This is a genomic window from Streptomyces hesseae (assembly GCF_031845785.1).
Lineage (GTDB): Bacteria > Actinomycetota > Actinomycetes > Streptomycetales > Streptomycetaceae > Streptomyces > Streptomyces hesseae.
On record NZ_JAVRFI010000003.1, the window covers coordinates 285891 to 398866 of the forward strand.

Genomic DNA, 112976 nt, shown 5'->3' on the forward strand with positions numbered 1-112976 from the left:
GCGGCGTTCGGCGCGGAGGTGTCTTGCGGGGTGCTCATATCCGCCGATGGTAACCGCCACGCGTTGTGGGCAATCGTTCCGCAGGGCGGAACGGGTGGGCACAACGCCGAACGACGGCGTCAGCCACCCCGCCCCGACCACCGTGCGGGGCACAGGTCGCTATTCGGGTGCGGCCCGGTGGGCGGCTTGTGCCCACCCGTTCCGCCCAGCGGAACGATTGCCCACAAGCCGCGCGAGATGCGCCGACACCAGCTCCGGAACCTCGAGCATCACCAGATGCCCCGCCCCCGGCACGATCACCAGCTCCGCCTCCGGCAGTGCCTCCCCGATGGCCCGGCTGTGGTCGCTCGGCGTGACCATGTCCTTCTCGCCCGCCAGGACCAGCAACGGCCGGCCCGCGAACGCCGCCAGCGCCGCCACCTTCTCGTGCTCCGCGAAGGCCGGATAGAACTCGGCGACCACGTCCACCGGCGTCGCCTCGATCAGCCGCTCGGCGAACCGCGCCACCGCGGGGTCGACGTCCCGCGACCCGAACGAGTAGCGCTTGATGATCCCGCCGATGAGCTCGGCGGCCACCCGCCGCCCCTTCTCCACCAGGTCGGTCTGGGTCAGCATCAGCCTGAACGCGCCCGGCAGGACCGTCCGCCGCAGCACGTTCATCCCCACCGGCGGCAGGCCGTACGTCACCTCGCCCATCCGGCCCGAGGACGTGCCGACGAACGCGGCGGCGACCACGCGCTCGGCGATCAGCTCCGGGTAGTGGGCGGCGAGGGCCATCGTGGTCATACCGCCCATCGAGTGCCCCACCAACACCAGCGGCCCCTCGGGGGCGGCGGCGTCAATGACGGCCTTCAGATCGCGGCCGAGGAGGTCGATGCTGACCGGCTCGCCCGCCTCGCGCTGACCCTTGCCGCGCGCGGAGCGGCCGTGGCTGCGCTGGTCCCAGTAGACGGCGCGCACGCCCGCGGCGCGCAGGGCGGCGCGCTGGAAGTGCCAGGAGTCCTGGCTGAGGCAGTAGCCGTGGCTGAAGACGACGGTGAGCGGCGGTTCCGGGCGGCGCCCGAAGAAACCCCTGGCCCGGCCGGGCTCGGCTTCCGGCTCGTCGACCTCGTAGTAGATCTCGGTGCCGTCCTCGGCGAGGGCCGTGCCCGGGGTGCCTCGCAGCGTCCCGTACGGGCCGGACGAGTCGAGGGCCAGCCGCGCCTTGCGGCGCATGCCGCGCCCGACGGTCAGCCGTTCCACGGCGACCCCGACCGCGGCTCCGGCGGCGACGACCCCGACGGCCGCGCCCGCGATGCCCGCACCCCGCCGCCAGGCGGCGCCGCCCAGAACCTCCACGGCCCCCGCCGCCACCGTGCCCGTACTGTCGCCGCCGCCCTCGCTCATGTCAGGCCCCCGTGTCCTCGAACGTGTCCTCGACGTCGTTGTCTCCGACATAGACGCGCGGCACACGCGCGGAGATGCGTGTGACGACTTCATAGGCGATGGTTCCGGTCGCCCGCGCCCAGTCCTCGGCGGTCGGCTCGCCCTCGTCGCCGGGGCCGAAAAGCACCGCCTCGTCGCCGGGGGCCGCGCTGTCGCCGCCCAGGTCGACCACGAACTGGTCCATCGCGACCCGCCCGGCCACCGTGCGCCACTTGCCGCCCACCAGCACCGGGCCGGTGCCGGAGCCGGAGCGGGGGATGCCGTCCGCGTAGCCGACGGGGACGAGCGCGAGGGTCGTCTCACCGGGGGTGGTGTACAGGTGGCCGTACGAGACGCCGTGCCCGCCCGGCACCCGCTTCACCGAGGCGAGGGACGCGGAGAGGGTCATCACCGGCCGGATCCCCAGCTCCTCGGGGGTGCCCAGCTCGGGGCTCGGGGATATCCCGTACATCGCCACGCCGGTGCGGACGAGGTCGAAGTGGGCCTCGGGGAGGGTGAGGGTGGCCGGGGAGTTGGCGATGTGCCGGACCTCGGGGGTCAGGCCCTGGGCCTCCGCGTAGGCGATGGCGTCCTTGAAGACGTTCAGCTGGGCCCGGATGGAGGGGTGGCCCGGCTCGTCGGCGCAGGCGAAGTGCGACCAGATGCCGGTGACCTTGATCAGCACGGCCGTCTCGGCGTCGCGCGCGGCGGCGACGAGCTTCTCCCAGTCGCCGGGCTGGCAGCCGTTGCGGCCGAGACCGGTGTCGATCTTCAGCTGGACGCGGGCGACACGGCCGCTCGCGCGGGCGGCGGCGGTGACCTCCTCCAGCGCCCACAGGGCGCTGACGGAGACGTCGATGTCGGCCTCCAGGGCCTCCCGCCACGGGTCGCCGGGCGTCCACAGCCAGCACATCAGCCGGCCGGTGTCACCGGCGGCACGCAGGGCGAGCGCCTCGTGCGGCGTGGCCGTGCCGAGCCACTCGGCCCCGGCCTGACGGGCGGCCCTGGCGCAGGGCACCGCGCCGTGGCCGTAGGCGTTCGCCTTGACGACGGCCATCAGCTGCGCCCGGGGGGCGCGGGCGCGCAGAGCGCGTACGTTGGCCCGCAGGGCGGCCAGGTCGACCACGGCTCGGGCGCGCATCGGTGTCTCAGTCATCGCAGCCAGTCTCTCAGGCCAGGGCCGCGGTGTGGGCGCCGACCGGTTTACGGGCCGTCGCGCCCGCACCCGAAACGGGCGCCCCGCCGCCGCGCGCATGGCAGGCTGACCCCCATGAGGACTGCCCACAGCGTGGACACCGTACGAACCGCCGAGCGCGCCCTCATGGCCGAGCTCCCCGAAGGCACGCTCATGCAGCGCGCGGCGGCGGGCCTGGCCGCCGCCTGCGCCGACCTCCTGGGCCGCCGCGTCTACGGCGCCCGCGTCGCCCTGCTCGTCGGCAGCGGCGACAACGGCGGCGACGCCCTCTACGCCGGCGCCCGCCTGGCCCGCCGCGGCGCAGGAGTGACGGCCGTGCTGCTCACCCCCGACCGCGCCCACGCCGGCGGCCTGCGGGCGCTCCGGAGCGCCGGCGGCCGGGTGACCACGGCCGACGGAGCCGACGGAGAAGCCGGGGTACGGGCCGTCCGCCGCGCCGACCTCGTCGTCGACGGCATCGTCGGCATCGGCGGCAAGGGCGCCCTGCGGGAGCCCGCCCAGGAGCTCGTCGCGGCGGCCGAGGGCGCCCTGATCGTCGCCGTCGACCTGCCGAGCGGCGTCGACGCCGACACCGGCGAGGTCCCGGGCGCTGCGGTGCGCGCCGACGCGACCGTCACTTTCGGCACCTACAAGCCGGGCCTGCTCATCGACCCCGCCCGCGAGCACGCGGGCGCGCTGCGCCCGGTCGACATCGGCCTGGGCCCATGGCTGCCGTCCGAGCCGGACGCCGAGGCCCTCCAGCACGCGGACGTGGCCGGTCTGCTCCCCCGCCCCGAGGCGGAGAGCGACAAATACCGCCGCGGCGTCGTGGGAATCGTGGCCGGATCGGCCCGCTACCCGGGCGCGGCCGTGCTCGCCGTGGCGGGCGCGCTCGCCGGCGGCGCGGGCGCCGTGCGCTACGCGGGCCCGGCGGCCGACGCCGTGATCGCCCGCTTCCCGGAGACGCTGGTGACGACGGGCCCGCCCGCGAAGGCCGGGCGGGTGCAGGCCTGGGTGATCGGCCCGGGCCTCGGGGACGGCCCCGAGGCGCGTCAGGCCCTGGTGGACGTCCTGACGTCCGACGTGCCGGTCCTCGTGGACGCCGACGGCCTGCGGCTGCTCGACCCGCAGGCCGTACGCGCGCGCTCGGCGGAAACCCTGCTGACCCCGCACGCGGGAGAGGCGGCCGCGCTCCTCGGCCTGTCCCGGGAGGAGGTCGAGGCGTCCCGCCTGTCGTCCGTACGGGCACTGGCGGACCGCTTCGGGGCGACGGCCCTGCTCAAGGGCTCGACCACACTCGTCGCCGACGGCACCCACGCCGTGCGGGTCAACCCGACGGGCACGCCCTGGCTGGCCACCGCCGGCAGCGGGGACGTCCTGTCCGGCCTGACCGGCTCCCTCCTCGCGGCCGGCCTGAGCACCCGCGACGCGGCCTCGGTGGGGGCGTACCTCCATGGCCTGGCGGCGCGCGAGCTGGGGAACGCGCCGATCACATCGCTGGCCGTGGCGGAGGAGCTGCGGCGGGTGTGGCTGGACGTCAGTCGCTGACGTCCCGCGGCCACACGCCCGACCTCACCTCGCCCGACCTCACCCGGGGCCGGCCGCCCAGCCGCCGGAGCGCGGCGGCGTGGTCGTCCGACTTCACCACGAACTCCAGCTCCCCCTCCCCCACGTCCTCGTACGCCAACCGCCCGATCACCGCCTCCGCGTAGTGGTCCGTGTCGAACCGGTCCCACGACCACGCCAGCTGGGCCCGCACCCGCAGCGACGGATGCGTCGCGTAGCGGGCCAGCAGGGGGATGGCCCGGTCGTCGCCGAGCATCGTGGCCGTCACGACCACCGCGTGCGCCACCTCGTCCGGCAGTCCCTCGGGCCCCGGCAGCAGGTCCAGTACGGCGCTGCCCGCCCCGACGAGCGCCCGCGCGGCCTCGACGGTGCGCGGCGGGACGAGTTCCGCCGCCGCGTGCTCGACCCGGGCCCGTACGTCCGGGGCGATCTCCGGCGCCTGTTCCAGGCAGGCCGCGGCCAGCAGGTGGAGCCGGTGCCGGTGGGCCTCATCCTTGTCGCCCCGCTCCAGCAGCATCCCCAGCAGCTCCGCGCGGGCGCGCGGCGGGGCGTGGCCGACCGCCATGCGCAGGACGTCCTCCCACTGGTCGTCGTGGGCGTGGTTGACGAGCAGGTCGAAGTCCCAGTCGTCGACGGCGGCCCGGGCGCCCAGGTAGTCCTGGAAGGTGCGGTGGATGAAGTCCAGCGTCCCGCTGGTCGGCTGCCGCAGCACACCGCTGCGGACGACCAGGTGGCGCAGGATCTCCTCCGCGCTGCCGCGCGCGGCCACGGCCGGCATCGCGGGCAGGGCGCGTTCGAGAATCTCCACCGCCTTGTGCCACTCGATCTCCGAACGGCCGTTCCTGATCAGCCAGTAGGCGATCTTCTGGAGGAGGGCGGTCTGCGCCTGTTCCAGTTCCGGGCCCTCCAGGCCGACCGCGATCTCGCGCTCGCGGTCCCGCCGGATCAGCAGCAGGTCCAGGGCGGCGCGGTAGAGCTCCATGCGGCCGTGCGGCAGATGGCCGCGCCGGGAGCGGTTGAGGGCGCAGATCATCGCGCACATCAGCGGGTTGGTGGCCAGCCGGCCGAGGTCCCGTTTGGCGACCACGGCGGCGCTCAGCGACTCGCCGAACGCCCGTAACCGCTCGTCCTCGCGCTGACCTGCCGCGTTGTGCCACCGCTCGATGAAGGCGAGGACGTCGGCGCGGCTCATCGGGAGGAGTTCCAGCTCCGCGAAGCCCGCGTCCGCGAGCCAGCCCTCGCGGACCGCAGAGGGACGGGTCGTGATCACATAGCGCGCCTCGGGGTAGGCGGCCAGGAGGTCCTTCACCCAGGCCAGGGTGCGGCGCCGGTCCGCCTCGGGGACCTCGTCCACGCCGTCGATCAGCAGCAGCGCCGTGCCCTCGTCCAGCCGCCGGGTCGCCCAGCCGCGCGCCGCGGGCAGCCCCGCGAGCGGCGCGGCCACGGCGGCCAGGAAGTCCTCCGGGCGGGGCAGCTCGCCCCTGCGGATGAGGGTGCGCAGGGGCAGTGTCAGCGGTACGCAGCCGCTCAAGTGGCCCAGGCCGGGCGGCAGGTCGCCACGTGCGGTGATCGTGGCCAGCCACTGCAACAGCGTCGTCTTCCCGGACCCGGCGGCGCCACGCAGCAGCACCCGTTTGTGCCCGGCCAGCGCCTCCTCGGCCCGCCGCGGGGAGGGCAGGGGACCGCCCCCGGCGTCACGGGAGGCGCCGGTCAGCTCCAGGCTGAGATACGCCGCGTCGAGCGGCCACGTCTCCGCCTCCCCGTCGCCCAGCGTCAGCCCGATGATGGTCAGCTCGCCGGACTTGCCGACGATGTAGTCCCGCAGCCGGCGCTCGAACGCCTCGGTCTCCAGCTGCCGGGGCGAGGCGAGCGAGCGCGATGTGGGCTTGTGCCCGGCGATCAGGCACTCCTGGAGGAAACGGAACTCCTGCCAGAGCGCCTCGGACGGCGTCACCGTCAGCCGCCCGTGCCGCCAGCCGGCGGGGTCGGCGCAGACGACCCCGGCGAGCGCCCCGTCCACGAAGACGGCGGCGCCCGACATCCCGGCCCAGGGCGAGCCGCCGTCGCCGGGCGGCGCCGGCGCGCCGTGGTCGCTGTCGAGGACGTACCGCCCGCTGAGGAGATTGCTCCCGGGCTTCAGCGTGCCCACGATCTGCTCGGTGTCGAGCGCGTCCGCCCCGTCCCGCTGGACCTGCGGATAGCCGATGGCCTGCGCCCCCGGCCAGACCCGCAGATCGTACGAACGCCCCCAGACCAGCGGCTCGAAGTCCGGGAGCGCCTGTTCCGTCACGACGTCACGCTCGGCCACCAGCAGCGCCACGTCGCAGCGCCGCCGGTCGTCCCGTGCCCACACCACCCGGCAGCGCACCCTGCCGACGCCGCCGGGGACGACGACCGTGGGGGCGTCGCAGTCCGCGACCACATGCGCGGCGGTCAGGATCAGGTCCGGCGTCAGGAGGTAACCGCTTCCCTGACTCCGCCCGAACACCGCCGCGATGCGTTCCCTCGCCGGGTGCACGCCCGAACCGCCCCCTCCGCCCCTGGCCTGACGAGAACCTGACGATACGCCAGGGGTCGGAGCGGAGGCGGGGGAACGGCTGGTTTACCCGGCCCTACGCGTCGTACGCCCGCAGCGCGGCGATCAGCCACTTCACCGCCGGGCCCATCCGCGGCTCGGGCCAGCCGTTGATCGCGGAGACGAGCTGCCAGTACCGCTCGTAGCCCGACTCGTCGCCGATCTCCAGCCGCTCCAGCAGCCAGGCCCGGAACCCGGGCCCGTCCGCCCGGCCGGCCTGCTCCGCGCAGGCGCGCGTCAGCTCGTCGACGACCGGCCGCGCGGCGGGCGAGTCCGGCCCGGTCCCGGCCTCCCGGGCCGCGTCGGTACGCGTCCGGATCAGCTCGGCGAGCTGCCATCCCGCGTGCGGGTCCAGCTCCCCGGCCTCGTCGCGGGCCCGCACCTGGTCGGCCGCCGCCCTGCGGATGGCAGCACGGAATCCGTCGTCCTGGACGAGCCCGGCCAGCTCGATCCAGGCGTCGACCTGCTCGGGCGTGGGGTCGTCCGGCAGCATCGGCATCGCGTCGCGCAGCATGGCCAGGAAGTCCGGGCCGACGTCGATGCCCTCGAAGGCGTTGTCGATGAAGTCGCCTATCAGACGGTGGCGTTCCCGCTCGGACAGTTGGGCGAGTTTGTGCATGGTCTCCAGCTCCTCGGGTGTCGACCCGCGTACGGCCACGGCCCGCAGCACGGCCCGGTGCATCCGCAGGGTGCGGATCTGCCGGTCCAGGGCATCGGCGTGCACGGCCGCGATCTGGGCCACGGAGACCTCCCGCCCCAGCACGCGCTGGACGGCGGAGAGCCCGACGCCGAGTTCGCGCAGCGTGCGGACGAGGCCGAGCCGGGCCAGGGCGTCCGGTCCGTAGAGCCGGTAGCCCGCGGGTGTGCGGTCGGTCGGCGGCACCACTCCCGCGTCGGACCAGAACCGGATGGTCTTGACCGTCAGGCCGGTCAGCCGGGCCAGTTCGCCGATGGAGTAGCGGGTGGTGTCGTCGTCCATGCCCGCCACCTTGGTGTCTCCCGTCGCTGGAGGGTCAACTCGCCTACTCTCATCCTGCCGGGAACCGGAGAGGAGGCCTCGCGTCCACCTCGGCAAACGCCTCGCCACGGCCCCGCTCACCGCGATCCACCACAGCTCCCTCCCCCGCGCCCGGCAGACGGCCGAACTGATCGCCGGGCAGCTCGGCGGTGTCCCGCTGCGGAGCACGGAGAAGGCGGGGGACCACGTCCCGTACGTGCCGCAACGGGACGAGCTGCCGCCGGAGTTCGCGGACGTCCTGCTCAGCCGCTTCGCGGACTTCACGGAGGAGGAGCTGCGGCGGGGCCCGGCCCTGGCCCGCGAGGCGCTGGCGGAATTCACGGGCCCGGTGGAGGGCGACGAGCCGCGCCACGAACTCGTGGTCACCCACAACTTCCTCGTGGCCTGGTTCGTCCGCGCCGCGCACGACGCCCCGGACTGGCGCTGGATGGGCATGAACCAGGGCAACGCGTCACTGACGGTGATCCGTTACGCCCCGGACCGCCCGTCGACGGTCCTGATCCACAACGACATGGGCCACCTGCCCGAGGAGCTGCGGTGGACGGGGTTCCCGCCGGAACTACGGGTGTGAGGTCCGACACCCTTGACCTCAAGCCGACTTGAGGTACCAAGATCGCATCACAGCAGCACAGGGGGCACGAGAACGAGCCCGGCCCGGACGCGCCACGGGGGTGCGAGTCCGGGCCGGGGCCTCGACACCGCGTTCCTCTCAACCCCGAGCCCTCGCGGACGCGGATTCCCGTTGGATGATCATCCCCCACCGCTCACGCGACTGACTGGAACCGCCACATGATCGGCCAAATAGTGACGCTCGTCGGCGTCCTCGTCGGCGCCCTGACCTCCTACCTCGCCGCGACCACAGCCGAGCGCACCCGGCACCGGCGCACCATGGCGACGCGCTGGGACGAGCGCAAACTCGACACGTACATCGAGTACGCCTCCTGCGTAAAAGAGATACACGCCGCCGCGAAGCGAGCTTTGCAGGCAGAGCAAGGGACGGATACGCACCGGGAGTTCCTCACCGCGATGGAGGAGGCGGAACGGAAGCGGTCCGTACTCTTCGAGACGCTGATCCTGCTGGCCGCGCCGGCGGCGATCGAGGCCGCCAACGCGGTCAACCGCGTCCTGTGGAAGATCGAGATCGCGACCCGCGATCACGACACCACGCCCGTGGAAGGCGACCTGATGGCCCTGCTGACCGCCTACCACGCGCAGGCGCGGCTCGATCTGGGCATCCCCCACACCGAAGCCTGGCCCTTCTGACCCTTCCGACCCGCCGCACACGCCGCACACGCCCCCGGATGGGCCCGCGTCACTTCTCCGCGATCACCACCGCCGACGCCACCCCCGCGTCGTGGCTCAGCGAGATGTGCCAGCTGCGCACCCCCATCGCCTCCGCCCGTGCCGCGACCGTGCCCGTGACGACGAGGGAGGGCTGGCCGCTGGCCGCCGTGACGACCTCGGCGTCGGTCCAGAGCAGCCCGGGCGGCGCCCCCAATGCCTTGGCCAAAGCCTCCTTCGCGGCGAAGCGGGCCGCCAGCGAGGCGATGCCGCGCCGTTCACCGCTCGGCAGGTACAGCTCGCGCTCCACGAACAAACGGTCCGCCATCCCCGGCGTCCGCTGGAGCGCGGCGTCGAAGCGGCCGATCTCCGCGACGTCGATCCCGACTCCCACGATCATTCGACGGTCACCGACTTCGCGAGGTTGCGCGGCTGGTCGACCTCGTTGCCGCGGGCCGTGGCGAGCTCGCAGGCGAAGACCTGGAGCGGGACGGTCGCGACGAGCGGCTGGAGCAGCACCGGCGTGGCCGGGACCTCGATCAGATGGTCCGCGTAGGGGTGTACGGCCGTATCGCCGCGCTCGGCGATGACGATCGTGCGGGCGCCCCGGGCCCGGATCTCCTGGATATTGGAGACGATCTTGTCGTGGAGGACGGATCGGCCACGCGGCGAGGGGACGACCACGACGACCGGGACGTCCTTCTCGATCAGCGCGATCGGGCCGTGCTTGAGCTCGCCCGCCGCGAAGCCCTCGGCGTGCATATAGGCGAGCTCCTTGAGCTTCAGCGCCCCCTCCAGGGCCACGGGGTAGCCCACGTGGCGGCCGAGGAAGAGGACCGTGTTCTTGTCGGCGAGGGAGCGGGCCAGCTCACGGACCGGCTCCATGGTCTCCAGGACCTCCTCCACCTCGCCCGCGATCTCCGACAGGTCGCGGATCACGGAGAGGATCTCGTCGCCCCACTTCGTGCCCCGCACCTGGCCGAGGTACAGCGCCACCAGGTAGCAGGCGACGAGCTGGGTCAGGAAGGCCTTCGTCGAGGCGACGGCGACCTCCGGCCCGGCGTGGGTGTAGAGGACGGCGTCCGACTCCCTCGGGATCGTCGAACCGTTGGTGTTGCAGATGGCGAGCACCTTCGCGCCCTGTTCGCGCGCGTGCCGCAGGGCCATCAGGGTGTCCATGGTCTCGCCGGACTGGCTGATGGCGATCACCAGCGTGCGCTGGTCGAGGATCGGGTCGCGGTAGCGGAACTCGCTGGCCAGCTCCGTCTCGCAGGGGATGCGGGTCCAGTGCTCGATGGCGTACTTGGCGATGAGACCCGCGTGGTACGCCGTGCCGCACGCCACGATGACGACCTTGTCGACCTCCCGCAGCACGGAGGCGGGGATGCGGACCTCGTCGAGCGAGAGCCTGCCGGAGGCGTCGATGCGGCCCAGCAGCGTGTCGGCGACGGCCTTCGGCTGCTCGGCGATCTCCTTGAGCATGAAGTAGTCGTAGCCGCCCTTCTCGGCGGCCGAGGCGTCCCAGTCGACGTGATAGGCGCGGGTGTTCCCCTCGGCCGGGGCGCCGTCGAAGCCGGTGACGAGGACGCCGTCGCGGCGCAGTTCGACGACCTGGTCCTGGCCGAGCTCGATGGCCTCCCGGGTGTGGGCGATGAAGGCGGAGACGTCGGAGGCGAGGAAGTTCTCGCCGTCGCCGACGCCCACCACCAGCGGGGAGTTGCGCCGGGCGCCCACCACCACGTCCGGGTCGTCGGCGTGGACGGCGACGAGCGTGAAGGCGCCCTCCAGCCGCCGGCAGACCTGGCGCATGGACTCGGCCAGGTCGCCGCAGGAGGAGAAGGACTCCGCCAGCAGATGGGAGACGACCTCGGTGTCCGTCTCGGAGCCGAGGTCGTGGCCGCGCTCGGCCAGCTCGGCCCGGAGCTCCGCGAAGTTCTCGATGATGCCGTTGTGGACGACGGCGACGCGGCCCGCGTTGTCCAGGTGCGGGTGGGCGTTGGCGTCGGTGGGGCCGCCATGGGTGGCCCAGCGCGTGTGGCCGATCCCGGTCGAGCCGGAGGGGAGGGGGCGGTCGGCCAGCTCCTTCTCCAGGTTCGCGAGCTTGCCCGCCTTCTTCGCCGAGGCCAGCCCGCCGTCGGCCAGGACCGCCACCCCGGCCGAGTCATAGCCGCGGTACTCAAGCCGCCGCAGCCCCGCCAATACGACATCGAGGGCGCACTGCCCTCCCACATAGCCAACGATTCCGCACATGGACGGAAGCGTACGGCCCCGGTGTCAGCGCCCGTGGGTCAACGCCCGCGCTCGATCCGGTCGATGGCGTCCTGGACCAGCTCCAGATACTCGACCTCCTCGCAGCGCGGTTTGCTGCCGAGAACGTACCGGTCGAGGCAGTCGTCGAGGTCCTGGCCGAGGTCCTCGTCCGGCAGCTGGGCGGTCAGATCGCCGCGCACCCGGTCGGCGAAGGCGTCGCGCGGGGCCACGGCCCCGGCGGCGGGCGCGCCGACGGGCGCGTGGACGCTACGGCGGGGGCGTACGACACGTCGTACGCCCCTCCTGGCACGGCGGAGCACGAGCTGGAGAACGAACAACGGAACCCCTCGCGTGGGGAGAGGGACAGGGGGCTGGACGCTATTCCTGACTCGCGGGTAAGTACAGACCCCAGCGCAAACTTCACCCACCGGCACCACATCACCCCCACCGGTCACGGTGTGAACGCCACCCGGAGGTGATCGTCCCGTCACCGACGCGCACAATGGGCCCGTGCCGACCACGACCGACCAGCCGCAGCACCGACGCCGCGCGGACTCCTCCCCCTTCGTCGACCTCACCCGCACGGAGTGGAGCGCGCTGCGCGAGAACACCCCGCTGTCGCTGACCGCCGAGGAGGTCGAGCGGCTGCGCGGCCTGGGCGACGTCATCGACCTGGACGAGGTCCGGGACATCTACCTCCCGCTCTCCCGCCTGCTCAACCTCTACGTGGGCGCCACGGGCAGCCTGCGCGGCGCGCTCAACACCTTCCTGGGGGAAAAGGGGGCGCAGCGCGGCACGCCGTTCGTCATAGGCGTGGCGGGCAGCGTGGCGGTGGGGAAGTCGACCACGGCCCGGCTCCTGCGGGAGCTGCTGGCCCGCTGGCCCGAGCACCCGCGGGTGGAGCTGGTCACGACGGACGGCTTCCTGCTGCCCAACGCCGAGCTCCAGCGTCGGGGCCTGATGTCGCGGAAAGGTTTCCCCGAGTCCTACGACCGCCGGGCGCTGACCCGCTTCGTCGCGGATGTGAAGGCCGGGAAGGACGAGGTGTCAGCGCCCGTCTACTCCCATCTGATCTACGACATCGTGCCGGACGAGCGGCTGACCGTGCACCGGCCGGACATCCTGATCATCGAGGGCCTCAACGTCCTCCAGCCGGCGCGCCCCGGCGAGGACGGCCGCACCCGGGTGAGCCTGGCCGACTTCTTCGACTTCAGCGTGTACGTGGACGCCCGCGCGGAGGACATCGAGCGCTGGTACTACGACCGCTTCAGGAAGCTGCGCGCCACGGCCTTCCACGACCCCGACTCGTACTTCCGCCGGTACACCCAGGTGGCGGAGGACGAGGCGCTGGACTACGCGCGGCGCAACTGGCGGACGATCAACAAGCCGAACCTGCTCGAGAACGTGGCGCCGACGCGGGGCAGGTCGAACCTGATCCTGCGGAAGGGGCCGGACCACAAGGTGCAGCGGCTGTCGCTGCGCAAGCTGTAGCGAAAACGCCGGGCGGGCCGACGAAAGTCGGCCCGCCCGGCGTTCGAGGACCTGGGGAACTAGCCCAGCGTCGTCTTCACGACATCCGCGAGGTGCTCCGCGACCTTCCGCGCCTGCTCGTGGTCCGCGGCCTCGACCATGACGCGCACCAGCGGCTCCGTGCCGGACGAGCGCAGCAGCACCCGGCCCGTCGTGCCCAGCTCGCGCTCGGCGGCGTTGACGGCGGCGGCCAGCTCCTGCGAGGTGCCGACGCGGGCCTTGTCGACGTTCCGGACGTTGATGAGGACCTGCGGCAGGCGCTCCATGACGCCGGCGAGGTCGGCCAGCGAGCGGCCGGTGGCGGCGACGCGGGCGGCCAGCATCAGACCGGTGAGGGTGCCGTCGCCCGTCGTGGCGTGGTCCAGGACGATGACGTGGCCGGACTGCTCGCCGCCCAGGGCGAAGCCGCCCGCCTTCATCTCCTCCAGGACGTAGCGGTCGCCGACGGCGGTCTGGACGAGCTGGACGCCCTCGCGCTCCATGGCGAGCTTGAAGCCCAGGTTGGACATGACGGTGGCGACGACGGTGTTCTTGCGCAGCGAGTCCGCCTCGCGCATCGCCAGGGCCAGGACGGCGAGGATCTGGTCGCCGTCGACCTCGTTGCCCTTGTGGTCCACGGCCAGGCAGCGGTCGGCGTCACCGTCGTGGGCGACGCCCAGGGCGGCGCCGTGCTCGACGACGGCGGCGCGCAGCTTGTCCAGGTGGGTGGAGCCGCACTCGTGGTTGATGTTGAGGCCGTCGGGCTCGGTGCCGATGGTGATGACCTCGGCGCCGGCTCGCGAGAAGGCCTCGGGGGAGACCCGGGAGGCCGCGCCGTGGGCGCCGTCGATGACGACCTTGATGCCGTCGAGGCGGTTGGGCAGGACGCCGATGAGGTGGGCGACGTAGTTGTCGAAGCCCTGGTCGTAGTCCTTGACGCGGCCGACGCCGGCGCCGGTGGGCCGGTCCCAGGGCTCGCCGGAGGCGTGGGCGCGGTAGGTCCGCTCGATGCGGTCCTCGAGCTCGTCGGCGAGCTTGTGGCCGCCGCGGGCGAAGAACTTGATGCCGTTGTCGGGCATGGCGTTGTGGCTGGCGGAGAGCATCACGCCGAGGTCGGCGCCGAGCGCGCCGGTCAGGTAGGCGACGGCCGGCGTGGGCAGCACGCCCACCCGCAGCACGTCGACGCCCGCGCTGGCGAGACCGGCCACCACTGCGGCCTCCAGGAACTCCCCGGACGCCCGCGGATCACGGCCGACCACCGCCATCGGGCGATGTCCTTCGAACGTGCCCGCCTCGGCGAGCACATGCGCCGCCGCCACCGACAGTCCGAGCGCGAGCTCGGCCGTCAGATCGGCGTTGGCAACGCCGCGCACACCGTCCGTACCGAAGAGTCGTCCCACTGGTGTCCTCCGAAAAACGCGGGAGTGCGGGGCCCGGTACGAGCCCCCTTGCTTGAGGTGTCGAGTCCTGGACCGGGGCGGCGCCTCCGGTAATCAGATATACGCCGCATCCGGCGCATTTACGCCTGCGCCGCCTGCACGGCATCAACGCCGTATTTCGCCCCGGGCCGACAATGGCCGAACGCCCCGGCGGCACGGAACCGTGTCGCCGGGGCGTTCGAGCAATGCAGCAAAGCCGTTGTTTAGCGCTTGCTGTACTGCGGAGCCTTGCGGGCCTTCTTGAGACCGGCCTTCTTGCGCTCGACCGCACGGTCGTCGCGCTTGAGGAAGCCGGCCTTCTTCAGCGGGCCGCGGTTGTTGTCCACGTCCGCCTCGTTCAGCGCGCGGGCCACGCCGAGGCGCAGGGCACCGGCCTGACCGGAGACGCCGCCACCCGCGATGCGGGCGATGACGTCGTAGCGGCCGTCGAGCTCGAGCACCTTGAAGGGCTCGTTGACTTCCTGCTGGTGCACCTTGTTGGGGAAGTAGTCCTCAAGGGTGCGACCGTTGATCTTCCACTTGCCGGTGCCCGGAACGATCCGGACACGGGCAATGGCGTTCTTACGACGGCCCAGGCCGGCGGCCGGCTGCGGGTCGCCGAAGCGGGACGCGAGGGACTCGGAGGTGTACTCCGACTCAACAACCTCGGTCTCGGTGGTGTACTCCTCGACGCCCTCGACCGGCATCTCGGCAGTGGTCTCAGCCACGATTCTCCTCAGACTTTCTGGTTCGGCGGTGGCCGGGACTTAGCCCTGCTTGACCTGGGTGATCTCGAACGGAACCGGCTGCTGCGCAGCGTGCGGGTGCTCGGAGCCCGAGTACACCTTCAGCTTCGAGAGCATCTGACGGCCGAGGGTGTTCTTGGGCAGCATGCCCTTGATCGCCTTCTCGACGGCCTTCTCGGGGTTCTTGTCGAGCAGCTCGTCGTAACGGACGGAGCGCAGACCACCCGGGAAGCCAGAGTGGCGGTACGCCATCTTCTGGGTCTTCTTGTTACCGGACAGGTGCACCTTGTCGGCGTTGATGATGACGACGAAGTCACCCATGTCCATGTGCGGGGCGTACACAGTCTTGTGCTTGCCGCGCAGCAGGGAGGCAGCCTGAGAGGCCAGACGGCCCAGGACGACGTCCTGCGCGTCGATGATGTGCCACTGGCGCTGGACATCGCCGGGCTTGGGGCTGAACGTACGCACGGTCGTAGCCTTCGCTTCTTCAGTGAGTGGGTCCTGACACAGTCCCCCAGGGAGACCACGCAGCAGAGGCCGCACAACGGGGACGCAACCCGCGTGCATGCCGCTGGCGATCAGCCCGGCGGACCAGCGTAAGGGCCCCTCGCGTGAGAACGACCAAGCCAATACGCATAACGAACTCGTAGAGTACCGGGACCCCACCGTCGGGGTCAAAACACACAGTCCGACCGGTGCCCCGCCCGGCCACCGGGCTAGCGAGCCCGGGCCACCCGGGCCTCGTCCCACACCGGCTCCGGCACCTCCCGCACCCGCCCGTCCGCCCCGAAGACGACGAAGCGATCGAACGCGCGAGCGAACCAGCGGTCGTGGGTGACGGCCAGGACCGTCCCCTCATAGGCCTCCAGCCCCGCCTGGAGGGCTTCCGCGCTCTCCAGGTCGAGGTTGTCCGTCGGCTCGTCCAGCAGCAGCGCCGTGGTGCCGGAGAGCTCCAGGAGCAGGATCTGGAAGCGGGCCTGCTGACCGCCGGAGAGCTTCTCGAAGGCCTGGTCGCCCTGCTGCTCCAGCTCGTACCGGCGCAGCACCGACATGGCGCCGCCCCGGTCCTTGGAGTGCTCGGTCCACAGGATGTCGACGAGCGTGCGGCCCATGAGCTCGGGGTGGGCGTGGGTCTGGGCGAAGTGCCCGGGGACGACGCGGGCGCCCAGCTTCCAGGCGCCCGTGTGCGCCACGTCCTCCCCGGCCAGGAGGCGGAGGAAGTGGGACTTGCCCGAGCCGTTGCTGCCCAGCACCGCGACCCGCTCCCCGTAGAAGACCTCCAGGTCGAAGGGGTTCATCAGGCCGGTCAGCTCCAGCCCGGCGCAGGTCACGGACCGGACGCCGGTGCGCCCGCCGCGCAGCCGCATCCGGATGTCCTGCTCGCGCGGGGGCTCCGGCGGCGGGCCCGCCTCCTCGAACTTCCGCAGCCGGGTCTGGGCGGCGGCGTAGCGGGAGGCCAGCTCATGGCTGACCGACGCCGCCTGCCGCAGCGAGATCACCAGCTTCTTCAGCTGGGCGTGCTTCTCGTCCCAGCGGCGGCGCAGCTCCTCGAAGCGGGCGAAGCGCTCCTTGCGGGCCTCGTGGTACGTGCCGAAGCCGCCGCCGTGCACCCAGACGTCACTGCCGGCCGGGCCGGGCTCGACGCTGATGATCTTCTCGGCGGACCGGGCCAGCAGCTCGCGGTCGTGGGAGACGAAGAGGACGGTCTTCTTGGTCTCGCGCAGCCGCTCCTCCAGCCAGCGCTTGCCGGGGACGTCCAGATAGTTGTCCGGCTCGTCCAGCAGCAGGACCTCGTCCGGGCCGCGCAGCAGGGCCTCCAGGACGAGCCGCTTCTGCTCGCCGCCGGAGAGGGTGCGCACCTGGCGCCACTGGGCCTTCTCGTAGGAAACGCCGAGGGCGGCCATGGTGCACATGTCCCACGTGGTCTCGGCCTCGTAGCCCCGGGCCTCGGCCCAGTCGCTGAGCGCCTGGGCGTAGGCCATCTGCGCGGCCTCGTCGTCCCGCTCCATGATCGCGAGCTCGGCCTCGTCGACCGCCCGCGCGGCCTGCCGGATGCCCGGCTGGTCGACGGAGACCAGCAGGTCGCGGACCGTACGGTCGTCCCGGACGGAGCCCACGAACTGCGGCATCACGCCCAGGCCGCCGGAGACGGTGACCGAGCCGCCGTGCGGCTTGAGCTCGCCGGAGATCAGCCGCAGCAGGGTGGTCTTGCCGGCGCCGTTGGCCCCGACGAGGGCCACCGCGGCCCCTTCCCCCACCCGGAAGGACACGTCGTCGAGCAACCGCCTCCCGTCGGGGAGGTCGTACTCGAGGTGTGCCGCTTCCACATGTCCCATGGGGTGATTCTCGCGGCTCCCGGGGCGGTGACCAACCGGTTTACGATGCACGCCATGAGCTTTGGGCAGGGTGGGCCGTACGGGGCCCAGGGGGATTCCGGGCCGCGCGCCACGCCTTGGGGGGCGCCGCCCCAGCAGCCCGGGCAGCCGGGACAACCGGCTCAGGCCCTGCCGCCGCAGGCACCGCCGGTGCACCCTGGACCCCAGCCGCCCCTGGCGCAGCCGCCGCACCAAACGCCTCCGCAGTGGCCGGCACAGCAGCCGTACCCGGCCGCCCAGCAGCCCCCTCACGCCCAGCCGCAGGCGCACCCGCAGGGCGGCACGCCCGACTGGGCCGCGATGGCCGACACCGCCGACCGGGACCGCCGCCGCAAGTGGCTGCTGATCGGCGGCGGCGTCCTGGCCACGGCCGCGGTGGCCGCGATCGTCGCCACGGCCGTGGTGCTGTCCGACAAGGGCGACAAGAACCTGCCCGCCGCCGAGAAGCTGCCCAGCGCCTCGTCCGGCTCCCCCGAGCCGACGTTCTCCAAGGCCGCGACCCCGCCGCCCAACCCGCGCGAGTTCATATCCAGCCAGGAGAAGGACACCGCGCCGCTCACCGTCAAGACCCTCTTCCCGCACTCCAGGCCGTCGCTGGACAAGCGCGTCTACCAACGGGCCGCCCAGGACACCGCCACCGACTGCGCCTCCGTCGCCCAGGGCGGGCTGGGCCAGGTCCTCGCCGACAACGGCTGCCGCCAGGTGCTGCGCTCCACCTACGTACGGGACGGGGTCGCCGTCACCGTCGGCGTCGCCGTCTTCGACACCAAGGCCGCCGCCGACAAGGCCAAGGAGCAGTCCACCGGCAACATCGCCCCCCTCACCGGTGAGGACGCGGCGTCCTTCTGCCAGGGCACGGCCTGCCGGCTGAGCGCCAACGCCGAGGGCCGCTACGCGTACTTCACCATCGCCGGCTTCACCAACGGCTCCGCCGTCACATCGGAGGACACCAAGGCCCTCCAGGCCGGCCGGGACGTGGCGGGCTACACCTTCCGCCGCATCATGGCCCGCGCCAACGCCCAGGCGGCCGCGGCGGCCTCGCCCAAGCCGTCGGGACAGCCGTCGGGAAAGCCCTCGGCCAAGCCGCAGGCCTGATCCGGGCACCCGAGCCGCCCCGCCCCGCCTCGCTCCGGGGCGTCGCTCCAGGACGTCACTCCTGGACCTCGCCGTCCCCCTCCTCGGCGCCCTCGCCGCCCTCCGCCGGGTCGCCGTCCGCGGGGGCCGCGGTGGGCGGGCGCTCCGCCCGCAGCAGCCGCTCGACCTTCGCGACCTGCGCCGCCACCAGCGCCGGCGGGATCTCCACCGCCCCGGGGTCGGACAGGTGCGTGGCGAAGAACATCGACAGGGTGGACCCGCTGCGCACCACCGTCACCAGACTCGGCGCCCCCTCGGCCGCGTTGACCATGCGGTACGCCAGCGCCTCCGCCCCCAGCCGGGGCGCGGGCAGCGCCGCCACCGCCTCGAACCACTGGGGCTGCCCCTCCCCCGTACGCATCGCGAAGCCCCCGGCGCAGTCGGACACGGCCCGGCGCAGCTCCCGCAGCGTGACGCGCGCCCCGTCGTCCGCGTACGTCGAGACCCGGACCGTCCCCAGCAGCCCCTGGAAGCCGTGCTCCCGCGAGGACTTGGAGAACGTCCGTACGAGCGAGGCCACGGGTGCGGGCTCCTGTCGCGGCCCCAGGGCCAGCACCAGCGGCCGGCAGTCGAGCCGGCCCGTGCTGGGCAGTCCGTGCCCGGCGGTGCCCTCGGAGGCCCGTTCGAGAACGAAGCCGGGCACCTCCCGCGACTCCAGCGCCACATGTTTGAGCTGATCGGCGCTGAACACCCGTACGACCGCAGGCGCTTCGGCGCCCCGGACCTCGTCCTTGCCCTCGCCCGGCCTGCCCCCACCGACACCGGAGCAGCCGGTCAGCAACAGCAGGGCCGCCAACACCCCTACGGGGGAGGCCGTCAGCTTCCGTTTACCCTTCACCCTCAGCACGTCCATCCTCATGACGTCCGCCCTGCCCTCCAGTTCGCGGCGCCCGCCGAGCGGCGCCCCTCATGGTTCCTTGCGACGTGACCCAGGCCACAATGTAGGCTGCGCAGGCAACGGAAGCCCCGCCCTACGGTCTCACCGGCGGTTCGAGCCGCACAGAGCTCCGGCCGGCCGGGCCGAACTCCAAGCGAAGAGCCGGACACCACCCGCCATGAAGATCTCTTTCCTTTTGCAGAACGCCTATGGCATCGGCGGAACCATCCGCTCCACTTTCAATGTGGCGGGCGCCCTCGCCGCCCGGCACGACGTGGAGATCGTGTCCGTCATCCGCAGCGGTGAGAAGCCCCGGCTGACCCTCCACCCCGGGGTACGGCTGATCAACCTCATCGACCAGCGCCCCGACAAGGGCTCCGACGTCGACAACGCCCTCCTCACCCAGGACAGCCACTACATCCCGCCCGTCGAGGCCAAGGGCGCGCACTTCAGCGCGCTCACCGACCAGCGGGTCGCCGAGCACCTCGGCGCGACCGACGCGGACGTCGTCATCGCCACCCGCCCCGGACTCGTCATGTACCTCGCCGAGTTCGGCCAGGACCGCTATCTGCGGATCGGCCAGGAGCACCGGATCTACGGCACCCACGAGGCCGCCATCCGCGCCTACCAGGACGCGTCCATCCCCCACCTCGACGCCCACACCACGGTCTCCGAGGCCGACGCCGTCACCCACCGGGAGCAACTCCCGGGCATCAAAACAAAGATCGCATGCATCCCCAACGGCTGCCCGCCGTCCGAGGTCGAAACAGCCGACCCCGACAGCAAGTTGGTCGTCGCCGCAGGACGGCTCATCCCCGTCAAGCGCTACGACCTGCTGATCGCCGCCTGGGCCACCGTCGCCGCCGCGCACCCCGACTGGAAGCTGCGCCTCTACGGACGCGGCCCCGAACAGGCCAAAATCCGCGCCCAGATCGACAGACTCGGTCTCAATGAGTCACTTACGCTCATGGGCGCCCACTCCCCCATCGAAACCGAATGGGCCAAGGGCTCCATCGCCGCCGTGACCTCCCGCGAGGAGTCCTTCGGCATGACGATCGTCGAGGCCATGGGCTGCGGCGTCCCCGTCGTCGCCACCGACTGCCCGCACGGCCCCGGCGAGATCATCAGCGACGGCGAGGACGGCCTGCTCGTCCCCGTCGGCGACAGCGACGCCATCGCCAAGGGCCTGCTCAAACTGATCGAGGACGACGAACTCCGCCGCACCATGGGCGCCGCCGCCCGGATCTCCGCCCGGCGCTACGCGCCCGAACGCATCGCCGACGCCTATCTGGAGCTCATCGACAGCCTCGGCGGCCCCCACCGCACCGCCGACGCGCAGGCCACCGCCACGAAACCGGCCCGGCCGCCGCTCACCCGGCGCCTGCGCCGGACCGTCGGCAGGCTCGTACGACCACTGCGCCGCCAACCGGCTCCCCCGCGCGAGAAGAAGGTCCTCAAGGACATCGTCGTCCGCAAACCGCTGCGCCCGCTCGCCTCCTGTCGCGTCAACTCCGAGGGAGACATCGTCGTTTCGGTGGACCCGAAGGGCGTCAGCGGGGAAAACCTCTCCCTGACCGTCACACGGCGCAAGGAGAACAAGCCGTTCGCGGCCCCCCTGAAGCCCCCGGCCGAGGCGGGCGCCCCCTGGACCGCCGTCCTGAAGCGGTCCGAACTCCGCCTGGGCGAGGGCCGCTGGGACCTCCACGTGCTCCGCGCCGACGACCGCGCCCGCCGCCGCGTGACCGCCCATCTCCCCGAAGGCCGCCGCCTGTTGACCCTGGACCCGCTGCCGGGCGCCCCCTTCACCTGGTGGATCCCCTACGCCACCGTCGACGGCTACCTCGCCCTCCGCGCCTGGCACCGCGACGGCCACGCGGAGGCGCGCGCACTGAAGACGACGGAAGGCACGCTCACGGTCGAAGGCACGCTGTACGGCGCGGAGTTCACCGACGGGACAGCACCTCTGCTGGTCGGCACCCCACGCGGCGATGCGGCGTCGGAGGTGACAGCGGAAATCGAGGTCCTGGACGCCACGGCCTTCAGGGCGACGCTGCCGTACGAGCGGCTGCGCGAGGCGCGCGGCGGAGAGGAAGCCGCCACATGGGACCTGGCGCTACGGGTGGCGCCGGACGCGGCGCCGATCCGGATCGGCCGGCTGGTGGGGGACATCGTCGACCGGAACAAGACGGACATCTATCCGGTGGTGGCGGGGGTACGGCCGTATTTCACGGTGACGAGTGACCTGGCGGTGAATCTCCCCTGACGCAAACGCCGGACGGGCTGACAACGTCAGCCCGTCCGGCGTTTGAGGACAAAGCACAGCAGCCCGTCCGGCGATTGAGGACAACGCCCTAGCAGCAACCCGCCCCGGGCAGCGTCCTCTTGTTGCGCGCCGCGAGATTCCGCGCGGCCAGCTCCGAGTCCGCCGGATACCCGACCTCCTCCAAGGTCAAGCCGTGCGGCCGCACCACATGCACCGCCGAATCCCGCACACCGGCCGCGAGCACCTGCCCCGGCCAGTCCACCCCTCGGTGCCCGTCGCCGACGAACAGCAGCGCGCCGACCAGCGAGCGCACCATGTTGTGGCAGAAGGCGTCCGCCCGCACGGTCGCCGTCACAACACCCGACGCGTCCCGCTCCCAGCTCAGCTGCTGAAGCGTACGGATGGTCGTCGCACCCTCGCGCTTCTTGCAGTACGCGGCGAAGTCGTGCTCACCCAGCAGCGCGCGCGACGCCGCGTTCATCGCGTCCACGTCGACCGGCCAGTCGTGCCAGAGCACATGACCCCGCAGCAGCGGGTCCACACCGGCCGGGTGGTCGACGACCCGGTAGGCGTACCGCCGCCAGATCGCGGAGAACCGCGCGTTGAACCCGGCCGGGGCCTCGGCCACACGCCAGACCCGTACGTCGTGCGACAACCGCCCGGACAGTCGGCGCAGCAGTTTGTCCTCGTGCTCGGCCCAAACCTCCGCCGGAAGATCGACATGCGCGACCTGGCCCCGGGCGTGGACGCCCGAGTCCGTACGGCCGGCGACCGTCAGCTCGTATGTCTCCTTGGACCGGGTCACGGTCCGGATCGCGGCCTCGAGCTCACCCTGCACGGTGCGCTGGCCCTCGCGCTGCTTGGCCCAGCCGGAGAAGTCCTTGCCGTCGTACGACAGGTCCAGCCGCACCCGTACGAAACCGGGCTCAACCTCGTCACTCACCGAGTGTTTCCTCTCAGAATGCGGGACGGGCCCGCCCCCGGAAAGGGGCGGGCCCGTCACTGACACGTCAGACGCGTCAGGCGTCCTTCGACTCCTCGGCCGGAGCCTCGGCGGCGGCCTCGGACTCCTTGACCGCACGCTTGGTGGCGGCCTCGGCCTCGGCGACGGTCGCCTTCTTGGCGATCTCACCCTCGACCAGCTCGATCACAGCCATCGGGGCGTTGTCGCCACGACGGTTGCCGATCTTGGTGATACGGGTGTAACCACCCGGACGCTCGGCGAAGCGCGGAGCGATCTCGGTGAAGAGGGTGTGGACGATGCCCTTGTCGGTGATCGTCTGCAGCACCTGGCGACGGTTGTGGATGTCGCCCTTCTTCGCCTTGGTGATCAGGCGCTCGGCGACCGGACGCAGGCGGCGGGCCTTGGCCTCGGTCGTCGTGATGCGGCCGTGCTCGAAGAGCGCCTTGGCGAGGTTCGCAAGCAGCAGACGCTCGTGCGCGGCGCTGCCGCCCAGGCGGGCACCCTTGGTGGGACGCGGCATGGTGTTTCTCCTTGGTGTCTGCCCCGGCCGTATCAGGTACCGGAGTCAGTATCCGAGCAGGCGGTCGCCCGTCGGAGACCCCGCGCCCCGAAGGGCGCGGGGAAGGGCGCGATCAGCCGAAGCCGACCGGCACCCGGAGACCGATCAGTACTGCTCGGTCTCCACAAAACCCGCGTCCGCGTCGTCGTCGGCGCCAAAGGCGTCGGCGGCGGCGGTCGGGTCGAATCCGGGCGGGCTGTCCTTGAGGGCCAGGCCCATGCCGGCCAGCTTCGCCTTGACCTCGTCGATCGACTTCGCACCGAAGTTGCGGATGTCGAGCAGGTCGGCCTCGGAACGGGCGACGAGCTCACCCACGGAGTGGATGCCCTCGCGCTTGAGGCAGTTGTAGGACCGAACGGTGAGCTCGAGCTCCTCGATCGGCAGCGCCAGGTCGGCGGCCAGGGCGGCGTCCGTCGGGGACGGGCCCATGTCGATGCCCTCGGCGTCGATGTTGAGCTCACGGGCCAGACCGAACAGCTCGACCAGGGTCTTACCGGCGGACGCCATGGCGTCGCGCGGGCGCATGGCCTGCTTGGTCTCGACGTCGACGATCAGCTTGTCGAAGTCGGTGCGCTGCTCGACACGGGTGGCCTCGACCTTGTAGGTCACCTTGAGAACCGGCGAGTAGATGGAGTCGACCGGGATACGGCCGATCTCCTGGCCCACCTGCTTGTTCTGGACGGCGGAGACGTAGCCGCGACCGCGCTCGACGGTCAGCTCCATCTCCAGCTTGCCCTTGGCGTTCAGGGTCGCCAGAACCAGGTCGGGGTTGTGCACCTCGACGCCGGCCGGCGGGGCGATGTCGGCGGCGGTGACCAGACCCGGGCCCTGCTTGCGCAGGTACATCACGACCGGCTCGTCGTGCTCCGAGGAGACGACCAGCTGCTTGATGTTCAGGATGAGGTCGGTGACGTCCTCCTTGACGCCCGGCACGGTGGTGAACTCGTGCAGGACACCGTCGATGCGGATGGACGTGACCGCCGCACCCGGGATCGAGGAGAGGAGCGTACGACGCAGGGAGTTGCCGAGGGTGTAGCCGAAGCCCGGCTCGAGCGGCTCGATCACGAACCGCGAGCGGAACTCGTCGACGACCTCTTCGGTCAGCGAGGGGCGCTGAGCGATCAGCATGCGATGAATCCTTCAGTCATGGACACCCACTATTTGATGCCCTGAGGTACTACAAGGGTACGGGCGATACGGCCCCGAGGAGCCGTACCGCCCGTGTGCCGTTACGAAGCGGCGCGATGATGATCAGCGGGCCTCGCGGCCCGACGGATCAGACGCGGCGGCGCTTCGGGGGACGGCAGCCGTTGTGCGGGGTCGGGGTGACGTCCTGGATGGAGCCAACCTCGAGGCCGGTCGCCTGGAGCGAACGGATGGCGGTCTCACGACCGGAGCCCGGGCCCTTGACGAAGACGTCAACCTTGCGCATGCCGTGCTCCTGCGCGCGACGGGCAGCCGACTCGGCGGCCATCTGCGCGGCGAACGGAGTGGACTTGCGGGAGCCCTTGAAGCCGACGTGGCCGGCGGAGGCCCAGGAGATCACGTTGCCGGACGGGTCCGTGATCGAAACGATGGTGTTGTTGAACGTGCTCTTGATGTGCGCGTGGCCGTGAGCAACGTTCTTCTTTTCCTTGCGGCGCACCTTCTTGGCAGCGCCCTGACGTCCCTTGGGGGGCATGTCTTACTCCTGAATGGAGAGGGAGGTGGTCGGTCCTACAGCGAAGACCGCTGATGAGCGTCCGCTGTGGACTACTTCTTGCCCGGCTTCTTCTTGCCGGCGATGGCGCGACGCGGGCCCTTACGGGTACGAGCGTTCGTGCTGGTGCGCTGACCGTGAACCGGCAGACCGCGACGGTGACGCAGACCCTGGTAGCAGCCGATCTCGACCTTGCGGCGGATGTCGGCCTGAACCTCACGACGGAGGTCACCCTCGGTCTTGATGTTGGCGTCCACGTACTCGCGGATCTTGACCAGGTCCTCCTCGACCAGGTCACGAACGCGGGTGTTCGGGTTGACACCGGTGGCGGCGAGGGTCTCCTGCGCCAGCGTGCGGCCGATGCCGAAGACGTAAGTGAGTGCGACCTCCACGCGCTTGTCGCGCGGGATGTCAACACCGGAAACGCGTGCCATTGAATGGCTCCTGTTGGTGTTCGGGGGTCTTCCGCAATGCCACTCCATGGCCGCCGTACCAGGTACGGACCAGGTCCCCGGCCCCCGCCGGAGGTGTCACCGACCCCTTGTCGGGGTTAGGTGGGCGCTGCGTATGTACACGTAATGCTCGCGTCGCGCGAAGAAACTACGGAAGTGCAGGTTCTACGATCAGCCCTGGCGCTGCTTGTGGCGCAGGTTGTCGCAGATGACCATGACCCGGCCGTGACGGCGGATCACCTTGCACTTGTCGCACATCTTCTTGACGCTCGGCTTGACCTTCATGGGATGTGAGGTTCTCCGGGTCAGTGCCGTCACCCCGCCGGAAGCGGGGCGGCGACAAGATCTACTTGTACCGGTAGACGATCCGGCCACGCGTCAGGTCGTAGGGAGACAGCTCCACGACGACCCGGTCATCCGGGAGGATACGGATGTAGTGCATCCGCATCTTGCCGCTGATGTGCGCGAGGACCTTGTGACCGTTCTGGAGCTCCACCTTGAACATTGCGTTCGGCAGAGACTCGATCACGGTGCCCTCGATCTCGATGGCACCTTGCTTCTTGGCCACGCTTCGCCTTTCGAATCGGCTACCTTGATCGACTCTCCCATATGCACGCGGGCATGCGGATACACGAGAGCCGACGCGTCAGTCTACGTCAGGGCAACCGGAAAGCCTAATCCAGGGTGGCTGCCCCGCCGTGGAGATCCTTAAGCAAGAGGATCCGGCGCCGCCGTCACGCCGTATTCCGCCAGCTTCGCCCGGCCACCGCCGATCCTCCCGACGCCGCCCTCGCGGGCTCGGCGCCGGGGCGCCTCACAGGCTTCGGGCGGCTGCGCCGGACTCCGTCCGGCGGGTCGTCGGCCCAGGGCCGGAGTGGGCGCCGCCCTACGCCAGCGGGTCCGGCGCCGCCGTCACGCCGTATTCCGCCAGCTTCGCCCTGCCACCGTCCACGGCCGTCAGGACCAGCGGGCCCTGCTCCGTCAGGGCGACGGAGTGCTCCCAGTGGGAGGACCAGCTCTTGTCGTCCGTGAGGACCGTCCAGTCGTCCGCCAGGACGTGGGTCTTCGCCGTGCCCAGGCTCACCATGGGCTCGATCGCGATACAGAAGCCCGGGACCAGCTTCGGGCCCTTGCCGCGCTTGCGGGAGACGTAGTTCAGCAGGTGGGGGTCCATGTGCATCTCGGAGCCGATGCCGTGCCCGCCGTAGTCCTCGATGATCCCGTACTTCCCGGAGGACGGACGGGGCTGGCGGCGGATGTAGCCCTCGATCGCCTTGGAGATGTCCACGAGGCGGTTGCCGTTCCGCACGGCCGCGATGCCGGCCCACATGGATTCCTCGGTCACCCGGGAGAGCTCGATCAGCTCCGGAGCGTGACCGGTGCCCACGAAGGCCGTGAAGGCCGCGTCACCGTGCCAGCCGTCCACGATCGCGCCGGCGTCGATGGAGATGATGTCGCCGTCCTTGAGGACGGTCTTCTCGTCCGGGATGCCATGGACGACGACCTCGTTCACCGAGGTGCAGATCGTGGCGGGGAAACCGCCGTAGCCGAGGAAGTTCGACTTGGCGCCGTGCTCGGCGATCACCTTACGGGCGACCTCGTCCAGGTCCCTGGTGGTGGCACCGGGCACCGCGGCCTCCCGGGTGGCCGCGTGGATGGCGGCGACGACCAGCCCCGCCTCGCGCATCTTCGCGATCTGCTCGGGGGTCTTGATCTCGACCATGACGACGCCTTCCTGGCTGTTCCATCGAAAACTGCATCGAATCGATGCATCGAATACTGCTCGGACAAACACTACGGCCGCGACACCCCGAGGGGCATCGCGGCCGTGGCCGACGGACTCAGGCCTCCCGGGAAGGGAGGGCCTCCATCGCGCGCTGAGTGACCTCGGCGACCTTGCCGAGCGCCGAGATCGTCACCACCAGGCCCTGGGCCTTGTAGTAGTCGATGATCGGCTCGGTCTCGCTGTGGTAGACCTCGAGGCGCTTGCGGACGGTGTCCTCGGAGTCGTCCTCGCGCTGGTACAGCTCGCCGCCGCAGGTGTCGCAGACACCCTCCGCGGCCGGCGGGTTGTAGATCACGTGGAAGATGTGGCTGCTGTCCTTGCGGCACATCCGGCGACCGGCGATCCGCTTGACGACCTCGTCCTCCGGGACCTCCAGGTCCAGGACGGCGTCGAGCCCGAGCCCGTCCGCCTTGAGGATGGTGTCCAGCGCCTCCGCCTGGGCGAGGTTGCGCGGGAAGCCGTCCAGCAGGAAGCCCTCGGCGGCGTCCTCCTGCTCCATGCGGTCCTTGGCCATCCCGATGGTGACCTCGTCCGGCACGAGCTGGCCGGCGCGCATGTATTCCTGGGCCTTCTGGCCGAGGGGCGTGCCCTGGCTGATGTTCGCCCGGAAGAGGTCGCCCGTCGAGATGTGCGGGATCGCGAGATTCTTGGCGAGGTACGCGGCCTGCGTACCCTTGCCGGCGCCGGGCGGCCCGACGAGGACGATTCGCATCAGCGGAGGAACCCTTCGTAGTTGCGCTGCTGAAGCTGGCTCTCGATCTGCTTCACAGTCTCCAGACCGACACCCACGATGATCAGGATGCTGGTTCCACCGAACGGGAAGTTCTGATTTGCGTTCAGTGTGACCAGTGCCACGGTGGGCACCAGCGCGATCAGACCCAGGTACAGCGACCCCGGCCACGTGATGCGGTTCAGCACGTAGCTCAGGTACTCCGCGGTGGGACGGCCAGCCCGGATCCCCGGGATGAATCCACCATACTTCTTCATATTGTCGGCAACTTCTTCGGGGTTGAAGGAGATGGCGACATAGAAGAACGCGAAGAAGACGATCAGCAGGAAGTACGTGGCCATGTAGATCGGGTGGTCACCCTTGACCAGGTTGGCCTGGACCCACTGCGCCCAGTCCGCCTTGGAGCCGGTGAACTGCACCAGCAGCGCCGGGATGTAGAGCAGCGACGAGGCGAAGATGACGGGGATCACACCCGCCTGGTTCACCTTCAGCGGGATGTAGGTGGACGTACCGCCGTAGGAACGGCGGCCGATCATGCGCTTCGCGTACTGGACGGGAATGCGGCGCTGAGCCTGCTCGACGAAGACCACCAGCGCGACCATCGCGAGACCGCACAGGATCACCAGGCTGAACTCCAGCCAGCCACCGAGCAGCTTGCCCTGCATCTTGATGGCCCACAGCGCGCCCGGGAAGCCGGCGGCGATGGACGTGAACATCAGGATGGACATGCCGTTGCCGATGCCGCGGTCGGTGATCAGCTCACCGAGCCACATGATCAGCGAGGTGCCGGCGGTCATCGTGATGACCATGACGACCGTGGTGAAGATCGACTGGTTCGGAACGATCTGGTTCCCGACGGTGCAGTTGCCGAACAGCGCACCGCTACGGGCCGTGGCCACGAGGCCGGTGCCCTGAAGGATGGCGAGGGCGACGGTCAGATAACGCGTGTACTGCGTGATCTTGGTCTGCCCGGACTGGCCCTCCTTCTTGAGGGCTTCGAGTCGCGGAATGACCACGGTGAGCAGTTGGAGGATGATACTGGCCGTGATGTACGGCATGATCCCGAGCGCGAAGATCGTGATCTGAAGCAGCGCACCACCGCTGAACATGTTCACGAGGCCGAAAAGGCCCTGCCCACTCTTGGCCTGGTCCATACACGTCTGGACATTCCGGTAGTCGACCCCCGGCACGGGGATGTGTGCCCCCAGCCGGAAGAGAACCATGATGCCCAGCGTGAAGAGCAGCTTCTTGCGCAGGTCGGGCGTCTTGAACGCCCGGGCGAACGCGGTGAGCACGGTGCCTCCTGCGCCCCCCACGTTGCTGCGTGAGAGGTGACGGTCTTGAGGTTCGACGAATACGTAGAGTCAGCCAAAATCCGCGCGGGCAGAGTCCGCGCGGAAGTTAACAGTGCACGCCACCTTACCGGCGACCATGCCCCCCTTGGAACGACCAACCGGGGATGCCCCTATTGGGACATCCCCGGTTGTCAGATCAACGAACTCAGATGAGCTCGGTGACGGTGCCGCCGGCGGCGGCAATCTTCTCCTGGGCGGAGCCGGAGACGGCGTCGACCGTCACCTGCAGCGCCACGGAGATCTCGCCCTGGCCAAGGACCTTGACGAGCTCGTTCTTGCGAACAGCGCCCTTGGCGACCAGGTCGGCCACCGTAACCTCGCCACCCTGCGGGTAGAGCGCGGCCAGCTTGTCCAGGTTCACGACCTGGAACTGCTTGTGGGCGGGGTTCTTGAAGCCCTTCAGCTTCGGGAGGCGCATGTGGAGGGGCATCTGGCCACCCTCGAAGCGCTCCGGAACCTGGTAACGGGCCTTCGTGCCCTTGGTACCACGACCAGCCGTCTTACCCTTCGACGCCTCACCACGACCGACACGGGTCTTGGCGGTCTTGGCGCCCGGGGCGGGACGGAGGTTGTGGACCTTCAGCGGGTTCTGCTCCGCCATGTCAGTCGACCTCCTCGACCGTCACGAGGTGGCGGACGGTCTGCACCATGCCGCGGATCTCGGGGCGGTCCTCCTTGACAACCACGTCGTTCAGGCGCTTGAGCCCGAGCGAACGCAGGGTGTCGCGGTGGTTCTGCTTGCTGCCGATGTAGGACTTGACCTGCGTGACCTTGAGGCGAGCCATTACGCACCCGCCCCTGCACGCGCCCGCAGCAGTGCGGCGGGGGCGACGTCCTCCAGCGGCAGACCACGACGGGCGGCGATCTCCTCGGGACGGGACAGTCCCTTGAGGGCCTCCACCGTGGCGTGCACGATGTTGATCGGGTTCGAAGAACCGAGCGACTTCGACAGGATGTCGTGGATGCCGGCGCACTCGAGCACCGCGCGCACCGGGCCACCGGCGATAACACCGGTACCGGGGGACGCGGGCTTGAGCAGGACGACACCGGCCGCCTTCTCACCCGTGATCGGGTGCGGAACGGTGCCCTGGATACGGGGGACCTTGAAGAAGTTCTTCTTGGCCTCTTCCACGCCCTTGGCGATGGCAGCCGGAACTTCCTTGGCCTTGCCGTAACCGACACCGACCGTGCCGTCACCGTCGCCCACCACGACCAGCGCGGTGAAGCTGAAGCGGCGACCACCCTTGACAACCTTGGCGACGCGGTTGATCGCGACTACGCGCTCAACGTATGCGGTCTTCTCGGCGGCAGCGCCACCGTCACGGCCCTTCCGGTCCCGCCGCTCGCCGCCACCGGCACCGCTTCCGCGGCGCTGGGGTCCAGCCATTGGAATTACCTCTCTCTGTTACGTCCGCTAGCTCCGGAACCGGGGCTTAGAACTTCAGCCCGGCTTCGCGGGCGGCGTCCGCCAGAGCGGCAATGCGCCCGGCGTACTGGTTGCCACCGCGGTCGAACACGACGGCCTCGACACCGGCGGCCTTGGCACGCTCGGCAACCAGGGCGCCGACCTTCTTGGCCTGGGCGCCCTTGTCGCCCTCGCCACCACGGATCGACGCGTCCAGGTGCGACGCCGACGCCAGGGTGTGACCCTTGATGTCGTCGATGACCTGAGCGGTGATACCGCGGTTGGAACGCGTCACGACGAGGCGCGGGCGCTCGGCCGTACCCGAAATGTTCTTCCGGATGCGGATGTGGCGGCGGGCCTTGGCGGCGCGCTTGTACGCGTCGCCCTTGGCGATCTTCACACCGTATGCCATGGCTTACTTACCCGCCTTTCCGACCTTGCGGCGGATGACTTCGCCCTCGTACTTGACGCCCTTGGCCTTGTACGGGTCGGGCTTCCGCAGCTTGCGGATCTTCGCGGCGACCTCGCCGACCTTCTGCTTGTCGATGCCCTCGACCGAGAACTTGGTCGGAGCCTCAACCTTGAAGGTGATGCCTTCGGGGGCCTCGATCAGGATCGGGTGGCTGTAGCCGAGGGAGAACTCCAGGTTGGAGCCCTTGGCGACAACGCGGTAACCGACACCGCTGATCTCGAGCTTCTTCACGTAGCCCTGGGTCACGCCGGTGATCATGTTCGCCACCAGCGTGCGGGACAGGCCGTGGAGAGCCTTGTTCTGACGCTCGTCGTTGGGACGGATCACCTGAAGGGTGCCGTCCTCGCCCTTGACGATCTCGATGGGGGCGGACAGAGAGAGGTTCAGGGCGCCCTTGGGGCCCTTCACCTGCACGTCACGGCCATCGATGGTGACGTCCACACCAGCGGGAACCTGGATGGGCAGCTTGCCAATACGCGACATTAGCTATTCCTCCGTTCCCGATTACCAGACGTAGGCGAGGACTTCCCCACCCACGCCCTTCTTGCTGGCCTGCTGGCCGGTCAGGAGACCGTGGGACGTGGAGATGATCGCCACGCCCAGGCCGCCGAGGACCTTCGGCAGGTTGGTGGACTTTGCGTAGACCCGGAGGCCCGGCTTCGAGATCCGCTTGATGCCCGCGATGGAGCGCTCACGGTTCGGACCGAACTTCAGGTCCAGGACGAGGGACTTGCCGACCTCGGCGTCCTCGACCTTCCAGCCGGCGATGTAGCCCTCCTGCTGCAGGATCTCGGCGATGTGCGCCTTGATCTTGCTGTGGGGCATAGCCACGGTGTCGTGGTAAGCCGAGTTCGCGTTCCGCAGACGGGTCAGCATGTCTGCGATCGGATCGGTCATGGTCATGTTTGGCCTTCGGCCTCTCTCGCCGTGGTTTCCTATCTGCGCCATCCCTCTCCCCGAACTGGTGTCGGGACGGGTGCGGCGCGGGGACCTACGGCGTAGTAAGACGGTCATGGGCGGCGGGCGCCCAACCCTTCAACTCTACGCGAGTGAGTGGCTGGGCCCCGCCATCCTTGATGCTTACCGAGAGCCCTGGTCAACCCAAGTGGGTTGTTACCAGGAGCTCTTGGTCACGCCCGGCAGCTCGCCACGGTGAGCCATCTCACGAAGGCACACGCGGCAGAGGCCGAACTTGCGGTAAACGGAGTGCGGACGGCCGCAGCGGTTGCAACGGGTGTACGCGCGAACCGCGAACTTCGGCTTGCGCGCGGCCTTCGCGATCAGAGACTTCTTCGCCATCTCGGTCACGCCTCCTTGAAGGGGAAGCCGAGGTGACGGAGGAGGGCGCGGCCCTCGTCGTCGTTGGTCGCCGTGGTAACCACGGTGATGTCCATACCCCGGACGCGGTCGATCTTGTCCTGGTCGATCTCGTGGAACATGACCTGCTCCGTGAGACCGAAGGTGTAGTTGCCCCGACCGTCGAACTGCTTCGGGGACAGACCACGGAAGTCGCGGATGCGCGGGAGCGCGAGCGACAGGGTGCGGTCCAGGAACTCCCACATGCGGTCACCACGGAGGGTGACGTGGGCGCCGATCGGCTGGCCCTCACGCAGCTTGAACTGCGCGATGGACTTGCGAGCCTTGGTGACGGCGGGCTTCTGGCCCGTGATCGTGGTGAGGTCGCGAATCGCGCCATCGATCAGCTTGGAGTCGCGGGCGGCGTCGCCCACACCCATGTTGACCACGATCTTGGTGAGGCCGGGAACCTGCATGACGTTCTCGTAGGAGAACTCCTCACGCAGCTTGCCCGAGATTTCCTCGCGGTACTTCGTCTTGAGACGCGGAGTGGTAGCCATCAGATGTCCTCACCCGTCCGCTTGGCAACGCGGATCTTGTTGCCGTTCTCATCGAAGCGGTAGCCGACGCGCGTGACGACCTTCTTGCCGTCCTTCTCCACGACGAGCTGAACGTTGCTCACGTGGATCGGGGCCTCGGTCGTGACAATGCCACCGGTCTGCGAACCGCGAGCGGTCTGGCCGGCCTTGGTGTGCTTCTTGACCCGGTTGACACCCTCGACAAGAACGCGGTTCTCGCTGGGCATGGCCACGATGACCTTGCCCTGCTTGCCCTTGTCCTTACCGGTGATGACCTGGACCAGGTCGCCCTTCTTGATCTTCATCGGTTACAGCACCTCCGGCGCGAGCGAGACGATCTTCATGAACTTCTTCTCGCGCAGCTCTCGGCCCACGGGGCCGAAGATACGGGTGCCGCGGGGGTCACCGTCGTTCTTGAGAACGACAGCGGCGTTCTCGTCGAAACGGATGTACGAGCCATCCGGACGGCGGCGCTCCTTGACGGTGCGAACGATGACGGCCTTGATGACGTCACCCTTCTTCACGTTGCCGCCGGGGATCGCGTCCTTGACGGTGGCGACGATGACGTCACCGATGCCCGCGTAGCGGCGACCCGAACCACCGAGAACACGGATGCAAAGGATCTCCTTGGCACCAGTGTTGTCGGCGACCCGAAGTCGCGACTCCTGCTGGATCACGTCTATCTCCTGATCGTCTGCCGGTTCCCGGCAGGGGCTCCGAGGAGCCCCTGCCGAGCCTGGCGGAACTTATCCGAGGGAGATTCCCTCAGAAATTACTTGGCCTTCTCGAGGATCTCGACGATGCGCCAGCGCTTGGTCGCCGACAGCGGACGCGTCTCCATGATGAGGACGCGGTCGCCGACGCCGGCAGCGTTCTGCTCGTCGTGCGCCTTGAGCTTGTTCGTACGGCGGATGACCTTGCCGTACAGCGCGTGCTTGACGCGGTCCTCGACGGCGACGACGACGGTCTTGTCCATCTTGTCGCTGACGACGAGACCCTCACGGGTCTTGCGGAAGCCGCGCTCGTTCGTCTCAGTCACATTCTTCTCGCTCATCAGGCGCTCTCCACCGTCTCGATGCCCAGCTCACGCTCGCGCATCAGGGTGTAGATCCGGGCGATGTCCTTACGGACGGACTTGAGCCGACCGTGGTTCTCGAGCTGCCCGGTCGCCGCCTGGAAGCGGAGGTTGAACAGCTCTTCCTTGGCCTCACGGAGCTTCGCGACGAGGTCCTCGTCGTTCAGCTCACGCAGCTCGGTCGCCTTGATACCAGCGGCCATCACGACTCACCTGCCTCGCGCCGAACAATGCGGCACTTCATCGGAAGCTTGTGGGCAGCGCGGGTGAGCGCCTCACGAGCAACCTTTTCGTTCGGGAAAGACAGCTCGAACATCACCCGACCGGGCTTGACGTTCGCGATCCACCACTCCGGGGAACCCTTACCGGAACCCATGCGGGTCTCGGCCGGCTTCTTCGTCAGCGGACGGTCCGGGTAGATGTTGATCCACACCTTGCCGCCACGCTTGATGTGACGGGTCATGGCGATACGAGCGGACTCGATCTGCCGGTTCGTCACGTAGGCCGGGGTCATGGCCTGGATGCCGTACTCACCGAAAGCGAGCTCGGTGCCGCCCTTGGCCATGCCGTTGCGCTTCGGGTGGTGCTGCTTGCGGTGCTTGACCCTGCGAGGGATCAGCATGTCGGTCAGGCCTCCGTTCCGGTGGACTCAGCCGGAGCAGCGGCAGCGGCCTCGGCCTTGGGGGCCTCGGCAGCGGCGTTCTGCTGCGGCTTGCGGCCGCGGCCGCCACGCTCGCCACCACGGCCACCACGGGCCGGGCGGTCCTGAGCGCCACCACGGGACGGGCGGTTGCCCGCACGCGCGGCAGCGTTCTCGGCGCGGACCTCGGCGATGTTCTTGACGTCGCCCTTGTAGATCCAGACCTTCACGCCGATGCGGCCGAAGGTGGTCTTGGCCTCGAAGAAGCCGTAGTCGACGTTCGCGCGGAGCGTGTGCAGGGGCACACGGCCCTCGCGGTAGAACTCCGAGCGGGACATCTCGGCGCCGCCGAGACGGCCACCGCACTGGATCTTGATGCCCTTGGCGCCGGCCTTCATCGTCGACTGCATGCTCTTACGCATGGCGCGACGGAAGGAGACGCGGGAGGACAGCTGCTCGGCGACGGCCTGGGCCACCAGCTGAGCGTCCACCTCGGGGTTCTTGACCTCGAGGATGTTCAGCTGAACCTGCTTGCCGGTCAGCTTCTCCAGCTCGCCACGGATGCGGTCGGCCTCGGCGCCACGGCGGCCGATGACGATGCCCGGGCGGGCGGTGTGGATGTCAACGCGGACGCGGTCGCGGGTGCGCTCGATCTCAACCTTCGAGATACCGGCGCGCTCCATGCCCTTCGTCATCATGCGACGAATGGCAACGTCTTCCTTGACGTAGTCCTTGTACAGCTTGTCGGCGTACCAACGGGACTTGAAGTCCGTGGTGATGCCGAGCCGGAACCCGTGCGGGTTAACCTTCTGGCCCATTACCGGGTTCCTTCCTTGCTGCTGACGACCACGGTGATGTGGCTGGTCCGCTTGCGGATCCGGTAGGCACGGCCCTGAGCACGCGGACGGAACCGCTTCAGGGTCGGGCCCTCGTCCACGAACGCCTCGCTGATGTACAGCGACGAAGCGTCCGTGTGGTCGTAGTTGTGCGCGGCGTTGGCAATGGCGCTGTCAAGCACCTTGCCCACCGGCACGCTCGCGGCCTGCGGGGCGAAACGCAGGACCGCCTGAGCCTCCGTGGCATCCATGCCACGGATGAGGTCCACCACGCGGCGGGCCTTCATGGGCGTGACGCGGATGTACCGCGCCTGGGCCCTGGCTTCCATGGTTGTCCCTTCGGTGTCAGTCATAGTCGTTCACACCCCGCCTTTAGCGGCGCTTCGACTTGCGGTCGTCCTTGACGTGGCCGCGGAAGGTGCGGGTCGGCGAGAACTCGCCGAGCTTGTGGCCGACCATCGACTCGGTGACAAACACCGGGACGTGCGTCTTGCCGTTGTGCACCGCGAGCGTGTGGCCGAGCATGGCCGGCACGATCATGGAGCGACGGGACCAGGTCTTGATGACGTTCTTGGTACCGGCTTCGTTCTGTACGTCCACCTTCTTCATGAGGTGTCCGTCGACGAAGGGTCCCTTCTTGAGACTACGCGGCATCTAAACCCGCTCCTAGCGCTTCTTGTTCGTCTTGCGGCGGCGGACGATGTACTTGTTGCTCGCCTTCTTGGGAGAACGAGTACGACCCTCCTTCTGACCCCACGGGGAGACCGGGTGGCGACCACCGGAGGTCTTACCCTCACCACCACCGTGCGGGTGGTCGACCGGGTTCATCGCGACACCGCGGACGGTCGGGCGAACGCCCTTCCAGCGCATGCGGCCGGCCTTGCCCCAGTTGATGTTCGACTGCTCGGCGTTGCCGACCTCGCCGACAGTGGCGCGGCAGCGGACGTCGACCAGGCGGATCTCACCGGACGGCATACGAAGGTGGGCCATCGTGCCCTCCTTCGCCAGCAGCTGCACGGAGGAACCGGCGGAGCGGGCGATCTTCGCACCGCCACCGGGCCGCAGCTCGATGGCGTGGATGGTCGTACCGACCGGGATGTTGCGCAGCGGCAGGTTGTTGCCCGGCTTGATGTCGGCCCCGGGGCCGTTCTCGATCCGGTCACCCTGGCCGAGGCCGCGGGGAGCGATGATGTAGCGCTTCTCGCCGTCCACGTAGTGGAGCAGCGCGATGCGCGCGGTGCGGTTCGGGTCGTACTCGATGTGAGCGACCTTGGCCGGCACGCCGTCCTTGTCGTGACGACGGAAGTCGATCACGCGGTAGGCGCGCTTGTGGCCACCACCCTGGTGGCGAACGGTCACACGACCGGCGTTGTTACGGCCGCCCTTGCTGTGCAGCGGGCGGACCAGCGACTTCTCCGGCGTGGACCGCGTGATCTCGACAAAGTCGGCGACGCTGGAGCCACGACGGCCCGGGGTCGTCGGCTTGTACTTGCGGATACCCATTTCTCAGTCCTCGTCCGATTCCGGACGACTCGGACTCCGTTAGGAGACCGGGCCGCCGAAGATGTCGATACGGTCGCCCTCGGCGAGGGTCACGATGGCGCGCTTGGTGTTGGCGCGCTTGCCGAAACCGGTCTTGGTGCGCTTGCGCTTACCCTGACGGTTGATCGTGTTGACCCCGGTGACCTTGACCGAGAAGACCGCCTCGACGGCCTGCTTGATCTGGGTCTTGTTGGCGCGCGGGTCGACGATGAACGTGTACTTGTTCTCGTCCAGCAGCGCGTAGCTCTTCTCGGAGACAACCGGCTTGACCAGGAGGTCGCGCGGGTCCGAGAACGTCTTGCTGGTGACGACGGCCTCAGTCATCAGGCCTCGCTCCCTTCGGTCTCAACGGCCTTGGGGCCAGACACGAAGGACTCGAAGGCGGCCTGGGTGAAGACCACGTCGTCGGAGACGAGCACGTCGTACGTGTTCAGCTGGCCCGGCTCCAGGATGTGAACCTGGGGCAGGTTGCGGGCGGACAGCCACGCGGCCTCGTCGGCACGGTCGACGACCAGGAGCAGGTTCTTGCGCTCCGAGATCTTGCCGAACAGCGACTTGGCGGCCTTGGTGGAAGCCGCACCCTCGACCACGCCGGAGACGACGTGGATGCGGGAGTGACGCGCGCGGTCCGAGAGGGCACCGCGGAGGGCGGCGACCTTCATCTTCTTGGGCGTCCGCTGCGAGTAGTCACGCGGCACGGGACCGTGCACGACGCCACCACCGGCGAACTGCGGCGCGCGGGTCGAACCCTGACGGGCGCGACCGGTGCCCTTCTGGCGGTAAGGCTTGCGGCCACCGCCTCGGACCTCGCCACGAGTCTTGGTCTTGTGCGTGCCCTGACGGGCAGCGGCCAGCTGCGCGACGACGACCTGGTGGATCAGCGGGACGCTGACCTTGGCGTCGAAGATCTCCGCGGGGAGCTCGACGGTCCCGGCCTTGTCGCCCGCCGGCGAAAGGATGTCAATGGTGCTCATCGTTACCTCAGGCCCCCTTGGCCGCGGTACGGACCAGGACGAGGCCGCCGTTCGGACCAGGAACCGCACCCTTGATCAGGAGCAGGCCCTTCTCCGCGTCAACGGCGTGGACGGTCAGGTTCTGGGTGGTGACCCGCTCGTTGCCCATGCGGCCCGCCATGCGGAGGCCCTTGAACACACGGCCCGGGGTGGCGCAGCCACCGATGGAACCGGGGGAGCGGTGCTTGCGCTGGGTGCCGTGACCGGCGCCGAGGCCCTTGAAGTTGTGACGCTTCATGACACCGGCGAAGCCCTTGCCCTTGCTCTTGCCGGTGACGTCAACCTTGACGCCCGACTCGAACACGGCAGCGGTGATCTCCTGGCCGAGCGTGTACTCGCTGGCGTCAGCGGTACGCAGCTCCACCAGGTGGCGGCGCGGGGTGACGTCGGCGTTGGCGAAGTGGCCCTTGAGGGGCTTGTTCACCTTGCGCGGGTCGATCTCGCCGAAGGCGATCTGGACCGACTCGTAGCCGTCGCGGTCGTTGGTGCGGACCTGGGTGACGACACAGGGCCCGGCCTTGACGACGGTCACCGGGACGACCCGGTTGTTCTCGTCCCAGACCTGGGTCATGCCGAGCTTCTCGCCCAGGACGCCCTTAATGTTCTTAGCCATCTCGCGCGTCACCTCAGAGCTTGATCTCGATGTCGACGCCCGCCGGCAGGTCGAGGCGCATAAGCGAGTCAACCGTCTTCGGCGTGGGGTCGAGGATGTCGATGAGGCGCTTGTGCGTGCGCATCTCGAAGTGCTCGCGCGAGTCCTTGTACTTGTGCGGCGACTTGATGACGCAGTACACGTTCTTCTCAGTGGGCAGCGGCACCGGGCCCGCGACCGACGCACCAGTGCGCGTCACCGTCTCGACGATCTTCTTCGCCGAAGAGTCGATGACCTCGTGGTCGTAGGCCTTGAGCCGGATGCGGATCTTCTGTCCCGCCATGGCTACTCAGTAGTCCTGTCTCTCGTAACGCTCTGGGACTCGGTCGGCTGCCTCCGGAGGCCTTCCGGACGCTGCCCTTCCTCACTCCACCTCCGACCCACGCGGTCGGGCGTGTCGCGCCCCTTCCAGCAAAATCCCCAAAGGAGATTCCCTGCTCAAGGGGTTTGTGGGGGAAGAACACCCACCGAATCGCCTGGCTGGGGCCCCGCTGACACTTCCCGGAAGATTCCCGTACTTCCGCCCCTGATAAGGGACGACGAGTACTGCGGGACTCGCTTCCAGTCCTCCCGGCGGGAGGCGCGCAGCATCGGCACTCAACCGAGCAACCTGAACAGTGTGCCATACGGTCGCGAAGAGGCGCCAATCGAAGCTGAAGACGGTACCCCGAGCGGCGGACTTGTCAAACCACCCCGCCGACATACGGGACACTATGGTCGCGAAACGCCCGGGCCGTCCATCGAGCGGGTCCGACGTCGCCCGACGGGATGCTTTGTCAGGCCCCGGGCAACCTCCTGGGAGCCCAGGTCGTCCCCCCTCACGTATCACGCCGGGGCACGGCCGGGGACGGCGCGCCGGACGACGGGACGGAGTCACCTAGTTGAACAGCTCACAGCGCAAGGGGCTCACACGGCGATCCGTACTCACCGGTATCGCCGTGACCACGGCCGCCGCGGCCACCGGTTGCAGCAGCGGCGGCGGCTCCAGCCGGGTCGCCTCCTCCCCCGACACCCTCCAGTCCGCCGTCCCCGGCGGCACGGGATCGTTCAACAGCGGCGGGGACGCGCTGCTCCTCCAGGTCATGGCCCACCCCGACGACGACCTGTACTTCATGAACCCCGACGCCCGGCACATGATCGAGGCCGGCGCCCCCGTGGTCTCCGTCTATGTGACCGCCGGCGAGTCCGTGGGGCAGAACTGGATCGAGGGCATGGCCAGGCGCGGGCCCGACAAGGCCGCCTACTCCTCCGCCCGCCACCAGGGCCTGCGCCAGGCCTACGCCGAGCTGATCGGCAGGGACAAGTTCACTCCATGGAAGAAGTCCGTCATGGACCTTCCGGGTGGTTGCCGGGCCGAGGTGAGCGAGCTCGGCGAGGGCCGGCGCAAGGTCCGGCTGATCTTCCTCAACATCGCCATGTTCTCCGCCGGCGAGACCCGGCTCCCCCTGCTGTGGGACCGGCCCTACGCGGTGATGCAGACCCTGGTGGCCACCGGCTCCCCGTGCCGCTCCGTCTCCACCTACCACCACCAGACCCTGGTGGACGCACTGGCCACGATCATGGAGAAGTACCGGCCCACCGTCGTCCACACCATGGACCCCGACCCCGACTACCAGGTCCACGACGCCACCCACCCCAAGGACAACGACTACGGGGCGTGCTCGGACCACCGCGACCACACCCCCACCGCGCTCTTCACCTGGAAGGCGCTGGCGCAGTGGGTCTCCCGGCACACCCGGCACGAGGGCCACCCGCCGCGCTTCACCACCCTCGCCTTCCGCGGCTACTACAACCAGCGCTGGCCCTACAATCTCCCCTCCGAGATCGTGGACGAGAAGTACCGCCTCATCGCGGCCTACGGCGGCGACCCCGGCTGGGCCTGCGGCAACCAGGGCGGCTGCGGCGACTACGGCCAGGGCGGCGAGCGCCCCCTGAAGAACCGCAAGGGCTGGATCCGCTCCACCCACTACCGCTACCCGGGCCCCACCGCCGTCCCCGACAGCGACCGCTCGGGCCGCCTGGAGGCGTACGGCGTGCTCGGCCTCCAGGCCGTGCGCTGGCAGGAGACCTCCCCCGGCAGCGGCCGCTGGGGCGCCCCGGCGGGCCTCGGCGGCGGCCCGCTGGCCCCCGCCGTGGCCTCGGTCAAGGACGCCAAGGGGCACCGGCTGCTGTTCGCCCTGCGCTTCTCCTCCCTGGAGGGCCAGGGCCGCGGCAACACCCGTGAGATCACCGTCCTGGAGCAGCACAGCCCCGGCGGCGCCTTCAAGGCCTGGAAGAGCCTCGGCAACCCCGAGCACAAGGCCGAGCGCGGCCGCCGCGTCGGCGTGCCCGCCGCCGTCGCCACCCCGGACGGCCGGGTCCACCTCTTCGTCCGCAACGCCGGCAAGGGCCTCTCCAGCCGTGTGCGCGAGCCCGACGGCACCTGGGGGAAGTGGCAGAGCCTCCACGGCCAGGAGATCCAGGAGGGCCTGACCGCCGCCCTCGACCGGCAGGGCCGCGTCCATGTCTTCGGTATCGGCCGGGACACCGTCCACCACTGGAGCCAGGAAGCCCCCGACAAGCCCGTCCGCGTCATGCCGCTGCACGGCCTGCCCGGCCCCGGCGGCAACCAGATGGGCGCCGCCCTCGGCGCGGACGGCGCGCTCACCGTCGTCTACCGCACCCCGACCGCCGCCGAGCCCGTCGGCTACGGCCTGGGCCGGGACGGCACGGGCGCGACGCGGACCGGCGGCTCCGGGCTGCGCTCCTTCAGCGGCTACGGCCCGCTCGCCGCCACCACCGTCCCCCGCCGGGGCGGCCGGGACTCCCTGATGGTGCTGGGCCGCGCCCTGAGCGGCGAGATACAGCTCGTGGACGCCGAGGCCGGCGACGGGCCCGTCCGCGCACCCCGGGGCATCACCCCAGTGGGCGCCTCCGGGCTCGTCACCGACTCCGGCCACCGGGTGTGCGCCGTGGGCCTCGGCCCCGACGCCACCCCCTGGGTCTGGCGCCCGGACCCCGGCTCGGGCGTCTGACCCCTCCTCGTACGCGTGGCCGAGGAGACCGCCCTCAGCGGTCTCCCGGCCCCCTCGTACGTTCAACCCGCGCGAGAAGGGGCAGAGGCAAGGGGTGCGCATTCACTTCACCGGGGTCGACCTGGGCCGCGTACGGCTGGACGCCGAGCCCGATCTGTTGTGGGAGACCCTGCTGGCCGCCCATATGGTCCAGACGGGCCAGGGGCCGCTGATCTTCGACGGCTGGCGCGAACTGGTCAGGGGCCGGCTCACCGACCCGATGCGGCGCGTCCTCGCGCTGGCCCCGCCCCGCGGCTACTCCCCCGACTTCCTCACCCCTCCCGAGGCCACCGACGGCCTCGCCACCGGCATCGACGCCATGCTCTCGCTCCCCCGGACGACGCTCCGCCGCGATCTGGAGCTGCTCGCCCCCGACCGTCGCGACCTCCACTTCGTCCGCCACCTCGCCGAGGGCCGGACCGAGGCCGTCAAAGCCCTGGGCGAAGGTCTCACGGCCTTCCACGACACGGCGGTGCGGCCATATCTGGCCAAGGTGCGGGAGCACATCGCCGCCGACCGGGCCACCCGCTCCCAGGCCCTCCTGCGCAGCGGAGTCGAACAAATGCTCTCCAGCATTCACCCACAGGTGCGCTGGAGCCCACCGGTACTGGAGGTGCTCGTACCGGGTACGGGCGAGGACGTCCATCTGGAGGGGCGCGGGCTTCGGCTCGTGCCCTCCTTCTTTTGCTGGCGCGCCCCCACCGTGCTCCGCGATCCGGAGCTGCCACCCGTGCTCGTCTACCCGATCGTCCACGACCCCGCCTGGCTGGACGAGCTCCGGGGCGGCCGGCGCGAGGGCGCCGAGCCACCGCTGGCCGCCCTCCTCGGCCACACCCGGGCCGAGGTGCTGGAGGCCACCGCCCGCGGCTGCACCACCAGCGAGCTGGCCCGCCGGGTGGGGATCGCCATGGCCACCGCCAGCCACCACGCCACCGTGCTGCGCGAGTCCGGGCTGATCACCACCCACCGCACGGGCGGCCGGGCCTACCACACCCTCAGCGTCCTGGGCCGGGACCTGCTCAACGGCAACCGCCTGGTCTCCCTCTCCCCCGGGCCCGGAAGGTAGCCGCCTACCGTAGATCCATGCAGCAGCCAATAAAGCCCCACGCGGGTCGCCGGCTCCTCGCCGTCAGCGACCTGCACACCGGCATGGCCGACAACGTGGCCATCGCCGAGTCACTGCGCCCCACCACCGACGAGGACTGGCTGATCGTGGCCGGTGACGTAGCCGAACGTTTTGACGACGTAGAACGCACCCTGCGGCTCCTGGCCCGCAACTTCCCCAAGGTCATCTGGTCCCCGGGCAACCACGAGCTGTGGACACCGACGGGCGACCCCGTCGAGCTGCGCGGCGAGGCCCGCTACGCCCACCTGGTCGAGCTGTGCCGGAGCCTCGGCATCAGCACGCCGGAGGACCCCTGGCCCGTCTGGGAGGGCGAGGGCGGCCCCGTGGCGGTGGCCCCACTGTTCACGCTCTACGACTACACCTTCCGCACGCCCACGGCCGCCACCAAGGAGCAGTCCCTGGCCCAGGCCCATGAGGCGGGCATCGTGTGCACGGACGAGTATCTGCTGCACCCCGAGCCCCACCGGGGCATCGACGACTGGTGCCGGGCCCGGGTCGCGGCCACCGAGGCCCGGCTGGCCGCCCACGACCCGGAGCTGCCGCTGGTGCTGGTCAACCACTGGCCGCTGGACCGCCGGCCCACGGACGTCCTGACGTACCCGGAGTTCGCCCAGTGGTGCGGCACGGAGCTCACGGCCGGCTGGCACACCCGCTACAACGTCGCGGCGGTGGTCTACGGCCATCTCCACATCCCCCGGACCACCTGGTACGAGGGGGTGCGCTTCGAGGAGGTCTCCATCGGCTACCCCCGCGAGTGGCGGCGGCGCGGCCACCCCAAGGGGCTGCTGCGGCAGATCCTGCCGTACGCGTCCTAGCCCGGTCCCGGCCCGGGTCCCGGGCCCCGAAAACACGAGAGGGCCCGCACACCTCGCGGTGTGCGGGCCCTCTTGTCGACCGTCAGGTCAGACCTTCAAGCAAGCGGACTTACTTGTTGATCTTGGTGACCTGGCCGGCGCCGACGGTGCGGCCGCCCTCACGGATGGTGAAGCGCAGGCCCTCCTCCATGGCGACGGGCTGGATCAGGGAGACGGACATGTCGGCGTTGTCGCCGGGCATGACCATCTCCGTGCCCTCCTTGAGGGTCACAACACCGGTCACGTCAGTCGTACGGAAGTAGAACTGCGGACGGTAGTTGTTGAAGAACGGGGTGTGACGGCCACCCTCGTCCTTCGAGAGGATGTAGGCCGTGGCCTCAAACTCGGTGTGCGGGGTGACCGAACCCGGCTTGATGATGCACTGGCCGCGCTCGACGTCCTCGCGCTTGATGCCGCGGAGCAGCAGACCGACGTTCTCACCGGCCTGGCCCTCGTCGAGCAGCTTGCGGAACATCTCGATACCGGTGACCGTGGTGGTGGTCTTCTCGGTCTTGATGCCGACGATGTCGACGGTCTCGTTGACCTTGAGGACACCGCGCTCGATACGACCGGTGACGACGGTGCCACGACCGGTGATCGTGAAGACGTCCTCGATCGGCATCAGGAACGGCTTGTCGACGTCACGCTCGGGCTGCGGGATGTGCTCGTCGACAGCGGCCATCAGGCCGAGGAGCTTCTCGCCCCACTCCTTGTCGCCCTCCAGCGCCTTCAGCGCGGAGACGCGGACAACCGGAGCGTTGTCGCCGTCGAACTCGTACTCGGAGAGGAGCTCACGGACCTCGAGCTCGACGAGCTCCAGGATCTCCTCGTCGTCCACCATGTCGGCCTTGTTCAGGGCGACGACGATGTACGGAACGCCGGACTGGCGGGCCAGGAGCACGTGCTCCTTGGTCTGCGGCATCGGACCGTCGGTCGCGGCGACCACGAGGATCGCGCCGTCCATCTGGGCGGCACCGGTGATCATGTTCTTGATGTAGTCCGCGTGACCCGGGCAGTCGACGTGGGCGTAGTGACGCGCCTCAGTCTGGTACTCGACGTGCGCGATGGAGATGGTGATACCGCGCTGACGCTCCTCCGGGGCCTTGTCGATCTCGTCGAAAGGCGTGAAGGGGTTCAGGTCCGGGTACGCGTCGTGCAGCACCTTGGTGATCGCCGCGGTAAGAGTGGTCTTACCGTGGTCGACGTGACCGATGGTGCCGATGTTGACGTGCGGCTTAGTCCGCTCGAACTTCGCCTTCGCCACTGGGGTCCTCCTGTGGAGTGGTTCTGTACGCCTGGATTGAGTCGGCGCCAGGGATCTTTGCTGGGAAGCCGCCCGCCGGGGCATTCCGTCATGGTTTGTGGCGGAATGCCCCGACAGCCGGTGTCAAGCCTAAAGCGTGTATCACGCCCGTAGAGACGGGAGTGGGTTACTCGCCCTTGGCCTTCGCGATGATCTCCTCGGCGACGTTCCGCGGAACCTCGGCGTAGGAGTGGAACTGCATCGAGTAGCTTGCGCGACCCGAGGTCTTGCTGCGGAGGTCTCCGACGTAGCCGAACATCTCCGACAGCGGAACCAGGCCCTTGACGAGCTTGGCGCCGTGACGGTCCTCCATGGCCTCGATCTGGCCACGGCGGGAGTTGATGTCGCCGATGACGTCACCCATGTAGTCCTCGGGGGTGGTGACCTCGACCGACATCATCGGCTCGAGCAGAGCCGGCGATGCCTTGCGAGCACCCTCCTTGAACGCCATGGAACCGGCGATCTTGAACGCGAGCTCGGAGGAGTCGACGTCGTGGTAGGCACCGTCGAGCAGCGTCACCTTGACGCCGGTCAGCGGGTAGCCGGCCAGAACACCGAACTCCATGGCCTCCTGGCAACCCGCGTCCACGGACGGGATGTACTCCCGCGGGATACGGCCACCGGTGACCTTGTTCTCGAACTCGTAGCCGTCGCCCTCGAGGGGCGAGATCGCGATCTGCACCTTCGCGAACTGGCCGGAACCACCAGTCTGCTTCTTGTGCGTGTAGTCGATCCGCTCGACGGCCTTGCGGATCGTCTCGCGGTACGCGACCTGCGGCTTGCCGACGTTGGCCTCGACCTTGAACTCACGCTTCATACGGTCGACCAGCACGTCGAGGTGCAGCTCGCCCATACCCGCGATGATGGTCTGGCCCGTCTCCTCGTCCGTGTGGACCTGGAAGGACGGGTCCTCCTCGGCGAGGCGCTGGATGGCGACACCCAGCTTCTCCTGGTCGCCCTTGGACTTGGGCTCAATGGCGACCTGGATGACCGGAGCCGGGAAGTCCATCGACTCGAGGATCACCGGGTTGCTCGCGTCGCAGAGGGTCTCACCGGTGGTGGTCTGCTTCAGACCCATGACGGCGACGATGTCGCCGGCACCCACCGCGTCGATCTCCTCACGCTTGTTCGCGTGCATCCGGTAGATCTTGCCGATGCGCTCCTTCTTGCCCTTCACGGAGTTCTGCACCTGGGTGCCGGCCTCCATGCGGCCCGAGTAAACCCGGACGAAGGTGAGCTTGCCGAGGTGCGGGTCGCTCATGATCTTGAAGGCAAGACCGGAGAACGGCTCGTCCTCGGAGGGCTTGCGCTTCACGACCTCGTCGGGGTCGCTGACCGCGTGGCCCTCGATCGCCTCGACGTCGAGCGGCGACGGCAGGAAGCGGACCACGGCGTCGAGCAGGGGCTGAACGCCCTTGTTCTTGAACGCGGTGCCACAGAACACGGGGGTGACGGTCGCGCCGCCGCCCTTGCCCGAGTTGATGGTGATGCGGCGGATGGCCGCGTACAGCTGCTCCACGGTCGGCTCCTCGCCGCCCAGGTACAGCTCCATCATCTCGTCGTCGTTCTCGGCGACGGCCTCGAGCAGCTTGCCGCGCCACTCCTCAGCGGCCTCGGCGTGGGTGTCCGGGATGTCGACGACGTCGTACATCTCGCCCTTGGCAGCCTCGGCCGACCAGACGAACGCCTTCATCGTGACGAGGTCGACGACGCCCTTGAAGTCGGCCTCGGTACCGATCGGCAGCTGCATCACGATCGGGGTGGCGCCGAGGCGGTCCACGATCATGTCGACACAGCGGTGGAACTCGGCACCGGTGCGGTCGAGCTTGTTGACGAAGCAGATGCGCGGCACGCCGTAACGGTCGGCCTGACGCCACACCGTCTCGGACTGCGGCTCGACACCGGCCACACCGTCGAACACGGTCACAGCACCGTCGAGCACACGCAGGGAACGCTCCACCTCGACGGTGAAGTCGACGTGACCCGGGGTGTCGATGATGTTGATCGTGTGATCGACGTTCTCGAGCGGCCAGTGGCAGGTCGTCGCGGCAGACGTGATCGTGATGCCGCGCTCCTGCTCCTGCTCCATCCAGTCCATCGTGGCAGCGCCGTCGTGGACCTCACCGATCTTGTACGAAACACCGGTGTAGAAGAGGATGCGCTCGGTGGTGGTCGTCTTGCCCGCGTCGATGTGGGCCATGATCCCGATGTTGCGGACCTTGGCCAGGTCAAGCGAAGTGGTGGCCATATGGCTCAGTCTTCTCTCGGTTCTCGATGGGGTTTGTGACTACCAGCGGTAGTGCGCGAAGGCCTTGTTGGACTCGGCCATCTTGTGCGTGTCCTCACGCTTCTTGACCGAGGCGCCGAGACCGTTCGAGGCATCCAGCAGCTCGTTCATGAGGCGCTCGGTCATGGTCTTCTCGCGACGAGCGCGGGAGTAACCGACCAGCCAGCGCAGCGCCAGGGTGGAGGCGCGGCCCGGACGGACCTCGACCGGCACCTGGTAGGTGGCGCCACCGACACGGCGGGACTTGACCTCGAGCGCCGGCTTGACGTTCTCGAGGGCGCGCTTGAGGGTGATGACCGGGTCGTTACCGGTCTTCTCGCGCAGACCCTCCATGGCGCCGTACACGATGCGCTCGGCGGTGGAGCGCTTGCCGTGCAGGAGGATCTTGTTGATCAGCGACGTCACCAGAGGGGAGCCGTAAACCGGGTCGATGATGACCGGGCGCTTCGGGGCGGGGCCCTTACGAGGCATTCTTACTTCTCCTTCTTGGCGCCGTAGCGGCTGCGAGCCTGCTTACGGTTCTTGACGCCCTGCGTGTCGAGGGAACCGCGGATGATCTTGTAGCGAACACCCGGCAGGTCCTTCACGCGGCCACCGCGGACGAGCACGATGGAGTGCTCCTGCAGGTTGTGGCCCTCACCCGGAATGTAAGCGGTGACCTCGATGCCGGAGGTCAGGCGCACACGCGCGACCTTACGGAGCGCCGAGTTCGGCTTCTTCGGGGTGGTCGTGAACACACGCGTGCAGACGCCACGACGCTGGGGCGAACCCTCAAGTGCGGGCGTCTTGTTCTTCTCGACCTTGTCCTGCCGGCCCTTCCGGACCAGCTGCTGGATCGTAGGCACCGTTTCTCCGGTTTCTGTGATCTCGATAAAACTAACCCGGGCGTCACCGCCGACCCACGCGGTCGGGCGTGTCGAGCCCCGCACGCCCCACCGGAGGGTGGAATCAGCACAGATTTCGATGTTCCCGGCCGCTAGGTCCGTCCGGCTTTGGGCCTCTCACACGGTCTGAAGGCACGCGCGAGAGCCCAGGGACACCCCAGGCACAAGGTCAGAGCGTACCTACAGCATGGGCTGCGGTCAAAACAAATGCACACGCGGAGGACACCCCGATGTGCTGCATATGTCGCAGATCAGAGCGTCCCCCCGGCCCCGCCGGGCCCCTCCCGGTGGCTACCGGAGGCCGGCCGATACACCCCGATGGGCGCTTCGCGTGCCCTCCGTACGGGTCCCGAAGCCGCGCTCCGCGCCCTGTGGGCCCGCATCGGCCCCCGGGCCCGTGCGCTCCGCGAACGGCCCCGTGCCCGCCGTACAGGCCCTCCTCCCCGGCCGGCATGAGAGAACACCGCCGAGAACGCCGCAGGGCGGCCACCCCCGAAGGGGTGACCGCCCTGTGCGCGATCAGCTAGCGACTCACTGGTTGTACGGACCGTAGTCGTAGTCCTCCAGCGGGACCGCCTGGCCGGAGCCGGTGCCGAAGGGCGAGTAGTCGATGTCGTCGTAACCGACGGCCGAGTACATCGCGGCCTTGGCCTCCTCGGTGGGCTCCACCCGGATGTTGCGGTAGCGGGACAGACCCGTACCGGCCGGGATGAGCTTACCGATGATGACGTTCTCCTTGAGGCCGATGAGCGAGTCGGACTTGGCGTTGATCGCCGCGTCCGTCAGCACTCGGGTCGTCTCCTGGAAGGAGGCGGCCGACAGCCAGGACTCCGTCGCCAGCGAGGCCTTGGTGATACCCATCAGCTGCGGACGGCCGGAGGCGGGGTGACCGCCCTCGGTGACCACACGACGGTTCTCGGACTCGAAGCGCGAGCGCTCCACGAGCTCGCCCGGCAGCAGCTCGGCGTCGCCGGACTCGATGATCGTCACGCGGCGGAGCATCTGCCGGATGATGATCTCGATGTGCTTGTCGTGGATCGACACACCCTGCGAGTTGTAGACCTTCTGGACCTCGCCGACCAGGTGAACCTGGACGGCGCGCTGGCCGAGAATCCGCAGGACGTCGTGCGGGTTGGTGGCACCCACGGTGAGCTTCTGGCCCACCTCGACGTGCTCGCCCTCGCTGACCAGCAGACGGGCACGCTTCGAGATCGGGAACGCCGTCTCGTCGCTGCCGTCGTCCGGGGTGACGACGAGCTTCTTGGTCTTCTCGGTCTCCTCGATACGGACGCGGCCGGCCGCCTCCGAGATCGGGGCGACACCCTTGGGCGTACGGGCCTCGAAGAGCTCGACGACACGGGGCAGACCCTGGGTGATGTCGTCACCGGCCACACCACCGGTGTGGAAGGTACGCATCGTCAGCTGGGTACCGGGCTCACCGATGGACTGGGCGGCGATGATGCCGACCGCCTCACCGATGTCCACCAGCTTGCCGGTCGCCAGCGAGCGGCCGTAGCAGAAGGCACAGGTGCCGACCGCGGACTCACAGGTGAGGACCGAACGGGTCTTGACCGTCTCGACGCCGTGGGCGACGAGCTGGCCGATGAGCACGTCACCGAGGTCGACGTTGGCCGGCGCGATGACCTTGCCGTCGACGACGACGTCCTCGGCGAGCATACGGGCGTACACGCTGGTCTCGACGTCGTCCGTCTTGCGCAGGACGCCGTCCTCGCCGCGAACGGCGATCGCCAGCTTGAGGCCGCGCTCGGTGCCGCAGTCCTCCTCGCGGATGATCACGTCCTGCGAGACGTCCACCAGACGACGGGTCAGGTAACCCGAGTCGGCGGTACGCAGGGCGGTGTCCGCGAGACCCTTACGGGCACCGTGGGTGGAGATGAAGTACTCCAGCACGGAGAGACCCTCACGGAACGACGCCTTAATGGGTCGCGGGATGGTCTCGTTCTTCGCGTTCGACACCAGACCACGCATACCGGCGATCTGTCGCATCTGCATCATGTTTCCTCGGGCACCCGAGTCAACCATCATGAAGATGGGGTTCGTCTTGGGGAAGTTCGCGTTCATCGCCTCGGCAACCTCGTTGGTCGCCTTGGTCCAGATCGCGATGAGCTCCTGCGTGCGCTCGTCCTTGGTGATCAGACCGCGCTCGTACTGCTTCTGGACCTTCTCGTCCTGCGCCTCGTAGCCCTTGACGATCTCCTTCTTCGCCTCGGGAACGACGACGTCGGAGATGGCCACGGTGACGCCGGAACGGGTCGCCCAGTGGAAGCCGGCCGCCTTCAGGTTGTCGAGCGTCGCCGCCACGATGACCTTGGGGTAGCGCTCGGCCAGGTCGTTGACGATCTCGGAGAGCTGCTTCTTGCCCACCGAGTAGTCGACGAACGGGTAGTCCTCGGGCAGCAGCTCGTTGAAGAGCGCGCGGCCCAGGGTGGTGCGCAGGCGGAACGAGTCACCCTGCTGCCACTCCGGCTCACCCTCCTCGGCGACCGGGGGAACCCAGCCGCGAGGCGGAACGGTGCCGATCGGGAAGCGGATGTCGACCTTCGCCTGGAGCGAGAGCTCACGGGCGTCGAACGCCATGATCGCCTCGGCGACCGAGCCGAAGGACCGGCCCTCACCGATGACCTTGCGCTCTTCCTCGTCGGTGGTGAGGAAGAACAGGCCCAGCACCATGTCCTGGGTCGGCATGGTGACCGGACGGCCGTCGGCCGGCTTGAGGATGTTGTTCGAGGACAGCATCAGGATGCGGGCCTCGGCCTGCGCCTCCGCGGAGAGCGGCAGGTGGACGGCCATCTGGTCACCGTCGAAGTCCGCGTTGAACGCGGTACAGACGAGCGGGTGGATCTGGATGGCCTTGCCCTCGACCAGCTGCGGCTCGAAGGCCTGGATGCCGAGGCGGTGCAGCGTGGGCGCACGGTTCAGCAGCACCGGGTGCTCGGCGATGACCTCTTCGAGGACGTCGTACACCACAGTGCGGCCGCGCTCGACCATGCGCTTGGCCGACTTGATGTTCTGCGCGTGGTTCAGGTCGACCAGGCGCTTCATCACGAACGGCTTGAAGAGCTCCAGCGCCATGGCCTTGGGCAGACCGCACTGGTGCAGCTTCAGCTGCGGACCGACGACGATGACGGAACGCGCGGAGTAGTCCACACGCTTACCGAGCAGGTTCTGACGGAAACGACCCTGCTTACCCTTCAGCATGTCGCTGAGGGACTTCAGCGGACGGTTGCCGGGGCCCGTGACCGGGCGACCACGACGGCCGTTGTCGAAGAGGGCGTCGACCGCCTCCTGGAGCATCCGCTTCTCGTTGTTCACGATGATCTCGGGGGCACCGAGGTCGAGCAGACGCTTCAGACGGTTGTTGCGGTTGATCACACGGCGGTACAGGTCGTTCAGGTCGGAGGTCGCGAAGCGGCCACCGTCCAGCTGCACCATCGGACGCAGGTCCGGCGGGATCACGGGGATGCAGTCCAGCACCATGCCGCTGGGGCTGTTGCGGGTCTGCAGGAAGGCGGAGACGACCTTGAGGCGCTTGAGCGCACGGGTCTTCTTCTGGCCCTTGCCGGTCCGGATGATCTCGCGGAGGCGCTCGGCCTCCTCGTCGAGGTCGAAGGACTCCAGGCGCTTCTGCAGCGCGGCGGCGCCCATCGCACCCATGAAGTAGGTGCCGAAGCGGTCGCGCAGCTCGCGGTAGAGCAGCTCGTCGCCCTCGAGGTCCTGGACCTTGAGGTTCTTGAAGCGGCTCCACACCTCGTCGAGGCGGTCGATCTCGCGCTGCGCACGGTCGCGCAGCTGCTTCATCTCACGCTCGGCGCCCTCGCGCACCTTGCGGCGCACATCGGCCTTGGCACCCTCGGCCTCGAGCTCGGCCAGGTCGGACTCGAGCTTCTTGGCACGGGCCTCGAGGTCGGCGTCGCGACGCTGCTCGATCTGCTGACGCTCGACGGAGACGTGGGCCTCCAGCGAGGGCAGGTCGCGCGTACGGCGCTCCTCGTCCACCCACGTGATCATGTAGGCGGCGAAGTAGATGACCTTCTCGAGGTCCTTCGGGGCCAGGTCGAGCAGGTAGCCCAGGCGCGACGGGACGCCCTTGAAGTACCAGATGTGGGTGACGGGAGCGGCGAGCTCGATGTGGCCCATCCGCTCACGACGCACCTTGGCGCGCGTGACCTCGACGCCACAGCGCTCACAAATGATGCCCTTGAAGCGGACACGCTTGTACTTGCCGCAGTAGCACTCCCAGTCCCGGGTCGGACCGAAGATCTTCTCGCAGAAGAGTCCGTCCTTTTCGGGCTTCAGGGTGCGGTAGTTGATGGTCTCCGGCTTCTTGACCTCGCCGTGGGACCAGGTCCGGATGTCGTCCGCGGTCGCCAGGCCGATCCGCAGCTCGTCGAAGAAGTTGACGTCGAGCACTGTTCGTCAATCCCTCTTTCAGGGTCGTGCCCCTCGCGTTAGCGATTTATGGGCTCTACATCAGTGGTCTGGGGGTCCGGGGACGGTGGGGGCCTCTTTACGAGGCCCCCACCAGACCCGTCAGACCTCTTCGACGCTGCTCGGCTCGCGCCGGGACAGGTCGATACCGAGCTCCTCCGCCGCGCGGAAGACGTCCTCGTCGGTGTCCCGCATCTCGATGGACATGCCGTCCGAGGACAGCACCTCCACGTTGAGGCAGAGGGACTGCATCTCCTTGATGAGCACCTTGAAGGACTCGGGGATGCCGGGCTCGGGGATGTTCTCGCCCTTGACGATCGCCTCGTAGACCTTCACGCGGCCGGTGACGTCGTCGGACTTGATGGTCAGCAGCTCCTGGAGGGCGTACGCGGCGCCATAAGCCTCCAGCGCCCACACCTCCATCTCACCGAAGCGCTGGCCACCGAACTGAGCCTTACCACCAAGCGGCTGCTGGGTGATCATGGAGTACGGACCGGTCGAACGAGCGTGCAGCTTGTCGTCGACCAGGTGGTGCAGCTTGAGGATGTACATGTACCCGACCGAGATCGGGTCCGGGAACGGCTCGCCGGAGCGGCCGTCGAACATCCGGGCCTTACCGGACGGGAGCACCAGGCGCTCGCCGTCGCGGTTGGGGATCGTGGACTCGAAGAGACCGGCGATCTCGTCCTCACGGGCGCCGTCGAAGACCGGGGTCGCGACGTTGGTGCCGGCGGCGACGTCGTCGGCGCCGATCGCCTGGAGGCGCTTCATCCAGTCCTCGTCGCCCTCGACCTTCCAGCCGCGGCTGGCGAGCCAGCCGAGGTGGATCTCGAGGACCTGTCCCGGGTTCATTCGGGACGGGACACCGAGCGGGTTGAGGATGATGTCGACCGGGGTGCCGTCCTCGAGGAACGGCATGTCCTCCACGGGGAGGATCTTGGAGATGACACCCTTGTTGCCGTGACGGCCGGCGAGCTTGTCACCATCGGTGATCTTGCGCTTCTGGGCCACGTAGACGCGGACCAGCTGGTTCACGCCCGGGGGAAGCTCGTCGCCCTCTTCGCGGTCGAAGACGCGGACGCCGATGACCTTGCCGATCTCACCGTGCGGGACCTTCAGCGAGGTGTCACGGACCTCACGGGCCTTCTCACCGAAGATCGCGCGGAGCAGACGCTCCTCGGGGGTCAGCTCGGTCTCACCCTTCGGGGTGACCTTGCCGACGAGGATGTCGCCGGCGACGACCTCGGCACCGATGCGGATGATGCCGCGCTCGTCGAGGTCGGCGAGGACCTCCTCGGAGACGTTCGGGATGTCCCGGGTGATCTCCTCGGGGCCCAGCTTGGTGTCACGGGCGTCGACCTCGTGCTCCTCGATGTGGATCGAGGAGAGGACGTCGTCCTGCACGAGGCGCTGCGACAGGATGATCGCGTCCTCGTAGTTGTGGCCCTCCCACGGCATGAACGCCACGAGGAGGTTCTTGCCGAGCGCCATCTCGCCCTCGTCCGTGGACGGACCGTCGGCGAGCACCTGGCCGGTGATCACGCGGGCGCCCTCGTCCACGACGACCTTCTGGTTGAAGGACGTGCCCTGGTTCGAGCGGGAGAACTTGGCGACGCGGTAGGTGTTGTACGTGCCGTCGTCGTTGGCCACCGTGACGTAGTCGGCGGAGACCTCCTGGACGACACCGTCCTTCTCGGCCTTGATGACGTCACCGGCGTCGACCGCACAGCGGTACTCCATGCCGGTGCCGACCAGCGGCGCCTCCGCCTTGATCAGCGGAACGGCCTGGCGCATCATGTTCGATCCCATGAGCGCGCGGTTGGCGTCGTCGTGCTCGAGGAACGGGATCATGGCGGTCGCGACCGACACCATCTGGCGCGGGGAGACGTCCATGTAGTCGACGTCGTCGCCGGCGATGTAGTCGATTTCGCCACCACGGCGGCGGACCAGCACGCGGGACTCGGCGTAACGCATGTCCTCGGTGAGGGGGGCGTTCGCCTGGGCGATGACGAAGCGGTCTTCCTCGTCGGCCGTCAGGTAGTCGACCTCGTCGGTGACGACGCCGCCCACGACCTTGCGGTACGGGGTCTCGACGAAACCGAACGCGTTGACGCGACCGTAGGAGGCGAGCGAGCCGATCAGACCGATGTTCGGGCCTTCGGGCGTCTCGATCGGGCACATACGGCCGTAGTGCGACGGGTGGACGTCTCGGACCTCGAAGCCGGCCCGCTCACGGGAGAGACCGCCCGGACCCAGCGCCGACAGACGACGCTTGTGGGTCAGACCCGACAGCGGGTTGGTCTGGTCCATGAACTGGGACAGCTGGCTGGTGCCGAAGAACTCCTTGATGGAGGCGACGACCGGCCGGATGTTGATCAGGGTCTGCGGCGTGATCGCCTCGACGTCCTGGGTGGTCATCCGCTCGCGGACGACGCGCTCCATACGAGCCAGACCGGTGCGGACCTGGTTCTGGATGAGCTCGCCGACGTTGCGCAGACGACGGTTGCCGAAGTGGTCGATGTCGTCGGTCTCGACGACGATGTCCGTGCCGTTCTCACCGACGGTCTCGGCCTCGCCGGCGTGGAGCTTCACCAGGTACTTGATCGTCGCGATGACGTCGTCGACCGTGAGCACACCGGCGTCGAGCGGGGCGTCCGCGCCCAGCTTCTTGTTGACCTTGTAGCGGCCGACCTTCGCGAGGTCGTAGCGCTTCGGGTTGAAGTAGAGGTTCTCGAGCAGCGTCTGCGCGGCCTCACGGGTCGGCGGCTCGCCCGGGCGCAGCTTGCGGTAGATGTCGAGCAGCGCGTCGTCCTGGCCCTGGGTGTGGTCCTTCTCCAGGGTGGCGCGCATGGACTCGTACTCGCCGAACTCCTCGAGGATCTGCTCGGTGGTCCAGCCGAGAGCCTTCAGGAGGACGGTGACGGACTGCTTGCGCTTGCGGTCGATGCGGACGCCGACCATGTCGCGCTTGTCGACCTCCATCTCCAGCCAGGCACCCCGGGACGGGATGATCTTGGCGGTGAAGATGTCCTTGTCGGACGTCTTGTCGATGGAGGAGTCGAAGTAGACACCCGGCGAACGGACCAGCTGCGAGACGACGACACGCTCGGTGCCGTTGATGCAGAAGGTGCCCTTCGGCGTCATGAGCGGGAAGTCGCCCATGAAGACCGTCTGAGACTTGATCTCACCGGTCTCGTTGTTGGTGAACTCGGCGGTGACGAAGAGCGGGGCCGCGTACGTGAAGTCGCGCTCCTTGCACTCGTCGATCGAGTTCTTCGGGGGCTCGAAGCGGTGGTCACGGAAGGTCAGCGACATCGACCCGCTGAAGTCCTCGATCGGGGAGATCTCCTCGAAGATCTCCTCCAGACCGGACTTGGTGGGGACGTCCTGACCACTTTCCAGCGCAGCCTCGACGCGAGCCTTCCAGGCGGCGTTGCCGAGCAGCCAGTCGAAGCTCTCGGTCTGAAGCGCAAGAAGGTTCGGAACCTCGAGGGGCTCCTTGATCTTCGCAAAAGAGATGCGCAGCGGGGCGGTGCTGGCGCCGGTGTTCGTATTGGCGGTCGAGGCGTTGCGCGAGGCGGCCAAGAGGGGGTCCTTCCGAGGGCTCGGACTCACTACGCGCGTACCGGTCCCACTCGTCGCGTACGAGAGAAATCCCAGCTCAGGGGGTTTCCATCAGCTGTGCTCGAGAGTGGGCATGCCCCTGGTGACGGGCAGGGAGCAGCTAACAGGCAGCGCAAAGGGTCAGTGTAGCCACTTGGCCCACTGATGTCCAGAGCGGATTTCCGGAGACCGGTGCGATACCAATCTCTCCCTCCGGGATCCTGTTGTTCCGCATCGCCTGGCGTCCTGCCCGACGCAAGCCATGCGCGGGAAGCGCATGACGATACTTCCCGCTCCGCCTTCGATCCATGCCTCGGACGGAGGATCGATGTGGCGGCGCGCCCGTAGGACGCGTCCTGAGAATCGCGCGCGGCGTGCCGTTCGTCAAGGCCCCTCGGCCCCCGGCGGCCGCTGAAGGCGCCTTCCCGCCCTGCTGGGAGCGGGTCACCGCCCCGGTGAGGCGGCGAAGATCACCATACTCGTCTCCGGGCCGCCATGCGCGCATCCGTCCCGGGAACGCCCAAGGGCGACCACCCGTGCGGGTGATCGCCCTTGGTTGATTCCGGCCCTGGGGCCGGAGAGAGAGTCGGCAGACTCCCGAGGTACTTACTTGACCTCGACGGAGGCGCCGGCGCCCTTGAGGGCCTCGGCGGCCTTCTCCGCGGCGTCCTTGGCGACCTTCTCGAGGACCGGCTTCGGGGTGCCGTCGACGAGGTCCTTGGCCTCCTTCAGACCCAGGGAGGTCAGCTCACGCACGACCTTGATGACCTGGATCTTCTTGTCACCGGCGGCGGTGAGGATGACGTCGAACTCGTCCTTCTCCTCGACCTCGGCGGCAGCGGCGCCACCGGCGGCACCGGCAACGACGACCGGCGCGGCGGCGGCGGCGGTGACGTCGAACTTCTCCTCGAAGGCGCTGACGAACGCGGCCAGCTCGATGAGGGTCATCTCCTCGAACTGCGCGAGCAGCTCGTCCTGGGTGAGCTTCGCCATGGTGGCGGGTCCTTCCACTAAATCGGCAGGTGCCGGATGTACATGTCGGCGGGCGTACGGCCCGCTGCGATCAGCGCCTGGTGGCGCCGATCAATGCGCGAGCCGAATTACTCGGCACCGCCCTGCTCGGCGAGCTTGGCGCGCAGCGCGTCCGCAGTGCGGACGAGCTTCGTCGGCAGCGCCTGGAAGAGCGAGGCAGCCTGCGACTGCTTGCCCTTCATGGCACCGGCCAGCTTGCTGAGCAGAACCTCGCGGGACTCGAGGTCCGCAAGCTTCTTGATCTCATCGGCGGACAGCGCCTTACCATCGAGGACACCGCCCTTGATGATGAGGTTGGGGTTGTCCTTGGCGAAGTCACGAAGACCCTTCGCCGACTCCACCGGGTCACCGGTGACGAAGGCGACAGCCGTCGGACCAGCGAAAAGCTGGGCGTCGAGCTGGTAGCCGGCCTCTTCGGCCGCGATCTTGGTCAGCGTGTTCTTCACCACGGCGTACTGCGCGTTGTCACCGAGCGAACGGCGCAGCGTCTTGAGCTGCGCCACGGTGAGCCCGCGGTACTCGGTCAGCACAGCGGCGTTGGAGCTACGGAACTTGTCCGTGAGCTCGGCAACCGCGGTGGCCTTGGCGGACGTCGCCATGAGCCTCGGCCTCCTTCCGGGTGATTCGGACCGCTTAGGCGCGAGAAGGGGGCTTGGGCAAAACGAAACGCCCCGGCGCAGGCGCTCGGGGCGTGACTCGACCGCGGGGACGTAATCCTCTTACGTCTCGGCGGGAGTGCAATCCTCTTGACACCTGCGCAGGTCGCCCGCAGCTAGCGGATCCTTCGGCCGCCACACCTCCGGATAGAGGCACAGCAACGACCAGCGGTCTTTGGCTTCTCCAGGAGATTACGCGATAGGTGCGTATGGATGCAAATCGAGCCGGGCCCCGCACCTTCGAAAGAGGTGCGGGGCCCGGCCCGTACTGCTCAGAGCGCCACTACGCGCCCGCTGGAGGGCGTCCTCAGACGGCCTCCTCCTCGACGAGGAGGTTGCGGGTGCGGTTCGAGTCCAGAGCGATGCTCGGGCCCATCGTGGTGGTCAGGGTCGCCTTCTTGATGTAGCGGCCCTTCGCGGCGGACGGCTTGAGACGGTTGATCTCCTCAAGCGCCGCGGCGTAGTTCTCCACCAGCTTGGTCTCGTCGAAGGAGACCTTGCCGATGATGAAGTGGAGGTTCGAGTGCTTGTCGACTCGGAACTCGATCTTGCCGCCCTTGATCTCGGTCACGGCCTTGGCCGTGTCCGGGGTGACCGTGCCGGTCTTCGGGTTCGGCATCAGGCCACGGGGACCGAGCACGCGGCCGAGGCGGCCGACCTTGCCCATGAGGTCCGGGGTGGCGACGACGGCGTCGAAGTCCAGACGGCCCTTGGCGACCTCGTCGATGAGCTCGTCGGCGCCGACGATGTCGGCGCCCGCGGCACGCGCGGCCTCGGCACGGTCGCCGGTCGCGAAGACCAGGACCCGGGCGGTCTTACCGGTGCCGTGCGGAAGGTTCACGGTGCCACGGACCATCTGGTCGGCCTTGCGCGGGTCGACACCCAGGCGGAAGGCAACCTCGACGGTCGCGTCGAACTTGGTGGCGGAGGTCTCCTTGGCGAGACGGACGGCCTCGAGGGGGGCGTACAGGCGCCCGGCCTCGACCTTGGCGTCCGCAGCGCGGAGAGTCTTGCTGCGCTTCACTTCTGCTCCTGAAGGGTTGAGCGTGGAGTCGTGGTCCGGGCCAGCGCTTGGCCCTGCCACTGGAGAGGTCGGCGGGAGCCGATCAGCCCTCGACGGTGATGCCCATGGAACGGGCGGTACCCTCGACGATCTTCTCGGCGGCAGCCAGATCGTTGGCGTTCAGGTCGGGCATCTTGGTGGTGGCGATGTCCTGGATCTGAGCGCGCGTGAGCTTGCCGACCTTGGTCTTGTGCGGCTCGCTGGAGCCCTTGGCCACGCCCGCGGCCTTGAGGATCAGCTTGGCGGCCGGCGGAGTCTTGGTGACGAAGGTGAAGGAACGGTCCTCGTAGACCGTGATCTCCACCGGCACGACCATGCCACGCTGCGACTCGGTCGCGGCGTTGTAGGCCTTGCAGAACTCCATGATGTTGACGCCGTGCTGACCCAGCGCGGGGCCGACCGGCGGAGCCGGGTTCGCGGCACCGGCGTTGATCTGGAGCTTGATAAGCCCCGTGATCTTCTTCTTCTTGGGAGGCATTGCTCTCTCCGGGTCCTAGTGAGAGTTTTTTGCCGGCGCACAGTGCGCGCAGGCATACCGCACCACGATAACGGGTAACATGCTGCGGCCAAAAACCGAGCAGGTCAGACGGGCTATGAGCAGCCGGTCTGACCTGTTCGGAAGCGTATGTCCCGGAAGAAACTAGTTCTTCTGGATCTGGTCGAAGCTGAGCTCGACCGGGGTCTCGCGGCCGAAGATCTCGACGAGGCCCTTGACCTTCTTCGAGTCGGCGTTGATCTCGTTGATCGTGGCCTGAAGCGTCGCGAACGGACCGTCCGTGACCGTGACCGAGTCGCCGACCTCGAAGTCCAGCACCTGGACCTCGACCTTGCGGGACGGGGCCGGACGGCCCTCGGCCTCGGCGGCCTCCTTGGCGGCCTTCGCCTCGGCCTCCGGGGCGAGCATCTTGACGATCTCGTCCAGGGTCAGCGGGTACGGGTCGTAGGCGTTGCCGACGAAGCCGGTGACACCCGGGGTGTTGCGGACGACGCCCCAGGACTCGTTCGTCAGGTCCATGCGCACCAGGACATAGCCGGGGAGCTTGTTCTGGCGGACGGTGCGGCGGTCGCCGTTCTTGATCTGGACGACCTCTTCCTGCGGCACCTCGGCCTGGAAGATGTAGTCCTCGACGTTCAGCGAGACGGCGCGCTGCTCGAGGTTGGTCTTCACGCGGTTCTCGTAGCCCGCGTAGGTGTGGATGACGTACCACTCGCCGGGCAGACCACGCAGCTCGTCGCGGAGCGCGGCGACCGGGTCGACCGGAGCGGCGTCCTCCGCGGACTCCTCCTCCTCGGCCTCGGCGTCCTCGGCGTCGGACTCCACGTGCAGCGCGGCCTCCTCGGCCGGCTCGCCCGCGGCGGCGTCCTCGGCGTCGAGCTCGTCGACGTTGTCGGCGTTCTCGACGATCTCCTGCGGGGTGTCGTCGCCCTGCACCTCGGCCGAGACAGCCTCGTCAACGTTCTCCGCCGCGACGGGCTCGGCGGCGTCGTTCAGGTTCGGGTCAGACACGTGGCTGCTTCTTCCTGGCTACAAGGGGTGGAACGAGCGAATAGGCGGCACTCTACGAGGGCCGCCTTGCGCACGGGGGCCGGCTCAGCCGAAGACGTACTTGACGGCCTGCTCAAACCCATAGTCAATCACGGTCACCAGTCCAATGACGATGACAACGAAGACGATCACCACAGTGGTGTACGTCGACAGCTGGCTCTTGGAGGGCCAGACAACCTTACGGAGCTCGGCGACTACCTGCCGGTAGAACAGTGCGAGGCGGCCCAGAGGGCCCTTCTTCCCGCGCTTCCCGCCACGGCGCTTGGTGGGCGCCTCGTCCTCAGGACGACCGCTCTCAGGCGTCGCGGTGGAGCCAAGGGCTTCCGTCACTACGTCCTCACCTGAATCCCGGTCGTGGCCGTGCCGCGCCCGGGTGAGCCGCACGGCGGTGCATTTCAGTACGTACGCATGCACGCAACCTGGCGGTGCGTGTAGCAGGGCCGAAGGGACTTGAACCCCCAACCGCTGGTTTTGGAGACCAGTGCTCTACCAATTGAGCTACGACCCTTTGTGGTTCCCCAACGTACCGCATCCGCCCGGAAGCACGGTGTGCCCGGGAGCGGATTCGCCGGTGGAGGCCAACGAGGCATGAGTGTACGTGCTCCAGCGGCCGACGTCGAACAGCTATCAGCGACGACGCGCTCGGAGGCCTCCCGGCGGGGGTCCGGACAATCGGCGTGCCCGCGTTCCCACGGGTCTGGGACGATGCCCCTATGACCGCTGCGACTCCTCCCCAGTCCCCCACCGAGCGCCGGGTCTCCGCCCGCGTCGGTGCCATCTCCGAGTCCGCCACCCTGGCCGTGGACGCCAAGGCCAAGGCCCTCAAGGCCGCCGGGCGCCCGGTCATCGGCTTCGGTGCCGGCGAGCCCGACTTCCCGACCCCCGGCTACATCGTCGAGGCGGCGGTGGAGGCCTGCCGTGACCCCAGGTTCCACCGCTACACCCCGGCCGGCGGCCTCCCCGAGCTGAAGGCCGCCATCGCCGCCAAGACCCTGCGCGACTCGGGCTACGAGGTCGACGCCTCCCAGGTGCTCGTCACCAACGGCGGCAAGCAGGCCATCTACGAGGCGTTCGCCGCGATCCTCGACCCGGGCGACGAGGTCATCGTCCCCGCCCCGTACTGGACCACCTACCCGGAGTCGATCCGCCTCGCCGGCGGTGTGCCGGTGGAGGTCGTGGCCGACGAGACCACCGGCTACCGGGTCTCCGTCGAGCAGCTGGAGGCGGCCCGTACGGAGAAGACGAAGGTGCTGCTCTTCGTCTCCCCCTCGAACCCGACCGGCGCCGTCTACACGCGCGAGCAGGTCGAGGCCGTCGGCCGCTGGGCCGCCGAGCACGGCCTGTGGGTGCTGACGGACGAGATCTACGAGCACCTGGTCTACGGCGACGCCGAGTTCTCCTCGCTGCCGGTCGTCGTGCCGGAGCTGCGCGACAAGTGCGTCGTGGTCAACGGTGTCGCCAAGACGTACGCCATGACCGGCTGGCGCGTGGGCTGGATCATCGGCCCGAAGGACGTCGTCAAGGCCGCGACCAACCTCCAGTCGCACGCCACGTCGAACGTCTCCAACGTCGCCCAGGTCGCCGCCCTGGCCGCCGTGTCGGGTGACCTGAAGGCCGTCGAGGAGATGAAGGTCGCCTTCGACCGCCGCCGCCGCAAGATCGTCTCGATGCTGAACGAGATCGACGGCGTCTTCTGCCCGGAGCCGGAGGGCGCGTTCTACGTCTACCCGTCGGTCAAGGAGCTGCTCGGCAAGGAGATCCGCGGCAAGCGCCCGCAGACCTCCGTGGAGCTGGCCGCGCTGATCCTGGACGAGGTCGAGGTCGCGGTCGTCCCGGGCGAGGCCTTCGGCACGCAGGGCTACCTGCGGCTCTCCTACGCGCTGGGCGACGAGGACCTGGTGGAGGGCGTCTCGCGCATCCAGAAGCTGCTGGCGGAGGCCAAGTAGCCTGCGGCTCGCTCGCGTGGTGCGGGGGTTCCGGCCGGTGCGGCCGGAACCCCCGCATTCGTTTTCGGTTCAGCCCCCGATCAGGGAACGCGCCTTCCGATCCCTGTGCCCATGAGGCAGGATCGGGCAATGGAACGCGTTCGTGATCTCCGTCTGCTGCCCAAGGCCCATCTCCACCTGCACTTCACCGGGTCCATGCGCCCCTCGACCCTGCTGGAGCTGGCCGACAAGTACGGCGTGCACCTGCCCGAGGCGCTGAGCGGCGCGCTGAGCGGCGGCGAGCCGCCGAAGCTGCGGGCCACGGACGAGCGGGGCTGGTTCCGCTTCCAGCGGCTCTACGACATCGCGCGCTCCTGCCTGCGGTCCGAGGAGGACATCCGGCGGCTGGTGCGCGAGGCCGCGGAGGAGGACGTCCGGGACGGTTCGGGCTGGCTGGAGATCCAGGTCGACCCCACCTCGTACGCGCCCCGGCTGGGCGGTCTGATCCCCGCCCTGGAGATCATCCTCGACGCGGTGGAGGACGCCTCCAGAGAGACCGGGCTGGGGATACGGGTCCTCGTCGCCGCCAACCGGATGAAGCACCCGCTGGACGCCCGGACGCTGGCGCGGCTCGCGGTGCGCTACGCCGACCGGGGCGTGGTCGGCTTCGGCCTCTCCAACGACGAGCGGCGCGGGCTCGCCCGGGACTTCGACCGCGCCTTCGAGATCGCCCGGGAGGGTGGTCTGCTGGCCGCTCCGCACGGCGGCGAGCTCGCGGGGCCGAGCAGCGTCCGCGACTGCCTGGACGACCTCCACGCGGCCCGGGTGGGGCACGGCGTACGGGCCGCGGAGGACCCGCGGCTGCTGCGCAAGCTCGCGGAGCGCGGGGTGACGTGCGAGGTCTGCCCGGCGTCGAACGTCGCCCTGGGCGTCTACGACAAGCCGGCGGACGTCCCGCTGCGCACCCTTTTCGACGCGGGCGTGCCGATGGCGCTCGGCGCGGACGACCCACTCCTCTTCGGCTCGCGCCTGGCGGCCCAGTACGAGCTGGCGCGGGAGCACCACGGCTTCACGGACGCGGAGCTCGCGGAGCTGGCGCGGCAGTCGGTACGGGCGTCACGGGCTCCCTCCGATGTGAGGGAGCGCCTCCTGGCGGGTGTGGACGCCTGGCTGGCCGTCTAGCGGCCCCGCCTACAGGCTGACGCCCACCGTCACGGGCTCGTTCACGAGGGTGACCCCGAACGCCGCGTGAACCCCGTCCCGCACCTCACGCGCCAGCGCCAGCAGGTCCTCCGTCGAGGCCGAGCCCCGGTTCGTGAGGGCGAGCGTGTGCTTGCCGGAGATCCGGGCGCGGCCCTCGCCGTAGCCCTTGGTGAAACCCGCCTTGTCGATCAGCCACGCGGCCGACGTCTTGACCGTGCCGTCCCCCGTCGGGAAGGCGGGCGGCATGACGTCCGGCCCGAGCCGCTCGGCCACGCGGGCGAGGAACGCCTCGTGCTCGGTGACGGTGAGGATCGGGTTGGTGAAGAAGGAACCCGCCGACCAGGTGTCGTGGTCCTCGGGGTCGAGGACCATGCCCTTGCCGGCGCGCAGCTTGAGCACGGTCTCCCGGGCCTGGAGGGCCGGGACGCGGTCGCCCTGCTCGACGCCGAGGGTGCGGGCGGTCTCGGGGTACCGCAGCGGCGCGGAGAGCCCGCCCGCGTCCTCCAGCTCGAAGCGGACGCGCAGGACGACGTAGCGCGAGGGGTCCTGCTTGAAGCGGCTGTGCCGGTAGGTGAAGACACACTCGGCGTTGCTGAGGGTGACGATCTCGTCGGTGCGGCGGTCGTAGGCCACGACCTCGGTGATCGTCTGGGAGACGTCCTGGCCGTACGCGCCGACGTTCTGGATGGGGGTGGCGCCGGCGGAGCCGGGGATGCCGGCCAGGCACTCGACGCCGGCGAGCCCGGCGTCGACGGTGCGGGCGACGGCGTCGGACCAGTTCTCACCGGCGGCGAGCTCGAGGCGGGTGCCCTGGAGGCCGAAGCCGGTGGTGGCGATGCGCAGGGCCGTGCCGTCGAAGCCCTTGTCGGAGATGACCAGGTTGCTGCCGCCGCCGATGATCAGCAGCGGGGTGCCGGCGCGGTCGGCCTCACGGACGGCTTCGACGACCTCGGCGTCGGTGACGGCCGTGATCAGTCGGGTCGCGGGGCCACCGAGACGGAAGGTGGTCAGGGGGGCGAGGGGGGCGTCGTGTCGTTCCTGCACGGGCACCAGGGTACGGGGGCGCCGGCGCTGGGCCTTCCGGGTATGTGGTGGGCGGCTCGGCGCCGTGGGGGTTTCCCGCGCCTTCGGCGCGGGATTTCGCCCACCCGCCCACCCGATTGCCCGGAACGGGTGGGGCTCAGGCGAGAGCCACGACCGCGCGGGCCATGCCGAGGACCTTCTGGCCGTCGCAGACGGCCGTGAGGTCCACGCGGACCGTCCGCGCGTCATCGTCGAGCTTGGCCGCCACCTTGGCGGACACCTCGACGACCGCGCCCGTGTCGTCGTTCGGCACGACGACCGGCTTGGTGAAGCGCACCCCGTAGTCGACCACCGCGGCCGGGTCGCCGGCCCAGTCGGTCACCACGCGGATCGCCTCGGCCATGGTGAACATGCCGTGCGCGATGACGTCCGGCAGGCCCACCTCCTTGGCGAACTTCTCGTTCCAGTGGATCGGGTTGAAGTCGCCGGAGGCGCCCGCGTAGCGGACGAGCGTGGCGCGTGTCACAGGGAAGGACGCGGCGGGCAGTTCGGTGCCGACCTCGACCTCGTCGTACGAAACTGTGGCCGCCATCACGCCTCCTCGGCGGCGCGCGCCACCAGCTTCGTGTGCGCGGTCACGACGTGTTCGCCGGCCGCGTCGTGAACCTCACCGCGGACCAGCAGCACATCGTTGCCCGCGAGCGACTTGATCGACTCGATCGTGGACGTGACCGTCAGCCGGTCCCCCGCCCGCACCGGGCGGGTGTACGCGAATTTCTGGTCGCCGTGCACCACTCGGGAGTAGTCCAGCCCCAGCTGCGGATCCTGGATGACCAGTCCGGCGGCCTTGAAAGTGATCGCAAACACAAAAGTGGGCGGAGCGATCACATCGGGGTGGCCGAGCGCCTTGGCGGCCTCGGGGTCGGTGTACGCCGGATTGGCGTCGCCGATGGCCTCGGCGAATTCGCGGATCTTCTCCCGGCCGACCTCATAGGGGTCGGTGGCCGGATAGGTCCGTCCGACGTAGGACTGGTCGAGCGCCATGGCCCGGCACCTCCTGAGTGGACTGGTCCTTGAGGGGACTGGAATTTCTTTGCGTCATGGGCCGGGGTACGGCCCGGGACACAAGTCGGAATATGCCACGAGGCCGCCCCCAGAACCTGGGGACGGCCTCATGAACGACCTGTGCGCTGTTAGCGCGTCTCGCGGTGCGCCGTGTGGGCGTTGCAACGAGGGCAGTGCTTCTTCATCTCAAGTCGGTCCGGGTCGTTACGCCGGTTCTTCTTGGTGATGTAGTTCCGCTCCTTGCACTCCACGCAGGCCAGCGTGATCTTCGGGCGGACGTCGGTGGCAGCCACGTGAGTGCTCCTTGACGGAATGGACGAATACAACGCATAAAAGAGTAGCCGATCGGAGGACCGACCCCACAATCGGCTACTGTGTGTAGCGGCGACCGGACTTGAACCGGTGACACAGCGATTATGAGCCGCTTGCTCTACCGACTGAGCTACGCCGCTTTGATGAGGTTGGCTCCCCCGTCCGAAGACGGGAGAACCTCTCCCACCAGAGCCCCAAAACGGAATCGAACCGTTGACCTTCTCCTTACCATGGAGACGCTCTGCCGACTGAGCTATTGGGGCGAGCGAGGAAGACATTACACGGTCTGCGGCCGAAGGTGAAATCCGTATGCGGCCGCCCCTGCCAGGGCGTTCTTCCCGGCCGTCACCGGCGTGGCCGCCGGCGCCCTCCCGGCCGCCCCGAGGGCCACACCAGTACGACTATTCGGCGGTTCCGCCGACCGGCTCCGTACGCGGCCTACGCTCGAACCGCTGCGTGATCATGCCCGCCCCGGCCTACCGGAGGATCGTGATGCCCGACAGTCAGCCGCAGCCCGCGAGAAGCCCCGACGGCGACGCCGCCGCCCCGCCGCCGGGCGAGGGCGCGCTGGTGCTCTGCGGCGCCCGGCTCGCCGACGGGCGCGTGGTGGACGTACGCCTCAGCGGCGGGCGCATCGAGGCCGTCGGCACGGCGGGCAGCCTGGCCCCCGGCCCGCGCGTCGACCTCAACGGCTATCTGCTGCTGCCCGCGCCCGCCGATCCGCACGCCCACCTGGACACCGCGCTCACGGCCGACGTGGACGGCCCGGTGCCGCACGGCGTCGAGGACGTCCAGCGCCGTACGACGGAGGCCGCCCTGCTGCAACTGGGCCACGGCGCCACCGCAGTGCGCACCCACGTCCGCGTCGGCGACGTGGCGGGGCTGCGCGCCCTGGAGGGCGTCCTGGCCGCGCGGCGCACGCTGCGGGGGCTCACGGAGCTCAGCGCGGTGGCCGTGCCCCGGCTGCTGACCGGCGCCGCCGGGGCCGACGGGCTCGCCATGCTGCGGGACGCCGTCGGGATGGGCGCCACCGTCATCGGCGGCTGCCCCGACCTCGACCCCGACCCCACCGGCTACGCCGAGACCGTCCTCGCCCTGGCCGCCGAGCACGGCTGCGCCGTCGACCTCCACACGGACGGCGCCGAACCGGCCCGGCTGGCCCGGCTCGCCGCCATGGCGGGCGGGCTGCGCCCCGGCGTGGCCGTCGGCCCGTGCGGGGCCCTCGCCCGGCTCCCCCGGGACCAGGCCGCCCGCGCGGGCCAGCAGCTGGCGGCGGCCGGGGTGACGGTGGTCTGCCTGCCGCAGGGCGACTGCGGGGTCTCGGGCGGGGCCCGGGGCGGCGGCTCGTGGTGCGCGCCCGTACGGCTGCTGCGCGCGACGGGCGTCAGGGTCGCGGCGGGCAGCGGCGCCCTGCGCGACGCCGCCAACCCCGTGGGCCGCGGCGACCCCCTGGAGGCGGCCTACCTGCTCGCCTCGCACGGCGAGCTCGCCCCGGAGCAGGCCTACGAGGCCGTCAGCGGCCGGGCCCGCGCGGTGATGGGCCTGCCCGAGGTCCGGGTGGAGGCCGGCTTCCCGGCGGAGCTGCTGGCCGTCCGGGGCCACGCCGTCGCGGGCGTCCTGTCGCTGGGCTACAGCCGGCTCGTCGTCCACCACGCCCGGGTCGTCGCCCGGACCAGCGCGGTCCGCGAGTACGGCGACGTCCAGGCCACGGTGGCCCTGGACCTGCCCCGGCAGTCGCCGCGCGGCGGGGACCCCTCGTGAGGGGCCGCCGCGTACGGTCGGATCATGCGCATTGTCATCGCTGGAGGACATGGTCGGATCGCGCTGCGGCTGGAGCGGTTGCTCGCCGCGCGCGGTGACGAGGTGGCGGGGATGGTCCGCCGCCCCGGGCAGGCGGGAGACCTGCTGGCGGCGGGCGCCGAGCCCGTCGTGTGCGATCTGGAGACGGCGTCCGTGGCGGATGTCGCCCGCCATCTGGAGGGCGCCGACGCGGTCGTCTTCGCGGCCGGCGCGGGCCCGGGCAGCGGGGCGGCCCGCAAGGAGACCGTGGACCGGGCCGCCGCGGTCCTCTTCGCCGACGCGGCGGAGGCGGCGGGCGTACGGCGCTTCGTCGTCGTCTCGTCCATGGGCGCCGACAGCGAGCCGCCGGAGGGCACGGACCCGGTCTTCGCCGCCTATCTGCGGGCCAAGGGCGCCGCCGACGCTGACATCCGCTCCCGGGCCGGGCTCGACTGGACGATCCTGCGCCCGGGCCGGCTGACGGACGAGCCGGGCACCGGCCGGGTGACGCTGGCGGCGGGCTCGACGGGCCGGGGCGACGTGCCCCGGGACGACGTGGCGGCGGTGCTGGCGGAGCTGCTGTCCGAGGACGAGCGGGGGGCCGTGGGCCTGACGCTGGAGCTGATCGGCGGCGACACTCCGGTGACGGAGGCCGTGAAGGCGCTGGGTACGGGCTGAGGCGGGCCCGGAAACGAAAGAAGCCCCTGATCTTCGCAGATCAGGGGCCTCATTCCGTGGCGGCGCCAGGATTCGAACCTGGGTAGGCTAAGCCGACGGATTTACAGTCCGCTCCCATTGGCCACTCGGGCACACCGCCATGGGTCGTCACCTCGGTCGCTCTTTCGAGCGCTCCGTGGCAACGACGTAAACAATACCCGATGACCTGGGGTGCTCCGCCACTCGGTTCACAGCCCCTCGATCGGCCCCCGGGTGACTAGGCTGGCCACGCGACCCTCCGGTCGCGTCCCCTGACGGATCTACGCACGAGGAGCCAACTCAATATGGCCGACTCCAGTTTCGACATCGTCTCGAAGGTCGAGCGGCAGGAGGTCGACAACGCCCTCAACCAGGCCGCCAAGGAGATCTCGACGCGCTACGACTTCAAGGGCGTCGGCGCCTCGATCGCCTGGTCGGGCGAGAAGATCGAGATGCGTGCCAACTCCGAGGAGCGCGTGAAGGCCGTTCTCGACATCTTCGAGACCAAGCTGGTCAAGCGCGGCATCTCCCTGAAGTCCCTGGACGCGGGCGAGCCGCAGGTGTCCGGCAAGGAATACAAGCTTTTCGCGTCCATCGAGGAGGGCATCTCCCAGGAGAACGCGAAGAAGGTCGCGAAGATCATCCGCGATGAGGGCCCCAAGGGCGTCAAGGCCCAGGTCCAGGGCGACGAGCTGCGCGTCTCCTCCAAGAGCCGCGACGACCTCCAGGCCATCATCGCCCTCCTCAAGGGCAAGGACCTGGACTTCGCGATCCAGTTCGTGAACTACCGCTAGTTCAGGACCACATCGCGCGCCGGAACCCGAAGGGGGCGCGTCAGGAGCGGCTTCCGCCGCCGCTCCTGACGCGCCCCCTTTGCCGTCGCCCCTGTTGAGCGCCTGCGACTATCGCGTCGCGAACGGCGCGTCCGTCGGGACGATCTCCCGGCCCAGCGGCATCAGCGAGATCGGGATCAGCTTGAAGTTGGCGATGCCCAGCGGGATGCCGATGATCGTGCAGCACATGGCGATACCGGTGACGATGTGCCCCAGCGCCAGCCACCATCCGGCGAAGATGATCCAGATGACATTGCCGATCAGCGACCCCGCGCCCGCGTCGCGCCGCTCGACCGTCGTCCGGCCGAACGGCCACAGGGCGTAGCCGGCGATCCGGAAGCTCGCGATACCGAACGGAATCGTGACGATGAGGACGCAACAGATCAGACCGGCGACGACGTAGCCGAGTGCCATCCAGAGCCCACAGAGGACCAGCCAGATGATATTCAGGATGAACCTCATGATTTATAGCCTCCCACGTGACCGATTCTCCGGCGAATGAGACGTCGGAAGGGGCGCGTACGGTTGCCGCTTCCGCAGGTGGGAGGCCCTGAGCGGACCCCTAGGGGGTGAGTCGGGGGCATCCGGAGGCGATGCCCCCGCACGTGCGTCAGTCGTCGCCGTCCCCACAGAGGAGGAGGCTGGCGTCGCTGTTGTCGCTGGCGCCCAGGTCCAGCCGTCGGGCCGTGCCGATCTCGGGTTCCATGCCTTGCAGATCGAGGAGCACCATCGCTTGTCGCCTCCTGCTTCCGGTACCGACCGGGTTTCTATTCCCTTATGGGGTTACGGCGTTGTGCGCAGTCACGTCAACTGGTCTGCCGTATCGGCTACTTGGGGATGACGTGGGCCGTATGGGGGACGGCCCACGTCGCGACGACGCGTGTCGTGACCCTTCCGGCGCAGCCCAGCGCGCCGTGGGGTCCGGGGCGTGGTCATGTGGCTGGACCGGACGTTCCACGCGGACGTACGGCCAGGACGACAGGACGAGGAGCCGGAGCCCCATGCACACGTACCGAATCGCAGGACTGGCGGTCGCGGCGGTGGCGGTCGTCGCCGTCAGCGCGCCCAGCAGCGCCCGTGCCGCCGTTCCCGCCGACATCGACGTCCTCGGATGCATGGCCGGGGGTGGCGACGTCGGCGTCCCCGACGACGATCTCGGGCTCCTCGACGGGGACTTCGGGCTGATCTGCAGGGGCGGTACGTACGACGGCCAGCCGGTCGACATGGCCGGCAAGGGCGGCGGGCGGGGCGACCGGCCGTCCCCCGGCCACCGTCCGCCATCCGGTGGCCACCGTCCGCCGTCCGGTGGTCACCGGCCGACTCCCGGGCACCTGCCGGGCCTCGGTGACCGGCCGGACAACGGGCATCTGCCGGGCCTCGGCGAGCGGCCGTCCGGCGGCCACCACCGCTACTGAGCGGTCTTGTCGCGCTCAGGCGCCGAGCCGGCCGGCCGGGCCCGCCATCCGCTCCAGTCGCGCGATGCGCTCCGGCATGGGCGGGTGCGTCGAGAAGAGCTTCGACATGCCCTCGCCCGGGCGGAACGGGTTCGCGATCATCATGTGGCTGGCCGTCTCCAGGCGGGGCTCCGGCGGCAGGGGCAGCCGCTGTGTGCCGAGCTCCAGCTTGCGGAGGGCGGAGGCCAGGGCCAGGGGGTCGCCGGTGAGGCGGGCGCCGGAGGCGTCGGCCTCGTACTCGCGGGAGCGGCTGACGGCGAGCTGGATGAGGGAGGCCGCGATGGGGCCCAGCAGCATGATCATGATCATGCCGACGATGCCGGGCCCCTCGTCGTCGTCGGAGCGCCCGATGGGGATCAGCCAGGCGAAGTTGACCAGGAACATCACCACCGAGGCGAGGGCGCCGGCCACCGAGGAGATGAGGATGTCGCGGTTGTAGACGTGGCTGAGCTCATGGCCGATGACGCCGCGCAGCTCGCGCTCGTCGAGGAGGCGCATGATGCCCTCGGTGCAGCAGACGGCGGCGTTGCGCGGGTTGCGGCCGGTGGCGAAGGCGTTGGGGGCCTCCGTCGGGGAGATGTACAGCCGGGGCATCGGCTGACGGGCGGCCGTGGAGAGTTCGCGGACCATGCGGTAGAGGTGCGGGGCCTCGAACTCGCTGACGGGCCGGGCCCGCATCGCGCGCAGGGCGAGCTTGTCGCTGTTCCAGTAGGCGTAGGCGTTGGTGCCGAGGGCCACGAGGACGGCGACGATCAGGCCACCGCGCCCGAACATGCTGCCGATGACGATGATGAGCGCGGACAGGCCCCCGAGGAGCACGGCTGTCCTGAGCCCGTTGTGCCGGCGGTGCACGGTACGCCCTCCAAATGGTGCGGCAGGGGAACCCTTGAACCAGTGGAACCTTTCGAACTGGTCAACGCCAGACGAGGGCCGCTAGTTCCCTTGTGCACCCCCGCAGGGGCCGTGGAGGGCTGCGCCATTCGGGTGAAAGACGGTGATACCGCTACAGGAGTGCCTGCGAGGCGAAGCGCAGGACGAGCTGGGGCGCGCCGGAGAGGGCCACTCCGAGGGCCGTGGCCAGGGCGATGGCCGCCCCGAGGGTGGCCGGAACGCGCACCACTGGTTCGGCCACCGGTTCGGCCACCGGGGCGGTCGTCGATCCGGCCGTGGCTCCGGCCGTGGCTCCGGTCGTCGATCCGGCCGGCAGCGGTTCTCCCGCCTCCTCGCGGCCGTCCTTGAAGAGGACCGCTGTCCACTGGAGGTAGTAGTAGAGCGCGATCACGACGTTGACGGCCATGACGACCGCCAGCCAGCCCAGCCCCGCGTCGACCGCCGCCGAGAAGACGGTGACCTTGGCGAAGAGCCCGATGACGCCCGGCGGCAGCCCGGCGAGGCACAGCAGGAAGAAGGCGTGCGCGAGGGCGGCGAGCGGGTTGCGGGCGTACAGGCCGCGGTAGTCGGTGATCCGGTTGCCCGGGCGGGTGCGGGCCACGAGGGCGGCGACCGCGAAGGCGCCGAGGTTCACGGCCGCGTACATCAGGGCGTACGCGACGGTGGAGCCGATGGCACGCGAGGGGTCGTCGGCGTAGCCGGCGGCGGCGAGCGGGACGAGCAGATAGCCTGCCTGGCCGACGGAGGACCAGGCCAGCAGGCGTACGGCGCTGTGCTCGCGGTCGGGGCGCTGGCGCAGCGCGGCGACGTTGCCGGCGGTCATGGTGACCGCGGCGAGCACGGCCAGGGCGGGGCCCCAGACGTCGGCGTACGAGGGGAGGGCGACGACCGTCACCAGGGCGATGCCGGTGAAGCCGACGGCCTTGCCGACCACCGACAGGTACGCGGCGATGGGCAGCGGCGCGCCCACATAGGTGTCGGGCACCCAGAAGTGGAAGGGGACGGCGGCGGTCTTGAAGGCGAAGCCGACGAGGGTCAGGGCGACGCCCGCCTTGGTGAGGACGGCCAGGCGCGGGTCGATGTGGCCGAGGCCGTCGGCGATCTCCGTGAGGTGGAGGGTGCCGGTCGCGGCGTAGAGGAAGGACACGCCGAGGAGGGTGACGGCGGTGGCGGTCACGGACGACAGGAAGAACTTCAGTGCCGCCTCGGAGGAGCGGCGGTCGCCGCGGCGCAGGCCGACGAGGGCGAAGGCGGGCAGCGAGGCCACTTCCAGGGCCACGACGAGGGTCGCCAGGTCGCGGGAGGCGGGCAGCAGCGCGGCGCCGGCGGCCGACGACAGCAGCAGGAACCAGTACTCCCCCGCGGGAAGTCTGGAATCGGCGATCGTACTGACGGACAGCAGGGCCGTCAGCAGGGCGCCGCCCAGCACCAGCAGCTGGATGACGAGGGTGAAGTGGTCGGCCGTGTAGCTGCACGCGGTGACGGCGACGTCGGGTCCGGTGAGGCAGAAGGTCGAGCGGTCGCCGCGCAGCAGCGGGAGGAGGGAGAGCCCGGCCAGGGCGAGGCCGCCGAGGGCGATCCGGCCGAGGAGGGCCTTGCGGTCCTCCGGGAGGAAGAGGTCGACGACCAGGACGACCAGTGCCACGGCGGCCGTGACGGTGGGCGGGGCGATGGCGAGCCAGTCGACGGACTGGACCAGGGAGCCCATCACTTGCCTCCTGCGAGGAGCTGCTGAACGGCCGGGTCGGTGAGGCCGAGGAGGGCCGCGGGCCAGAGTCCGGCGAGGACGGTGAGGGCGACGAGCGGGGACCAGGCGGCGAACTCGTGGCGCCGGATGTCGGGGAGGGCCGGGCCGTCGGGCATCTCGCCCGCCCGCTCGGCCGCCGGGTCCACCTCGCCGCCCATGCACACTCGGCGCACGACGACCAGCAGGTAGGCGGCGGTGAGCAGGGTGCCGAGGCCGGCCAGGGCCATGAAGACCAGGAACGCGGGGCGGCTGAGCCCGTCGGCGGGGCGGAAGGAGGCGAACATCGCCAGCATCTCGCCCCAGAACCCGGCGAGGCCGGGGAGCCCGAGGGAGGCCACGGCGCCGAAGGCCAGCAGGCCGCCGAGGCGTGGGGCGCGGCCGTAGAGCGCGGCGCCGGTGGTGCCGGCGAGGCTGTCGAGGTCGCTGGTGCCGTAGCGGTCCTTGATGGCGCCGACGAGGAAGAAGAGGAGGCCGGTGATGAGGCCGTGGGCGACGTTGGCGAAGAGGGCGCCGTTGACCCCGGTGGGGGTGAGGGTGGCGATGCCCAGGAGGACGAAGCCCATGTGGCCGACGGACGAGTAGGCGATCAGTCGCTTGAGGTCGCCCTTGGCGCCCTTGCGGGCCAGGGCGAGGCAGACCAGGGAGCCGTAGACGATGCCGACGGCCGCGAAGGCGGCGAGGTAGGGCGCGAAGGTGTGGGCGCCGTCCGGGGCGATCGGCAGGATGATGCGGACGAACCCGTACGTGCCCATCTTCAGCAGGACGCCGGCGAGGAGCACCGAGCCGACCGTGGGGGCGGAGGTGTGGGCGTCGGGCAGCCAGCTGTGCAGGGGCCACATGGGGGCCTTGACGGCCAGTCCGGCGCCGATGGCCAGAACCGCGATGACCTGCGTGGTGTGGCTGAGCGAGGACCCGTTGTCAGTGGCCAGTGCCACCATGTCGAACGTGCCGCCGTCGATGCCGACGAGGAGGAGGCCCAGCAGCATCACGACCGAGCCGAGCAGCGTGTAGAGGATGAAGCGCCACGCGGAGCGCTCCCGGCCCTCGCCGCCCCAGCGGGCGATGAGGAAGTACATCGGGATGAGCACCGTCTCGAAGGCCAGGAAGAACAGCATCAGGTCGAGGACGGCGAAGGACGCCAGGGTGCCGGTCTCGAGCACGAGGAGCAGCGCGACGAATGCCTTGGGGGACGGGCCCGTAGGCATCTTGAAGTAGCTGTACAGCGCGCAGAGGAAGGTCAGCAGCGCGGTCAGGACGAGGAGGGGGAGCGAGATGCCGTCGACGCCGAGGTGGATCCGGATGCCGAGGGCGGGGATCCAGGGGAGGTCGGTGGTCGCCTGCATCCGGGCCGGGTGGTCGTGGTCGAAGCCGGCAGCGAGGGCGACGGACAGCGCGAGGACGACGCCCGTGACGGTCACGCCGTGGCGGAGCACAGCCTGCTCGGGGCTGGTGCCCTTGAGGCCGGGCGGCGCGGGGAGCAGGGCGGCGACGGCGCCCAGCAGGGGGAGGACGACGAGCGCGGCGAGGAGGAGCTGCATGACGGTGTGACTCATGGATCAGGCTCCGGTGGCGACGAGGACGGCGGCGACGGCCAGGACGACGGAGCCGGCGAGCAGGGCGCCGAGATAGGTCTGCACATTGCCGGTCTGGGCGCGGCGGACGGCCGCGCCGAGCAGCCCGGGCGCGGTGGCGGCGCCGCGCACGTACGCGTCGACGACCTCGCGGTCGAGGAAGCGGGCGAGGCGGGCGGCGGCGCGCGTGGGCCGGACGAGCAGGGTGGAGTACACGGCGTCGAGGTGGAATCCGGTGACGGCGTGGCGGTGCAGGGGGCCGAGCAGCAGCCTGCCCGGGTCGGCCGGGTCGGAGGCGGCGGCGATGGTGCCGTACGCGGGCTCGTGGCTGGCGATGGCCTCGATCTCGGAGACGGCGGGCGCCGCTTCCGGGTCGGCGGCCACGGCACCGAGGGGGGTACGGGCGGTGAGCGCTGCGGTGCGGCGCCAGGCGGCGTACATGACGAGCGCGCCGGCGAGGGCACAGCCGGTGGAGAGGACGGAGGTGGTGAGGCCGGGGGTGAGCGAGCGGCCGTCGAACCAGTCGGGCAGCTTCCAGGCGGCCAGGCCGAGGGCGGCGGTGGGCAGGAAGAGGACCCAGAGCACACCGTTTATCGCGACGGGCTCGCGGCCGTGGTCGGGGGCCTCGGCGCCCTTGCCGTGGAAGGCGAGCAGCCACAGGCGGGTGGCGTAGCCGGCGGTGAGGACGGCGGTGACCAGGCCCGCGATCAGGACGGTCCAGCCGGCCGGGCCGGCCGCGGCGGCGGGGATGCCGTGGGCGTCACCGGTGGCGGCGTGCTCGGCCGCGCCGAGGACGGCCTCCTTGGAGAAGAAGCCGCTGAACGGGGGGATCGCGGCGAGCGCCAGGAGGGCGACGGTCATCGTCCAGTAGGCGTCGGGGATCCGCTTGGCCAGGCCGTTCATCCGGGCCATGGCGGCCAGCGAGTTGGTGCCGGCGGCGTGGATGATCACGCCTGCCCCGAGGAAGAGGAGGGCCTTGAACGCGCCGTGCGAGATGAGGTGGAAGACGGCCGCGCCGCGGTCGCCGACGGCCAGGGCGCCGGTCATATAGCCGAGCTGGCCGACGGTGGAGTAGGCGAGGACGCGCTTGATGTCGTCCTGGGCGAGCGCGGCCAGGGCCGAGCCGACCATGGTGACCGCGGCCATCACGGCCAGCACGACGAGCGCCGCCGCGGAGGCGGCGAAGACGGGGAGGAGCCGGGCGACGAGGTAGACACCGGCCGCGACCATCGTCGCGGCGTGGATCAGCGCGGAGACGGGCGTCGGGCCGGCCATCGCGTCGGGCAGCCAGGTGTGCAGGGGGAACTGCGCGGACTTGCCCGCGACGCCCGCCAGGAGCAGCAGCGCGACGAGGGTGGGGTGCTGAAGCCCGCCGGAGGCGGCAGTGCTGACGATGCCGCTGATGCGGAACGTTCCGGCGTCGGCGGCCAGCGCGAAGATACCGATCAGGAAGGGGACGTCGCCGAGCTTGGTGACCAGGAAGGCCTTGAGGGAGGCGGACCGGGCGGCCTCGGTCTCCCAGTAGTGGCCGACCAGGAAGTACGAGCAGATGCCCATGATCTCCCAGCCGACCAGCAGCACCATCAGGTCGCCGGTGTAGACGACGAGCAGCATCGCGGAGGTGAAGAGGGAGACGAGGGCCGCGTACGAGGGGTAGCGGGGGTCGTCGCGCAGATAGGCCGTCGAGTACAGCTGGACGCAAGAAGCCACGACCCCGACGAGCACGGCCACGAGGACGGCGAAGCCGTCGAGGTGGAGGGCGAGGTCGATGGGGACGGAGCCGGTGGGCGTGAGCCGGGTGGCGGCGTCGAGCGCCTCACCGCCGCCCTGCCGGCAGGCGACGACGATCGCGAGCACGGCGGCGGCCAGCGTCGGCAGCACGGCGAGCGGGCGGACGAGGCCGGGGACGCGGCGGCCCGTCAGGAAGCCGGCGAGGGCGCTGAGGAAGGGCAGCAGGGGGACGAGGACGGCGGTGGTCGTGGTGCTCACGCGGCGGCCTCGGCCTTCTCCTCGCGGTGCTCATGGGCGGTGTCGGGGGCGTCCTCGGCGAGGTCGCGGAGCCGGTCGACGTCGGCGGTGCCGCGGTTGCGGTGGACCTGGAGGACGATCGCCAGGCCGATGCCGATCTCGGCGGCGGCGATGGCGATGGTGAAGAGAGTGAGCGCCTGGCCCGCGTGGAGCGTGTCGCGCAGCCATACGTCGAAGGCGACGAGGTTGAGGTTGACGGCGTTGAGCATCAGCTCGACGGACATCAGGACCAGGATCGCGTTGCGCCGGGCGAGGACGCCGTAGAGGCCCACACAGAAGAGGAGGGCGGCGAGGACGGCCGGGTAGACGAGATGCATCAGCGCTCCTCCTTCTTCTCGTCGGGCTTCCTTCGGGAGAGGACGATCGCGCCGACGAGCGCGGCGAGCAACAGGACGGACAGCGCCTCGAACGGCAGCACCCAGTGCCGGAAGAGGATCTCTCCGGAGACCTCGGTGGAGCCCTGCGGCGCGCCGCCCAGATCGATCCACGTCGTACGGAAGGCGTCCACGACCACCCAGACGAGGGCGGCCGCGGCGGCGCCGGCGACTCCGAGGGCGACCCACCGGTTGCCGGAGTCGGCGTCCGGGGAGCGGCCGATGGGGGCCCTGGTGAGCATGAGCCCGAAGAGGAGGAGGACCACAACGGAACCGACGTAGATCAGCACCTGCACCCAGGCGATGAACTCCGCCGTCAGCAGCAGGTACTCCACGGCGAGCCCGCCGAGCGCCATGACCAGCCAGAGGGCGGCGTGCACCAGCTGCTTGGTGGTGACGGTGATGACGGCCGCGCCGAGGGTGACGAGGCCGACCAGGAGAAAGACGATCTCGACACCGGAGGTGGAGAGGAAGCCATGCGCCTGGGCGGCGAGCGTGGCGGTGCCGGTCACGCCTCTCCCTCCTTCTCCTGCTGCGCTTGCTGTTCCTGCTGGGCGGCGAGTTTCTCGGCCGTCTTGCGGGCCGCCGCGATCTCCTTGGGCTCCTCGGCCGCCGGGTCGAGCGCGGGCGGCTCGGGCACGGTCCACATCCACTCGCGCAGCTTGTCGCGCTCATGGGTGAGCTCGTGGATGTCCGTCTCGGCGTACTCGAACTCCGGCGACCAGAACAGCGCGTCGAAGGGGCACACCTCGATGCAGATGCCGCAGTACATGCACAGCGCGAAGTCGATCGCGAAGCGGTCGAGGACGTTCCGGCTGCGCTCGCGGCCGCCCGGGGCGGCCGGGGGCACGGTCTCCTTGTGGGAGTCGATGTAGATGCACCAGTCCGGGCACTCACGGGCGCACAGCATGCAGACCGTGCAGTTCTCCTCGAACAGCCCGATGACGCCGCGCGTACGGGGCGGCAGCTCGGGCTGGGCGTCCGGGTACTGCGCGGTGACCGAGCGCCGGGTCATGGTGCGAAGCGTGACGGCGAGGCCCTTGGCCAGGCCGGAACCAGGGATGCCCATGATTACTGGATCACCACCTTGACGACGCCGGTGAGGGCGATCTGCGCGAGGGCGAGCGGGATGAGGACGGTCCAGGCCAGCTTCTGGAGCTGGTCCTCGCGCAGCCGCGGATAGGTCACGCGGAGCCAGATCACGACGAAGGCGAGGACGAAAGTCTTCAGCAGCGTCCACAGCCAGCCCAGCCCGTCGGCCCCGAACGGGCCGTGCCAGCCGCCCAGGAACAGCACGGTCGTCAGACCGCACAGGACGACGATGCCCGCGTACTCGGCGAGCAGGAACATCGCGAAGCGCAGACCCGTGTACTCGGTGTACGCACCGAAGATGATCTCCGAGTCGGCGACGGGCATGTCGAACGGCGGGCGCTGGAGCTCGGCGAGACCGGCCGTGAAGAAGACGACGCCGCCGACGATCTGCCACGGCACCCACCACCAGTGGAAGGCCTCGACGATCCCCGGGAGCGACACGGTGCCCGCCGCCATCGCGACGGACGCCGCCGCGAGCAGCATCGGCAGCTCGTACGCGAGCAGCTGCGCGGCGGTACGCAGACCGCCGAGCAGCGAGAACTTGTTGGCCGACGCCCAGCCGGCCATCAGCGACCCCAGGACGCCCACGCCCATCACGGCCAGCACGAAGAAGATGCCCGCGTCGACGACCTGCCCGACGGCGTTGCCGGGCCCGACCGGGATCGCGAGCAGCACGAGCAGGTACGGCAGCAGCGCCACGGCGGGGGCGAGCTGGAAGATCCGCCGGTCCGCGTCGGCCGGGACGACGTCCTCCTTCTGCGCGAACTTCACACCGTCCGCGACGAGCTGCGCCCAGCCGTGGAAACCACCGGCGTACATGGGGCCGAGGCGGCCCTGCATATGGGCCATCACCTTGTGCTCGGTCTGACCGATGACCAGCGGCAGCACGAGGAAGCAGACGAAGACGGCGAGGAGCCGCAGCACGACGTCGAGAATGTCGCTGCTCATGCGGGGTCGCCTCCGGCGGGGTTCTGATCGTTCTCGGGCTCGCCCGGACGGGGTTCGGCCGCGCCGGGCTTCCGGGTGCCGGGCTCGCCCGTGCCGGGTTCGGCTGCGCCGGGCTCGGGTGCGGCCTTGCCCGCGGCGTCCGTGGCGGGGGCTTCGGGTGCCGGTGCGTCCGGCACCGCCGGGCCGCCGCGCTCGGGCTCGGCGCCGTCGCGGTGGGAGGGCCCGGGCTCGCCCGAAGGCTGCGGGGGCGTGGTGTTCGTCGACGGTTCGTCGAAGGTCGGGCGGGCGTGGTGCCAGGGGGCGTCCGAGGAGCGGGGGGTCGGGCGGGAGGGCGTGGGCTGTGCCGCATCGCCCTGCTGGCTCGCCGAGCCGTCGGCCACGCTGCGGGTACGCCGAGGCGCCGCCTCCGCACCCGCCTGGCCGGCCGAACCGTCGGCCGCGCTCCGCGTACGGCGCGGGGCCGGGGCCGCGCCCTCGCCCGCCTGGCTCGCCGAGCCGTCGGCCACGCTGCGGGCGCGGCGGGCCGGGCGGTCCGTCGCGGGGCCTGCGGCAGCGGTGCGCGGGGTGCGGGTGGGGCGGGCCGGGGCCGGGGGGAGTTGGCCCTTGAGGGGGCCCCATTCGTTGGGGTCGGGGACGCCAGGGGGAAGCATCTGGCGGCGCTTGGGGCCGCCCTCCGCCGCCTCACCCGGCTCCTTCGCGCCCGGCCAGGCCTTCACCACACGGGCCGCGAGGACGAAGTCCTTGCGCAGCGGGTGGCCCTCGAAGCCCTCGGGCAGCAGGAGCGGCACGAGGTGGGGGTGGCCCGGGAAGTCGATGCCGAACATCTCGTGCGTCTCGCGCTCGTGCCACGCCGCGCCCGCGTAGACGCCCACCGCGCTGGGCAGCGCGGGGGCCTCGTGCGGCACGGTCGTGCGCAGGAGCAGCCGGCGCGTCACGCCGTCCGCGCCGCCCGGCAGCGCCGCCACGTGCGCGCAGACGCGGAAGCCCGTGCCGGGCTCGTCGACGGCGCTCAGCCAGTCGAAGAACGTGCAGCCCAGCACATCACGCGCGGTCCGCAGCGCGGTCAGCCATTCCTCCGCCGGGACGTCGACCGTCAGCAGGTCGTACGCCTCCTCGGCGGTCGCGTCCGCGCCGAAGAGGTCCGTCACGGCGCCCGGAAGCCAGGCGACAGGCTCGCTCATCGGTCCGTCTCCTCGGAAGCCCCCGCAGTGGGAGGCGGCGGCGGAGGCGTCACCAGGCCGCTGCGCAGGGCCGCGGCCGAGGGACGTCCACCGCCCCCGGCGGAGCCGTACCGCTCGTCCAGTGACTCCTTCGCGATCTTCTCCTGAAGCTTGATGATCCCCTGGAGCAGCGCCTCCGGCCGCGGCGGGCAGCCCGGCACATAGACGTCCACGGGGATGATCTGGTCGACGCCCTTGGTCACCGAGTACGAGTCCCAGTAGGGCCCGCCGCAGTTGGAGCAGGCGCCGAAGGAGATCACGTACTTGGGCTCGGGCATCTGCTCGTACAGCCGCTTCACGGCCGGGGCCATCTTGTCCGTGACCGTGCCCGAGACGATCATGAGGTCGGCCTGGCGCGGGCCGGGCGCGAAGGGGATCACGCCCAGGCGGATGAAGTCGTGCCGCGCCATGGACGCCGCGATGAACTCGATCGCGCAGCAGGCGAGCCCGAAGTTGAAGACCCACAGGCTGTAGCGGCGGCCCCAGTTCAGGACGACCTTCATGGGCTCGGGGGCCAGGCGCGCCAGCGGGCCGAGCCGGCGGGGCTCGGGCAGGTCGACCGGGGGTGTCACGTCCATTCCAGGACGCCCTTCTTCCATGCGTACAACAGGCCCACGGCGAGGAAGCCGAGGAAGACGAACATCTCCACGAGCGTCGCCCCGCCGAAGCCCGGCGCGGCGAACACCGTGGCCCAGGGGAACAGGAAGATCGAGTCCACTGCGAAGATCACATACAGAAACGCATAGACGTAGTAGCGGACCTGTGTGTGCGCCCAGCCCTCGCCGACGGGGTCCACACCGCACTCGTACGTGAGCAGCTTCTCGGGCGTCGGCACCACCGGTCGCAGCAGCCGTCCGGCTCCGAAGGCCACGGCGACGAAGAGCACGCCGATGACGGCGAGCAGTCCGACGACCGAATAGGCGTGGAAGTAGTCCGCCGCGAGCTGGACATCGGCGCCACTGGTGCGCACGGTCGCCTCCGGCACGTCCGCCCCTCGCTCCCTGTCCTGTTTGTTCGACGATCTGTACGCACGCGAGTCTAGGCCCTATGGCGCCCCGGATGAGCCGCCCCAGTAGGCGTGGGGTGGGGTTATCCCCACCCCACGGCACCCACCGCCCCCATGGCGGCAGCGGTCCTGACCAGGGCACGCTTGCCGTATGACCGCCCGTACCGCCACCCGTTCCCGCGCCGTCCCGGCCGCCGCCGAGGACGACGACCGGCTGCCTCCCGCGCGCTTCGCCTTCGGCTCCACGACGTGGAAGGAGGTCGCGCACCTCCTCCTCAATCTGCTGGAGGGGATCCTCGGCTTCCTCTATGTCTCGCTCTGGCTCTACGCGGGCGCGCTGCTGTCGGTGACGGTCGTCGGGCTGCCGCTGCTGGCGGCCGGCCTGATGGGCGCGCGGGTGCTGGGCCGGGCCGAGCGGTGGCGGGCGCGGGTGCTGCTGGGCGTACGGATCGACGAGCCGAGCCCGCTCCCCCGGCACCGCGCCGGCGGCTTCCTCGGCCGGATGTGGATGACGCTGAAGGACCCGGTGGCGTGGCGCAGCACGCTGTACGCGTTCATACGACTGCCATGGGGCGTTCTCACATTCGGCATCGCGCTGGCGTCCCTCTTCGTCGCGTGGCCGGTGCTGGGCCATATCGCGCGGGGGCTGACCAATGTGGACCGGGCGATGGTGCGCGGGCTGCTGGCGCCGTCGGGCGAGCTGGAGCGGCGGATCGCCGAGCTGGAGGAGAACCGGGGCGTGGTGGTGGACACCGCCGCCGCCGATCTGCGCCGTATCGAGCGCGACCTCCACGACGGCGCCCAGGCCCGTCTCGTCGCCCTCGCCATGGGGCTCGGCCTGGCGAAGGAGCGGCTGCTGGAGGACCCGGAGGTGGGCGCGCGGATGGTCGACGAGGCGCACGGCGAGGTGAAGCTCGCGCTCCAGGAGCTGCGCGACCTCGCCCGCGGCATCCACCCGGCGATCCTCACCGACCGCGGCCTCGGCCCGGCGCTGACGTCGGTGGCCGGGCGCTGCACGGTGCCGGTGAACGTGGCCGTCGACCTGGGCTCCCGTCCGGCGCCCGCCATCGAGGGCATCGCCTACTTCACCGTCTCCGAGCTCCTCCAGAACATCAGCAAGCACAGCCGGGCCCGGACGGCGGAGGTCGAGCTGTGGCGCGCGGAGGACCGGTTGCTGATCCGGGTCAGCGACGACGGGCAGGGCGGCGCGTCGACCGCCCGGGGCAGCGGGCTGGCCGGGCTCGCCGAGCGGCTGGGCTCGGTGGACGGGCTGTTCGTCGTGGACTCCCCCGCCGGCGGCCCGACGGTCGTCACGGCCGAGCTGCCCTGGCGGAGCCGTACGGACGGCCACAAGGACGGACGTACGGACGAGCGCACCGACGGACGTCCCTAGCCGGAAGGTGGGGCTTTCCCCACCCCGAGGACACCCACCCGCCTCATGGTCCCCGGGCCCCCGCCCGGGGAGCCTTGAGGGACACAACCGCCGCACGAGGACAGGACGACATGGCCATCGACCACGCAGCCGGGACCCACCACCGGGTGCCCGCCGCGCTGCGCGCCCCGCTGGAGGGCCGCACCTGGCGGGAGTTCCTCTACCTGCTGACGAGCCTGCCGATCGCGACCGTCGCCTTCTCGCTCGCCATCACCCTGACCACCGCGGGCGTCGGCACCCTGATCACGTTCATCGGTGTGCCCCTGCTGGCCGCCACCCTCGCCGCCGCGCGCGGGCTGGGCGTCCTGGAGCGGGCGCGGGCCCGGGGGCTGCTGCGGCTGGAGATCGCCGAGCCGGAGCCGGTCCGCGTCCGGCGGCGCCGTGACGGGCGGGCCGCCGGCCCGATGGCATGGGTGGGCGCGCTGTTCAAGAGCGGCACGTCCTGGCGTCACCTGCTCTACGCGCTGCTGCACTTCCCGTGGGCGCTGTTCTCGTTCGTCCTGTCGCTGGTGATGTGGTCGGTCGGCTGGTCCCTCTTCCTCTACCCGGCCTGGCAGTGGACGCTGCCCACCTACGCCCACCAGCCGGGCATCCAGCTCTACGGCGACTCCAACGGCCACGCCTTCCACCTCGACAGCCCGTTCGAGATCGGTATCACCTGCGCCGTCGGCCTCGTCCTCGTGCTGGTCACGGCGGGGGTGATCCGGGGCCTGGCCCATGTGGAGCGGCTGCTGGTGCGCGGGCTGCTGGGGCCGTCGCGGCTGGCGGAGCGCGTCTGGGAGCTGGAGGAGGACCGGGGCGTGGTCGTGGACACCGCCGCCGCCGACCTGCGCCGCATCGAGCGCGATCTCCACGACGGCGCCCAGGCCCGTCTCGTCGCCCTCGCCATGGAGCTGGGCCTGGCGAAGGAGCTGGTGGAACGGGACCCGGAGAAGGCCGCCCGCATGGTCGACGAGGCCCACGGCGAGGTGAAGCTCGCCCTCCAGGAGCTCCGCGACCTCGCCCGCGGCATCCACCCCGCGATCCTCACCGACCGCGGCCTCGGCCCCGCGCTCGCCTCGCTGGCCGGGCGCTGCACCGTCCCGGTGACGACCGAGGTGGACCTGGACTCCCGTCCGGCGCCCGCCATCGAGGGCATCGCCTACTTCACCGTCTCCGAGCTCCTCCAGAACATCAGCAAGCACAGCCGGGCGCGCTCCGCCCAGGTGGACGTCTGGCGCTCGGGCGACCGGCTGATGCTGCGGGTGTGGGACGACGGGCGCGGCGGCGCCGGGACCACGAGCGGCAGCGGACTGGCCGGGCTCGCCGAGCGGCTGGACTCGGTGGACGGGCTCCTGGTGATCGACTCGCCCGCCGGCGGCCCCACGACCGTCACCGCCGGGCTGCCCTGGCGCGCCCGGGGCTAGCGCCACCGACGCGCGCCGGGCGCCCGGCGCGCACTCGGCGCGCGCCCGGTGCCACCCGCCCCGGCCGCGCGCCGCCCGCTCCGGCCCCGGATGCTGCGATGCTGACGCTGTACGAACCACGTCGGCAAACGCCAGGGGGCAGGAGAAAACGTGATCGTGGACGACAGGGTGCGGGTGGTCATCGCCGAGGACTCGGTGCTGCTCAGGGAGGGCCTGACCCGGCTGCTCACCGATCTGGGGCACGAGGTCGTGGCGGGCGTGGGCGACGCGGAGGGGCTGCTCAAGACGATCGCCGAGCTCTCCGCCGCCGACGCCCTCCCCGATGTGGTCGTCGCGGACGTCCGGATGCCCCCGACCCACACCGACGAGGGCGTCCGGGCGGCGGTGCGGCTGCGCCGCGACCACCCTGAGCTGGGGGTGCTGGTCTTCTCGCAGTACGTCGAGGAGCAGTACGCCACCGAGCTGCTGGCCGGCAGCACCCGGGGGGTCGGCTATCTGCTGAAGGACCGGGTCGCCGAGGTGCGCGAGTTCGTGGACGCGGTGGTCCGCGTGGCACGCGGCGGGACCGCGCTGGACCCCGAGGTCGTCGCCCAGCTGCTGGGCCGCAGCCGCAAGCAGGACGTACTGGCCGGGCTCACCCCGCGCGAGCGGGAGGTCCTCGGGCTGATGGCCGAGGGGCGGACGAACTCGGCCGTCGCCAAGCAGCTCGTGGTCAGCGACGGCGCGGTGGAGAAGCACGTCAGCAACATCTTCCTGAAGCTGGGGCTCTCCCCGAGCGAGGGCGACCACCGCCGGGTGCTGGCGGTGCTCACGTATCTGCGGTCCTGACGGCGCGTAGCCGCGGCCCTGACGGCGGTTCCGGCCTCTCCCGGACTCCGGGGCTGCCGCCCCGGAGTCCGGAGCGTTACCGTCCGCTGTTGAATCGTTGATCCCCCCGGGGAAGGCTGCCCTTGCCCACGTACGATGGCCGTGGGATCGCCGGTCGGCGCCATCGTCCGGCCGGCGCCGCCACGAGGGAGGTCCGAAGCAGTGACCAGCCAGGTCAGCAGCCCGGCCGAACAGGCCGCATCAGCCGATCCGGGCGGCGAGGCCGACGCCCGTGAACGCCTCGCCGGACAACGCGGCCCGACCGACGGCACGGCCGACGGCCCGGACGGCGCCAAGGAGGTACGCCGGCTGGACCGGGTGATCATCCGCTTCGCGGGTGACTCGGGCGACGGCATGCAGCTCACCGGAGACCGATTCACCTCCGAGACGGCGTCGTTCGGCAACGACCTCTCCACTCTGCCGAACTTCCCCGCCGAGATCCGGGCCCCCGCCGGCACCCTCCCGGGCGTGTCCTCGTTCCAGCTCCACTTCGCCGACCACGACATCCTCACCCCCGGCGACGCGCCGAACGTCCTGGTCGCGATGAACCCGGCCGCGCTCAAGGCCAATATCGCGGACGTGCCCCACGGCGCGGAGATCATCGTCAACACGGACGAGTTCACCAAGCGCCCCATGGCGAAGGTGGGTTACGACAGCAACCCGCTGGAGGACGGCTCCCTGGACGCGTACAACGTCCACCCGGTGCCGCTGACGACGCTGACCATCGAGGCGCTCAAGGACTACGGCCTCTCCCGCAAGGAGGCGGAGCGCAGCAAGAACATGTTCGCGCTCGGCCTGCTGTCGTGGATGTACCACCGGCCGACCGAGAGCACCGAGGCGTTCCTGCGGAAGAAGTTCGCCAAGAAGCCGGAGATCGCGGAGGCCAACGTCACCGCCTTCCGGGCCGGCTGGAACTTCGGTGAGACGACGGAGGACTTCGCGGTCTCCTACGAGGTCGCGCCCGCCACCGCCGCCTTCCCGCCCGGCACCTACCGCAACATCTCCGGCAACCTCGCGCTGTCCTACGGTCTGATCGCCGCCGCCCGCCAGGCGGACCTGCCGCTCTACCTGGGCTCGTACCCGATCACCCCGGCCTCGGACATCCTCCACGAGCTGTCGAAGCACAAGAACTTCGGCGTGCGCACCTTCCAGGCCGAGGACGAGATCGCCGGCATCGGCGCGGCGCTGGGCGCGGCCTTCGGCGGCGCGCTCGCCGTGACGACGACGAGCGGCCCCGGCGTCGCCCTGAAGTCCGAGACCATCGGCCTGGCCGTCTCGCTCGAACTGCCGCTGCTGATCGTCGACATCCAGCGCGGCGGCCCCTCCACCGGTCTGCCCACCAAGACCGAGCAGGCCGATCTGCTCCAGGCGATGTACGGGCGCAACGGCGAGGCGCCCGTGCCGATCGTGGCCCCCCGGACGCCCGGCGACTGCTTCACCGCCGCCCTGGACGCGGCCCGGATCGCGCTCACCTACCGGACCCCGGTCTTCCTGCTGAGCGACGGCTATCTGGCCAACGGCTCCGAGCCCTGGCGGGTCCCCGAGCCGGACGAGCTGCCCGACCTGCGGGTCCAGTTCGCCTCCGGGCCCAACCACGAGCTGGCCGACGGCACCGAGGTCTTCTGGCCGTACAAGCGCGACCCCCACACGCTGGCCCGCCCCTGGGCCGTGCCCGGCACCCCGGGCCTGGAGCACCGCATCGGCGGCATCGAGAAGCAGGACGGCACGGGCAACATCTCCTACGACCCGGCCAACCACGACTTCATGGTCCGCACCCGCCAGGCCAAGATCGACGGCATCGACGTCCCCGACGTCGAGGTCGACGACCCGACCGGCGACGCGCGGGTCCTGGTCCTCGGCTGGGGCTCGACCTACGGCCCGGTCACGGCGGCGGTACGGCGCGTACGGGCGAGCGGGGGCACGGTGGCCCAGGCTCATCTGCGCCACCTCAACCCGTTCCCGGGGAATCTGGGCGAGGTCCTCGGGCGTTACGAGAAGGTGGTCGTACCGGAGATGAACCTCGGTCAGCTCGCCACTCTGCTGCGGGCGAAGTACCTCGTCGACATCCGCTCGTACACCCAGGTGAGCGGAATGCCGTTCAAGGCCGAGCAGCTCGCCACCGTGCTCAAGGAGGCCATCGATGACTGAGGCGATGACTGAGGCGCTGAAGCTGGTGCCCAAGGCCGAAGCCCGGCAGACGATGAAGGACTTCAAGTCCGACCAGGAGGTGCGCTGGTGCCCCGGCTGCGGTGACTACGCCGTCCTCGCCGCCGTGCAGGGCTTCATGCCCGAGCTCGGGCTGGCGAAGGAGAACATCGTCTTCGTCTCCGGCATCGGCTGCTCCTCCCGCTTCCCGTACTACATGAACACCTACGGGATGCACTCCATCCACGGCCGCGCCCCGGCCATCGCCACCGGCCTCGCCACCTCGCGCCGCGATCTGTCGGTGTGGGTCGTCACGGGCGACGGCGACGCGCTGTCCATCGGCGGCAACCATCTGATCCACGCCCTGCGGCGGAACGTCAACCTGAAGATCCTGCTGTTCAACAACCGGATCTACGGGCTGACCAAGGGCCAGTACAGCCCGACCTCCGAGGTCGGCAAGATCACCAAGTCCACGCCCATGGGCTCCCTGGACGCACCCTTCAACCCCGTGTCGCTGGCGCTCGGCGCGGAGGCCTCCTTCGTCGCCCGCACGGTCGACTCCGACCGCAAGCACCTCACCGAGGTGCTGCGGCAGGCCGCCGCCCATCCGGGGACGGCGCTCGTGGAGATCTACCAGAACTGCAATATCTTCAACGACGGCGCGTTCGACGTGCTGAAGGACAAGCAGCAGGCCGAGGAGGCCGTGATCCGCCTGGAGCACGGCGCGCCCATCCGTTTCGGCGTGGACGGCGCGAAGGGTGTCGTACGGGACCCGGCGACGGGTGATCTGAAGGTCGTCGCGGTGACGCCGGAGAACGAGGCGTCGGTGCTGGTCCACGACGCGCACACCGCGTCCCCGACCACGGCCTTCGCCCTGTCGCGCCTCGCCGACCCGGACACGCTGCACCACACGCCGATCGGCGTCTTCCGCAGCGTGGACCGTCCGGTCTACGACACGCTGATGGCGGATCAGCTGGAGGCGGCGGTCGAGCAGAAGGGGAAGGGCGACCTGGCCGCGCTGCTCGGCGGGAACGACACCTGGACAGTGGTCGGGTAAGTCCGCTCGAAACGCCGGACGGGCTGTTTTCGGCCCGTCCGGCGGGGCGTCTGACGCCCGGAGGGCTGGGCAGCCGCTCTCATATGAAGATGGCCGAGCCCGAACCCGTCGTCGCCGAGCCCGAACCCGTCGTCCGTGACCGCCTCGCCTACCGCCTCAAGCGCGCGTTCCTCGGCCCGCCGCTGGTCACCGAGCGGCTCTCCCAGGAGAAGCTGTCCAATCCGATGGCGCTCGGCGTGCTCGCCTCCGACTGCATGTCCTCGACCGCGTACGGCAGCGAGGAGATACTGCGCATCCTCGTCCCCGTCGTCGGGGCCGCCGCGTTCACCCTGCTGCTGCCGGTGACCGGCGCGATCCTGTTCGTCCTGCTGCTGGTGACCGTCTCCTACCGCGACGTCGTCTCCCTCTACACGCGGGCCGGCGGCTCGTACGTCGTCGCCCGGGAGAACTTCGGGCCGCGCGTCGCGCAGATCGCGGCCGTGGCGCTGCTCGTCGACTACATCGTCACGGTCGCCGTACAGACCTCCGCCGGCACCGACGCCCTCATCTCCCTCGCCCACCTCACCGGTAACGGCTACACCGGCCTCGACCACCTCAAGCTCCCCATCACGGCGGGAGTGGTGGTGCTGCTGATGTACGGGAATCTGCGCGGGGTCCGGGAGGCCGGGCGGGCGTTCGCCGCGCCCGCGTATCTCTTCATGCTCGCCGTGGCGGCCATGCTGGTCGTGGGGCTGCTCCGGGCGCTGGACGGCGGGCTGCCACACGCGGACGTCCACGCCCAGGGCGCCGTCCCCCTCGGCGAGCCCGGGCACGGCTGGCTGTACGGGGCGTCGCTCTTCATGGTGCTGCGCGCCTTCGCCAACGGCGGTTCCTCCCTGACCGGCCTGGAGGCCATCTCCAACGGGGTCTCCGCCTTCCGCCGCCCCCAGGGCGTCAACGCCCGGCGGACGCTCACCACGATGAGCTGCGTCCTGGGCGTCATGGTCTTCGGCGTCTCCGCGCTCGCCCACTTCACCCACGCCATCCCCTACACCGACGGCAACCCCACCGTCATCGCCCAGGAGGCCCACCTGGTCTTCGGCGACGGCTGGGCGGGCACCGCCGGGCTCGTCTACGTCCAGCTCGCGACGGCGCTCATCCTCTACACCGGCGCCAACACGCCCTTCACCGGCTTCCCCTTCCTCGCCAGCTTCGTCGCCGAGGACCGCTTCCTGCCCCGGCAGCTGACGCGGCGCGGGCACCGGCTCGCCTTCTCCAACGGGATCATCTGCCTCACCGTCCTCTCCCTGGCGCTGCTGCTGGTCACGCGCGCCAGCGTCGACAAGCTGGTCGCGCTGTACGCCATCGGCGTCTTCACCGGCTTCACGATGGCGGCGGCCGGGATGACGGCCCACCACTGGCGGCGCCGGCAGTCCCACTGGAAGACGGCGGCGAACCTCGCCGCGGCGGTGGTCTCCGCGCTGGTGGTCGTGATCTTCGCGATCACCAAGTTCACGGAGGGCGCCTGGCTGGTCGTGGTGGTCTTCCCGCTCGGGGTCTGGGCGCTGATCCGCATCAACCGCCAGTACCGGGAGGAGGCCGCGGCCCTGGAGAACGTCCCCGCGTTCGCCTCGGACCGCCCCCACTGGCGGCGCCACGTGGTGCACGTCCTCGTCGACAGCCTCGACCTGGCCACGGTCAAGGCCCTGCGGTACGCCCACGAGCTGCGCCCCGACGAGGTGCGCGCCCTCCACTTCGTCATCGACGAGCCCCGGGCGCGGCGGCTGGTGGCCCGCTGGGACGAGTCGTCCGGCACGACCGTCCCGCTGGAGCTCGTGGACTGCCCCGACCGGCGGCTGCGGCACGCCGTGGCCGCGCTCGCCGCCCGGACGACCGCCGACGGCACGACCGCGCTCACCCTGCTGATCCCCCGCCGCACCTACTCCTCTCCCCTGGGCCTGCTGCTGCACCGCGGCACGGCGGAGGAGATGGCCCGGGTCCTGGGGCAGCTGCCGAACGTCGCGGTGACGATCCTGCCCTTCGATGTCACCAGCGCGATGGAACGTGTCCGCGAGGGGCACGCACCACGACCGTAATGCGATACGGGCATGACAGTCCCGAGCACCGGGGTCTACCGTCGCTAGGTCGCCGTCGCCGTACCCCTGGGAGGGGCCCGTGTCACCCGAGCCATCACGTCAAGAATCCCGCGCAGGGCTGCTCTACGGGGTGGCCGCCTATGGCATCTGGGGGCTGTTCCCCCTCTACTGGCCGCTGCTGGAGCCCACCGGGGCGATCGAGATCCTCGCGCACCGCATGGTGTGGTCGCTGGTCACGGTCGTGGCCGTACTGGCCCTGACCCGGCGCTGGGGCTGGATACGCCCGCTGCTGCGGCAGCCGAAACGACTGGCGACGGCGGCGGTGGGCGCGGCCGTCATCTCCGTGAACTGGTGGGTCTACATCTGGGCCGTGAACTCCGGTCATGTCGTGGAGACCTCCCTGGGGTACTTCATCAACCCCCTCGCCACCATCGCCCTGGGCGTCCTCGTGCTGCGCGAGCGACTGCGCCCGGCGCAGTGGGCGGCGGTCGGCGTGGGCGTCGCCGCCGTGATCGTGCTGGCCGTGGGCTACGGCAAGCCGCCGTGGGTGGCGCTCACCATCGCGGCGACCTTCAGCACCTACAGCCTGGTGAAGAAGAAGGTGGGGCTGGGCGGCCTGGAGTCGATGGCCGTCGAGACGGCCGTGCAGTTCCTGCCGGCGGTCGTGGTGCTGGCCGTGCTCGGCGCCCAGGGGAAGTCGACCTTCGCCTCCGAGGGCGGCGGGCACACCCTGCTCCTGCTGGGCACCGGTGTGATCACCGCGATTCCGCTGGTCTCCTTCGGCGCGGCGGCGGTACGGCTGCCGCTGTCGGTGCTCGGGATGCTCCAGTACCTCGCGCCGGTCTTCCAGTTCGCCCTGGGGCTCTTCGTCTTCCACGAGGCGATGCCCGCGGAGCGCTGGGCGGGCTTCGCGCTCGTCTGGCTCGCGCTGGCCGTGCTCACCTGGGACGGAATCCGTACGGCCCGGCAGGCCCGGGTGGAGCTGAAGCAGGCCAAGGAGCGGGCCGACGCAACTGGCAACACAGAAAACACAATTGCCCCTGAGAGCTCTCAGGCCACAGAAACCACAGCTCAGCGCGGTTGAGCGGACGACCGATATCCGGAAACCGGTGATCGGTGTCCGAAAGGCGCTCTTGACGTGCCTTCGGGGGGCCCTGAACATCATGGCCACGTCAAACAGAGTTGGAGCCCCCCATGGCACTCAACGGACCAGCCCTGCCCCCGCCCCGAAGAGCACGTACCGCCGCCGCCCTGCTCGCCTCGGGCGCGGCCGTCACAGCGGCCCTTCTGGGCGTCTCCTCCGTCCCGGCGACCGCGGCTCCCACCACCGCGACCGCCGGGCGGACCACCGCCGCCAAGTCCGTGGCGGCACCGGACATATCCGGGGCCAACGTCAAGGCCCATCTGAACCAGCTCCAGTCGATCGCCACCGCCAACGGCGGCAACCGCGCCCACGGCCGCAGCGGCTACAAGGCGTCCCTCGACTATGTGAAGGGCAAGCTGGACGCGGCCGGCTTCACCACGACCGTCCAGCAGTTCACCTCCTCGGGCTCGACCGGCTACAACCTCGTCGCCGACTGGCCGGGCGGGGACACGAACCACGTGGTCTTCTCCGGCGCCCACCTCGACTCCGTCACCCGGGGCCCCGGCATCAACGACAACGGCTCCGGCTCGGCGGGCATCCTCGAGGTCGCCCTCACCGTCGCCAAGCAGAACTACAAGCCTGACAAGCACCTTCGCTTCGCCTGGTGGGGCGCGGAGGAGCTGGGCATGGTCGGGTCGAAGTACTACGTCAACAGCCTGCCCGCCGCCGAGCGCTCGAAGATCGACGGCTATCTGAACTTCGACATGATCGGCTCGCCCAACCCGGGCTACTTCGTCTACGACGACGACACGCGGCTCGAAGGCGTCTTCAAGGACTTCTTCGCCACCCGCAACATCCCCACCGAGATAGAGACCGAGGGCGACGGCCGCTCCGACCACGCGCCCTTCAAGGACGCGGGCATAGCCGTCGGCGGTCTCTTCAGCGGCGCGGACTACATCAAGACCGCCGAGCAGGCCCAGAAGTGGGGCGGCACGTCCGGTCTGGCGTTCGACCGCTGCTACCACGCGTCCTGCGACACCATCTCCAACATCGACGACAAGGCGCTCGACAACAACAGCGACGCCATCGCCTACGCCATCTGGAACCTGAGCGGCGGCTCCACCACCCCGCCCAGCGGCAACGTCTTCGAGAGCAAGTCTCAGGTCGCCATCCCCGACGGGGGCCCGGCCGTGGAGTCCCCGCTCACCGTCTCCGGCGTCACCGGCAAGGCGCCCGCCGCGCTCAAGGTCGGCGTCGACATCAAGCACACCTACCGGGGCGACCTGGCGATCGACCTGGTCGGACCGAGTGGCAAGGCCTACCGGCTGAAGGACTCCAGCAACTCCGACTCGGCCGCGGACGTCACCGAGACCTACACCGTCAACGCGTCCGCGGAGACCGCGAACGGCACATGGAAGCTGCGCGTGCAGGACGTGGCGGCGCAGGACGAGGGGCACATCGCGGGCTGGAAGCTCACGTTCTAGCCGGCTGCCGGACGGGCTGACAGGGTCAGCCCGTCCGGCGTTCGAGGACTCACACCGTCACGTCCCGCGACGTGAACCGCGCCCACGCCGCCGACCCGAACACCGCCACGTACAACCCCTGCAACCCCAGGTTGCGCAGTATCTGATCCCAGTACACCGGGTCTCGCAACAGATCCGCGAACCCCAGCCAGTAGTGCGGAAAGAGATATGGCTGAACCGCACTGAGCTGCGGAAACTGATCCAGGATCTGCACCGTGATCAGCAGCCCCACCGTCGTGGCCATCGCCGCGATCCCGCTGTTGGTGAGCGTCGAGACGAACAGGCCCAGCGCCGCGAGCCCGGTCAGCGACAGGGCGACCACCCCGGCGATCGCCAGCGCGCGCAGCAGCCCCTCGCCGAACGACACCGTCGTCCCGCTGATCAGCGTCACCTCGCCGACCGGGAAGAGCAGCGCGCCCACCGCCAGCGCCGAGGCGGCGACGACGAGCGTGGCGGCGAAGGCGAACAGCACGGTCGTCGTGAACTTGGCGAGCAGCAGCCGGGTCCGCCCGGCCGGGGCGACCAGCAGATAGCGCAACGTGCCCGAGGACGCCTCGCCCGCCACCGCGTCGCCCGCGATCACCCCGATCGCCATCGGCAGGAAGAACGGCAGGGTCGCGGCGAGCGAGGCGAAGACGAGGAAGAGGCCGTTCCCGGCGACCTGCCCGATGAACGCCGGGCCGCCACCGCCCCCACCGCGTCCGTCCGACCCACCGCGGCCCGTCTCGATCCGCACCGCGATACCGACGAGGACCGGCACGGCCGCCAGCACGCCCAGCAGGGCGAGCGTGCGCCAGCGCCGGAAGGTCGTCGTCACCTCGCTGCGGTAGAGCGACAGCGAGGGCATCCCGCGCAGCACCTCAGCCCGCGACATCGAAACCCTCCCCGGTCAGTGCGACGAACGCGTCCTCCAGCGAGGCCCGCTCGGTGCCGAAGGACCGTACGCGCACCTCCGCCCGGACGAGCGCGGCGTTGAGGTCGGCGAGGTCCGCTGCCGGGCCGCCGGGCGGGAGTTCGCCGGTGACGCGGTCGTCGGTGACCGTGAGGTCGTGCACTCCGTGCTCCTTGAGGACCCGTACGGCCTCCGCCGTGTCGGGAGTGGTGACGGCCAGCCGGCCGCGGGCCGAGGCCGCCAGCTCCCGGACCGTGCCCTGGGTGAGGAGCCGGCCCTGGGCCATGACGGCGGCGTGGGTGCAGACCTGCTCGATCTCGTCGAGGAGGTGGGAGGAGAGGAAGACCGTGGTGCCCTCCGCCGCCAGCCCGCGCACCAGGGCGCGGATCTCGCGCATGCCCTGCGGGTCGAGGCCGTTGGTGGGCTCGTCCAGGACGAGGAGCTCGCGCGGCCGGAGCAGGGCGGCGGCCAGGCCGAGCCGCTGCTTCATGCCGAGGGAGTAGGCTCGGGCCTTCTTGCCCGCCGCGCTCGTCAGCCCCACCCGTTCCAGCGCGGCGCCGACCCGCGCTGCGCGGGTGCGGGGGTCGGCGGTGGGGTCGGCGGCGTCGAACCGCAGAAGGTTGTCGCGGCCGGAGAGGAAGCCGTAGAGCGCGGGGCCCTCGATCAGGGCCCCCACCCTGGGCAGGACGCGCCGCCCGGCGCGCGGCATCTCCTCGCCGAGCACTCGGGCGGCGCCGGAGGTGGGCTCGATGAGGCCCATGAGCATCCGGATGGTGGTGGTCTTCCCGGAGCCATTGGGGCCGAGAAAGCCGAAGACGCTGCCGCGCGGCACGACGAGGTCGAGCCGGTCGACGGCGAGCCGGCCGCCGAAGCGCTTTGTCAGCGCGACCGTCTCGATCACGGCGCCCTCCCCCGCGACGCTCTCGCTCGTGGCCCCAGGCCACGGCCCCGGCTCGGACCGGCCTTCCACGGTGTCTCCTCTCGCCGTGCGGCCCGGGACCACTGGCGGCCCGGAGGGCGCCGCGTACACGGGCCCCTCCGGGCCATGGCAGGGGCAGCAGCCTGCTTACTTCGCGTTCGCGGCCTTGACCAGCGCGTCCTTGGTGACCGCGCCGACGTAGACCTTGCCGTCGTCCGTCATCAGGGCGTTGACGATCCGGGTGCTGTAGACCCGGCCGGAGCCGAAGTCGCCCGAGACCTTGGTGCCGAAGCCGTCCAGCAGGGTCTGGGCGTCCGCGCCGCCCTTGCCGCCGGCCTTCTTCCCGGTCTTCCCGGCGTCCTTGCCGTTGAGCGCGGCCGAGGCGTCCTTGCCGCCGTCGAACTCGGCGATGGAGCTCCAGCCCTTGCCGATGACCTTCGACTTGCCGGCGTCGCCGCCGGTGCCGAGCGCGTCCGGCATACCCGCGATCCCGGGCAGCTTGCCCTTGTGGTCGCGGTCGGCCGAACCCTTCGCCGCGTCGCCCTCGGTCACCTTGGCGCCCTTGGGCGGGGTGAAGTCGAACGTGCCGGCGCCCGGCTTGCCGAAGTCGACCTTGGTGAAGGCCGCGTCGACGACCGCCTTGCCGCCGCCCTTGGGCGCGAGGGTGAACTTCAGCGACACGCCGTTCTTCGCGTCGACCGCGATCCGGATCGAGCCGACCGTCGTGTCGTCCGCCTTGGGCTTGATCAGCAGCTGGTAGGCGTCCCGGCCGGCCACCTTGGCCGTGCCGTCGACGGTGACGGCCGTCGTCCCGTCGGCGGCGGCGAGGACCTTCTTGGCCAGCTCCTGCGGCGAGGCACCGCCCAGGTCCTTCGGCATCATGTCGCCCTTGGCGCCCTGACCGGCCTTCGCGTCCTTGCCGTGCGCCCGCTCCTGCGGCGCCTTGGAGTGGTGCACCGTGTTGCTGGAGCTGTCGTACGCCCAGACGTCGGCGCCGTTGCGGACGACGCTGTACTCGGCGGCGCGCTCGACGATCGACACCCGCTGCTTGCCGGGTCCGTCGACGGCCACCCGCAGCGTGTGCGAACCGGCGGCGAGCTCGGTGAGCTTGGACTGCGGGGACGGCGCGGAGCCGCCCTTCTTCCCCTCGCCCTTCTTCTCCCCGTCGCCGAAGGAGAGGCCCGACGGCAGCGAGGGCAGGCCCAGATCCGTGGTGATCTTGACCGACCCGGACATCTGCTGGGTGTCCGACTGGGCCATCTTGGCTATGAGGTCCTGTGCGCTGATCTTCGGCAGATCCGGGTCACCGGTGCTGGCGAGGGCCGACCCGATCCCGATCGTGGCTGCCGCGACGCCCGCCACCGCGACCGGCACGGCGTAACGGACGGCCTTGCGACGGCGCCGGGCCGGTCCCCCGAAGTCCTGCGCCTCTGATGTCGGCTGGTTCTCTGCCATGTGCTCTACCCTCCGTCGTCGGCAGCGGCCTTACCCTTCGATTCCATCAGGGTGGCGGCTTCCCGTCGTCAGCCGACGGGATCAACTGCCTGTACGCCTTGGGTATGACGCAGTGGCCGCGGGGCGGAGTTCCCCAGGGCCATCAGGGGCCGTCACTAGCCCGCTCGGTGCACCACGGCGTCGCACAGTTCTTCGAGCGCCGTCTTCGCGGAGCACTCGGGCAGCGGGGCCAGGGTGGCGCGCGCCTCCTCGGCGTAGCGGATGGTGTCGCGGCGGGCCTGCTCCAGCGCCGGGTGGGCGCGCAGCCGGCGGAGGACCTCGGCGTGGAGGGCGTCGTCGCCGAGGTCGCCCTCGAGCATCCGGCACAGCTCCAGGTCCTCGGGGTCGCCGGTGGCGGCGGCCCGGGCCCGCAGGTGGAGCACGGGCAGGGTGGGGATGCCCTCGCGCAGGTCGGTGCCCGGGGTCTTGCCGGACTCGTGGGAGTCGCTGGCGATGTCCAGGACGTCGTCGGCGAGCTGGAAGGCGATGCCCAGGCGCTCGCCGTAGTGGGTGAGGATCTCGACGACGTGCTCGTCGGCGCCGGACATCATGGCGCCGTAGCGGCCGGCGACGGCGACCAGAGAGCCGGTCTTGCCGGCGAGGACGTCGAGGTAGTGCTCGATGGGGTCGCGGCCGTTCTGCGGGCCGGCCGTCTCCAGGATCTGGCCGGTGACCAGGCGCTCGAAGGCCTCGGCCTGGATGCGCACGGCCTCGGGGCCGAGGTCGGCGAGGATCCGCGAGGCGCGGGAGAAGAGGAAGTCGCCGGTGAGGACGGCCACGGAGTTGCCCCAGTTCACATTGGCGCTGGGGACACCGCGGCGGACATCGGCCTCGTCCATGACGTCGTCGTGGTAGAGGGTGGCCAGGTGGGTGAGCTCGACGACGACGGCCGAGGGCACCACGCCGGGGGCGTAGGGGTCGCCGAACTGCGCGGCGAGCGTCACCAGCAGGGGGCGGAACCGCTTGCCTCCGGCCTTGACCAGGTGCTGGGCGGCCTCGGTGATGAAGGGGACGCCGCTCTTGGTGGCCTCGATGAGGCCCTCCTCGACAGCGGCCAACCCGGCCTGGACATCGGCTTCAAGAGCCTGGTCCCGCACGCTCAGCCCAAAGAAAGGCCCGACGACGGTCACGAGGGTCACTCCTGTCTGCCTGCGAACACGGGGATTGTCGATGTGTCGCTGTCTTCACCAAAAGTCAGCGTATCCGGTCGGCTGTCGATCACCGTGGGCACCCTCAGTTCCACATGGCAGGACAGTGGCCCCGGAGCTGCCGTGCGGCAGCGCCGGGGCCACTGTCATTTTTCCGGTCTTATCCCCCTAGAACACAGCCCCTCACTCCTGTCCCGCGACCGCCCTGGCCAGTCGCGGGGAGGCGTACTCGGTGCCGCAGACAAAGCGCATGACGGGCCCGTAGCTGGCGGCGGAGGGCAGTCCGGTGAAGTACAGACCGGGTACGGAGGAGCGATATCCGGCCATAAGCCGGGGGCCTCCGGCGCTCACCGCCAGGCGGGTGCGCAGCCCGGTGCCGAGGAAGTCCATGGCCGCCACATCCATCCGGTAGCCGGTGGCGGCGATGACATGGTCGGCGCGGAGCTCGCTCTCGGTGCCGTCCCGGTCGGGGCCGTCGCCCGACGCTGTCAGCGTAAGAACTGGACGACCTGATTCCACTCGGGCGCGGACGATCCGCTTCCCCTCGGTGACCTGCACCCGGCCCACAAAGCGCTCGCGCAGCCACCACGCGCCCAGCGGCCCCAGCACCCGGCGCACCAGATACTGCCGGGTGGGCGCGGGCAGCCGGCGGAAGCCGTCCGCGTAGTACGAGAAGGCGTACAGCGACCAGGCCCGTCCGAAGGGCGTGTCGGGCTTGAGCAGCGACTGCCCGTCGGGGGCCGCGCCGAAGCGGACCGCGCCCCGGCGCCGCGCCAGCACCCGTACCGACGCCGCGCCCGCCTCGGCCAGCAGCACGGCGGTCTCCAGCGCCGACTGCCCGGCGCCCACGACCACGACGTCCTTGCCCGCGAGGAGGGAGAGGTCACGGTGCTGGGAGCTGTGCGAGACCGGCCCGCTCGCCGAGGGCCCGCCCGGGACGGCCGCCGCGAGCTCGGGCGGCAGCTGGGCCAGCCCGCTCAGCCCCGTGGCGACGACCACGGCCCGCGCCGTGAACTGCTCCCCCGAGTCCAGCTTCAGCTCGAAGCCCCCGCCGGGGCCGCGCCGGTCGACCGACACCACCCGCTCCCGCTCCAGCTGGGGCACCAGCCGCTGCTGGAACCACATCCCGTAGCCGGCGAAGGTCTCCACCGGAATGGCGTCCCAGTCGGACTCGAAGCGGCGCTCGCCGACGTCCTGGCAGTAGTCGAAAAGGGTGTGCCCGGGCTGGGGGGCGTCGATGCTGGAGGCCGCGGGAGTGGATTTCAGCAGCATCCCGGCGGGCATGTGCTCCCGCCAGCTCACCATCGGCGAGCCGAAGACGCGTGTCGGCACGGCACGCGCTTTCAGGTGGGCTGCGGTCGAGAGGCCGTACGGACCGGCCCCGATGACGGCTACGGGAAGTGTCACGGATCCCCTCCCAGGGCACGCGGGGTGTTCGGCGTGGCGAATACGGGCGTTATCGGTACGGGCGTTATCGGTGGTGCGGGGCGGCCGAGGCGGCGCGGCGCCGGGCGCGCCACAGCTGCCACAGATGCCGGGCGCCCGGCCGTACGAGCCGGGCGAGCATGGTGAAAAAGGGCTTCATGTCGTCGCGGGCGGCCCACGCCAGCTCGGTGCCACTGGCCCGGGCGGGGGCGTGCGGGGTGGTGTAGCCGCTGCGCCGGTAGGCGGCGAAGGCGGGCAGGTCGATGTTCTCGACGATGAAACGGCGGCCGGTGAGCTGCTCGGCCTCCGGGACGGCACGGCCGGTGAGGTCCAGGTGCTGGGCCCGGACCACGTCGATACCGGCCTCGTTCTCGAAGAGACGGAACTGGGCGCCCATGCGGGGGTTGAAGTCCAGCAGCTTGTACCGGCCGTCACGCCGGTCGAAGCGCCAGTCCAGGTCGATGATCCCGCAGAAGCCGATCTGTTTGATGAACTGCGCCGCCATGGCGGCCAGTTCCGGATTGTCGACGACATAGGCGTTGGCGGTCATGCCCGCGTGCGGCGGCCAGGAGCGCACCTTCACGCCCGTGAACATCGCCAGCGGGGTGGACTCGGCGTCGAAGTAGGCGTGGACGATCCAGTCCTCGGCGTCCTCGCGCGGCAGGTACTCCTGGAGGATCACCCCCGGGGAGGCCCCCCAGCCGCGCGCCAGCTCCAGCAGCTCCCGGGGCCCGCCGATACGGGTCGTGCCGGGCACCGCGGGGCGCAGACGCCGCTCGAACGCCTCGCGGTTCTTGGCGACGACCGGGAACGTGGCGACCGAGGCGTACTTCTCGATCTCCTCGAACGAGGCGGGGAACAGCGTCGCCGGGGCGGGCACCCCGTGCTCCACGCACAGCTCGTGCAGCCCCTGCTTGCTGGCCAGCCGGCGCGGCAGCCCGGGCTCCACGGGCGGGAAGAGAAAACGGCCCGCGAGCGACTCGGCGTGCTCGGCGATCAGGACCGCCGCCTCCTCGTCGGTGGGGATCAGCACGGCCGGGCGCCCGATCCGCCGCCCGATCCCCAGCAGGCCCGCCACCAGCTCCTCCGCCCGCTCCGTACCGGTCGTCGGCCAGACGAACCCGGAGCTCAGATAGCGGGAGACGGCGGCGGGGGTCCATCTGTCCTCGGTGACCGCGTACATCGGAACGCCCAGCCTGCCGAGGCTGCGGATGGCGCCGACGCCGCCATGGTGCAGGGGATAGTCGCCGATCTTCACAATCAGCCCGGGTACGGACCGGTCCGCCGCCACGGGCGCGATCCTGCTCGCCACCAGCACCCCCCTCGGCCACCCAGCCTCAGCGGCCCCCCACTGTGTGTGACCCGACTTAGGACGCTACTTCGGAATCGACGTCTCCAGCAAGGAGTTACCGGACATTGCCCTCCCTTTAGCCAGCGGTCGGACACCTGTCGGACACCTCTTGCCGAACCTGTTTCGCCCAGGAAAACGTAAGTACTGTGTCGATCAGGTCACCGGGCCGACCAGGCCCCTGAGCTCACCGGAAGGCGAGGCAGCGTCCCCATGCCCCAGAACCGCCCCGAGCTGCCCGAAGGCGATCCCTTCGGCGCGGACACCCTCCCGTACGGCGTCTTCACCACCGCGGACGCTCCCGACCGCCCCCGGGTCGGCGTGCGCTACGGCGCGTACGTCCTGGATGCCGCCGCGGCCGCCGCCGCCCACGGCTCCGCCTACGCCGGGCTGCTGGACAAGCCCACGCTCAACCCGTTGCTGGCCGCCGGCCGCCCCACCTGGCAGGCCGTGCGCGCGGAGCTCGGCGGCTGGCTGGACGGCCCGCACTTCCACCCGCTGGAGGAGGTCACGCTGCGGCTGCCCTTCGAGGTCGCCGACTACGTCGACTTCTACGCCAGCGAGCACCACGCCTCCAACGTGGGCCGCATCTTCCGCCCCGACGCCCCCGAGCCCCTCACCCCCAACTGGAAGCACCTGCCCATCGGTTACCACGGGCGCGCCGGCACGATCGTGGTCTCGGGCACCGACGTCGTACGCCCCCAGGGCCAGCGCAAGGCGCCCACCGACGCCGCGCCCTCCTTCGGGCCCTCGCTGCGCCTCGACATCGAGGCCGAGGTCGGCTTCGTCGTCGGCACCCCCGCCCCCGAGAACACCCCCGTACCGCTCGACGCCTTCCGCGAGCACGTGTTCGGCGTCTGCCTCGTCAACGACTGGTCGGCCCGCGACCTCCAGGCCTGGGAGTACGTGCCGCTGGGCCCCTTCCTCGGCAAGTCGTTCGCCACGTCCGTCTCCGCGTGGATCACCCCGCTGGACGCCTTCGACACGGCCCGTACGCCCGCGCCGGAGCGCACCCACCCGCTGCTCCCCTACCTGGACGACGCGACCGCCGAGCCCGGCGGCATCGACCTGCGCATCGAGGTGAGCGTCAACGGCGAGGTCATCTCCCGGCCGCCCTTCTCCGCCATGTACTGGACGGCCGCCCAGCAGCTGGCCCATATGACCGTCAACGGCGCCTCGCTGCGCACCGGCGACTTCTACGCCTCCGGCACGGTCAGCGGCCCCGAGCCGGACCAGCTGGGCTGCCTGCTGGAGCTCACCCAGGGCAAGGGCCCCTGGCTGGCGGACGGCGACGTGGTGACCATCACCGCGTGGGCGCCCGGCGCGAACGGCGCGCGCGTCGGCCTGGGCGAGGTCACGGGGCGGATCGCACCGGCTCGTGAGCGCTGACGGCTCGTGAGCGCTGACGGGGCCGCCGGCCTGACCCTGCCGGAGGAGCTGATACTCCTCTCCCACGACCCGTCCGACGGCAAGCGGCTGTGCCGCACGCGACATCTGGAGTACGGCCTGGCCGGGGCGGTCCTGGCCGAGCTGGAACTGCGCGGGCTCGTGGCGGAGGAGCGCGGCGGGCCCGTCGGGTCCGGCGGCGTCCCTCCGGCGGACCAGCGGCTGGCCCTGCCGCTGGCGAGCCTGCCCACGTCCGGCGGGCCCGGCTCGATGAGCCGCCGGCGGCTCATCCGGACGGGCACCTCGACGTACGGGTGGATCCGCACGGCCTCCCGGCACATGGAGGAGCCCTGGATCATGGGCCTGGTGGAGCGCAGGGCCCTGACCGCGAAGGCCGCCGACCGGTTCGCCGTCGTCCGGCAACTGCGCTATCCCGTGGGGCCGGACGATCTGACCACGGCGACCCGGCAGCGCTTCGAGGCGGCTCGCAAGGCGGGTTTCCCCGGCCGGCGGGACCGGATGCTCGCCGGGCTGGTGTCCGCGACGGGCGTCGGCAAGGTCCTCTACCCGGGCTGGGGCTGCCGGAACGACCGCAAGGAGCTGCGGCGCCACATGCGTGACGAGTGGACCGCCCACGCCGTGCACCGCAACGTCTCGGATGACTCGTCCTCCTCCAGTGGGAGCGGTGGTGACGGCGGCGCCGGCGGCTCCGGCGGTCACGGTGGCCACGGCTGCGGGGGCCATGGCGGCTGCGGCGGTGGCGGCTGCGGAGGCGGTTGAGCCACCGGCGTGCTGCTAGCTTGTCGTGCCCGGCCCCGCCGGGTCGGGACATGACAAAGGAAAGGGCGCACGTGCGCAAGGCAGTACAGATCACGGGGGCGGCCGCTGTGGCCGCTGTGCTGATGACCGGCTGCGGCAGCAGCAGCGACAAGGGCGGTGACAAGAGCAAGGAGACCGGGGCCACGGCCCCGGCCACCGCCGACAGCGGGAAGCCGACGCCGGGCGGCGACGCGACCGCCACCCCGTCGCAGCGGGTCTCGGCCGCCGAGCTCAAGGGCGGCTGGTCGAAGGGCAAGCTGTCCGACCAGAGCCTGCTGATCCTGTCGTTCGCGGGCAACAAGGTGATGCTCAGCGGGAAGACGGCGTGCTCCGGCACTGTCGTCGACAACGCGCAGCCCGTCACACTGGAGATCACCCACTGCCAGGACGGCAGCACCGACTACAGCAAGGGCACCGTCAAGAGCTTCGACGGCAAGTCGCTGACGATCGCCTGGGCCTCCGGCAAGGAGGACACCCTCACCAAGGCCGTGGGCGCCGACGGCAAGCCCGCGGGCCTGCCCGCCGGGCTGCCTGCCGGTATCCCCGCCAAGCCCGCCGGCTGACGTACGTACGACGGCGCCCGGCATCCCTCGCGGGGGTGCCGGGCGCCGTCGTGTCGTGCGTCTGCTCGTGGGGCCACCGGACTACGGACTACCGGACGAAGACGCCCGCCTGCCCGGCCAGTTCCAGGAAGTACTGCGGGGCCAGACCGAGGACGAGGGTGACCACGACGCCGATGGCGATGGCCGAGGACGTCAGCGGGCTGGGCACCGCGACGGTGGGGCCCTCGGCCTTGGGCTCGCTGAAGAACATCAGCACGATCACCCGGATGTAGAAGAACGCCGCGATCGCCGAGGACAGCACACCGACGATGACCAGCGGCGCCGCCCCGCCCTGCGCGGCCGCCTTGAACACCGCGAACTTCCCCACGAAGCCGCTGGTGAGCGGGATGCCCGCGAAGGCCAGCAGGAAGACCGCGAAGACCGCCGCGACCAGCGGCGAACGCCGCCCGAGCCCCGCCCACTTCGACAGGTGCGTCGCCTCGCCGCCCGCGTCCCGCACCAGCGTCACCACCGCGAAAGCGCCCAGCGTGACGAAGGAGTAGGCGGCCAGATAGAAGAGGACCGAGGAGACGCCCTCGGGCGTGGCCGCGATGACACCGGCGAGGATGAAGCCCGCGTGGGCGATGGAGGAGTAGGCCAGCAGCCGCTTCACATCGGTCTGGGTGACGGCCACGATCGCGCCGACGAGCATCGTGACGATCGCGACGCCCCACATCACGGGCCGCCAGTCCCAGCGCATCCCCGGCAGGACCACATAGAGCAGCCGCAGCAGCGCGCCGAAGGCCGCGACCTTGGTCGCCGCCGCCATGAAACCGGTGACCGGCGTGGGGGCGCCCTGGTAGACGTCGGGCGTCCACATATGGAAGGGCACCGCGCCGACCTTGAACAGCAGCCCCATCAGCACCATCGCCACGCCGACCAGCAGCAGCGCGTCATTGGCCGTGCTCCCCGCGAGCGCCGGGTCCATCACCCGCGTGGTGCCGCTGACGACGTCGGCGATACCCGCGTAGGTGACGGTGCCCGCGTAGCCGTAGAGCAGCGCGATCCCGAAGAGCAGGAACGCGGAGGAGAAGGCGCCCAGCAGGAAGTACTTGACGGCCGACTCCTGCGACAGCAGCCGCTGGCGGCGGGCCAGGCCGCACAGGATGTACAGCGGGAGGGAGAACACCTCCAGGGCGATGAACAGCGTCAGCAGGTCGTCCGCGGCGGGGAAGACGAGCATGCCGCCGACGGCGAAGAGCACCAGCGGGAAGACCTCGGTGGTGACCAGACCCGCCGCCACCGCCTCCCGCTCGGCGTCCCCGCCCGGTACGGCCGCGGCCTGCGCGGCGAAGGAGTCGACAGGCTTGCCGTCGGACGCGGGGTCGAGCCGGCGCTCGGCGAAGGTGAACACCGCTACCAGGGAGACGAGGAGAATGGTGCCCTGGAGGAACAGCGCGGGCCCGTCGACGGCGACGGCGCCCATGGCCGCCACATGGGACTTGTCCGACGCGTAGCCGCCCGCCGCCAGGGCGACGACGGCGGCGAACGCCGCGGCCAGGCCGACGGCCGTCAGCGCGAGCTGGGCGGGGTGGCGGACCCGGCGCGGCAGGAAGGCCTCGGCGAGGACGCCCAGGATCGCGGCGCCGAGCACGATCAGCGTCGGGGAGAGCTGGGCGTACTCGATGTGCGGGCCGGGGATCTTCTTCGGCGCCTCGGCCGCCGCCAGTGTCCACAGGCTGTGGATAATTTCCGCGTGGCTCACTTGGCGGCCTCCACATCGTTCACGTGGGTGTCGGGCTGGGGATCGCTCTTGTGGACCTGCGACATGGTGTGCGCGACCGCCGGGTCCAGCAACTGCGTCACGGGCTTGGGATAGACGCCAAGGAAGAGCAGCAGCGCGATCAGCGGCGCGACGACGGCCAGCTCCCGCGCCCGCAGGTCGGGCATCTCCCGTACGGGCTCGGACACCGGGCCGGTCATCGTCCGCTGGTAGAGCACGAGGACGTAGAGCGCGGCGAGCACGATGCCGACGGTGGCGATGACACCGACGGCCGGATAGCGGCTGAAGGTGCCGACCAGGACCAGGAATTCGGAGACGAAGGGCGCGAGCCCCGGCAGCGACAGGGTGGCCAGACCGCCGACCAGGAAGGTGCCGGCGAGCACCGGGGCCACCTTCTGCACCCCGCCGTAGTCGCCGATGAGCCGGGAGCCGCGCCGGGAGATCAGGAAGCCCGCGACCAGCATCAACGCGGCGGTGGAGATCCCGTGGTTGACCATGTAGAGCGTCGCGCCGCTCTGGCCCTGGGTGGTCATCGCGAAGATGCCCAGGACGATGAAGCCGAAGTGCGAGATCGAGGCGTAGGCGATCAGGCGCTTGATGTCCCGCTGCCCGACGGCCAGCAGCGCCCCGTAGAGGATGCTGATCAGCGACAGCACCAGGACCACCGGCGTGGCCCACTTCGACGCCTCGGGGAAGAGCTGGAGGCAGAAGCGGAGCATCGCGAACGTGCCGACCTTGTCGACCACCGCGGTGATCAGCACGGCGACGGGCGCGGTGGCCTCGCCCATGGCGTTGGGCAGCCAGGTGTGCAGCGGCCACAGCGGCGCCTTGACGGCGAAGGCGAAGAAGAAGCCGAGGAACAGGGCCCGTTCGGTGGTGGTGGCGAAGTCCAGCTTCCCGGCGGCCCGCGCCTGGACGATCTCCGTCAGGGAGAAGGTGCCGTGGCCCAGCTGGTCGGCGGTGACCGCGTAGAGCCCGATGACCGCGGCGAGCATGATCAGTCCGCCGACGAGGTTGTAGAGCAGGAACTTCACCGCCGCGTACGAGCGCTGGGTGGCGCTCTCCGCCTCGCCGCGCTCCCCCGCCCGGTCGCCGAAGCCGCCGATGAGGAAGTACATCGGGATGAGCATGGCTTCGAAGAAGATGTAGAAGAGGAAGACGTCGGTGGCCTCGAAGGCGATCACCACCATCGCCTCGACCATCAGGATCAGCGCGAAGAAGCCCTGGGTGGGCCGCCAGCGCGACGATTTCGTCTCCAAGGGGTCCGCGTCGTGCCATCCGGCGAGCACGATGAAGGGGATCAGCAGCGCGGTCAGCCCGATCAGCACGACCGAGATGCCGTCGACGCCCAGCTCGTAGCGGACCCCGAAATCGGCGATCCAGGCGTGCGACTCGGTGAGCTGGAACGGGCCCTTGGCGCCCGGGTCGAAGCGCACGAGCTGCACCGCCGCCAGCACCAGGGTGACCAGCGAGACGGCCAGCGCGAGCCACTTGGCGGCCGCGCGCCGCTCGGCCGGGACGGCGGCCGTGGCGACCGCGCCCAGCGCGGGCACCACCGCCGTGGCCGTCAGCAGGGGAAATGACATGACTAGACCGCCCTCATCAGCAGGGTCGCGGCGATGAGCACCGCCGCACCGCCGAACATCGAGACCGCGTACGACCGTGCGAAGCCGTTCTGGAGCCGGCGCATCCGGCCCGACAGCCCGCCGACGGCGGCGGCCGTGCCGTTGACGACGCCGTCCACCAGCGTGTGGTCGACGTAGACCAGGCTCCGGGTCAGGTGCTCGCCACCCCGGACCAGCACGATGTGGTTGATGTCGTCCTGGAGCAGATCACGGCGGGCGATCCGCACCGGCAGGCTCGCGTCCGGCGCGGTGACCGGCACCGGCCGGCGCCCGTACTGCGACCAGGCGACCGCCACACCGATGAAGAGGACCACCAGGGTGGCCGCGGTGACCTGCACGGCGGTGACGGGCGAGTGGCCCTCCTCATGGCCGGTGACGGGCTCCAGCCACTTCAGGAAGGCGTCGTTGATACTGAACAGGCCGCCCGCGAGGACCGAGCCGACGGCGAGCACGATCATCGGGATCGTCATCACCTTGGGCGACTCGTGCGGACGCGGCAACTCACCGTTCGCGTCGGGCTGCCAGCGCTTCTCGCCGAAGAAGGTCAGCAGCATCACGCGCGTCATGTAGTACGCCGTGATCGCCGCGCCCAGCAGGGCCGCGCCGCCCAGGATCCAGCCCTCGGTGCCGCCCTTGGCGAAGGCCGCCTCGATGATCTTGTCCTTGGAGAAGAAGCCGGACAGACCGGGGAAGCCGATGATGGCGAGATAGCCGAGGCCGAAGGTGATGAAGGTGACGGGCATATAGCGGCGCAGTCCGCCGTAACGCCGCATGTCGACCTCGTCGTTCATGCCGTGCATCACCGAGCCCGCCCCGAGGAAGAGGCCGGCCTTGAAGAAGCCGTGGGTGACCAGGTGCATGATCGCGAAGGGGTAGCCGATCGGGCCCAGCCCGGCGGCCAGGACCATGTAGCCGATCTGGGACATCGTCGAGCCCGCGAGGGCCTTCTTGATGTCGTCCTTGGCACAACCGACGATCGCACCGAAGAGCAGCGTCACCGCGCCGACCGTGACGACGGCCGTCTGGGCGTCCGGCGCCCCGTCGAAGATCGGCCCGGAGCGGGTGATCAGGTACACCCCGGCGGTGACCATCGTCGCCGCGTGGATGAGCGCGGAGACCGGCGTGGGGCCCTCCATCGCGTCCCCGAGCCAGGACTGGAGGGGCACCTGGGCCGACTTGCCGCAGGCGGCCAGCAGCAGCACCAGCCCGATGGCCGTCAGCTTGCCCTCGCCCGCCCTGTCCGCGTTCTCCAGCACCGGCCCGAAGGCGAAGGTCCCGAAGGTGGTGAACATCAGCATCACGGCGATGGACAGGCCCATGTCGCCGACGCGGTTGACGAGGAACGCCTTCTTCGCCGCCGTGGCCGCGCTGGGCTTGTGCTGCCAGAAGCCGATCAGCAGGTACGACGCGAGGCCGACGCCCTCCCAGCCCACGTACAGCAGAAGGTAGTTGTCGGCGAGGACGAGCAGCAGCATCGCGGCGAGGAAGAGGTTGAGATAGCCGAAGAAGCGCCGCCGCCGCTCGTCGTGGGCCATGTAGCCGACCGAGTAGAGGTGGATCAGCGAGCCCACGCCCGTGATCAGCAGCACGAAGGTCATCGACAGCTGATCGAGCTGGAAGCCCACGTCGGCGCGGAAGCCGCCGACGGGCACCCAGCTGAACACGGTCGCGGCCAGCTCGCGGTCCTCGCCGCTCCGGCCCAGCATGTCGGCGAAGAGCACCACGCCGATGACGAACGACAGGGCGGCGGCGAGCGTGCCGATCCAGTGGCCCGCGCGGTCGAGCCGCCGCCCGCCGCACAGCAGCACGCCCGCGCCCAGCAGGGGCACCAGGACGAGCGTTCCGATGAGGTTCTCCACCGTCAGTGTCCCCTTACAGCTTCAGCAGGCCGGCGTCGTCGACCGAGGCGGAGTGGCGGGACCGGAAGATCGTCACGATGATCGCCAGGCCCACCACGACTTCGGCGGCGGCCACGACCATCGTGAAGAACGCGATGATCTGGCCGTCGAGATTGCCGTGCATCCGGGAGAAGGTCACGAACGCCAGATTGCAGGCGTTCAGCATCAGCTCGACGCACATGAAGATGACGATCGCGTTCCGCCGGATGAGCACACCGGTGGCACCGATGGTGAACAACAGGGCCGCCAGATAGAGGTAGTTCACGGGATTCACTTGGCCCCCTCCTCGGCGCGCTCTCCGGCGGGGCCCTTGTCCCGCTCCAGCCATTCCCCGGAGCGCTGCTCCAGCGCCGCCAGCTCCGCGAGCGCCTCGTCCGACACGTCGCGGATCTGGCCCCGCGCGCGCAGCGTGGGGCTGACGGTGAGCTCGGACGGCGTGCCGTCGGGCAGCAGGCCGGGGATGTCGACCGCGTTGTGCCGGGCGTAGACGCCGGGGGCGGGCAGGGGCGGCAGCTGCCTGCCCTCGCGCACGCGCCGCTCGGCCAGCTCGCGCTGGGTGGCGGGAGGCTCGGCGCGCTCGCGGTGGGTCATCACCATCGCCCCGACGGCGGCGGTGATGAGCAGGGCGCCGGTGATCTCGAAGGCGAAGACGTACTTGGTGAAGAGCAGCGCGGCGAGGCCCTGGACGTTGCCGCCGGCGTTGGCCCGGCCCAGCCCGTCGAAGTCGCGCAGCGCGGCGTTGGAGATGCCCGCGGCCAGCAGGACGCCGAAGCCCAGCGCGCACAGCCCGGCGAGGAGCCGCTGGCCCTTGATGGTCTCCTTCAGCGAGTCCGCGGCGGTGACGCCCACGAGCATCACCACGAACAGGAAGAGCATCATGATCGCGCCGGTGTAGACGACGATCTGTACGACGCCCAGGAAGTAGGCGCCGTTGGCGAGGTAGAACACCGCCAGGACGATCATCGTCCCGGCGAGGCAGAGCGCGCTGTGCACGGCCTTCTTCATCAGCACCGCGCCGAGCGCGCCGGCCACGGCGACGACCGCCAGGATCCAGAACTGGACGGCCTCGCCCGTCGACGTCAGATACGAGGAGGCGGCGAGGCCGCTCATGCCTCCACCCCCTCGTCCTGGGGACGCTCGCCCTTGGAGAGGGCGACCTGGCGGACCGTGCCCGGGGCGGGGCCCGTCACCAGGCCCCGGTAGTAGTCCTGTTCGGTCATGCCGGGGAAGATCGCGTGCGGGGTGTCGACCATGGGTTCCTCAAGGCCCGCGAGGAGCTGCTCCTTGGTGTAGATCAGCGACTCGCGGCTGGCGTCGGCCAGTTCGTACTCGTTGGTCATCGTCAGGGCGCGGGTCGGGCACGCCTCGACGCACAGGCCGCACAGGATGCAGCGGAGGTAATTGATCTGGTAGACGCGGCCGTAGCGCTCGCCCGGCGAGTAGCGCTCCTCGTCGGTGTTGTCCGCGCCCTCGACGTAGATCGCGTCCGCCGGGCAGGCCCAGGCGCACAGCTCGCAGCCGATGCACTTCTCCAGGCCGTCGGGGTGGCGGTTGAGCTGGTGGCGGCCGTGGAAGCGCGGCGCGGTGTGCTTCTTCTCCTCCGGGTACTGCTCGGTCAGCCGCTTCTTGAACATGGCCTTGAAGGTCACGCCGAAGCCGGCCACGGGATTCTGGAAGGGGTCCCGGGGGGCGTCCCCCCGGGAAGACTCGCTAGACACCGTCGGCCTCCTCTCGGTCACTCTGAGTGTCCACCCCACCACTGACAATCAGCTCCCGGTCCTGGCGGGACCGGCGCCGGGGCACGGGCGGCAGGCTCTGGCCGGGCAGCGGCGGCACGGGGAAGCCCCCCGCCATGGGGTCGAAGACGGGCGCCGGGCCCTCGGTCTCCTCCCCCGCCTTCTCGCCGTCCGCCCCGCCCTTGCCCCCGCCCGCGTGGAACAGGTCGAAGAGCAGCGACAGCAGCAGGAGTCCGAGGACCCCGCCCCCGACGTAGAGCACGATGTCCTGGAAGGCGTAGTTCTCGTTCCGCAGCGCCCGCACGGTCGCGACGAGCATCAGCCAGACCACCGAGACCGGGATGAGCACCTTCCAGCCCAGCTTCATCAGCTGGTCGTAGCGCACCCGGGGCAGCGTGCCGCGCAGCCAGATGAAGAAGAACAGCAGCAGCTGCACCTTGATGACGAACCACAGCATCGGCCACCAGCCGTGGTTCGCGCCCTCCCAGAACGCGGAGAGCGGATACGGGGCCCGCCAGCCGCCCAGGAAGAGGGTGGTCGCGACCGCCGAGACCGTCACCATGTTCACGTATTCGGCGAGCATGAACATCGCGAACTTGATGGACGAGTACTCGGTGTTGAAGCCGCCGACCAGGTCGCCCTCGGACTCCGGCATGTCGAAGGGGGCCCGGTTGGTCTCGCCGACCATCGTGGCGATGTAGATGACGAAGGAGACCGGCAGCAGCAGGATGTACCAGCGGTCGTGCTGCGCCTCGACGATCGCCGAGGTCGACATCGAGCCGGAGTAGAGGAAGACCGACGCGAAGGCAGCGCCCATCGCGATCTCGTACGAGATCATCTGCGCGCACGAGCGGAGCCCGCCGAGCAGCGGATACGTCGAGCCCGACGACCAGCCGGCCAGCACGATGCCGTAGATGCCGACCGAGGCGACCGCGAGGATGTACAGGATCGCGATCGGCAGGTCGGTCAGCTGCATCGTCGTGCGGTGGCCGAGGATCGAGACCTCGTTGCCGGAGGGGCCGAAGGGGATCACCGCGATGGCCATGAACGCGGGGATGGCGGCGACGACCGGCGCGAGGACGTAGACGACCTTGTCGGCGCGCCGGACGATCAGGTCCTCCTTGAGCATCAGCTTGATGCCGTCGGCCAGGGACTGCAGCATCCCCCAGGGGCCGTGCCGGTTGGGGCCGATGCGCAGCTGCATCCAGGCGACGACCTTGCGCTCCCAGACGATGGAGAAGAGCACGGTCACCATCAGGAACGCGAAGCAGAAGACTGCCTTGATCACCACCAGCCACCAGGGGTCCCTGCCGAACATCGACAGGTCCTCGACCGCCAGTTGAGTCAGCGCAGGACTCACGACCGCACCTCCGGCCTCTTCGCTCCACCCTCGTCACCGGCATCCGCGCCGATGCGCACCAGCTCGCCCGGCCGCGCCCCGGTGCCGGAGGCGACGCCTCCGCCGACGGAGTTCAGCGGGAGCCAGACCACCCGGTCGGGCATGGCCGTGATCCGCAGCGGCAGCCGCACCGAGCCGTACGGGCCCGTCACGGCGAGGAGTTCGCCGTCGCGCACCCCCGCCTCGGCCGCCGTCGCCGCCGACACCCGGGCGAGCGCCGGGTGCCGGGTGCCGGCCAGCGCCTCGTCCCCGTCCTGGAGCCGGCCCCGGTCCAGCAGCATCCGGTGGCCCGCGAGCACCGCCTCGCCGCGCTCGGGCCGGATCGGCGGCCGGCCGGGCTCCGCAGGGCCGGACGGACGCTCGCCGTCCCAGGTCCCCAGCCGCGTCAGCTCGGCCCGTACGGCCGGGAGGGCGTCCAGGGCGAGCGGCACGTCCATGGCGTCCGCCAGCATGTGCAGCACCCGGAAGTCCGGCAGATTGTGCCGCCGTCCGAGCTGGTCCGGCTTGAGCGCCGCCTCGAACGGCCGTGCCCGGCCCTCCCAGTTGAGGAACGTCCCGGACTTCTCCGCGACGGCCGCGACCGGCAGCACCACGTCCGCCCGGTCCGACACCTCACTCGGCCGCTGCTCCAGGCTGACGAGGAAGCCCACCGCGTCCAGCGCCTCGCGGGCCCGCGCCGGATCGGGCAGGTCCGCGACCTCCACGCCGCCCACGAGCAGCGCGGCCAGCTCGCCCGTGGCGGCCGCCTCCACGATCTGGCCGGTGTCCCGGCCGGCGCCGCGCGGCAGTCCGGCCACGCGCCACACCTCCGCCGTCTCCTGGCGCGCCCGCGGGTCGGTGACGGGCCGGCCGCCCGGCAGCAGCCCCGGCAGGGCCCCCGCCTCCAGCGCGCCCCGCTCGCCCGCCCGGCGCGGCAGCCACACCAGCCGCGCGCCCGTCGCCGCGGCCGCCGCCACGGCGGCCGTCAGCCCGCCGGGCACCCCGGCCAGCCGCTCGCCGACGAGGATCAGCGCGCCCGGCGCGCGCAGCGCGTCCGACGCAGCCCGCCCGGCCGCCTCCAGGCCCGACGCGTCCGCCAGCGCCCGCAGCCACTCCGGCTCCGTGCCCGGCGCGGCAGGCAGCAGCGTGCCGCCCGCCTTCGTCAGGCCCGGGGTCGCGTAGGGGGCCAGCGCGAACAAGCGCTGGCCGCGCTTGCGCCACGCCTTGCGCAGCCGCAGGAAGACGCCGGGCGCCTCCTCCTCGGCCTCCAGCCCCACGAGCAGCGCGGCGGGCGCCTGCTCCAGGAGCGTGTACGTCACCCCGGTGC

113 protein-coding genes and 4 tRNA genes (2 of these 117 cut by a window edge) are annotated in these 112976 nt (G+C 70.3%); 26 read left to right on the top strand and 91 right to left on the bottom strand.

Annotated features, from left to right (window positions below; genetic code table 11):
• From tsaE to alr, 3 genes are all read right to left on the bottom strand, one after another.
• A protein-coding gene (gene tsaE, locus RM609_RS07200; RefSeq protein ID WP_311608881.1) for a tRNA (adenosine(37)-N6)-threonylcarbamoyltransferase complex ATPase subunit type 1 TsaE crosses the window boundary here: on the bottom strand, positions 1-38 show its start. 496 nt of this gene lie to the left of the window's left edge; the window shows 38 of its 534 coding nt (coding positions 1-38); it begins with the start codon at positions 36-38; its stop codon lies beyond the left edge, outside the window.
• Between the two features lie 121 nt (positions 39-159).
• Positions 160-1386, bottom strand: coding sequence for an alpha/beta fold hydrolase (locus RM609_RS07205; protein ID WP_311608882.1), 1227 nt, complete (start codon positions 1384-1386; stop codon positions 160-162).
• Position 1387: 1 nt separating this feature from the next.
• The gene (gene alr, locus RM609_RS07210; protein WP_311608884.1) at positions 1388-2560 is read right to left on the bottom strand and encodes an alanine racemase; all 1173 of its coding nucleotides are present in this window, start codon (positions 2558-2560) and stop codon (positions 1388-1390) included.
• Between the two features lie 114 nt (positions 2561-2674).
• Between alr and RM609_RS07215 the strand changes: the two genes are divergently transcribed.
• Positions 2675-4126 (top strand): NAD(P)H-hydrate dehydratase, encoded by a 1452-nt coding sequence (locus RM609_RS07215; protein WP_311608886.1) that lies wholly within the window; start codon positions 2675-2677, stop codon positions 4124-4126.
• On the opposite strand, the gene RM609_RS07220 is transcribed toward RM609_RS07215, so the two are convergent.
• On the bottom strand, positions 4116-6662 hold the full coding sequence (locus RM609_RS07220) for an NACHT domain-containing protein (RefSeq protein ID WP_311608888.1): 2547 nt from the start codon (positions 6660-6662) through the stop codon (positions 4116-4118). The genes RM609_RS07215 and RM609_RS07220 overlap by 11 nt on opposite strands.
• A gap of 94 nt (positions 6663-6756) precedes the next feature.
• Entirely contained in the window at positions 6757-7698 is a 942-nt protein-coding gene (locus RM609_RS07225) for a helix-turn-helix domain-containing protein (RefSeq protein WP_311608890.1), read from the bottom strand.
• Here RM609_RS07225 and RM609_RS07230 point away from each other — a divergent pair.
• Both RM609_RS07230 and RM609_RS07235 read left to right on the top strand, forming a co-directional pair.
• Positions 7697-8308 (top strand): histidine phosphatase family protein, encoded by a 612-nt coding sequence (locus RM609_RS07230; protein WP_311608891.1) that lies wholly within the window; start codon positions 7697-7699, stop codon positions 8306-8308. The two genes, RM609_RS07225 and RM609_RS07230, sit on opposite strands and share 2 nt — an antisense overlap.
• A 218-nt stretch (positions 8309-8526) precedes the next feature.
• Positions 8527-9000: a hypothetical protein gene (locus RM609_RS07235; protein ID WP_311608892.1), complete on the top strand. Its 474-nt coding sequence runs from the start codon at positions 8527-8529 to the stop codon at positions 8998-9000.
• Between the two features lie 49 nt (positions 9001-9049).
• On the opposite strand, the gene RM609_RS07240 is transcribed toward RM609_RS07235, so the two are convergent.
• Genes RM609_RS07240 through RM609_RS07250 form a run of 3 tightly spaced genes read right to left on the bottom strand, consistent with a single transcriptional unit; the run spans position 9050 to position 11606 of the window.
• Positions 9050-9418, bottom strand: coding sequence for a holo-ACP synthase (locus tag RM609_RS07240; RefSeq protein ID WP_311608893.1), 369 nt, complete (start codon positions 9416-9418; stop codon positions 9050-9052).
• Complete coding sequence (glmS, locus tag RM609_RS07245) at positions 9415-11268, bottom strand: glutamine--fructose-6-phosphate transaminase (isomerizing) (protein WP_311608896.1); 1854 nt, start codon at positions 11266-11268, stop codon at positions 9415-9417. The genes RM609_RS07240 and glmS overlap by 4 nt, the downstream gene beginning before the upstream one ends.
• A gap of 38 nt (positions 11269-11306) precedes the next feature.
• Complete coding sequence (locus RM609_RS07250; RefSeq protein WP_311608898.1) at positions 11307-11606, bottom strand: hypothetical protein; 300 nt, start codon at positions 11604-11606, stop codon at positions 11307-11309.
• 172 nt (positions 11607-11778) lie between these two features.
• On the opposite strand from RM609_RS07250, the gene coaA reads away from it, so the two are divergent.
• On the top strand, positions 11779-12759 hold the full coding sequence (gene coaA, locus RM609_RS07255) for a type I pantothenate kinase (protein WP_311608900.1): 981 nt from the start codon (positions 11779-11781) through the stop codon (positions 12757-12759).
• 59 nt (positions 12760-12818) lie between these two features.
• On the opposite strand, the gene glmM is transcribed toward coaA, so the two are convergent.
• From glmM to RM609_RS07275, 4 genes are all read right to left on the bottom strand, one after another.
• Positions 12819-14177: a phosphoglucosamine mutase gene (gene glmM / locus RM609_RS07260; protein WP_311608901.1), complete on the bottom strand. Its 1359-nt coding sequence runs from the start codon at positions 14175-14177 to the stop codon at positions 12819-12821.
• 242 nt (positions 14178-14419) lie between these two features.
• On the bottom strand, positions 14420-14923 hold the full coding sequence (rpsI, locus tag RM609_RS07265) for a 30S ribosomal protein S9 (RefSeq protein WP_126914669.1): 504 nt from the start codon (positions 14921-14923) through the stop codon (positions 14420-14422).
• Between the two features lie 39 nt (positions 14924-14962).
• The gene (gene rplM / locus RM609_RS07270; RefSeq protein WP_311608904.1) at positions 14963-15409 is read right to left on the bottom strand and encodes a 50S ribosomal protein L13; all 447 of its coding nucleotides are present in this window, start codon (positions 15407-15409) and stop codon (positions 14963-14965) included.
• Between the two features lie 248 nt (positions 15410-15657).
• Positions 15658-17277 carry an ABC-F family ATP-binding cassette domain-containing protein gene (locus RM609_RS07275; RefSeq protein WP_311608906.1) on the bottom strand — a complete coding sequence of 540 codons (1620 nt, stop codon included), beginning with the start codon at positions 17275-17277 and terminating at the stop codon, positions 15658-15660.
• A 54-nt stretch (positions 17278-17331) separates the two neighbouring features.
• Here RM609_RS07275 and RM609_RS07280 point away from each other — a divergent pair, with 54 nt between their 5' ends.
• Complete coding sequence (locus tag RM609_RS07280; RefSeq protein ID WP_311608908.1) at positions 17332-18411, top strand: hypothetical protein; 1080 nt, start codon at positions 17332-17334, stop codon at positions 18409-18411.
• Positions 18412-18466: 55 nt separating this feature from the next.
• On the opposite strand, the gene RM609_RS07285 is transcribed toward RM609_RS07280, so the two are convergent.
• On the bottom strand, positions 18467-19309 hold the full coding sequence (locus tag RM609_RS07285; protein ID WP_311608909.1) for a hypothetical protein: 843 nt from the start codon (positions 19307-19309) through the stop codon (positions 18467-18469).
• A 196-nt stretch (positions 19310-19505) separates the two neighbouring features.
• On the opposite strand from RM609_RS07285, the gene RM609_RS07290 reads away from it, so the two are divergent.
• Complete coding sequence (locus tag RM609_RS07290) at positions 19506-21590, top strand: glycosyltransferase family 4 protein (RefSeq protein WP_311608911.1); 2085 nt, start codon at positions 19506-19508, stop codon at positions 21588-21590.
• A gap of 88 nt (positions 21591-21678) precedes the next feature.
• On the opposite strand, the gene truA is transcribed toward RM609_RS07290, so the two are convergent.
• The 31 genes from truA to rpsJ form a co-directional block, all read right to left on the bottom strand.
• Positions 21679-22533 (bottom strand): tRNA pseudouridine(38-40) synthase TruA, encoded by an 855-nt coding sequence (gene truA / locus RM609_RS07295; protein ID WP_311608913.1) that lies wholly within the window; start codon positions 22531-22533, stop codon positions 21679-21681.
• Positions 22534-22609: 76 nt separating this feature from the next.
• Positions 22610-23074: a 50S ribosomal protein L17 gene (gene rplQ, locus RM609_RS07300; protein WP_311608915.1), complete on the bottom strand. Its 465-nt coding sequence runs from the start codon at positions 23072-23074 to the stop codon at positions 22610-22612.
• A 144-nt stretch (positions 23075-23218) separates the two neighbouring features.
• Positions 23219-24241: a DNA-directed RNA polymerase subunit alpha gene (locus tag RM609_RS07305; RefSeq protein ID WP_004946635.1), complete on the bottom strand. Its 1023-nt coding sequence runs from the start codon at positions 24239-24241 to the stop codon at positions 23219-23221.
• Positions 24242-24389: 148 nt separating this feature from the next.
• On the bottom strand, positions 24390-24794 hold the full coding sequence (gene rpsK, locus RM609_RS07310) for a 30S ribosomal protein S11 (RefSeq protein WP_003956432.1): 405 nt from the start codon (positions 24792-24794) through the stop codon (positions 24390-24392).
• Positions 24795-24865: 71 nt separating this feature from the next.
• Positions 24866-25246 (bottom strand): 30S ribosomal protein S13, encoded by a 381-nt coding sequence (rpsM, locus tag RM609_RS07315; protein WP_311608916.1) that lies wholly within the window; start codon positions 25244-25246, stop codon positions 24866-24868.
• 189 nt (positions 25247-25435) lie between these two features.
• On the bottom strand, positions 25436-25549 hold the full coding sequence (rpmJ, locus tag RM609_RS07320; RefSeq protein WP_251745497.1) for a 50S ribosomal protein L36: 114 nt from the start codon (positions 25547-25549) through the stop codon (positions 25436-25438).
• Positions 25550-25610: 61 nt separating this feature from the next.
• The gene (gene infA, locus RM609_RS07325; protein ID WP_003956442.1) at positions 25611-25832 is read right to left on the bottom strand and encodes a translation initiation factor IF-1; all 222 of its coding nucleotides are present in this window, start codon (positions 25830-25832) and stop codon (positions 25611-25613) included.
• Between the two features lie 318 nt (positions 25833-26150).
• Entirely contained in the window at positions 26151-26987 is an 837-nt protein-coding gene (gene map / locus RM609_RS07330) for a type I methionyl aminopeptidase (RefSeq protein ID WP_311608919.1), read from the bottom strand.
• Positions 26988-27105: 118 nt separating this feature from the next.
• On the bottom strand, positions 27106-27762 hold the full coding sequence (locus RM609_RS07335; protein WP_311608921.1) for an adenylate kinase: 657 nt from the start codon (positions 27760-27762) through the stop codon (positions 27106-27108).
• Positions 27762-29075 carry a preprotein translocase subunit SecY gene (gene secY / locus RM609_RS07340; protein WP_311608923.1) on the bottom strand — a complete coding sequence of 438 codons (1314 nt, stop codon included), beginning with the start codon at positions 29073-29075 and terminating at the stop codon, positions 27762-27764. Before secY ends, RM609_RS07335 begins: the two co-directional genes overlap by 1 nt.
• A 205-nt stretch (positions 29076-29280) precedes the next feature.
• Positions 29281-29736 carry a 50S ribosomal protein L15 gene (gene rplO / locus RM609_RS07345; protein WP_126914680.1) on the bottom strand — a complete coding sequence of 152 codons (456 nt, stop codon included), beginning with the start codon at positions 29734-29736 and terminating at the stop codon, positions 29281-29283.
• Position 29737: 1 nt separating this feature from the next.
• Positions 29738-29920 carry a 50S ribosomal protein L30 gene (gene rpmD / locus RM609_RS07350; RefSeq protein WP_087927574.1) on the bottom strand — a complete coding sequence of 61 codons (183 nt, stop codon included), beginning with the start codon at positions 29918-29920 and terminating at the stop codon, positions 29738-29740.
• Positions 29920-30522 carry a 30S ribosomal protein S5 gene (gene rpsE, locus RM609_RS07355; protein WP_311608925.1) on the bottom strand — a complete coding sequence of 201 codons (603 nt, stop codon included), beginning with the start codon at positions 30520-30522 and terminating at the stop codon, positions 29920-29922. The genes rpmD and rpsE overlap by 1 nt, the downstream gene beginning before the upstream one ends.
• Positions 30523-30568: 46 nt before the next feature.
• A complete protein-coding gene (gene rplR / locus RM609_RS07360) occupies positions 30569-30952 on the bottom strand; it encodes a 50S ribosomal protein L18 (RefSeq protein WP_311608926.1) in 384 nt (127 codons plus the stop codon).
• A gap of 3 nt (positions 30953-30955) precedes the next feature.
• On the bottom strand, positions 30956-31495 hold the full coding sequence (rplF, locus tag RM609_RS07365; RefSeq protein ID WP_311608927.1) for a 50S ribosomal protein L6: 540 nt from the start codon (positions 31493-31495) through the stop codon (positions 30956-30958).
• Between the two features lie 21 nt (positions 31496-31516).
• Entirely contained in the window at positions 31517-31915 is a 399-nt protein-coding gene (gene rpsH, locus RM609_RS07370; RefSeq protein ID WP_311608928.1) for a 30S ribosomal protein S8, read from the bottom strand.
• Between the two features lie 210 nt (positions 31916-32125).
• Positions 32126-32311 (bottom strand): type Z 30S ribosomal protein S14, encoded by a 186-nt coding sequence (locus RM609_RS07375; RefSeq protein WP_071964550.1) that lies wholly within the window; start codon positions 32309-32311, stop codon positions 32126-32128.
• A 5-nt stretch (positions 32312-32316) separates the two neighbouring features.
• The gene (gene rplE, locus RM609_RS07380) at positions 32317-32868 is read right to left on the bottom strand and encodes a 50S ribosomal protein L5 (RefSeq protein WP_311608930.1); all 552 of its coding nucleotides are present in this window, start codon (positions 32866-32868) and stop codon (positions 32317-32319) included.
• The gene (gene rplX / locus RM609_RS07385; protein ID WP_030368405.1) at positions 32868-33191 is read right to left on the bottom strand and encodes a 50S ribosomal protein L24; all 324 of its coding nucleotides are present in this window, start codon (positions 33189-33191) and stop codon (positions 32868-32870) included. Before rplX ends, rplE begins: the two co-directional genes overlap by 1 nt.
• Positions 33192-33194: 3 nt before the next feature.
• Positions 33195-33563, bottom strand: coding sequence for a 50S ribosomal protein L14 (gene rplN / locus RM609_RS07390; RefSeq protein ID WP_030368406.1), 369 nt, complete (start codon positions 33561-33563; stop codon positions 33195-33197).
• Between the two features lie 95 nt (positions 33564-33658).
• Complete coding sequence (gene rpsQ, locus RM609_RS07395) at positions 33659-33940, bottom strand: 30S ribosomal protein S17 (RefSeq protein WP_311608933.1); 282 nt, start codon at positions 33938-33940, stop codon at positions 33659-33661.
• Complete coding sequence (gene rpmC, locus RM609_RS07400) at positions 33940-34164, bottom strand: 50S ribosomal protein L29 (protein WP_030368408.1); 225 nt, start codon at positions 34162-34164, stop codon at positions 33940-33942. The genes rpsQ and rpmC overlap by 1 nt, the downstream gene beginning before the upstream one ends.
• Positions 34164-34583 carry a 50S ribosomal protein L16 gene (gene rplP, locus RM609_RS07405; RefSeq protein ID WP_311608935.1) on the bottom strand — a complete coding sequence of 140 codons (420 nt, stop codon included), beginning with the start codon at positions 34581-34583 and terminating at the stop codon, positions 34164-34166. Before rplP ends, rpmC begins: the two co-directional genes overlap by 1 nt.
• Positions 34584-34588: 5 nt before the next feature.
• Positions 34589-35419, bottom strand: coding sequence for a 30S ribosomal protein S3 (gene rpsC / locus RM609_RS07410; protein ID WP_095580665.1), 831 nt, complete (start codon positions 35417-35419; stop codon positions 34589-34591).
• Entirely contained in the window at positions 35419-35766 is a 348-nt protein-coding gene (gene rplV, locus RM609_RS07415; RefSeq protein ID WP_031012097.1) for a 50S ribosomal protein L22, read from the bottom strand. The genes rpsC and rplV overlap by 1 nt, the downstream gene beginning before the upstream one ends.
• A gap of 43 nt (positions 35767-35809) precedes the next feature.
• Positions 35810-36091: a 30S ribosomal protein S19 gene (rpsS, locus tag RM609_RS07420; RefSeq protein WP_126914687.1), complete on the bottom strand. Its 282-nt coding sequence runs from the start codon at positions 36089-36091 to the stop codon at positions 35810-35812.
• A gap of 12 nt (positions 36092-36103) precedes the next feature.
• Positions 36104-36940, bottom strand: coding sequence for a 50S ribosomal protein L2 (gene rplB, locus RM609_RS07425; RefSeq protein ID WP_004950440.1), 837 nt, complete (start codon positions 36938-36940; stop codon positions 36104-36106).
• 39 nt (positions 36941-36979) lie between these two features.
• On the bottom strand, positions 36980-37303 hold the full coding sequence (gene rplW / locus RM609_RS07430) for a 50S ribosomal protein L23 (protein ID WP_058046827.1): 324 nt from the start codon (positions 37301-37303) through the stop codon (positions 36980-36982).
• Entirely contained in the window at positions 37303-37953 is a 651-nt protein-coding gene (gene rplD / locus RM609_RS07435) for a 50S ribosomal protein L4 (RefSeq protein WP_311608938.1), read from the bottom strand. Before rplD ends, rplW begins: the two co-directional genes overlap by 1 nt.
• A gap of 7 nt (positions 37954-37960) precedes the next feature.
• Positions 37961-38605, bottom strand: coding sequence for a 50S ribosomal protein L3 (gene rplC, locus RM609_RS07440; protein WP_311608940.1), 645 nt, complete (start codon positions 38603-38605; stop codon positions 37961-37963).
• Between the two features lie 13 nt (positions 38606-38618).
• Complete coding sequence (gene rpsJ / locus RM609_RS07445; protein ID WP_003948644.1) at positions 38619-38927, bottom strand: 30S ribosomal protein S10; 309 nt, start codon at positions 38925-38927, stop codon at positions 38619-38621.
• Positions 38928-39525: 598 nt separating this feature from the next.
• On the opposite strand from rpsJ, the gene RM609_RS07450 reads away from it, so the two are divergent.
• The 3 genes from RM609_RS07450 (at position 39526) to RM609_RS07460 (ending at position 43638) form a co-directional block, all read left to right on the top strand.
• Positions 39526-41658 carry a PIG-L family deacetylase gene (locus RM609_RS07450; RefSeq protein WP_311608941.1) on the top strand — a complete coding sequence of 711 codons (2133 nt, stop codon included), beginning with the start codon at positions 39526-39528 and terminating at the stop codon, positions 41656-41658.
• Between the two features lie 94 nt (positions 41659-41752).
• Positions 41753-42763, top strand: a complete 1011-nt coding sequence (locus RM609_RS07455; protein ID WP_311608942.1) for an ArsR/SmtB family transcription factor — start codon at positions 41753-41755, stop codon at positions 42761-42763.
• Positions 42764-42780: 17 nt separating this feature from the next.
• Entirely contained in the window at positions 42781-43638 is an 858-nt protein-coding gene (locus RM609_RS07460) for a metallophosphoesterase family protein (RefSeq protein ID WP_311608943.1), read from the top strand.
• 109 nt (positions 43639-43747) lie between these two features.
• On the opposite strand, the gene tuf is transcribed toward RM609_RS07460, so the two are convergent.
• The 13 genes from tuf to RM609_RS07525 form a co-directional block, all read right to left on the bottom strand.
• Positions 43748-44941 (bottom strand): elongation factor Tu, encoded by a 1194-nt coding sequence (tuf, locus tag RM609_RS07465; RefSeq protein ID WP_311608945.1) that lies wholly within the window; start codon positions 44939-44941, stop codon positions 43748-43750.
• 166 nt (positions 44942-45107) lie between these two features.
• Positions 45108-47228 (bottom strand): elongation factor G, encoded by a 2121-nt coding sequence (fusA, locus tag RM609_RS07470; protein ID WP_311608946.1) that lies wholly within the window; start codon positions 47226-47228, stop codon positions 45108-45110.
• Positions 47229-47267: 39 nt separating this feature from the next.
• Positions 47268-47738, bottom strand: a complete 471-nt coding sequence (rpsG, locus tag RM609_RS07475) for a 30S ribosomal protein S7 (protein ID WP_004950419.1) — start codon at positions 47736-47738, stop codon at positions 47268-47270.
• Positions 47739-47740: 2 nt separating this feature from the next.
• Complete coding sequence (gene rpsL / locus RM609_RS07480) at positions 47741-48112, bottom strand: 30S ribosomal protein S12 (RefSeq protein WP_003948652.1); 372 nt, start codon at positions 48110-48112, stop codon at positions 47741-47743.
• Positions 48113-48682: 570 nt separating this feature from the next.
• The gene (locus RM609_RS07485) at positions 48683-52582 is read right to left on the bottom strand and encodes a DNA-directed RNA polymerase subunit beta' (protein ID WP_311608948.1); all 3900 of its coding nucleotides are present in this window, start codon (positions 52580-52582) and stop codon (positions 48683-48685) included.
• A gap of 120 nt (positions 52583-52702) precedes the next feature.
• Positions 52703-56185 carry a DNA-directed RNA polymerase subunit beta gene (rpoB, locus tag RM609_RS07490; RefSeq protein ID WP_311608949.1) on the bottom strand — a complete coding sequence of 1161 codons (3483 nt, stop codon included), beginning with the start codon at positions 56183-56185 and terminating at the stop codon, positions 52703-52705.
• A 624-nt stretch (positions 56186-56809) separates the two neighbouring features.
• Positions 56810-57196, bottom strand: a complete 387-nt coding sequence (rplL, locus tag RM609_RS07495; protein WP_126914720.1) for a 50S ribosomal protein L7/L12 — start codon at positions 57194-57196, stop codon at positions 56810-56812.
• 107 nt (positions 57197-57303) lie between these two features.
• Positions 57304-57834 carry a 50S ribosomal protein L10 gene (gene rplJ / locus RM609_RS07500; RefSeq protein ID WP_311608951.1) on the bottom strand — a complete coding sequence of 177 codons (531 nt, stop codon included), beginning with the start codon at positions 57832-57834 and terminating at the stop codon, positions 57304-57306.
• A gap of 364 nt (positions 57835-58198) precedes the next feature.
• A complete protein-coding gene (gene rplA, locus RM609_RS07505) occupies positions 58199-58915 on the bottom strand; it encodes a 50S ribosomal protein L1 (protein ID WP_311608953.1) in 717 nt (238 codons plus the stop codon).
• An 82-nt stretch (positions 58916-58997) separates the two neighbouring features.
• Positions 58998-59432 carry a 50S ribosomal protein L11 gene (gene rplK, locus RM609_RS07510; protein ID WP_311608955.1) on the bottom strand — a complete coding sequence of 145 codons (435 nt, stop codon included), beginning with the start codon at positions 59430-59432 and terminating at the stop codon, positions 58998-59000.
• A 162-nt stretch (positions 59433-59594) separates the two neighbouring features.
• On the bottom strand, positions 59595-60461 hold the full coding sequence (gene nusG, locus RM609_RS07515) for a transcription termination/antitermination protein NusG (RefSeq protein WP_311608957.1): 867 nt from the start codon (positions 60459-60461) through the stop codon (positions 59595-59597).
• Between the two features lie 84 nt (positions 60462-60545).
• Entirely contained in the window at positions 60546-60830 is a 285-nt protein-coding gene (gene secE / locus RM609_RS07520) for a preprotein translocase subunit SecE (RefSeq protein ID WP_311609153.1), read from the bottom strand.
• Positions 60831-60935: 105 nt separating this feature from the next.
• Positions 60936-61008 (bottom strand) — tRNA-Trp (locus RM609_RS07525).
• 205 nt (positions 61009-61213) lie between these two features.
• Between RM609_RS07525 and RM609_RS07530 the strand changes: the two genes are divergently transcribed.
• Together RM609_RS07530 and RM609_RS07535 are read left to right on the top strand one after the other, a co-directional pair.
• Positions 61214-62446: a pyridoxal phosphate-dependent aminotransferase gene (locus RM609_RS07530; RefSeq protein WP_311608958.1), complete on the top strand. Its 1233-nt coding sequence runs from the start codon at positions 61214-61216 to the stop codon at positions 62444-62446.
• A gap of 129 nt (positions 62447-62575) precedes the next feature.
• Positions 62576-63607 carry an adenosine deaminase gene (locus RM609_RS07535; protein ID WP_311608959.1) on the top strand — a complete coding sequence of 344 codons (1032 nt, stop codon included), beginning with the start codon at positions 62576-62578 and terminating at the stop codon, positions 63605-63607.
• 9 nt (positions 63608-63616) lie between these two features.
• On the opposite strand, the gene RM609_RS07540 is transcribed toward RM609_RS07535, so the two are convergent.
• The 6 genes from RM609_RS07540 to RM609_RS07565 all read right to left on the bottom strand — a co-directional run bounded on the left by RM609_RS07540 (position 63617) and on the right by RM609_RS07565 (position 66291).
• Positions 63617-64678: a UDP-N-acetylmuramate dehydrogenase gene (locus RM609_RS07540; protein WP_311608960.1), complete on the bottom strand. Its 1062-nt coding sequence runs from the start codon at positions 64676-64678 to the stop codon at positions 63617-63619.
• Positions 64679-64808: 130 nt separating this feature from the next.
• Positions 64809-65243, bottom strand: a complete 435-nt coding sequence (locus RM609_RS07545; protein ID WP_311608961.1) for a MaoC family dehydratase — start codon at positions 65241-65243, stop codon at positions 64809-64811.
• A complete protein-coding gene (locus RM609_RS07550) occupies positions 65243-65695 on the bottom strand; it encodes a MaoC family dehydratase N-terminal domain-containing protein (protein ID WP_189456509.1) in 453 nt (150 codons plus the stop codon). The genes RM609_RS07545 and RM609_RS07550 overlap by 1 nt, the downstream gene beginning before the upstream one ends.
• 149 nt (positions 65696-65844) lie before the next feature.
• Positions 65845-66009, bottom strand: a complete 165-nt coding sequence (gene rpmG / locus RM609_RS07555; protein ID WP_004571794.1) for a 50S ribosomal protein L33 — start codon at positions 66007-66009, stop codon at positions 65845-65847.
• 86 nt (positions 66010-66095) lie between these two features.
• Positions 66096-66168: transfer RNA gene (locus RM609_RS07560), tRNA-Met, on the bottom strand.
• A 50-nt stretch (positions 66169-66218) separates the two neighbouring features.
• Positions 66219-66291: transfer RNA gene (locus RM609_RS07565), tRNA-Thr, on the bottom strand.
• A 229-nt stretch (positions 66292-66520) separates the two neighbouring features.
• Between RM609_RS07565 and RM609_RS07570 the strand changes: the two genes are divergently transcribed.
• Positions 66521-67789 carry an amidohydrolase family protein gene (locus RM609_RS07570; RefSeq protein WP_311608966.1) on the top strand — a complete coding sequence of 423 codons (1269 nt, stop codon included), beginning with the start codon at positions 66521-66523 and terminating at the stop codon, positions 67787-67789.
• Between the two features lie 24 nt (positions 67790-67813).
• Positions 67814-68485: an SDR family oxidoreductase gene (locus tag RM609_RS07575; protein ID WP_311608968.1), complete on the top strand. Its 672-nt coding sequence runs from the start codon at positions 67814-67816 to the stop codon at positions 68483-68485.
• 57 nt (positions 68486-68542) lie between these two features.
• On the opposite strand, the gene RM609_RS07580 is transcribed toward RM609_RS07575, so the two are convergent.
• A tRNA-Tyr gene (locus tag RM609_RS07580) sits at positions 68543-68624 on the bottom strand.
• Between the two features lie 184 nt (positions 68625-68808).
• Here RM609_RS07580 and RM609_RS07585 point away from each other — a divergent pair.
• Entirely contained in the window at positions 68809-69297 is a 489-nt protein-coding gene (locus RM609_RS07585) for a YajQ family cyclic di-GMP-binding protein (RefSeq protein ID WP_311608969.1), read from the top strand.
• A 108-nt stretch (positions 69298-69405) separates the two neighbouring features.
• On the opposite strand, the gene RM609_RS07590 is transcribed toward RM609_RS07585, so the two are convergent.
• Entirely contained in the window at positions 69406-69798 is a 393-nt protein-coding gene (locus RM609_RS07590) for a YccF domain-containing protein (RefSeq protein ID WP_311608971.1), read from the bottom strand.
• A 148-nt stretch (positions 69799-69946) separates the two neighbouring features.
• Positions 69947-70066, bottom strand: coding sequence for a SapB/AmfS family lanthipeptide (locus tag RM609_RS07595; protein WP_311608972.1), 120 nt, complete (start codon positions 70064-70066; stop codon positions 69947-69949).
• A gap of 271 nt (positions 70067-70337) precedes the next feature.
• Here RM609_RS07595 and RM609_RS07600 point away from each other — a divergent pair, with 271 nt between their 5' ends.
• Positions 70338-70751 carry a hypothetical protein gene (locus tag RM609_RS07600; RefSeq protein WP_311608973.1) on the top strand — a complete coding sequence of 138 codons (414 nt, stop codon included), beginning with the start codon at positions 70338-70340 and terminating at the stop codon, positions 70749-70751.
• Positions 70752-70766: 15 nt separating this feature from the next.
• On the opposite strand, the gene htpX is transcribed toward RM609_RS07600, so the two are convergent.
• The 11 genes from htpX to RM609_RS07655 all read right to left on the bottom strand — a co-directional run bounded on the left by htpX (position 70767) and on the right by RM609_RS07655 (position 81646).
• The gene (gene htpX / locus RM609_RS07605; protein ID WP_311608974.1) at positions 70767-71642 is read right to left on the bottom strand and encodes a zinc metalloprotease HtpX; all 876 of its coding nucleotides are present in this window, start codon (positions 71640-71642) and stop codon (positions 70767-70769) included.
• A gap of 151 nt (positions 71643-71793) precedes the next feature.
• On the bottom strand, positions 71794-73389 hold the full coding sequence (locus tag RM609_RS07610) for an NADH-quinone oxidoreductase subunit N (RefSeq protein WP_311608975.1): 1596 nt from the start codon (positions 73387-73389) through the stop codon (positions 71794-71796).
• Positions 73389-74981 (bottom strand): complex I subunit 4 family protein, encoded by a 1593-nt coding sequence (locus RM609_RS07615; RefSeq protein WP_311608976.1) that lies wholly within the window; start codon positions 74979-74981, stop codon positions 73389-73391. Before RM609_RS07615 ends, RM609_RS07610 begins: the two co-directional genes overlap by 1 nt.
• Before the next feature lie 3 nt (positions 74982-74984).
• Entirely contained in the window at positions 74985-76988 is a 2004-nt protein-coding gene (locus RM609_RS07620; protein ID WP_311608978.1) for an NADH-quinone oxidoreductase subunit 5 family protein, read from the bottom strand.
• The gene (gene nuoK, locus RM609_RS07625) at positions 76985-77344 is read right to left on the bottom strand and encodes an NADH-quinone oxidoreductase subunit NuoK (RefSeq protein WP_311608979.1); all 360 of its coding nucleotides are present in this window, start codon (positions 77342-77344) and stop codon (positions 76985-76987) included. Before nuoK (RM609_RS07625) ends, RM609_RS07620 begins: the two co-directional genes overlap by 4 nt.
• Positions 77344-77913 (bottom strand): NADH-quinone oxidoreductase subunit J family protein, encoded by a 570-nt coding sequence (locus RM609_RS07630; protein ID WP_311608981.1) that lies wholly within the window; start codon positions 77911-77913, stop codon positions 77344-77346. The genes nuoK (RM609_RS07625) and RM609_RS07630 overlap by 1 nt, the downstream gene beginning before the upstream one ends.
• A complete protein-coding gene (locus RM609_RS07635) occupies positions 77910-78473 on the bottom strand; it encodes a NuoI/complex I 23 kDa subunit family protein (RefSeq protein ID WP_311609154.1) in 564 nt (187 codons plus the stop codon). The genes RM609_RS07630 and RM609_RS07635 overlap by 4 nt, the downstream gene beginning before the upstream one ends.
• Positions 78473-79441, bottom strand: coding sequence for a complex I subunit 1/NuoH family protein (locus tag RM609_RS07640; RefSeq protein ID WP_311608983.1), 969 nt, complete (start codon positions 79439-79441; stop codon positions 78473-78475). The genes RM609_RS07635 and RM609_RS07640 overlap by 1 nt, the downstream gene beginning before the upstream one ends.
• On the bottom strand, positions 79438-80622 hold the full coding sequence (locus tag RM609_RS07645; protein WP_311608984.1) for an NADH-quinone oxidoreductase subunit C: 1185 nt from the start codon (positions 80620-80622) through the stop codon (positions 79438-79440). The genes RM609_RS07640 and RM609_RS07645 overlap by 4 nt, the downstream gene beginning before the upstream one ends.
• A complete protein-coding gene (locus RM609_RS07650) occupies positions 80619-81239 on the bottom strand; it encodes an NADH-quinone oxidoreductase subunit B (RefSeq protein ID WP_311608986.1) in 621 nt (206 codons plus the stop codon). Before RM609_RS07650 ends, RM609_RS07645 begins: the two co-directional genes overlap by 4 nt.
• On the bottom strand, positions 81230-81646 hold the full coding sequence (locus RM609_RS07655) for an NADH-quinone oxidoreductase subunit A (protein WP_126914744.1): 417 nt from the start codon (positions 81644-81646) through the stop codon (positions 81230-81232). The genes RM609_RS07650 and RM609_RS07655 overlap by 10 nt, the downstream gene beginning before the upstream one ends.
• Positions 81647-81818: 172 nt before the next feature.
• Between RM609_RS07655 and RM609_RS07660 the strand changes: the two genes are divergently transcribed.
• The 8 genes from RM609_RS07660 to RM609_RS07695 all read left to right on the top strand — a co-directional run bounded on the left by RM609_RS07660 (position 81819) and on the right by RM609_RS07695 (position 93217).
• The gene (locus RM609_RS07660) at positions 81819-83060 is read left to right on the top strand and encodes a sensor histidine kinase (RefSeq protein WP_311608988.1); all 1242 of its coding nucleotides are present in this window, start codon (positions 81819-81821) and stop codon (positions 83058-83060) included.
• A 110-nt stretch (positions 83061-83170) separates the two neighbouring features.
• Positions 83171-84505 (top strand): sensor histidine kinase, encoded by a 1335-nt coding sequence (locus tag RM609_RS07665; RefSeq protein ID WP_311608989.1) that lies wholly within the window; start codon positions 83171-83173, stop codon positions 84503-84505.
• A 168-nt stretch (positions 84506-84673) separates the two neighbouring features.
• Positions 84674-85333: a response regulator gene (locus tag RM609_RS07670; protein WP_311609155.1), complete on the top strand. Its 660-nt coding sequence runs from the start codon at positions 84674-84676 to the stop codon at positions 85331-85333.
• 201 nt (positions 85334-85534) lie between these two features.
• Complete coding sequence (locus RM609_RS07675; RefSeq protein WP_311608991.1) at positions 85535-87520, top strand: 2-oxoacid:acceptor oxidoreductase subunit alpha; 1986 nt, start codon at positions 85535-85537, stop codon at positions 87518-87520.
• Entirely contained in the window at positions 87513-88574 is a 1062-nt protein-coding gene (locus RM609_RS07680; protein WP_311608992.1) for a 2-oxoacid:ferredoxin oxidoreductase subunit beta, read from the top strand. Before RM609_RS07675 ends, RM609_RS07680 begins: the two co-directional genes overlap by 8 nt.
• 89 nt (positions 88575-88663) lie before the next feature.
• Complete coding sequence (locus RM609_RS07685; RefSeq protein ID WP_311608993.1) at positions 88664-90649, top strand: APC family permease; 1986 nt, start codon at positions 88664-88666, stop codon at positions 90647-90649.
• Positions 90650-90728: 79 nt separating this feature from the next.
• The gene (gene rarD, locus RM609_RS07690) at positions 90729-91733 is read left to right on the top strand and encodes an EamA family transporter RarD (RefSeq protein ID WP_311608994.1); all 1005 of its coding nucleotides are present in this window, start codon (positions 90729-90731) and stop codon (positions 91731-91733) included.
• A 110-nt stretch (positions 91734-91843) separates the two neighbouring features.
• On the top strand, positions 91844-93217 hold the full coding sequence (locus RM609_RS07695; protein WP_311608996.1) for a M28 family metallopeptidase: 1374 nt from the start codon (positions 91844-91846) through the stop codon (positions 93215-93217).
• 49 nt (positions 93218-93266) lie between these two features.
• On the opposite strand, the gene RM609_RS07700 is transcribed toward RM609_RS07695, so the two are convergent.
• The 6 genes from RM609_RS07700 to RM609_RS07725 form a co-directional block, all read right to left on the bottom strand.
• Positions 93267-94130 (bottom strand): ABC transporter permease, encoded by an 864-nt coding sequence (locus tag RM609_RS07700; protein ID WP_311608998.1) that lies wholly within the window; start codon positions 94128-94130, stop codon positions 93267-93269.
• Positions 94117-95049: an ABC transporter ATP-binding protein gene (locus tag RM609_RS07705; RefSeq protein ID WP_311609000.1), complete on the bottom strand. Its 933-nt coding sequence runs from the start codon at positions 95047-95049 to the stop codon at positions 94117-94119. The genes RM609_RS07700 and RM609_RS07705 overlap by 14 nt, the downstream gene beginning before the upstream one ends.
• A 165-nt stretch (positions 95050-95214) precedes the next feature.
• Positions 95215-96522, bottom strand: a complete 1308-nt coding sequence (locus RM609_RS07710; protein ID WP_311609002.1) for a LolA family protein — start codon at positions 96520-96522, stop codon at positions 95215-95217.
• Positions 96523-96677: 155 nt separating this feature from the next.
• Complete coding sequence (locus RM609_RS07715) at positions 96678-97691, bottom strand: polyprenyl synthetase family protein (protein ID WP_311609004.1); 1014 nt, start codon at positions 97689-97691, stop codon at positions 96678-96680.
• 201 nt (positions 97692-97892) lie between these two features.
• Entirely contained in the window at positions 97893-99116 is a 1224-nt protein-coding gene (locus RM609_RS07720; RefSeq protein WP_311609006.1) for an FAD-dependent oxidoreductase, read from the bottom strand.
• A 64-nt stretch (positions 99117-99180) separates the two neighbouring features.
• On the bottom strand, positions 99181-100446 hold the full coding sequence (locus RM609_RS07725) for a carboxylate--amine ligase (RefSeq protein WP_311609008.1): 1266 nt from the start codon (positions 100444-100446) through the stop codon (positions 99181-99183).
• A 249-nt stretch (positions 100447-100695) separates the two neighbouring features.
• Between RM609_RS07725 and RM609_RS07730 the strand changes: the two genes are divergently transcribed.
• The 3 genes from RM609_RS07730 to RM609_RS07740 all read left to right on the top strand — a co-directional run bounded on the left by RM609_RS07730 (position 100696) and on the right by RM609_RS07740 (position 103250).
• Positions 100696-101871, top strand: coding sequence for a fumarylacetoacetate hydrolase family protein (locus tag RM609_RS07730; RefSeq protein ID WP_311609010.1), 1176 nt, complete (start codon positions 100696-100698; stop codon positions 101869-101871).
• Positions 101872-101877: 6 nt separating this feature from the next.
• Positions 101878-102648: a GOLPH3/VPS74 family protein gene (locus RM609_RS07735; protein WP_311609011.1), complete on the top strand. Its 771-nt coding sequence runs from the start codon at positions 101878-101880 to the stop codon at positions 102646-102648.
• Between the two features lie 71 nt (positions 102649-102719).
• The gene (locus RM609_RS07740; protein ID WP_311609012.1) at positions 102720-103250 is read left to right on the top strand and encodes a hypothetical protein; all 531 of its coding nucleotides are present in this window, start codon (positions 102720-102722) and stop codon (positions 103248-103250) included.
• Between the two features lie 88 nt (positions 103251-103338).
• Here the strand turns inward: RM609_RS07740 and nuoN are convergent, their stop codons facing one another.
• The 8 genes in view from nuoN to RM609_RS07780 are tightly spaced (at most 38 nt apart) and all read right to left on the bottom strand, a layout consistent with a single transcriptional unit that may run on beyond the window.
• Complete coding sequence (gene nuoN, locus RM609_RS07745; protein WP_311609014.1) at positions 103339-104994, bottom strand: NADH-quinone oxidoreductase subunit NuoN; 1656 nt, start codon at positions 104992-104994, stop codon at positions 103339-103341.
• Positions 104991-106598, bottom strand: coding sequence for an NADH-quinone oxidoreductase subunit M (locus tag RM609_RS07750; RefSeq protein ID WP_311609016.1), 1608 nt, complete (start codon positions 106596-106598; stop codon positions 104991-104993). The genes nuoN and RM609_RS07750 overlap by 4 nt, the downstream gene beginning before the upstream one ends.
• Before the next feature lie 2 nt (positions 106599-106600).
• The gene (gene nuoL, locus RM609_RS07755) at positions 106601-108496 is read right to left on the bottom strand and encodes an NADH-quinone oxidoreductase subunit L (protein ID WP_311609017.1); all 1896 of its coding nucleotides are present in this window, start codon (positions 108494-108496) and stop codon (positions 106601-106603) included.
• 13 nt (positions 108497-108509) lie between these two features.
• On the bottom strand, positions 108510-108809 hold the full coding sequence (nuoK, locus tag RM609_RS07760) for an NADH-quinone oxidoreductase subunit NuoK (protein WP_126914763.1): 300 nt from the start codon (positions 108807-108809) through the stop codon (positions 108510-108512).
• Positions 108806-109645 (bottom strand): NADH-quinone oxidoreductase subunit J, encoded by an 840-nt coding sequence (locus RM609_RS07765; RefSeq protein ID WP_311609019.1) that lies wholly within the window; start codon positions 109643-109645, stop codon positions 108806-108808. The genes nuoK (RM609_RS07760) and RM609_RS07765 overlap by 4 nt, the downstream gene beginning before the upstream one ends.
• Positions 109642-110253, bottom strand: coding sequence for an NADH-quinone oxidoreductase subunit NuoI (gene nuoI, locus RM609_RS07770; protein ID WP_311609020.1), 612 nt, complete (start codon positions 110251-110253; stop codon positions 109642-109644). The genes RM609_RS07765 and nuoI overlap by 4 nt, the downstream gene beginning before the upstream one ends.
• The gene (nuoH, locus tag RM609_RS07775; RefSeq protein ID WP_311609156.1) at positions 110246-111589 is read right to left on the bottom strand and encodes an NADH-quinone oxidoreductase subunit NuoH; all 1344 of its coding nucleotides are present in this window, start codon (positions 111587-111589) and stop codon (positions 110246-110248) included. Before nuoH ends, nuoI begins: the two co-directional genes overlap by 8 nt.
• Positions 111590-111627: 38 nt before the next feature.
• Positions 111628-112976, bottom strand: partial view of an NADH-quinone oxidoreductase subunit G gene (locus RM609_RS07780; RefSeq protein ID WP_311609022.1) — the 3' portion only. Its footprint extends 1162 nt past the window's final position; only the last 1349 of its 2511 coding nucleotides appear in the window; its start codon lies off the right edge, out of view — the gene reads right to left on this strand; it ends in the stop codon at positions 111628-111630.

Excerpts from the sequence above, each read along its gene's own strand:
- RM609_RS07680 (WP_311608992.1), top strand. The coding sequence starts at position 87,513 with ATGACTGAGGCGATGACTGAGGCGCTGAAGCTGGTGCCCAAGGCCGAA.
- RM609_RS07585 (WP_311608969.1), top strand. The coding sequence starts at position 68,809 with ATGGCCGACTCCAGTTTCGACATCGTCTCGAAGGTCGAGCGGCAGGAG.
- RM609_RS07590 (WP_311608971.1), bottom strand. The coding sequence starts at position 69,798 with ATGAGGTTCATCCTGAATATCATCTGGCTGGTCCTCTGTGGGCTCTGG.
- RM609_RS07285 (WP_311608909.1), bottom strand. The coding sequence starts at position 19,309 with ATGAGGATGGACGTGCTGAGGGTGAAGGGTAAACGGAAGCTGACGGCC.
- alr (WP_311608884.1), bottom strand. The coding sequence starts at position 2,560 with ATGACTGAGACACCGATGCGCGCCCGAGCCGTGGTCGACCTGGCCGCC.
- rplC (WP_311608940.1), bottom strand. The coding sequence starts at position 38,605 with ATGGCTAAGAACATTAAGGGCGTCCTGGGCGAGAAGCTCGGCATGACC.
- rplF (WP_311608927.1), bottom strand. The coding sequence starts at position 31,495 with ATGTCGCGTATTGGCAAGCTGCCCATCCAGGTTCCCGCTGGTGTGGAC.
- rpsG (WP_004950419.1), bottom strand. The coding sequence starts at position 47,738 with ATGCCTCGTAAGGGCCCCGCCCCGAAGCGCCCGGTCATCATCGACCCG.
- RM609_RS07375 (WP_071964550.1), bottom strand. The coding sequence starts at position 32,311 with ATGGCGAAGAAGTCTCTGATCGCGAAGGCCGCGCGCAAGCCGAAGTTC.
- RM609_RS07685 (WP_311608993.1), top strand. The coding sequence starts at position 88,664 with ATGGCCGAGCCCGAACCCGTCGTCGCCGAGCCCGAACCCGTCGTCCGT.
- RM609_RS07595 (WP_311608972.1), bottom strand. The coding sequence starts at position 70,066 with ATGGTGCTCCTCGATCTGCAAGGCATGGAACCCGAGATCGGCACGGCC.
- rpmD (WP_087927574.1), bottom strand. The coding sequence starts at position 29,920 with ATGGCTCGCCTCAAGGTCACGCAGGTCAAGTCCTACATCGGCAGCAAG.
- rplK (WP_311608955.1), bottom strand. The coding sequence starts at position 59,432 with ATGCCTCCCAAGAAGAAGAAGATCACGGGGCTTATCAAGCTCCAGATC.
- RM609_RS07640 (WP_311608983.1), bottom strand. The coding sequence starts at position 79,441 with ATGAGCAGCGACATTCTCGACGTCGTGCTGCGGCTCCTCGCCGTCTTC.
- RM609_RS07240 (WP_311608893.1), bottom strand. The coding sequence starts at position 9,418 with ATGATCGTGGGAGTCGGGATCGACGTCGCGGAGATCGGCCGCTTCGAC.
- glmS (WP_311608896.1), bottom strand. The coding sequence starts at position 11,268 with ATGTGCGGAATCGTTGGCTATGTGGGAGGGCAGTGCGCCCTCGATGTC.
- RM609_RS07765 (WP_311609019.1), bottom strand. The coding sequence starts at position 109,645 with ATGAGCGGCCTCGCCGCCTCCTCGTATCTGACGTCGACGGGCGAGGCC.
- RM609_RS07600 (WP_311608973.1), top strand. The coding sequence starts at position 70,338 with ATGCACACGTACCGAATCGCAGGACTGGCGGTCGCGGCGGTGGCGGTC.
- RM609_RS07575 (WP_311608968.1), top strand. The coding sequence starts at position 67,814 with ATGCGCATTGTCATCGCTGGAGGACATGGTCGGATCGCGCTGCGGCTG.
- RM609_RS07570 (WP_311608966.1), top strand. The coding sequence starts at position 66,521 with ATGCCCGACAGTCAGCCGCAGCCCGCGAGAAGCCCCGACGGCGACGCC.
- rpsS (WP_126914687.1), bottom strand. The coding sequence starts at position 36,091 with ATGCCGCGTAGTCTCAAGAAGGGACCCTTCGTCGACGGACACCTCATG.
- RM609_RS07730 (WP_311609010.1), top strand. The coding sequence starts at position 100,696 with ATGCCCCAGAACCGCCCCGAGCTGCCCGAAGGCGATCCCTTCGGCGCG.
- rplD (WP_311608938.1), bottom strand. The coding sequence starts at position 37,953 with ATGAGCACCATTGACATCCTTTCGCCGGCGGGCGACAAGGCCGGGACC.
- rplP (WP_311608935.1), bottom strand. The coding sequence starts at position 34,583 with ATGCTGATCCCTCGCAGGGTCAAGCACCGCAAGCAGCACCACCCGAAG.
- rpsK (WP_003956432.1), bottom strand. The coding sequence starts at position 24,794 with ATGCCCCCCAAGGGACGTCAGGGCGCTGCCAAGAAGGTGCGCCGCAAG.
- RM609_RS07305 (WP_004946635.1), bottom strand. The coding sequence starts at position 24,241 with ATGCTGATCGCTCAGCGCCCCTCGCTGACCGAAGAGGTCGTCGACGAG.
- nuoH (WP_311609156.1), bottom strand. The coding sequence starts at position 111,589 with ATGTTCGGCAGGGACCCCTGGTGGCTGGTGGTGATCAAGGCAGTCTTC.
- RM609_RS07205 (WP_311608882.1), bottom strand. The coding sequence starts at position 1,386 with ATGAGCGAGGGCGGCGGCGACAGTACGGGCACGGTGGCGGCGGGGGCC.
- rplL (WP_126914720.1), bottom strand. The coding sequence starts at position 57,196 with ATGGCGAAGCTCACCCAGGACGAGCTGCTCGCGCAGTTCGAGGAGATG.
- rpsM (WP_311608916.1), bottom strand. The coding sequence starts at position 25,246 with ATGGCACGCGTTTCCGGTGTTGACATCCCGCGCGACAAGCGCGTGGAG.
- RM609_RS07660 (WP_311608988.1), top strand. The coding sequence starts at position 81,819 with ATGACCGCCCGTACCGCCACCCGTTCCCGCGCCGTCCCGGCCGCCGCC.
- RM609_RS07545 (WP_311608961.1), bottom strand. The coding sequence starts at position 65,243 with ATGGCGGCCACAGTTTCGTACGACGAGGTCGAGGTCGGCACCGAACTG.
- RM609_RS07645 (WP_311608984.1), bottom strand. The coding sequence starts at position 80,622 with ATGAGCGAGCCTGTCGCCTGGCTTCCGGGCGCCGTGACGGACCTCTTC.
- rplE (WP_311608930.1), bottom strand. The coding sequence starts at position 32,868 with ATGGCTACCACTCCGCGTCTCAAGACGAAGTACCGCGAGGAAATCTCG.
- RM609_RS07665 (WP_311608989.1), top strand. The coding sequence starts at position 83,171 with ATGGCCATCGACCACGCAGCCGGGACCCACCACCGGGTGCCCGCCGCG.
- RM609_RS07535 (WP_311608959.1), top strand. The coding sequence starts at position 62,576 with ATGGAACGCGTTCGTGATCTCCGTCTGCTGCCCAAGGCCCATCTCCAC.
- RM609_RS07230 (WP_311608891.1), top strand. The coding sequence starts at position 7,697 with ATGCCCGCCACCTTGGTGTCTCCCGTCGCTGGAGGGTCAACTCGCCTA.
- fusA (WP_311608946.1), bottom strand. The coding sequence starts at position 47,228 with ATGGCCACCACTTCGCTTGACCTGGCCAAGGTCCGCAACATCGGGATC.
- rplV (WP_031012097.1), bottom strand. The coding sequence starts at position 35,766 with ATGGAAGCCAGGGCCCAGGCGCGGTACATCCGCGTCACGCCCATGAAG.
- rpsJ (WP_003948644.1), bottom strand. The coding sequence starts at position 38,927 with ATGGCGGGACAGAAGATCCGCATCCGGCTCAAGGCCTACGACCACGAG.
- rplR (WP_311608926.1), bottom strand. The coding sequence starts at position 30,952 with ATGGCATACGGTGTGAAGATCGCCAAGGGCGACGCGTACAAGCGCGCC.
- RM609_RS07695 (WP_311608996.1), top strand. The coding sequence starts at position 91,844 with ATGGCACTCAACGGACCAGCCCTGCCCCCGCCCCGAAGAGCACGTACC.
- rplX (WP_030368405.1), bottom strand. The coding sequence starts at position 33,191 with ATGAAGATCAAGAAGGGCGACCTGGTCCAGGTCATCACCGGTAAGGAC.
- RM609_RS07700 (WP_311608998.1), bottom strand. The coding sequence starts at position 94,130 with ATGTCGCGGGCTGAGGTGCTGCGCGGGATGCCCTCGCTGTCGCTCTAC.
- RM609_RS07710 (WP_311609002.1), bottom strand. The coding sequence starts at position 96,522 with ATGGCAGAGAACCAGCCGACATCAGAGGCGCAGGACTTCGGGGGACCG.
- rplW (WP_058046827.1), bottom strand. The coding sequence starts at position 37,303 with ATGACTGAGGCCGTCGTCACCAGCAAGACGTTCTCGGACCCGCGCGAC.
- RM609_RS07650 (WP_311608986.1), bottom strand. The coding sequence starts at position 81,239 with ATGGACGTGACACCCCCGGTCGACCTGCCCGAGCCCCGCCGGCTCGGC.
- RM609_RS07290 (WP_311608911.1), top strand. The coding sequence starts at position 19,506 with ATGAAGATCTCTTTCCTTTTGCAGAACGCCTATGGCATCGGCGGAACC.
- RM609_RS07335 (WP_311608921.1), bottom strand. The coding sequence starts at position 27,762 with ATGCGAATCGTCCTCGTCGGGCCGCCCGGCGCCGGCAAGGGTACGCAG.
- RM609_RS07215 (WP_311608886.1), top strand. The coding sequence starts at position 2,675 with ATGAGGACTGCCCACAGCGTGGACACCGTACGAACCGCCGAGCGCGCC.
- rpsH (WP_311608928.1), bottom strand. The coding sequence starts at position 31,915 with ATGACCATGACCGATCCGATCGCAGACATGCTGACCCGTCTGCGGAAC.
- rpsQ (WP_311608933.1), bottom strand. The coding sequence starts at position 33,940 with ATGAGCGAGAAGAATGTGACTGAGACGAACGAGCGCGGCTTCCGCAAG.
- map (WP_311608919.1), bottom strand. The coding sequence starts at position 26,987 with ATGGTCGAGATCAAGACCCCCGAGCAGATCGCGAAGATGCGCGAGGCG.
- RM609_RS07530 (WP_311608958.1), top strand. The coding sequence starts at position 61,214 with ATGACCGCTGCGACTCCTCCCCAGTCCCCCACCGAGCGCCGGGTCTCC.
- RM609_RS07615 (WP_311608976.1), bottom strand. The coding sequence starts at position 74,981 with ATGAGTCACACCGTCATGCAGCTCCTCCTCGCCGCGCTCGTCGTCCTC.
- rplO (WP_126914680.1), bottom strand. The coding sequence starts at position 29,736 with ATGGCGGAGCAGAACCCGCTGAAGGTCCACAACCTCCGTCCCGCCCCG.
- rplJ (WP_311608951.1), bottom strand. The coding sequence starts at position 57,834 with ATGGCGACGTCCGCCAAGGCCACCGCGGTTGCCGAGCTCACGGACAAG.
- rplB (WP_004950440.1), bottom strand. The coding sequence starts at position 36,940 with ATGGGTATCCGCAAGTACAAGCCGACGACCCCGGGCCGTCGTGGCTCC.
- RM609_RS07460 (WP_311608943.1), top strand. The coding sequence starts at position 42,781 with ATGCAGCAGCCAATAAAGCCCCACGCGGGTCGCCGGCTCCTCGCCGTC.
- RM609_RS07610 (WP_311608975.1), bottom strand. The coding sequence starts at position 73,389 with ATGGGCTCCCTGGTCCAGTCCGTCGACTGGCTCGCCATCGCCCCGCCC.
- rpmC (WP_030368408.1), bottom strand. The coding sequence starts at position 34,164 with ATGGCCGCTGGTATCAAGGCGACCGAGCTGCGTGAGCTGAACGACGAG.
- RM609_RS07275 (WP_311608906.1), bottom strand. The coding sequence starts at position 17,277 with ATGGGACATGTGGAAGCGGCACACCTCGAGTACGACCTCCCCGACGGG.
- rplQ (WP_311608915.1), bottom strand. The coding sequence starts at position 23,074 with ATGCCGCGTCCCACCAAGGGTGCCCGCCTGGGCGGCAGCGCCGCGCAC.
- nuoK (WP_311608979.1), bottom strand. The coding sequence starts at position 77,344 with ATGCATCTCGTCTACCCGGCCGTCCTCGCCGCCCTCCTCTTCTGTGTG.
- RM609_RS07550 (WP_189456509.1), bottom strand. The coding sequence starts at position 65,695 with ATGGCGCTCGACCAGTCCTACGTCGGACGGACCTATCCGGCCACCGAC.
- RM609_RS07280 (WP_311608908.1), top strand. The coding sequence starts at position 17,332 with ATGAGCTTTGGGCAGGGTGGGCCGTACGGGGCCCAGGGGGATTCCGGG.
- rpsE (WP_311608925.1), bottom strand. The coding sequence starts at position 30,522 with ATGGCTGGACCCCAGCGCCGCGGAAGCGGTGCCGGTGGCGGCGAGCGG.
- RM609_RS07235 (WP_311608892.1), top strand. The coding sequence starts at position 8,527 with ATGATCGGCCAAATAGTGACGCTCGTCGGCGTCCTCGTCGGCGCCCTG.
- RM609_RS07225 (WP_311608890.1), bottom strand. The coding sequence starts at position 7,698 with ATGGACGACGACACCACCCGCTACTCCATCGGCGAACTGGCCCGGCTG.
- RM609_RS07750 (WP_311609016.1), bottom strand. The coding sequence starts at position 106,598 with ATGTCATTTCCCCTGCTGACGGCCACGGCGGTGGTGCCCGCGCTGGGC.
- rpmJ (WP_251745497.1), bottom strand. The coding sequence starts at position 25,549 with ATGAAGGTCAAGCCGAGCGTCAAGAAGATGTGCGACAAGTGCAAGGTG.
- rpsC (WP_095580665.1), bottom strand. The coding sequence starts at position 35,419 with ATGGGCCAGAAGGTTAACCCGCACGGGTTCCGGCTCGGCATCACCACG.